The following is a 95,801-nucleotide window of genomic DNA, read 5'->3' as shown; positions in this document are numbered from 1 at the left end:
CGCTCGTCACCGGAGTGCCGTCCCAGCGCACGCTCTTGCCATTCGACTCCAGCGTGAGCTGCTGGAGATAGGCCGGGAAGCGGTGCAGGTACTGGTTGTAGGGCAGCACGGCGTGGCTCTCGGCGCCATAGAAGTTGACGTACCAGACGTTGATGAGGCCCATCAGGGCGACGACGTTCTGCTCGAGCGGGGTCTCGCAGAAGTAGCGGTCGAGGTCGTTGAAGCCCACCAGGAACTCCCTGAAGCGCTCGGGGCCGAAGGCGACGATGAGCGAGAGGCCCACCGCGGCGTCCACGGAGTAGCGGCCGCCGACCCAGTTCCAGAAGCCGAAGGCGTTCTGGGGGTCGATGCCGAACTCGGCGACCTTGTCGAGCGCGGTCGAGACGGCCACGAAGTGCTTCGCGATGGCCTCCGCCTCCTGCTCGGGCGAGCCGTCGATGGCCCCGCTGGCACGCAGGCCCTCGAGCATCCAGGCCTTGGCCTCGCGGGCGTTGGTCAGGGTCTCGAGCGTGGTGAAGGTCTTGGAGACGACGATGACCAGGGTGGTCTGGGGGTCCAGCCCGCGGACCTTCTCGGCCATGTCGTTGGGGTCGATGTTGGACACATAGCGCACGCTGATGCCCGCGTCGGCATAGGGGCGCAGGGCCTCGTAGACCATGACCGGGCCCAGGTCTGAGCCGCCGATGCCGATGGAGACGACGTCGGTGATGCGCTTGCCCGTCACGCCCTTCCACTCGCCCGAGCGCACGCGCTCGGCGAAGGCGTACATGCGGTCGAGGACCTCATGGACGTCGGCGACGACATCCTGGCCGTCCACGACGAGGCTGCCCCTCTCGCTCGCGGGGCGGCGCAGGGCGGTGTGCAGGACGGCGCGGTCCTCGGTCGTGTTGATGTGATCGCCGGCAAACATGGCGGAGCGCCTCTCCTCCAGCCCGACGGCCCTTCCAAGCTTCACGAGGAGTTTGAGCGTCTCGTCGTCCACGAGGTTCTTGGAGAGGTCGAAGTGCAGGTCGTCGAGGTCGAACGAGAGCTTCCTCACGCGCTGGGGGTCGTTCGCGAAGGACTTCTTGAGGCTGAATCCGCTCGCCACAAGCTTGTCGTGGTGCGCCTGGAGGGCCTGCCACTCGCGGGTCTGGGTCGCGTCAATAGGTGCGGGAACGCCTGCCATGTCTGCTCCTTAGGTCGCCATGAGAGAACCCTGGACACACAGCTAGCGTAGCGCAAATGGATGGGCCGGACGTCACGTTTGGCAGATGCTTGGGAACGCCTCACCCCCGTGCCAGCCCGATACGAGAGCGAGAGGGACGAGCTTCCGCCATAGCACCCCCGCCAGGAACCACGAAGCACGCCGTCGCCGACGGCCCTGGGCTAGTACGGCTCACCCAGCGGCGGCAACTTCTTGAGGCGCGCCCACATGAGCTGCTTCTGGCGGCCGTCCCCCAGGGAGGCCGCAAACTCCCCCAGCGCCATGACGCGCATGCCCAGGACGTGGGCCACGACGCCCTCCTCGAGCATGGCGGCGTCGAAGTCCGGCAGCCCTGCCAGCTCCGCGGCGTAGGCGTCGCGCAGCGCCATGGCGGCGACGCCGTCCACCGCGATGACCGTCGCAGGGTCCAGCACGCAGACCGCCTCGCGCAGAAGCGCCGCGTCCAGCGGTACGGCCGAGCCGAGCCTCACGGCGCCCAGGGCCACCCAGTCCTCCGGCGCGTAGCCCAGCGCCACCAGCGCCGCGCGCAGCGCCTCGCCGTCCGCACCGCCCAAGAGCGGCCCGCCGGCGAGCTCGTCCCCTGAGAGGGACCCCTTCACAAAGAGGCAGGACGAGAAGGCGTTTCCGGACATGTTTACGTCGCGCTCGGCGAGGGATGCCAACTCGAAGCGCTGCTTGCGCAGGTAGGCATCCCGTCTTAGCTCGCGTTCGCCCCTCATTGCCCGCCTTCCGTCACCGTTTCCACACTTATCGATTCTACTGCCGGCATGCTGCCGCTATGGGGTATAAGCCGCCCAGAGAGAAAGCGCCGCAAGGCACCCTACACAAGGAGAGACAACAATGGCCAACGCTATCACCAACGCCGAGTTCGACTCTGTCCTCGCCAACTCCGACAAGCCCGTCCTGGTGGACTTCTGGGCCTCCTGGTGCGGCCCCTGCCGCGCCCTGGGTCCCGTCGTCGAACAGGTCGCCGACGAGCTGTCCGACAAGATGGTCCTCTACAAGTGCAATGTCGACGACGAGGGCGAGCTCGCCCAGCGCTTCCAGATCGTGAGCATCCCCACCCTGATCCTCTTCAAGGACGGGAAGCCCGCCCATACCATGGTGGGCAACATGCCCAAGGCTGACCTCCTGAGCGAGCTCAACGCCAACCTCTAGGCCTTTTGAGAAGGGCAGCCCCTTGGCAGCCCGAAGTAATACCCTTGGAGGCGGACGCCCACGCGTCCGTCTCTTTTTGTCTCTGGCTGGAGGGTCCACATGGGCGAGCGCGTCAGTAAAACCTTCGACCTCTTCGGGCGCCTCGTGCGCAAGAACCTCTGGACCATAGTCCTCATCCTCGCCGTGGTGGGCTTCATCGCACTGCTCGAGGAGGTGCACGAGGACGGGCTCCTCGCCCTGGACGGATGGGCCTACTACCTCGTCGTGCTCCACATGAGGAGCGAGTGGCTCACTCCCATAATGCAGTCCATATCCGAGCTCGCGCTTCCCGTCGTCCTCGTCGTCATGCTCCTGGTCGTCGAGGCCTTCGCCCCCGGAAGGCGTCCCGGCCTCTGCGCCGCGGTCAACCTTGCTCTGGCGCTTGCGCTCAACCTGGTGCTCAAGGAGCTCGTGCAGCGACCCCGGCCCGAGGGCTACCGGCTCATCGCGGAGTCCGGCTATAGCTTCCCCTCCGGCCACTCCATGGTGGCGATGGCGTTCTACGGGCTCCTGGTGTGGATGGTCTGGCGCTACGAGGGGGACCGCTTCGTGAAGGTCCTCTGCATGGGCGGGCTCTCGCTGGTCATCGTCGCCGTCGGCCTGAGCCGCATCTATCTGGGCGTCCATTACGCGTCAGACGTGATTGCCGGATTCTGTGTGTCCATCGCCTGGCTCTGCGCGTACACCCGCATCTTCGTGCCCATGTTCCTGCCTGAGGGACATGGGCCGGAGCGTCGGGCGGCGCAAGAGCCATAGCCCCCGGCACCCAGCCGGCAACGGGAAGCTCGCACCTCTCGCCCCTTCCAGGCGAGAGGTGCGCCTCATCCTGGCTCGGAATCGCTCACAGGCCTACGATCTCTGCCTTGAGCAGTCTGCCGTCCTCCGCGATGATCCTGCCCATGGTCGGGCCGCCGCCACGGGGCAGGCTGGGGCTTCCCGGGTTCATGACCAGGACTCCCGTGCGGGAGTCTCGCTCCAGGAGGGGGCGGTGCGTGTGTCCGCAGATGGCGACGTCGCAGACCTCGAGGTCGAGTCTCTCCTGGTAGTGGCAGACCTGCCAGCGCAGGCCGCTGGCGAAGAAATGGGTGACGTTGCCCACGAAAGGGCCGTAGTCGTAGCCCCAGTCGTTGTTGCCCTTGCAGAGCTTCAGGGGGGCTATCCGCTCCAGGCGGCGCGCGTCCGCCGTCGAGCACATGTCACCGGCGTGCACTATAACGTCAGCGCCCTCAAGTGCCCGGAGCAACTCTGCGGAGAGGTGGCCGTGGGTGTCAGAGACTATGTCGTAGCGCATGGAACTCCCGTCGGGTCCGTCTTGTCGGCGGCCTAGATGCCCAGGGCGCGCTTGAGCGCGACCACGCGGCGGCGCGAGACGGGGATCTTCTTCTCGGGAATGCCCTTGAGGCCCAGCTGCAGGATTCCGCTGGAAATGACCTCGACGTCCTCCACGTGGTCGAGGTTCACGATGTAGCCGCGATGCACCCTGAAGAAGCCGTGGGGCACGAGCCTCTGCTCGAGCTTGGCCAGGGAGATGGTCGAGAGGAAGCGGTCCTCGTCGGTGTAGATGCAGGAGTAGTCGTCCTTCGCCTCGATGAAGCGAATCTGGTCGACGGGGACCAGCACCTTGCGTCCGCCCTTCTCCACCGGAATTCGCTCGATGGAGACGCGGGTGCTGGGAGCGGGCTTGAGGCGCGCCTCGACCTTGTCGAGGGCCTGGGAGAGGCGATCGGTCTCGACCGGCTTCATGAGGTAGTCGACCGCATCGACGTTGAAGGCGTCCAGCGCGTACTCGCTGTATGCGGTGACGAAGACCACGGCAGGCGGGTTCTTGAGCTTCCTCAGCGCCTCGGCGAGCTGCATGCCAGAGGTCTTGGGCATCGAGATGTCCAGGAAGAGCACATCGGGGTGGCGCTCGGCACCCTCCTTGCTGCGCACAAGTGCCTCGACGGCCTCGCGCGCGCTGCTCGCCTCCTCGACGGACTCGACCCTCCCGGTCTCGTCCAGGAGGAACCTGAGCTCGGAACGAGCGGGAGCCTCGTCGTCTACGATCAGAACGTTAAGCATGCAATCAGCCAACTTTCTTCCGCCGGCGGCGGTAACCGAATGCCTACGAATACCAAAATGACCACGTCAGGGCCCAATTCACCATCTTACGCCTGTTGGCGCTAGCCCGCGCCCCCTGTAGGCGCGGCTCCCACAAGACGCAGCGTGACGCAGGTGCCCGCACCCTCACGGCTCATGATCTCGACCCCCGACCCCATGCCGAAGAAGCGCTCGATGCGCTCGGCCACGTTGCGCAGGGCGATGCCGGTCCCCTTGTCGCTCTGGGACATGCCCCTGCCCTCGGCGCTGGCCTCGAGCAGTCCGTTGGCGACCTCCTCGCTCATGCCGAGGCCATCGTCGGCGACGGCGATGAGCACGTCTCCCCCGTCCGAGACAACCTGCACGTCGATGTGGAGCGGTCCCTCGTCGCTCATGGCGTGGCGCACCGCGTTCTCCACGATGGGCTGCACGAGGAAGCCCGGAACCCGCACCTTACCGCATCCGGGCTCGACGCGCTCGGTCTCGACGATACGGTCGTCGCCGAAGCGCGCCTTCTCTATCTTGAGGTAGCGCCTGGTCTGCTCCAGCTCCTCCTCGAGGGGGATGAGCTGCTCGGAGCTCTCGAGCGTACGACGATAGAAGACGGCGAACTCGCGCAGGAGCTCGCGGGCGCGGGAGGGGTCGGTCCTCGTGAGCGACGCCATCGTGTTGAGCGCGTTGAAGAGGAAGTGCGGGTTGATCTGGGCCTGCAGGGCCTTGACCTCGGCACGTGCCGTGAGCTCCGCCTGGCGGTCGAGCTCGTAGGCAGAGAGCTGCGTAGAAAGGAGCTCCGCGAAGCCGCGCGCGATGGCGAGCTGGGTGCGGTCCACGTCCCGGCCGTGGCGGTAGTAGAGCTTGAAGGTCCCCACGGGTCGGCCCGCCACCTCGAGCGGCGCGATGATGCCCACGGGAAGCACCTGCTCGCGGGCATCGCGCGAGAGCCCGACCTCCATGTCGGCCCATTCGTCCCAGTCGAGGTTGGTGAAGGTCTGCACGTGTCCGCTGGACAGGACCTCGCGGGTGGGGTCGCTGTTGGGGGCACCGACCTTGAATCCCGAGAGGTCGTCGCCCACGAAGGCGATGGTCCGCCTGTCGTCGCTGATGGCTATGGCCGATGCCGTGGTCTCGGGAAGGACCAGCTGGCAGACGGCCATGGCGCTCTCGGGGCTGAGGCCGGCGGACATCTGGCGCAGGGTCCCGGACGCGACGCGCAGGGTCCTCTCGGTCGCCTGCGACCTCAGATCGTCCGGTGCCATGAGGGCGGAGCCGCCCGCCACGATCACGACGGCGAGGCCCGCGCCCGCGACGACCGCCGCGGTGATGTTGCTCACACCGATCCCCCAGCCCAAAAGCACCAGGAGCGCGAGCGACGACGCCACCAGAAGCGTGTTCACGAGGAGCCTGAAGTGCGCCATCACGAACCTACGCATGCGTGCCGCCATCCTGCGCCACGGGGGTTCCACTATGGACGAGACGCCTGGCCAGCAGCGTGTCCTGCCAGAGCGTCCCCATGATCTTTGGCCAATAGGTCTGGAAAGCGAAGTAGCTCGAGCAGTGGCGGTCGGCCCAGGCGCGCGCCTTGCGACGGCCGCGCAGGAAGATCTTGAGGTAGGCCATGCGCTCCGGGCCCGCGATGGCGCGCAGGAGCGAAGTCAGCGCGATCCTGTGGCTCACCTCGGGAGAGACCCACTCGCTGGGGTACGGCCTGAGGGACTCCGGACGCACCTGGCGGAGGCCGATGCTCGAGTTGGCGAAGCGCAGCTTGGCGACCTCGTACTCCCAGCGATAGACATCCTGCAGGAAGCGTGCCGCGCGCGAGGGGCACTCGGGCGGCAGGTGGCGCACCCTCCATTGGTTGTCGAACCACACGTCCAGGCCGTGCATGCGCAGGTCGAGCAGGTAGTCGAGGTCCTCGCCCCTGGGAATGGTCGGGTCGAAGGCCACGTTGCAGAACGCCTGCGCCGCGACGGCGAAGCAGCCGCCGCAGACGTAGTTGGAGCGAGAGATGCGCGTACCCGTCTGCGCACGGTGCATCCACTGGTTGAACTCCACGCGCTTGGCCCAGTAGCGGTCCCGCCAATGCGGCTTGGAGACGTCCGCGTAGGGAGAGCCCGAGCGGTCCAGGAAGTGGCCGCTCTTCGCCATGATGGGAAGTCCCTGCCGGTTGTCGAGCCCCAGGCCGAAGAGCGCGTCGATGAGGAAGTTCTCGTCCAGGGCCACCTCGTCGTCGTCCAGGAAGACCACGACGTCGTGTCCGAGCACGGCGGCGACGGCGAGCCCCATGTTGCGAATCGCGCCGTAGCCCCTGAGCGAGACGCTCTCCCTGTCCATCTTCGGCGCGATGGCCTCCACGGCACGAGTGACCAGGTCGGCCTCGCGCTGGTCCACCACCAGGGGGTTGAGCCTTGGGTGGGACCGGCAGATCGCGTCCACGCGAGCGCGGGCGCCCTCCGCGCAGGAGCGCGGCGCCACCAGGAGAACCACGACCCTCAAGACCCCGCGGACCGCATCGAGCGAGGCGAGGCAGGTCTCCAGCTCGGGCAGGGGCGTCGCTATGGGCGTCGCATGATCGTACGCACCGACCCGCCCGATCTCGAGCGGCTCGTCCTGCCAGGTCCAATAGGAGGGTATGACCACGACCGGATTCAAGGGCTACGCCCCCTCCGTCGCCGTCGGGGCAGCCTCGTCCTGCAACAGACGCCGAGGAAGCGGGCTCGCGAGGAGCGCCCTGAAGAGGGGCAGGCCCAGGGCATAGACCACCAGGCCCTCACCCAGGCCACAGGCGACGAAGCCAAAGAGGTACATGGCGGGATAGGCGCCGTCCAAGGCGATGGACGTGAAGGGGATGGTGTAGAAGCCCAGGCCCTGGAGGAGCAGGGGCAGGTAGGCGGGGACTATGAGGGCGTTGGCCAGGACGGGCCCCAGGACGGCCACGGACGGGCGGGAACGCAGCCTCCAGGTGACGAGGGCGCCCAGGGTCGTGGCCAGGGTGCCGAACACCACGTCCAGAAGGCCCAGGAGGCCAGTCCCGGAGAGCGCGATGTTCGCAATGTTCGCGATGGCGCAGCCCAGGGCAAGGCCGGGGACGGCGTCCGCGGTGAGGAGGGCCAGGACGCAGACCGCCTCGGAGAGCCTGAGCTGCACGGGCCCCCACGAGAGGCCGCCCAGGAAGGCCATGCAGACCAGGGTCAGCGCGGCATACAGGCCGGCGATGGTGGCGATGCGCGTGATTCGGGTGGGGGTGAGCTGCTTCTTAGTTGGGTTGGGAGAAGCGAACAACGTGGAGCCTCCTTCTGTGGGCGTCTGGCCCGTCGGTAGCAAGTGCCAGTCCATTCTACCCTCACCCACGGTTCGGGCCCCCTGGGCGAGCAGCTCGTGCGGGCTCCTTGACATGGGCGCCCGGCCACAGCATCATGGCGGGGCCGGCGGGCCAGAGGGGCTGCGCCGCATCGGATGTCAAAGGGACGGCTGGGTAATGTCAGGCATTCAGGAGGAACTCTCCGCCTCGCAGATCGAGGAGTCCGTACGCATCGCGAACCGAAGGGAGCATCCCGGCAAGCTGCGCTTCTTCGCCACGCTCAACCTGGGCATCTTCCTCACCTCGCTGGGAGTCGAGCTCTTCAAGTCGCCCAACCACTTCGCCCTCGGCGGCACCTCGGGCATGTCGATCATCCTCGCGACACTCTTTCCCGGGCTCCCCGTGAGCGCCTTCATGTGGGTGATCAACACCATCCTGGTCGTCTTGGGTCTCGTGTACCTCGACCGCAAGACCATGGGCTGGACGGTCTACACCTCCTTCGCCCTCTCGGCGTACATCAGCCTCCTCGAGCTGCTGCTACCCATGCCCCACCCACTCACCGACGACACGCTCCTCGAGCTAATCTTCGCGGTCCTCCTCCCTGCGGTGGGAAGCGCCATCGTCTTCAACATCGGCGCCTCCACGGGAGGAACAGACATCCTGGCCATGATCTTGAAGAAGCACACCTCGCTCGAGATCGGCAAGGCGCTCATGGTGGTGGACTCCCTTATCGTGGCCGCCGCCGCCGTCATCTACGGCCCACGGACGGGGCTCTACTGCGTGCTGGGACTACTGGCGAAGGCCTTCTTCGTGGACGTGTTCATCGAGAGCATAAACACGCTCAAGGTCTGCACCGTGATCAGCCGCAACCCCGACGAGGTGCTCCGCTTCATAGTGACCGTCCTGCACCGCACGGCGACCGTCCGCAAGGAGTGGGGTGGCTTCAGCGGGCGGGAGGAGCGCGTGCTGGTGACGGTGCTCAGCAGACGCGAGGCCACCAAGCTCCGCAACCAGCTGCGCAGGTCTGACCCCAGCGCCTTCATCACCATAGTGAACAGCTCCGAGATCATCGGCAGGGGCTTCCGCGGCGTCTGACGGACGCCCGCGCGCGGTAGCCCTCCGTCAGGAGCCCTGGCTCAGTCTGCGCGCCTTCCGGAGCAGCGTCCCGTATCCCTCGAGGAATCGCTCGCCCAAGGGACAGGCTAATCCCTTGGGCAGGACCACCCCATGCTCGTCGGACACCACGAAGGCCTCGTCGAAGGCAAGTCCTCCAGAGCGGACCTCGTCGAGGAGGCCCGACCTGCGCTCCACCGAGATGCCAAGCGTGCGGGCGAGGTCCTCCACGAGCGAGGCCGTCCCGGAGGGGACGCATCCCTCCCCCAAGCCCCAGACGAGACCTCCGTCAACGACCGACCATATGGTCTCGGGCGCGACGTCGGTCTGGTCCGCCTCCCTCTCCGCGAGGTCGGCACGGGCCAGGAGCGCGGGCAGTCGGCGGTCCGTCAGGGGCTCGTAGGGACCCACCGTCATCGCCGCCCTGCCGCGCTCGTCCACCATCAGCATGAGGACGCCATTGGGATGCTCTGCCGCCCCGGACGCGAGGGTCCACTCTATGTGCTGCTTTGCCCAGGCCACGAGCTTGTCGTCCAGGGGAGCGTCCCCCAGGTGGCGACGGCTCAGGGCACGGAGGTGGCGGTTCTCGAGGGGGAGGGTCGCCCCCGCGAGGCGCCAACGGCAGACGAGCGCGGGCTCGCCGAGCATGAAGTCGCTGTCGTAAGGCTTGGTTTCGGGCATGTTCGTCCCTTCTCGGGTGGCCGCTCCTGACGCGGGCCAGCAACTCGAAATGATATGGTCCTGGGACGCCACATCTCAAGGCCCAGGGGAGGAGAACGCAGAATGTCGCGGCTCGCACGGGGGAACGTCGCCTATCGTCCGTTTGAGGAGAGGGACTTCGACGCGGTGGCAGGTCTCTACCAGACGCTCTGGTGCGCCGGGCTCGACGAGCGCGTCGCGGGCAGGGCCGGACAGCTTGCCGCGGCGACGTACCTCTCCGCCTCGTCCCTTGGCCTCGTCGGCTGCGTGGGGGAGGACGTCCTGGGCGTCGTGCTGGCGCGCGATGGCTTCGGGCGCAGGGCGCCGCGCTGGGAGGGCCGTCGCAAGGAGCTCTTGGCAGAGGCCGAGGGGCTCGGCCTGGCCCGTGAGTTGGGGTCCGCGCTCACCATCGACCGCAGCGAGTTCTCGCTTGCGGCGGACTACTCCCACAGGGGAGGGCGCTTCTCCCAGGCGCAGATGACGCTCCTTGCCGTGAGCCCCGAAGCGCACGGTCTGGGGATGGGCAGCGGCCTCTTCGACCGCATGTCATCCTTGATCGCGCGCGCCGGTGCCCCGGGCTTCTTCCTCACGACCGACGACGAGTGTGACTGGGGCTACTACGAGCACCGGGGGCTGAGCAGGATATCGTCACACGAGGTGGTCGCGGACGCCGACGGCAATGTGATTCGGGTCTACCTCTACGGATGTGACCTGACGTAGGCCTCATGCGTCCCGCTGACGCGCGGGGACCCGCACAGGAGGAGGGGCCGCGACGAATCGCGGCCCCTCCTTGCGTTCGGGCGATGATGCCGGCGCCATGTCCTAGGCGGTAATGCGGGTGCCCGAGAGGCCGGCCATGGCCTCGGCGGCCTTGTCCAGGGAGCCGATGATGCAGACGCGGCCGGGGCGGCTCTCGGCGAACTTGATGCCAGCCTTGACCTTGGGCTCCATGGAGCCCTTGCCAAACTGGCCCTCCTCGACGTACTTCTTGGCCTCCTCGACGTTGATCTCCTCGAGATCCCTCTGGTCGGGCTTGCCGAAGTTGATGGCGACGTGGTCGACGGCGGTCAGCAGGACCAGGACGTCGGCGTCGCAGTCCTCGCCGAGGAGCTCGCCGCCCATGTCCTTGTCGATGACCGCGGCAACACCCTTGTAGGCGCCCTTGTCGCTATAGTCGCGGACCACGGGAATGCCGCCGCCACCGCAGGCGATGACGATGAACTGGTTGTCGAGCAGGTTGAGGATGCTCTCGTACTCGACGATCTTCTTGGGCTCGGGAGAGGCGACGACGCGACGGTAGCCGCGGCCAGAGTCCTCGACGAAGGTCATCTCGGGATGGGCCGCCTTCTCGGCGTCAGCCTGCTCCTTGGTCAGGAAGGCGCCGATGGGCTTGGTGGGGTTGCGGAACGCGGGGTCGTCGGGGTCGACCTCAATCTGGGTAACCACGGAGGCGACGTGCCAGCGCTTGTAGGCCTTGTGCATGGAGGCACCGATGGCCTGCTGCAGGTGGTAGCCGATGTAGCCCTGGGACATGGCGCCGCACTCGGGCAGGTCCATGCTCGGGATCTTGGGGTCGGTCTGGTTGGCGTAGGTGAAGGCCTTCTGGATCATGCCGACCTGCGGGCCGTTGCCGTGGGTGATGATGATCTCGTTGCCCTGCTCGATGACCTTGAGCAGCGTGGGGGCAGCCTCGCGGACGCGACGGATCTGCTCCTCGGGGGTGTCGCCGAGTGCGTTGCCGCCGAGTGCGATGACGACGCGGTTGGGCTTTCCGGGGGCCTTGGACATACTTCTTTCCTCCTTGTGTGCTGAGTTCTGCCTGGCGTGGTTCCAGATGCGTCAGGAACGGGCTCGTGGCTCGTAACGTATCGAATGGTAGTCCGTATCGAATCTACTTTATTTAGAGAATATATGCACTCCCCAAACGGTAGGTTTTTCTCTACCAGAGGGGGACCGTTGGCGGGGCAGGAGACGTTTTCCCACATATCTCTACCGCAGCTATGGTGCCAGCCTTGCTCGTCCTAGCTGCGACTATCTGGATGCGGACAAGATGCTGCCCACAAGGGCCGACCCCCGCTTCGCCCCCTTGGCACCCAGCCTTGTCCGATGGATTCAAAGTATTGGATATATTCTCTGTTTCTTTCTTTCTTTTCTATATGTGCAAATGGGCCGACCGCCGCAGGGGGACGGGACACGGGCCCGCCCCCTGCGCTACGATTCTCGCCATGAGCACAGACGTCCGCACAGCACCCCACGGCAGCGCCGCCCATGGCGTGGTGGGCCGCTTCGCCCCGACCCCCTCGGGGCGCATGCACCTGGGCAACGCCTTCTCGGCCCTCATGGCTTGGGCCTCCGCCCGCTCCGCGGGGGGCCGCATGGTGCTGCGCATCGAGGATCTCGACCCTCGGGCGCAGGACAGTCGTCGCAGCGAGCTGCTCATGGACGACCTCCGCTGGCTCGGCCTCGACTGGGACGAAGGCCCGCACTTCCAAAGCCAAAGGACCGAGGTCTACCTCGGGGCGTTGGAGGAGCTGCGCCAGAGGGGGCTCACCTACCCCTGCTTCTGCAGCAGGTCAGAGCTGCACGCCGCCACCGCGCCCCATGCCTCGGACGGCACCTACGTCTATTCGGGAACATGCAGGGACCTGTCCGCCGAGGAGGTCGCACGGAGGTCAAGGGAGAGGCCCTCCGCGACGCGGCTGCGCGTCCCCCGTCGTGGGGAGCCCGATGCCAGCATCGCCTTCGAGGACCTTGGCTTCGGACAGCGCGAGGAGAGCCTGGAAAGCGAATGCGGAGACTTCCTCGTGCGCAGGAGCGACGGGGTCGTGGCCTACCAGCTGGCCGTCGTGGTGGACGACGCCCTGATGGGCATCAACCAGGTGGTGCGCGGCCGAGACCTGCTGGGGTCCGTGGCGCGGCAGACCTACCTCGCGCATGTCCTGGGGCATGAGGCACCGACCTTCGGACATGTCCCCCTCGTCGTCGCCCCCTCGGGGCGCAGGCTCTCCAAGCGCGATCGGGACCTCGACCTCGGCGCCCTCCGAGCCTCCGGCGTCAAGCCCCAGAGGGTAATCGGCGCTCTCTGCCAGGACGTCGGGCTTGCCGAGCCTGGGGAGGAGCTTGCGGCGGACGAGCTCGCGCGGCGCTTTTCCTGGGACGCGATACGAAGCCACCGGGACGACCTGGTGGCAGACGCGCTTGCGTAGGCGGCGAACGGGCCACCCATCCGCTGGGGGGGCCAACCCTTGGTCGCCGCGAGGAGGGCGGGCTCGCCAACCACCGCCCATGACAACGTTTCCACAGGCCAGACAAATATCCCGTCCCCGTTGTGACGCGAGCCCGTTGTGGGGTATCATGCTCTAGCACCTCGAACGGAGAGCTGACCGAGAGGCCGAAGGTGCTCGCCTGCTAAGCGAGTATAGGATGCAAATCCTATCTGGGGTTCGAATCCCCAGCTCTCCGCCAGATTCTGCTGCCTGGGACGCGACGCGTCCCAGGCTTTTTCTTTATTTCCGGGCATAGACTTAGAGGTGCATCTACACAAAAAGTTTTCTAGCTTCTACCAGGCATTTCTTGTGTTCTCCTAAATATTTCAAGATTTTCGCTTGACTCATGGTGGTGGGGATGGCATTCTAATTCCTGCAACGCGGCGTTACCTCAGCTGGATAGAGGGTCTGACTACGAATCAGAACGTCACAGGTTCGAATCCTGTACGCCGCACCAGCGAATGCAAAGCCACCTGCTCGGGCAGGTGGCTTTTTTCATGCCCTTCCACATGCCACCCGCAAGCTACCCCATGACAAGTTGCCCGCTTGCCTATGCATCGAGGGCGAGGCGGAGCTCCTCCCCACTGGGCCTGAAGATCACGTAGCCCGAACGTTGGGCCTCGTAGGCATAGGGAAGGCCCGCCCTATCCATCGCGTCCTCCAGGTCGAGAAGGCAGTGGCCCTCCTCGAAGTAGCGGGCCAGAGAGACCGTGGTGCCTTCGCCCTCCGTTCCGCCCAGCAGCTCCACGAGCCGCCCGACGAGCCCCTTCTCCACCAGAATCCTGTGCCTGTGGAGGGGCATGCCGAAGACCGCACTCGTCACGGGCCCCATGCTGCGTTCCACTATGGAAATCTGCCCTGCGGACTCCTCGTACAGGTGATGGCGCTCCTCCTGGCCCTCCTGACGGCTGTGAAGCAATTCTCTTCTCGGCCTGCGCATTCTCTCCCCTTCTCTCGCCCTGCCCCCATTGTATCAGAAAAACAGAACATATGTTCTGTTTTATCGAGCGGGTCGGGCGGGGGAGGAAGAGGCGCCCCGAAGGACGCCTCTCGACCTCATGCATGTCCTTCCGATGCTACGCCTCGGGCTTGATGACCTCCACGCCGCCCATATAGGGCACGAGCGCCTCGGGGATGGTGATGCTACCGTCGGCGTTCTGGTAGTTCTCCATGATGGCTGCCATGGTGCGTCCGACGGCAAGCCCCGAGCCGTTGAGCGTGTGCACGTAGCGGGTGCCCTTGAACTCGGAGGGGTCGCGGTAGCGGATGTTGGCGCGACGAGCCTGGAAGTCCCAGCAGTTGGAGCAGGAGGAGATCTCCTTGTAGTTGTCGTAGCTGGGGAGCCAGACTTCGATGTCGTAGCACTTGCGGGCGCTGAAGCCTATGTCGCCGGTGCAGAGGGTGACCACATGGTAGGGAAGGCCCAGGGTCTGGAGGCAGAGCTCCGCCTCGGCGACCATGCTCTCGAGCTGGTTCATGGAGTCCTCGGGCTTGGCGAACTTGACCATCTCCACCTTGTCGAACTCGTGCACGCGGATGATTCCGCGGGTGTCGCGGCCTGCGGAGCCCGCCTCCTCGCGGAAGCAGGGGGTGAAGGCCGTGTAGAGCAGGGGGAGCTGGCTCGCGTCGAGCACCTCGTCGCGGTGGATGTTGGTGAGCTGCACCTCGGCCGTGGGGATGAGGTAGAGGTCGGGGCGCACGTGATAGAGGTCCTCGTCGAACTTGGGCAGCTGGCCCGTGCCAAAGAGGGAGTCATGGTTGGTGATGACGGGGGGCCACCACTCCTTGAACCCCGCCCTGTCGTGCATGTCGATGAAGAAGTTGATCAGGGCCCTCTCCATGCGGGCCCCCATGCCGCCCAGGAGGTAGAAGCGGGCGCCGGCGAGCTTCACGCCGCGATCGAAGTCGATCATGCCCGTCGACGGGCCGAGGTCCCAGTGGGCCTTGGGCTCGAAGTCGAACTCGCGCGGGGTGCCCCAGCGACGGACCTCCGGGTTGTCGGAGTCGTCCTTGCCATAGGGGACGCTGGGGTCAGGGATGTTGGGTATGGCGGCCACGAGGTCGAAGAGCTCCTTGTCCAGCGCCCCCCTGCGCTCGTCAAGCTCGGCGATGCGGCTCTTGCCCGCGGCGACCTTGGCCTTGGCCGCCTCGGCCTCCTCGTTCCGGCCCTCACGCATGAGCTGGCCAATCTGCTTGGAGGCGGCGTTGCGCTCCGCCTGGAGCGCCTCCACCTCCACGATGGTCTGGCGGCGCTCGTCGTCCAGCTCGAAGAAGCGCCTGCGGTCCCAGTGGGCGTTCTGCCTGGACTCGCAGGACCTATCGATGGCGTCGGGATTCTCCCTGACGAACTTGATGTCGAGCATGTCGTTCCCCTCATGGTCTGGATTCTTTTGGGTTCGGGTGCGGCGCCCCAACCCCTGGCGCGAGGTCGCGCACGTATCGCAAGTATATACTTGTGCTGCTTTTGGACGAGCGCGCGGCACGCAGGGCCGCGCATGCTATGGAAAGGGCACGTCATGGACTTCTTCAGCTGGCTCTTCGGGACGCGCCCAGGCGTGTTGGCCCTCATCCTGGGCGGAATCGTCCTCTTCCTGATCATCTCCCTCGTGCTCGAGCGACGCACTCGTGCCCTGTACAAGAACCACAAGAAGTCCGAGGGCGACTGGGACCTCTTCGACTTCGACGAGGATGACTCGGAGAGCGGCTGGAGCGACTTCGAGGACGACAACAAGTAGGCACGCCCGACCTGACGCAGACCCACGGGGGAGAGGGGCATGCCCCTCTCCCCCGACTTCTTGTCCTTTGGTGGAGATTCGAGCGGCGACTCCGGGCACAAAAAAAGCCCCGGACGAAACCGGGGCCAAGCAATCATGGTGCGGGCGAAAGGACTTGAACCTTCATGAGATTGCTCTCATACGGACCTGAACCGTACGCGTCTGCCAATTCCGCCACGCCCGCGTAGGCATGGATTCTACTACCACCTTCCGATGGCGTGCAACAGAAATCTGCCCTCGTTTCGCAAAAACCGCCGCCGCGGCGCGTTGGGCGCTAGAATGGGTAGACACGGATGGCTCTTGAGCAAAGCAGCTAAATCGAAACGAGACCCGAGCCATGGCAGACACGCTGGGAGCCAGGGGTGCCTCTTCGGCACCATACGGCCAGACATACGAGCAACAGACGCGCGACCAGCTCCTGCTGGGGCGTTACCGCGTCATGCACCCGGGCACCGTCGGTGGCTTTGGCACGGTCCTCACCTGCTGGGACACCCGCCTCCAGCGCCGCGTCGCCATCAAACGCATGCCGCTCGTGGCCCAGGGGACGGGCGCCGCGGGCACGTCCACGGTGATGGAGGCCCTTGCGGAGGCACGCACCTCCAGCATGCTGGCCCACCCCAACATCGTCACGATGTTCGACTTCGAGGCCGACCGCCACTGGGCCTACCTGGTCATGGAGTACGTGGACGGCCTCACCCTGTCCGAGCTCCTCGCGCGGGTGGAGGGAGGGACCCTCACCAACGACGAGTGTGCCCACCTGGTGAGGTCCGTCGGGGACGCCTTGGCCTTCGCGCACGAGAACGGCGTTCTCCACCTGGACATCAAGCCCACCAACATAATGATCGAGCGCTCGGGGACCATAAAGCTCTGCGACTTTGGCATGGCGACGCTCGCCTCGGCAACCGGATTTGGCGACGCGCGCGGCGGCACCGTGGGCTACATGCCCCCCGAGCAGATCGAGGGAGGGCTCGTCGACGAGCGCAGCGACATCTTCTCGCTCGCGGTGGTGGTCTGGCAGTCCCTCACGGGCGAGAGCCCCTTCGCGGCGCCAAGCGCGGAGCTCTCGCTCAAGAAGATCGAGAAGGGCCCCAAGACCACCCTCGCCAAGATCGACCCCGGCCTCGCCGGCATGGCCGACGAGGTGATGCGCCAGGCGCTGAGCCCCAGTGCCGCTGGCAGGGTCCCTACCGTCGAGGCCTTCAGGGACGAGCTCTCCTTCGCGCTGGGAGACGCCGAGGCGGGCGCCGAGTCGCTGCGCGCCCTCATGGAGCAGGATGCGGACGAGGACGGGGCGGGCTCCCTGGAGCGGCCCTACGAGGAGCTGCCCCTCTCGTACCGCTACCCCTGGCTCCCGCAGCTCGTCACGCGCACGGGCTGCTCCTTGGCAGCCCTCGCCGCGACCTGGATGGCCCTGGGCGGGGTCGAGCTCGCGCAGGCGTCGTGGAGGCTGTGGCTGGCGCTTGCCTGCGCCGGACTGACGGCGGCCTGGACCCCTCTGGGCGGCCTCCTCTCGACGCTCTGCCTCTGCGCCAGCCTCTTCGACCAGTCCACGGTCACGGGCCTTGCCCTCCCCATGGCGCTGGCGCTCGCCTTCCTCGTCTGGTGGGCCCGTCAGGGGAGAAGGGACCCTCTCGGCAGCCTGACCCTCCTCCTCCCCTCCCTGGCCCAGAGCCCGCTGGCGGGACTCCCCCTTGCGGCGGCCGTCCTCGGACCACCCCGCGCCGCACTCGCCACGGCTGCGGGCTGGGTCTTCGCCCACTGCCTCATGAGCTCGTGGCGACTCGGCTTCGACGCGCCCGCGGTGGCGCGCTCCCTCTTCGACCTGGCTCTCCGGCCCAGCTCCTGGCTGGTCCTGGCCGGCGGCGCCGCGGTCGCCGGGCTGGCCTCGCTGCTCGCCCACTGGAGGGAGGCCCCCACCGCCCAGTACCTGGCGCAACTGCTTGCCCTTGGCGGCTCCGTCGGTGTCAGGGCAGTCGCCGCGCGGATGGAAAATGGGGGCACCTGGGTGGCCCCGAGCTGGTCGGCCACCGCCGTTGCGGTAGTCTGTTGTGTGATTTTGTGTCTTGCCGTCAGGCTGAATGGCCCTATTCCCGCACCCAAGGGGGCTGGTGAGTTCCATGAATCTGCTTAGGACCTTCGAGAGCCGCGTGAGCGACGCCTTCGGCGCCGGCGCGTCGGGAAAGCCCGCCCCGTTCTCGTTCAAGAAGCTCGCAAAGCGCGCCGCGCGGGCCATGGAGGCGGAGACCTTCCAGATCGACGGAGTGGACACCGCACCCGCCCTGTACACCATCCTCGTCGCCCCCGCGGACGACGCGGTCATGAGGCCACTGTACCGCGAGCTCACCGACGAGGTCTGCGGCTTCGTCGAGGCACAGGCGGACGCCAAGGGCTACGCCTTCGTGGGCAGGCCCCTCGCGCGCTTCATGGTCGACCCCTCCCTCAGGGCAGGGCGCTTCGCCGTGTTCGCAGAGAACGTCGACTCCCACACCCTGGGCCGCCTGAGGGAAGAGGAGGAGGCCTTCGTCAAGGGGTCCTCCGGCATCGGCGGCGCGGCGGCGCGTCCGGCCCAGCCCGCGCCACGCAAGGCAAGGCCCGCCGAGCCCAGGAAGGCGGCGCATGCCGAGCCCGCCGAGCGGCTCGAGGCCCAGGTGCCCTCCTGGGAGGAGATCCAGGCACCCGCAGCCGAGGAGTTCGCCCCCCTCGTCGCACCGCTCGCGGGCGACGCCTCGGCCGGCCTCAACGTCCTCCCCACCGACTTCGTGGACGACTCCGTGCAGGAGGCGGGAGTCGCGGCCGAGGACGTGGCGCCCGCATCGCCCGCCATGGACATCCCCCCGACCGTCCGTCGCAGCGTCCCCCTCGTCAACCCCCAGCGTGCCCAGACGTCCCGCGAGCTTCCGGAGGAGGGCCCCAGCTGCCTGCTCATCGACCGCCAGAGCGGACGCACCTACACCGGCGGCTCGCCGGTCACCATCATCGGCAGGGAGCGCACCCAGGGCGGCATCGTGCTGCGCGACCCCAACGTCTCGCGCAGGCACGCCGAGCTAAGCTACGACGGCCACGACTGGCGCATCGCCGACCTTGGGTCCACCAACGGGACCAGGGTCAACGACATCGACGTCGACAGCTGCATCCTGAGGGACGGCGACCTCATCACCCTGGGCCTCATGAACCTTGAGTTCAGGGAGAGCCGCGCATGATAGACCTCGTCCTCTTTGGCGGGCGCATTGCGCTCGTCATCCTCCTCTACCTCTTCCTCTTCGCCGTGATGAAAACGGGCATAGGCCTCGTCCGCGGCCAGAGGCGCGACTCGGCCATCTGGTCGGTCGACGTCGAGAAGGGCGAGAGGTCCCTGCGCGGCCTTCACGTGGACATGCTCGGGCCCGTCATCGTGGGACGCTCCCCCTCGTCCGACATCGTGATCGACGAGCCCTTCGTCTCGTCCTCCCATGCCCGCTTCACCCTACAGGGGCCGGCTCTCGTGCTCGAGGACCTCAACTCGACCAACGGAACCCTGGTGAACGGCCACCCCATAGCCCAGCCCGTGACCCTGCGCGACGGCGACGAGATCCAGGTTGGCAACGCCGTCATGCGCGTGAGCCGCCGATGAGCCCGTTTCCCCTACATAGGGACGAGCTCGGGCGAATCCTCCGCGGCGATGGCCGGGGCGGGACGGCCCAGCCCGTCAACAGCCCCGGTCACGACACCGTCGCGGTGGGGTCGCGCGAGGGCAGCGAGTCCAAGAGTGGGTCCACGACTAAGCTCTCGTGGGGCTCGCGCACGGACATCGGCCTGGTGCGCGCCCACAACGAGGACTCCTTTCTGGTGCAGCCCCCCGCCTTCGCCGTGTGCGACGGCATGGGCGGACACGCCGCCGGCGAGGTGGCGAGCTCCATAGCCGTAGAGACCATCGGCTCCAAGCTGCCCATCCATGCGGACGACGTGCTCCTCGGCGCGGCCGTGGAGGCGGCCAACCTCGCCGTCATCCAAGGAGCGGCCGAGGGGCTGGGCAAGCCCGGCATGGGCTGCACGGCATCCTGCGTCCTCGTGGAGAACGGAAAGATGGCCATAGCCCACGTGGGCGACTCGCGCATCTACCTCCTGCACCACGGAACCCTCGTCAGGCTCACGCACGACCATTCCTACGTCGAGGAGCTCGTCGACGCGGGGGAGATAACCGCCGACGAGGCGCGGGTGCATCCCTCCAGGTCCGTGATCACGCGCGCCCTGGGCTCCGACCCAGACATGTACGCAGACCACTTCACCCTGGACGTCACTGCCGGAGACCGCGTCATCCTCTGCTCCGACGGCCTCTCGTCCATGGTCGAGGACTCGGAGATCGAGGCGATCGCGGTCTCGTCCCCCCTGCCACAGATGGCGGCCGACAACCTGATGTCTGCCGCGCTCGCCGCGGGCGGGCACGACAACGTGACCATCGTGGTCGTGGACGTGACAGACGACGGCATGGTCGAGGCGCACTTCCACCGCCGCCGGAGGGTCGCCATGGGAATCGTCGGCGTACTTCTCGCCCTCGTCGTGGTCCTCGCCGCGCTGGGGGCGGAGCTCGTGGGCAGCTCCTGGTACCTGGGCGACAACGATGGGACCGTGGGCATCTATCACGGCATGGAGGGCAGCTTCCTGGGAATTCCGCTCTCGAGCCTGGCCGAGACCTCCTCGGTCAAGACCAGCGACCTCCCCCTCGCGATCCAGGACCGCCTCAGGGGCGGCATCCTGGTCAACAGCGAGGAGGAGGCCCGCGAGGCCATAGAGGGCTACCGCGACCAGATCGACTCTGACAAGAGCTCCGCCGCCGTCACCGCCGACCGCAGCACGGCCGGCACCGAGGTCTCGAGCCCGCAGGAGATACAGGCCGCACCAGAAGAGGGCGGCGGCTCGGGGTCGTCGGGCAAGGGTGGTGAGTGACGTGGCAGAACGCCATGCGAACACAAGGCGCAACACGGAGCTCCTGCTCCTCGTCCTCGGGGCCGTCCCCGTCGTGCTCCTCTATGCCATGTACATAGCAAACGCACAGGCCGCCGTGACCCTGGGCTCCCTCGCGCTGCCCATCGGGCTCTTCGTCGCCTTCGCGGTGGCGCATGTCACCATCAGGATCTACGCTCCCGGCGCCGACCCGGCGATCCTTCCCATAGTGTTCCTGCTCTCGGGCGTGGGCATCACCTTCGTGTCAAGGCTCGCCCCCGACCTCGCGGGCGGACAGGTCATGTGGCTCTTCGTCTCCGTCGCCGTCATGGTGGCAGTCCTCGTCGCCGTGCCCAGCGTGGACGCGCTCGCGGAGTACAAGTACACGATGGGGGTCGCGGGCGTAGCCCTCCTCCTGCTGCCCATGCTCGTGGGCACCGAGAAGGGCGGCTCCAAGCTCTGGCTCCAGCTGGGCGGCCTCTCCTTCCAACCCGGAGAGATCGCCAAGGTGCTCGTCGTCCTCTTCCTGGCCGCCTACCTGGCCGAGAACCGCGAGCTCCTCTCCGCGTCGACCCGCAAGGTGGGACCGCTCTCGCTTCCCCACCCCCGCATGCTCGCACCCATGTTCGTCATGTGGGGCGTCTCCCTGCTCATCGTCATCTTCGAGCGCGACCTGGGCAGCGCACTGCTCTTCTTCACCTTCTTCGTGATCATGCTCTACGTATGCACGGGACGCGTGAGCTACGTGCTCGCCTTCCTCGTCCTCCTGGCCGTGGGCGGGGCGCTCTGCTACGCGCTCTTCAGCCACGTCCAGACGCGCGTGCAGATCTGGCTCGACCCATTCAAGGACCCCAGCAACTCGGGCCTGCAGATCGTCCAGTCCCTGTACTCCCTCGCCGACGGAGGGCTCACCGGCGCCGGCATAGGCAAAGGCCTGCCCAAGCTAATCCCGGTGGTCGAGTCCGACTTCATCTTCTCCGCCATCGGAGAGGAGATGGGTCTCCTGGGCGGTTCGGCCGTCCTCATCTGCTATCTGCTCCTCGCCGTGCGGGGATTCGCCACCGCGGCCCGCGCCAAGTCGGACGTCGCCGCCTTCACGGCCGTGGGTCTCACGGCCGCCCTGGTGTTCCAGGCCTTCCTCATCGTGGGAGGCGTGACCAGGCTGCTCCCCCTCACGGGCGTGACCCTGCCCTTCATGAGCCAGGGGGGCAGCTCTCTCCTCGCAAGCTTCGTGATCGTCGCGCTGCTCCTCAAGACCGGGGACGAGGGCACGGGTCGCGAGGCCATGGTCCAGGCCTCGGGAACCGGCAAGGTCGCGTCCGTCGAAGCCCCGTCTGAGGTCGTGCACGGCTCCCATGCGCGCGGACGCTTCGGCATCCTCACCCCCGAGTCGGGCGTGCTGGGCCGCGTCGCCCTAGGCAACCGCCTCGTCAGGCTCCTCGCCGTCTTCTCGCTCATGTTCGTCGCCCTGGTGGCGAACCTGAGCTATGTGCAGGTCGCGAAGGCCGACTACTACCAGTCGCTGCCCAACAACAATCACACCATCGCCAAGAGCGCCAAGGTGCAGCGCGGGGCCATCATCACCTCCGACGGACAGACCCTCGCCGAATCTGCCCCCCAGGAGGACGGCAGCTACGTGCGCCGCCATCCCCTTGGTGCGCTCGCCGCGCACACCGTGGGCTACCTCTCCACCCGCTATGGCGCGACGGGCGTCGAGGCGTCGATGAACGAGGCGCTCACCGGAAGGGCCGACTACTCGAGCTGGAAGTCCGCGCTCTTCTCCATGGCCGGAATCGCCAACCCCGGGTCGTCGGTGGTCCTCACCATCAACTCGCAGATGCAGCGCGCCGCCGAGTCGGCGCTCGAGGGCGAGAGGGGCGCCATCGTCGTCCTCGACCCCTCGACGGGGGCCGTGCTGGCGAAGGCCTCCGCGCCCTCCTACGACTACGACAGCATCGAGGAGGTCATGACGTCGGACGGCAGCGGGGGCTCCCTCATGGACCGCTCGACGCAGACCCTCTACACCCCCGGGTCCACCTTCAAGGTGCTCTCGCTCGCCGCCGCGCTTGACTCCCAGAAGGCGACGCTCGACACGAGCTTCCCGGCTCCCGCGAGCATCTCGATCGGCGGGGCTGACATCACCAACGTCGACCAGGAGGAGTGGGACTCCCTCACGCTCAAGGAGGCCCTGGCCTTCTCCGCCAACACGGTCTTCGGCCAGCTAGGCCAGGAGCTCGGCGGGAAGCTCCTCGTGAGCTATGCCAAGGCCTTCGGCTACGGCAGCAAGATCGGCCAGGACTTCTCAACCATTGCCTCGCTCATGCCCGACCCCGCCGAGATGAGCGAGTGGGAGACTGCCTGGGCCGCCGTGGGACAGCCCGTGGGCATGCACGACAGCCCGGCTGGCCCCCAAACCACCGTCATGCAGAACGCCGTGATGGCCGCGGCCATCGCCAACGGCGGCATAGCCATGAACCCCTACCTCGTGGACCACATCCTGAGCCCCGAGGGAACCACCTCCTCGACGACGCTGCCCAAGGCCCTGGGCCAGGCGGTGTCCGCCCAGACGGCGGCCTCGGTCAAGGAGGCGATGCTCCAGGTGGTCGAGGGCGGAACCGGCACCGCGGCGCGCGTAAGCGGCGTCAAGGTGGCGGGCAAGACGGGCACCGCGGAGGTCAGCTCCTCGGTGGCCAACTCGCTCTTCGTCGGGTTTGCCCCCTATGACCAGCCAACCCTGGCCATATCGGTCTGCATCGAGGGGTCCGAGGACAACGACGTGCAGGGCAGGGCTGCGAGGGTGGCGGGCAAGGTCCTCGCCTCCTGCCTGAGCGTCCAGGCGGCAGGGGCGAACCTCTAGGGGCCTGGGGGTACGGCAGGCGAGGGCGCTGCCTGCCTCGAACGTGGTAAGACGGCGCGGGTGCTGCCGCGCATGCGATGGGAGAGATGATGTCAGACAGGGTGCTAGGCGGACGCTACACGGTCCAGGACAAGATTGGTGCCGGCGGCATGGCCGTGGTCTACCGCGGGTTGGACGAGGTGCTGGGCAGGACCGTCGCCATCAAGACCATGCTGCCTCAGTACGCGGGTGACGCGTCGTTCGCCGCGCGCTTCAAGCAGGAGGCCCAGGCGGCCGCGGCGCTGCAGAGCCCCTACATCGTCTCCGTCTATGACTGGGGGCGCGACGGCGACACCTACTACATCGTCATGGAGTACCTCCGCGGGACCGACCTCAAGAGCGGCATCCGCAGGCATGGCGCCCTTGACGGCAAGAAGGTCGCCCAGGTGGGCTCGCAGATTGCGCAGGCGCTCTCCGTCGCGCACCGCCACGACATCATCCACCGCGACATCAAGCCGCAGAACATCATGGTGCAGCCTGACGGCAACATCAAGGTGATGGACTTTGGCATCGCGCGTGCCAAGAACAGCCATCTGACCACCGACAACTCAGTGCTGGGCACAGCCCACTACGTCTCTCCCGAGCAGACCCAGGGCAAGGAGCTCGGCCCCACGACGGACATCTACTCGCTGGGCATCGTCATGTACGAGGCGGCCACGGGCAAGGTGCCCTTCGACGGGGACGATGCCATATCGGTCGCCCTCAAGCAGGTCAACGAGCAGCCCAAGCCGCCCAGCCAGCTCAACCCCAGCGTGGACAGCGCGCTCGAGGGAATCATCCTCAAGTGCATGCAGAAGGACCCCGAGGCACGCTTCCAGACGGCGGACGAGCTCTACCACGTCCTGCGCGACTACCTCGCTGGCAGGATGCAGGCGGTGAGCAGCGCCACGGCCACGACGGCGATTCCGACCACACCAGTCATGGCACCCCTCCAACCCGTCAACAGCACCCAGTCCATCCCCCGCATCCAGGCCAACGGGCACGGCCGGCCCCGAAGCGCGACAGAGCAGGCGCGAGAGAAGGCACAACGCGAGGCACACGGCCGCAGGCGCAAGCTCGTCTTGGGAACCGTCTTCGTCACCCTGGCGCTCATCGCCGCCATCGTCGCGATAGCCAGCCTCCTCACCAACCGCAACGCCACCGCAAGCGTTCCCAACCTGTCCAACCTGACCGAGGAGCAGGCTCTTGCAACCATCGACGCCTCGGTTTTCGAACGGGGCACGGTCAAGGAGTCCTACAGCTCCACCGTCGCATCTGGACTGGTGATGGACCAGAGCCCCGACGCAGGTCTCGAGAAGGCGCGTGGCACCCAAATCAGCATCGTCATCTCGAAGGGCCCCGAGCCCGCGGCGGACGTCGTGGTCCCCGATCTCAAGAACCTCTCGCCCTCGGAGGCGGAGCAGGCCCTTGCCAAGGCGAACCTCGTGGGCCAGGCCGGCGACTCCGTCTATAGCAGCGAGGTGGAGGTGGGCAAAGTCGCGCAGCAGAGCATCGCGGCCAACAGCACGGCCAAGGCAGGTGACACCGTAACCTACCAGCTCTCGAAGGGCGTCGAGACCGCCGAGGTGCCCGACGTCACGGGCTACAGCGAAGAGAGTGCGAGGAACACGCTCCAGAACAGCGGCTTCGGCGTGAGCGTCCAGCGCAGCTCGAGCAACAGCGTCGAAGAGGGCGAGGTCATCAGCCAGTCTCCCACCGGCACCGCAGAGAAGGGCGGCACCATCACCATAACGGTCTCAACGGGACCCGCCGACAAGAACATCCCCAACGTGGTGGGCTACAGCGAGGACGGGGCACAGAGCGCCCTGGACAACGCGGGCTTCCTCGTCAACACGACCTACGCCACGAGCCCGAGCGTCCCTCGGGGCAACGTGATCAGCCAGTCCCCCACCGGCAGCGCGAAGGCGGGAAGCACCGTGACCATCGTGGTCTCCACCGGGTCCGGCTCTGGCACGAATGGAGCGGGCGAGGCGGATGGTGGTAGCTCTGGCAAGAGCAGCGGCACCTCCAGCTCGACCGAGACGAAGTAGGCGTCGCCGACGGACGGTGCGAATACCCCCGCATCCATCCATCTGGGTGCGGGGGTTCCCTTGTCCGTCCGACCACCAAGAGCACGAGGCGGGCAAGACAAGAAGAGGCCTCGTACCGCAGCGCGTGCGATACGAGGCCTTGTTCTCTGGTGACCCCGATTGGATTCGAACCAACGACACCAGGTTTAGGAAACCTGTGCTCTATCCCCTGAGCTACGGGGCCATGCAAAGGCATTCTACCATCACCTGGCCGCGGGCGCAGCACAAAGCTTCACGTCTCGCAGTAATTGCGGCGTGTCGGAGTCTCGTGAGCCGCGAACTCCGATCATCCTGCATTGCCGGTGGTTGAATGCCGACAGACGTAGGGCGAGAGGGAATACGAGACAAGAATATCCCGCTTGTCGGCACTTTGCAGAGCATGCGGTGCCGACAAGCGCGGGATGTCCCGACGGTCGGAAAGGCCTACTTCTTCTTGGCCTTCCCCTCCTGCTCGAGCTGCTTGGCGTCCGCCTCAAGAAGGGCCATGACCTTCTTGCTGCTCATGGATGCCACCTCCGCGTCAGCAGCGCGACGCAGGGGCCTCACCTTGCGCCAGTCGTACACGAAGGCCGCGATGATCGCCACGTACGCGAACACGATGGCGACCAGCATGACTATGCCGGCAGGCGATGACGGGTTGGTCGCCGCCTCGGGGTAGAAGTAGGTGATGGCCCAGGTGACCAGGGTGATGACAAGACCGGAGCCGATGAGCGCCCACCAGACGCGTTGGCTCTTCCTGAACTCCGAACGCTGGTTGAGAAGAACGCGGGACAACGTGGCCCTGCGGTCCTCCTCGTCGCGCCGCGCGTTGCGTGCCGCCTTGCGCTCCTCCTTCGTCATCTCGCTCTCGGCCTTGCCCGAGGCAGATTGGCTGCCGCGGCGCACCTTCTCGCTCGAGACGACCCTCACGCCCGACGCCGCCTCGCGGGCGGGACGAGCGCGCGTGACCGAGCGCCTGGTAAATCCGGCGTGGGGCTTGTCTCCCCCGTCGGCTGCCTCACCGGCCTTGGATGCCTTGGGGCTTGCCGCGGGAACGCTTCCCGCCTCCTCGGCCTCCTTGCGGGCCGCTTCGATGGTGTCACGCAGAGACATGGGACTCCTTCATGGGCTTGAACTCGCTTGCGGTGATTATCTTGAATGCCTCGGCATAGCGCCTCGAGCTGCCCTCGATGACGTCGGAGGGGATGTGGGGCGGTTCCCCGGTCATGTCCCAGTTCGCCTTGAGCCAGTCACGCACGAACTGCTTGTCATAGCTGGGCTGGACATGGCCGGGTTCGTAGCCGTCGGCAGGCCAGAACCGGCTCGAGTCGGGGGTCAGGCACTCGTCGATCAGGGTGAGCCTGCCATCGACCATGCCAAACTCGAACTTGGTGTCGGCAACGACGATGCCCCTGGTGGCCGCATAGTCCGCGGCGGCCTCATATATCCCAAGCGAGGCGTCGCGCAGCTGCGCGGCCACCTCTTCCCCCACGATCTGGGCGCAGCGCTCGAACGAGATGTTCTCGTCGTGGTCGCCGAGCTCGGCCTTGGTCGAGGGGGTGAAGATGGGCTCAGGCAGCTTTGATGCCTCCTCCAGGCCGCCGGGAAGCTTGATTCCGCAGACGGTGCCGTCCTGGTCGTAGGTCTTCTTGCCGGAACCCGTGAGGTAGCCGCGGACGATGCACTCGATGGGAATGGTCTGGGCCTTCCTCACCAGCATTGAGCGGCCGCTCAGGTAGTCTGCATAGGGGGCAAACTCCTCTGGATAGTCCGAGACGTCCATGCTCAGCATGTGGTTGGGCATGAGGTCCTGGAACCTCTCGAACCAGAATGCGGAGATGCGGGTGAGAACCTCCCCCTTGAAGGGAATCTCGTCCGGAAGGACGTAGTCGAACGCGCTCACACGGTCGCTGGCGACCATGAGCAGGCTGTCGCCGCAATCGTAGATGTCGCGGACCTTGCCGTGCGAATCGGGGCGAAGCTCCATGGCTTCCATTGTCTCTCCCATCGATGTTGACGACCGTGGTCGTGCCGGGCACGACGTTCCCCATTCTAGATGAAGCCTGACCAAGCTCGGCAAACAACGGAACAAGTCACCCGATGGCAACCGGACTGGCGGGGAAGCGCCCTCCCCTACCTCTCCTGTTGCGGGCGAGCGGGTGTCTTGCGTTGCTCGAGGGGGAGGCGGAGGGTGAAGGTGGTGCCCTTGCCCAGCTCGGACTCCACGCCAATGACGCCGTTGTGCTTCTCGACTATCTCCTTGGTGAGGGCGAGGCCCACCCCCAGGCCGCCCGAGACGCGCTCGCGGCTTGCATCGGAGCGCCAGAAGCGCGAGAAGACCCTAGGGATGTCCTCCTTCGAGATTCCGATTCCCGTGTCCTGGACCGAGACCTGCACCTCTCCCTTGACGCGGTCGCGCCTGACGCCCACGACGACCCATCCGCCCTCGCCCGTGTAGCGCATGGCATTGGACATGAGGTTGGTCACGGCCTCGCGGATGAGGTCCGCATCCACCTGGGCGTAGCACTCGTGCGCGTCCGTCTTGTCGTCGAAGCGCAGGTGGAGGCCCTTCTCATGGAAGAGCTGATGCTGCATCGAGACCATGCTCTTGACCAGGTAGACCATGTCGGTCCGCTCGAGCTTGAGCGCGCGCGTGCCGTTCTCGATGCGCGAGAGGTGGAGCATGGCGTCCACGAGCCGGGAGAGGCGGCGCACCTCCTCGGCCACCGTCTCGAAGTGCTCGTCGTCTGAGGGCAGGACGCCGTCCTGCATGGCCTCGACCGTGGCGAGCATGGCCATGAGCGGCGTCCTGAGCTCGTGGGCGACGTCGCTCGTCAGGCGGTGCTCGAACTTGATGTCGTGCTCGAGCTCCGTTGCCATGGAGTCGAAGGTCTCTCCCAGGCGTCCTATCTCGTCGTCACCGCGCAGGTTGGTGCGGGCCGTGAGGTCGCCGCTCCTTATCTGCGCCGCCGTCGAGGTGATGGCCTTGATAGGCTTGGTGAGGGCACGCGAGGCCAGGTACCCGATGACGCAGGCAAGGATGACCGCGACCGCCGCCGCCGCCGCGACGGCACCGTAGGAGTTGGTGCGGAAGGTCGAGTCGGCGCTGCTCGTGAGGGCGGTGGACCCATAGGCAAGGAGCCTGACCGTCCCCACCACGTTGCCCGACGAGCTGAGCACCTCGGCCGAGACTATGGACTCGGGCCGGCTCGAGGGCGCCCGTCCGCTCGTCGCCGATATGCGATGCGAGACCGTCCAGGAGTCGTCGTAGAGCATGGCGCCGTCGGAGTCTTCGAGCTGTACCGCCACGCCGGCGGACGAGACGGAGGCGAAGTGGGCGTAGCCCAGCACCTCGTCGGTCCATGAGCCCGCGCTGTCGTACTGTACGGCTATGCCGTCGGCGAGCTGGTCGGCGAGGGTCTGAAGGTTCTGCTGGGTGTAGCGACGAAACTGCCCCTCCCAGACCACCGCAAGCACCACCGAGAGCACCGCAGCCGTCATGATCGCCGTCAGGGCGAAGTAGAAGGCCATGCGAGCGGTGAAGGTCTTGGTCGGTCGCGAGCCGGACGTCCGCGCCATGGTGTTGAAGGAGGACTTGGGTGAGTCCGACCCAAGTGAGGAGGCCTCGCCGTACTCGCGGCGGGCCTCCTCGTTGTCGAGTATGTCAGGCAAGGTCTGCGTCCCCTACCTCTTCGCCTCGCCGGCGTCCGCCTTCTGGGCTGACTCGAAACGGTACCCCACGCCGTGGACGGTGTACAGCCAGCGCGGGTTGCGCGGGTCGTCGCCCAGCTTGGCGCGGAGGTTCTTCACGTGCGAGTCGATGGTGCGCTCGTAGCCCTCGAAGTCGTAGCCCAACACCTTCTCGACAAGCTCCATGCGGGTGTAGACGCGTCCTGGGTAGCGGGCGAGGGTGGTGAGCAGCTTGAACTCGGAGGCAGTGAGGTCGACCTCGTTGCCCTCGACCATGACCTTGTGGCCCGAGATGTCGATGACCAGGTCTCCGAAGTCCAGCACCTCCAGCGGGGGCTCAGCCTCGGTGTGGGCGCGCCTGAGGAGGGCGCGCACACGGGCGACGAGCTCCCTGGGCGAGAAGGGCTTGATCAGGTAGTCGTCGGCGCCGAGCTCCAGCCCGATGATGCGGTCTTCCACCTCGCCCTTCGCGGTGAGCATGATGATGGGGACGCTCGACGTCTCGCGAACGGCGCGACAGACGCGCTCGCCCGAGAGCTGGGGAAGCATGAGGTCGAGCACGATGAGGTCGAAGCTGTGCTTCTCGAACTCCTCGAGGGCGCTCTTCCCGTCACCCACGCCGCGGACGATGTAGCCCTCGCGCTCGAGGTACGCCGCCACGGCGTCACGAATGGTCTTCTCGTCCTCAACGAGCAGAATCTTCTTCTCTTCCGAAGCCATTCCGGCCTCCCTCACGTCCCGCCGATGTCCCAGCTCCCCACGTCAGGCATGGGTGCACAATTTGCCTATACAAGAGTCATTTTAGCGCACCTGGCGTCCGTGCCCCAGAGACTAGAGCGCGAAGGACCTCACGGCGACGGCCGACGGATATCCGGTCTTCTCGTCCTTGACCGTGGCGAAGGTGACGAAGTGGTCGCTCGTGCCAAGGGTGGCAGGATACTCCCCGTAGTCGATGCAGCGGTTGGATGCCGAAAGCACCGAGTAGGTCTTTGCGTTGGTGTCCACGACGAAGTAGGAGGAGGTGCTTTTGATGACGAACGTGTCACCCTTGCCCGTCACGGCCGCAGTCGGCTCGCGCGAGAGCATGACGAAGGGCCCCTCGCCACTGCCGATGTAAGTGCCCATCTTGCCCAGGAGGCCACCGGACGAGTAGCTCGCCTCGATGGAGAAGGCGAAGCGGTCGCCGATGCGGACGGCATTGAGGGGCCTCACCGACGCGGGAAGCACGAGTTGGTCAATCTTGGTTGAGAGCTTGTCGGAGAGCGAGTACGCCGTGATGCCATAGAAGGTTCCCTGGTCAGCGTTCACCCGGGGCACGAGCGTGACCGTCCCGTCCGAGACGGCCGGCTCGGTGGCGAAGCGACCCGGCGACTCCACGACGGCCTGTGCGCTCGTGTCGCCGGTCTGCCAGAGGTAGCAGAAGGAGTGCTCGGACCTCTTGTCGCCCGACGCGGAGGGCATGACCTGCCAGAGCACCCTGGAGTCCGTGACCGCGAAGCGCGGCGGGTCGTAGTCCGAGCCTGCCGACCAGAGCGTCGAGGGTGTGCCGGAGAGGGCTCCGTCCGCAAAGGCGGCAGCATAGAGGGTCCAGTCGTGGGTGAGCAGGTTGAGCTCGACCCAGGCGTATGCGGAGTCGGAGCAGCGCACGTCATAGATGGCCACGTTGCTAGCATCGCCGGCCAGGGGCTTCGGGACCACCTCGCTGACCTGTCCCGTCGAGATGGAGAAGGCACCACCCTTGACCATGGGGTTCGAGCTCGAGCCGGCCGTGGTGCAGGGGACCCAGCTCCCCTCGCCCGGATGGAGCACGTTGCCCAGGGAGATACTCCAGCCACCCTGCTGCGCGATGGGAAGCTGCTCTGCCTCCTGGTAGCTCTCGAGGATGTTGGTGGCAGACTCCTCGCCCACCACCACCGGGCTCGACCCCTCCTCGGACTTGTGCTTGCAGCCTGCGAGCACACTCACGCCCGCCGCGGCGACGCTCGCGGCGGCAGTGGCGCGAAAGAGGCCCCTCCTGGTGATGCTGTGCTTCGTCATGCGAGAAGGAACCCCTTTCCGGAATCGGTCGGCCGTCGGCTGGGCGCATCCCATGCCATCCCGCCTACTCGAAGCTCAGTCCTTCCAAGCGGTCAAAGAGCACGTCGGACCTGGTCAGGAAGCTACGTGGGTCGAAGATGGCGTCGAGCTGCTCGTCCGTGAGAGTACAGGCCGGGTCTGCCTCGAGCTTCTCGCGGAAGCTCGTGCCCTGCTCGCAGCGCTGGATCTCTCCCCAGGTGGCCATGGCGTTCGACTGCACCACCTTGTAGGCGTCCTCGCGGCTCATGCCCGTGTCCACCAGGGCGAGCAGGACCTTGGACGAGAAGAGCATCCCACGGGTGCGGTTGAGGTTCGCCATCATCTGCGCCGGGTACAGCACCAGGCCGTCCACGATGCGGATGAGGCAGCCAAACATGTGGTCGAGCGCGATGAAGCTGTCCGCCTGGGCGACGCGCTCCGCGGAGCTGTGGCTGATGTCGCGCTCGTGCCAGAGCGCGACGTTGTCAAAGGCCACCTGCGCGTTTGCCTTGACCACGCGAGACAGGCCGCAGACCTTCTCCACCGTGATGGGATTGCGCTTGTGGGGCATGGCGCTCGAGCCCTTCTGGCCACGGCGGAAGGGCTCCTCGGCCTCGAGGGTGTCGGTCTTCTGGAGGTTGCGGATCTCTGTCGCTATGCGCTCGCAGGTGGCGGCGCAGGTGGCAAGGACGCCGGCGAGGTATGCGTGGTGGTCTCTGCTGATGACCTGGGTCGAGAGCGGGTCATGCGCGAGGCCCAGGTGCTCGCAGACGTACTCCTCGACGCGTGGGTCGATGGACGAGTAGGTGCCCACCGCGCCGCTGATGGCCCCGAAGGCCACGTTCTTGCGGGCGTCCTTCAGGCGGTCGTGGTCGCGCTTGAGCTCCCAGGCCCAGCTGCCAAACTTCATGCCGAAGGTCATGGGCTCGGCATGGATGCCATGGGTGCGGCCCACGCAGAGGGTGTCCCGCTCCTCGAAGGCACGCCTCTTGCAGATCTCCCCCAACCTGGCGCAATCGTCCAGGAGGATGTCGACAGCCTGGGTGAGCTGGTAGCAGAGGGCCGTGTCACCCAGGTCTGAGCTGGTCATGCCGTAGTGCACGTGACGGCTGGGCTTGGGCTGGCCCTCGGGGACCTCCGCGTCGATGTACGAGCCCATGTTGGTCAGGAAGGCGATGACGTCGTGGTTGGTCACGGCCTCGATCTGGTCGACCTCGTCCTTGTCGAAGGCGGCGTGGTCGCGAATCCAGCGCGCCTCCTCCTTGGTGATGCCGCCCTGTCCCAGCTCGGCATGGGCCTCACAGGCCAGGACCTCGATCTCCTGCCAGATGGCGTACTTGTTCTGGAGCGAGAAGATGTGACCCATCTGGGGGCGGGTGTAGCGGTCGATCATGCGGGGTGTCCTTTCCTGGGCTGCGGACGTCCCCCAATTCTAGCGCGCCGCGGCGGGGCCCACTAAGCGTGCAGAGGTGGGGACCCTGGCCGGAAGGCCGCCGTCGGCGTTCCCTGCCGCCTGCGACCTACTCCCCCGCTAGCGAGCCCTCGTCGGCCTCGAGCGCGGCGCGCGCCTCCTCGAGCTGGCGAGCGAGCGCCTGGGTACCTGTACCGCCGTAGCTGTTACGGGCCGAAGCTATCCCCCTTGGGTCGAGGTCCTCCGTCACGTCGGAGTCGAAGAGCCCGGAGGCCTGGCGGAACTCCTCGGGCGTCAGGTCCTCCAGGCCCTTGTGATGCCTCTCGCAATATAGGACGAGCTCCCCCACCACCTCATGGGCCTTGCGGAAGGGCACCCCTCGCTTGGCGAGGTAGTCTGCCACGTCGGTCGCGGCGGTGAAGCCCTTCCTCGACTCCTCTTCCATGCGGCCCTCGTCGAGGCGCCAGGTGGAGACCATCCCCCTCACGCACGCCATACAGTCGAGCAGCGTATGCGCTGCATCGAGGGGGCCCTCCTTGCACTCCTGGAGGTCCTTGTTGTAGGCCAGGGGAAGCGACTTCATGGTCGTGAGGAGGGCCACCAGGTCACCGTACACCCGACCGGTCTTGCCACGGGTGAGTTCGGCGAAGTCCGGGTTCTTCTTCTGGGGCATGATCGACGAGCCGGTCGAGTAGGAGTCAGAGAGCGTGACGAAGCCGAACTCCGTGGTGGACCAGAGCACGATCTCCTCGCAGAGACGCGAGAGGTGCATCATCGAGACGGAGCAGGCATAGAGCAGGTCGAGGAGGTAGTCGCGATCGCTCACGGCGTCCATGGAGTTGGGGATGGGATGGTCGAGGCCCAGGGACTCCGTCGTCTGGAAGCGGTCTATGGGATAGGTGGTCCCCGCCAGGGCGGCGGCTCCCAGGGGGTTGGCATCCGCCTCGTCGAAGGCGGAGGAGAGGCGCTTGAAGTCACGCCCCAGCATCCAGAAGTAGGCAAGCAGGTGATGCGAGAGGAACACGGGTTGCGCATGCTGCAGGTGGGTGTAACCCGGCATCACCACGCCCCGCCGTGCCACCGCCTCGTCGAGAAGGGTCCTCCTGAGGGCAAGGTTTCCCCTCATGAGCTGGGCAAGGAGGTCCTTGGCAAGGAGTCGCAGGTCAAGTGCCACCTGGTCGTTGCGCGAACGTCCGGTGTGAAGGCGCGCGCCGGCTGGACCGACCATCTGCGTGAGCTTCGACTCGACCGCCATGTGGACGTCCTCGTCGTTCACGTCCCACTCGAAGTCGCCGTCGTCTATCTGCGTGAGGATCCGAGAAAGGCCCTCCTGAATCCTCTCGGCGTCATCCACGCCGATGATGCCCTGGTCAGCCAGCATCCGGGCATGTGCCATGGACCCGGCGATGTCTTGACGGCACATGCTCTTGTCGACCTCGAGCGAGGCACCGAAGCGCTGGGTAAGCTCGTCGACTCCCTGTTCGAACCTTCCAGACCAAAGGGCCATCCTGACCCGCCTTTCTCATCTCGTGTTCGCTCAGTCGTTCGCCACTGTATGGGCCTGAGGACGCAAGGGCGCGCACGCGGGCCGAGTCTTCCCGCGTGCGCGCAACCCCAGCTCCTGCCGGACAACTTCCCCTACGCGGAGAGGACTGCGTAGCCCAGCTTCGCCTGCTTCTTGCCCGCAGGCGCGGGAACCGCCTGCTTGTGGGCGGGACCCTGCTTGCCCGACCAGGTCTTGCTTGGCAGGCTGTGCAGGTCTACGAAGCCCTTGGAGGCACTGCGGTCGAAGCTGTCGCCGTCACCGTAGGTCGCAAGGCTGAGGTCATAGAGGGAGTAGGCGCTCTTGCGGCCGGTCACGGTGAGGCTGCCCTTGTAGAGCTTTGCCTTGACCTCACCGGTGACGAAGGCCTGGGTGCTGGCGCAGAAGGAGTCAAGCGCCTCCTTGAGCTGGCTGTACCAGAGGCCGTCGTAGACCACCTTGGACCACTGCTGGTCGATCATGTGCTTGTACTGCAGGGTGTCGTGGTCGAGGCAGAGGGTCTCGAGGGCGTGGTGCATGTTGATGAGGGCGAGGGAGGCGGGGCACTCGTAGCACTCGTGGCTCTTGATGCCCACCACACGGTCCTCGATCATGTCGATGCGTCCGTACCCGTGTGCGCCACAGACCTTGTTGAGCTGGACGATCAGGGGCAGGAGCTCCATCTTCTTGCCGTTGAGCGAGCAGGGCACGCCCTTCTCGAAGCCGACCACGATCTCTTCCGGCTGGTCGGGGGCGGAAATGGGGTCCACCGTCATGGTCCAGATGTCCGCAGGGGGCTCGTTCCAGGGGTTCTCGAGGGCGCCGCACTCGATGGCGCGACCCCAGAGGTTGTCATCGATGGAGTAGGGCTTGGCGGCAGTGGTGGGCACGGGCACGCCATGCTCCTGGGCCCACTCCATCTCCTGCTCGCGGGTGAGGAGGTCCCATTCGCGCACGGGTGCCAGGACCTTGATGCTGGGGTCGAGAGCGTGGATGCAGGTCTCGAAGCGCACCTGGTCGTTGCCCTTGCCCGTGCAGCCATGGGCGATGTACGAGGCACCCGTCTTGTGGGCGATCTCCACGAGGTGCTTCACGATGAGGGGACGCGAGAGCGCGGAGAGCAGGGGGTAGGTGTCCTCGTAGAGGCCGTTTGCCTTGATCGCCTTGGTGAGAACCTCCTTCGCGTACTCCTCGCGCATGTCCAGGGCCTCCGAGTGGACGGCTCCCATCCGCAGGGCCTTCTTCTCCACCCAGGCCAGGTCCTCTGCGTCCTGGCCCACGTTGCCGCAGATGGCGACGACGTCGAGTCCCTTCTCGAGCTGGAGCCACTTGACCATGACGGAGGTGTCCAGACTGCCGGAATAAGCGAGGACGACCTTCTCCTTCGTGGCGGCGTTGGTGGCGGCGTTTTGGATCTTGGTTGCAGGCATGGTTGCTCTCCCCTGTTTTGTCGTTCATTGCTTGGTGTGTTGGTTATGGTCGTGGGCACGCGATGGGAGGGCGTCCCCTCCCAAAAAGGTGAATACGCTGCGTGCCAGGTATTTTTCGTACAAAAAAGCCTGGCATTGCCAGGCGGTGTCACAGTCCTATGTGTGCGAGGCCTCTAGTTTTGCCTCAGCGGACCGGGAGCAGCTCGCGCTGGCGTCGCAGCGTGATTCGTCGGCCCTGGCGTCGGAGAGAGAGCTTGATGCCTGTGTTGTTGTCCATCGAACCTCTCCCCCTTCCCTGCGCCTGGACTCCTGCTCCACTTGTTGTTGAGGGATATTACGCCTCTATGCAAATGCGCGTAAGACGAGAGCCCCCTTTGGTTTCCTGCTCGAAACAATTGGGCAGGTGAAGATGGACAAGGATCTCGATGTCGTCAATTGCTTGCGTCAACGATTTGAATATCAGCAGCTAGCAGCCTGTTACATAGGGAAATAGTTGCATCATGGGCATACGAGAAGCAGGCCAACGGGAAGCACCACCGTTGGCCTGCAAGCGTACGTGGTGGGCCGTGTGGGGGTCGAACCCACGACCTTGGGATTAAAAGTCCCCTGCTCTGCCAACTGAGCTAACGGCCCGATATGTCACGCGATGAGACGTCCGTGCGATTCTACCACGTGCCTGGGTCGCTACTCGGCCTCCCAGGCCCACTGCCCGCCCACGAAGATGGGGGTCTCCTCTCCGTTAGTGTCGACTCCCCAGACGTCCAAGTCGTCGGCGCCCACCATGAAGTCGACGTGGGTGGAGGACTGGTTCACCCCATGGGCCAGGAGCTCGTCCTTGCCCATGTCGAGCCCGCCATCAAGACACTCCGGGAATCCCATGCCAAGGGCGAGGTGGCAGCTCGCGTTCTCGTCGTAGAGCGTGTCGTAGAAGAGGATCCCACTCTGCCTGATGGGGGTGTTCTTTGAGATGAGGGCGACCTCTCCCAGGTGATGGGCACCCTCGTCTGCCGCCATGATCTGGTCGAGCGCGGCCTTGCCCCGACGGGCGTCCCACTCGACCGCCGCGCCGTCTCGGAACCTGATCCAGAAGTCGTCGATGACCTGACCCGCATGCACGAGCGGCATGGCGGAGTGGACGATTCCCTCCGTACGGTTGCGGTTGGGGGTGGTGAAGACCTCCTCGGTGGGGATGTTGGGGAAGAAGACGGTCCCATCCACCGTCCGGGCGGCCCCTCCCTCCCAGAGGTGGCCGGCGTTCATGCCAACGACGAGGTCCGTACCATTCGACGACCGATACCTCAGGCTGTCATAGGCGGCAGCGTTGAGCAGGCGCTTGTTCTTCTCGAAGGTGGCGTTGTGGGTCTCCCAGGCACTCTGGGGGTCGCGGCCGTCCGAGCGCGCCACGCTCAGGATGGCGAGCCAGAGCCTGTAGATCGCCTCGCTGCCCGAGAGCTCGGGGAAGACCTCGCGGGCCCAGGCCTCGACGGGAACCCCCGCGATGCACCAGACGTTTCGGCCGAAGTCCATACCCTCCCTGAACGCGAGGCACTCGGTGTTGCGCGCCTTTCGTGCGGCCGCCGGCTTGGCGGGGTCAATCCCGTCGAGCGCGGAGGGGTCGCTTCCCTCGAGGAAGAGGAACGCAGCACCAGCCTCGGCGAGAGAGTTGAGCTGCTCTCGCTGCCACGAGGGGACGTGCTCGAAGTAGGCCTTGTCCACGTGCTCGTAGGTCAGGCGTCCCACCACGTCGTCAGACCAGATGACCGTCACGTGTCCCGCGCCCGCCTCGTAGGCCTTCCTCACGACGCGGCGGGCGAAGTCCGCCCGCTCCACGGGCGCCTGCAGTACGAGCTCCTGTCCCCGCCTCAATGCCGCACCCTTGCGAACCAGCAGCTCGGCATAGTTGTCAATCTTGGGAGAAAGATGCCCGATGGCGACATGGCACTCTTCGGCGGTCATGGGAACGCTCATGGATTGCCCTTTCACGAAATCGGGCCCCGAAGGGCCCGATGACAGTCTATGGAGCGGGCAACGGGATTCGAACCCGCGGATGATGGCTTGGGAAGCCATTGCCTTACCACTTGGCGATGCCCGCATGTTTGTGGATTCTATCACAGCTCCCATTGCGACGTGCCCAAGGCTTTTGTCGAAACTGTCGCGAATCCCATGCTCGGAGGGCTCGCGTCCCTAGCTGACGCCAGACTGGCGCAAGCTGCCGATGGGTTTGCTGCCAGCTCGCATGAGTAGCCTCTACTCCCCAACGTAGGCGACCGGGGAGGTCTGGTGGAAGAGACGCTGCTTGCAAGGCAGGAGATACGACGGGCGGAGGCGCTTGGACCGGACGAGGTCGGCCTGGCCTCTGGGGCGGCGGGCAAGAGGCGGCGTCCGCCGCGGGCCCAGCTGCGCGGAGGCGACCCCGTGCGCGGGGGCAACCCCCTCGGAACGGGACATGCCGGCAGCCACCACAGGGGGACCGCCGGCATGCAATAGGTTCATTGGGTCGGACTTGGTTCTTGGACGGACCCTCCTATGCCCGTCGAATGAGCTCGGCGACGAGCTCGGCGACGTCGACCACCTGCGCCGCATCGAGGTTCTCCGGCACGTCGTCCGCGGTGTGAGAGAGCGCGGGAACGCCGTCCTCAGAGACGCCCATGATCGTTGCCGCACGCATGGACGACTGCATGGCGGGTGTCGCGTCCGTGTCAGCCCAGTCGAAGCGAACCTTCTCCAGCCCGACGTGCAGGTCGTCTGCGATCTTTGACAGCAGGCGGACCATCCTGCGGTCTGCCCTGCGCGGACTGGTGGCACCCTCGCTCGTGAGCACGCTGAGGCGACCGGCGCCGACGGAGTCGAGGTTGACGACGAAGGCGCCACGGATGTCCTTGCGGTGCTCGACCATGAAGCGCTTTGCGCCAGCGTGGTCGAGTCCCGAGGCACCCAGGGCCACGAACCAGACGTCGTGGGCAAGCAGCTCGTCGTCACCCATGCTCGTGATGGCCTCGCGCAGCTCTTCCATGCCAATCCCCTCCCGGGACTCCATGGCCTGGGGCTCCTCTCCACCCAGGGTGTAGCCCTCCGCAGAAGCCTGGCTCGCGCCTTCCTCGGAGCCGGCAGGCTCATCCTCGACGAGCCTGAGGTCAAAGCGGCTCGTCGCGCCTCCCTTCCATCCGTCGCGAGGCCTCCCCTGCTTCGCGTCCGAGAAGTTGTCCCAGCTGCCAATCTCGCGGCCGCTCTTCTTGGCGTCGAAGTCCTCGTCAACGCCAAGCCAAGAGCTCAAGGAATCTGAGTCTTCCGTCTGGTCCTTGTGGCGACCGAAGATGTTGAAGCGCTTCTTGCCCATGGGCCTTGCCTGGTGGGACCCACCCCGTGGCCGCGGAGACTCAGACCTCAGGGCACCCTCGCCCACCACGCCCAACGGCTCGCGCTCGCCCCTCGTATAGGAGAGGTCCGCGGCCGACGGGCGCGCGCGTCCCTCGTCGATGCCGCGCGGGGCGGGAGTGGGGCTGGGCTCCTCGGGGGCAAGCGGGTCGGGCGTGGCCTCTGACGGATCAGGAAGGTCGAAGAGCACCGCCCGGCGCGCGATGTTTCCCGGCTGAGGCGTGAACTCGCTCTTGCCCCAGTTGGGATCATCGACCGCCGTCGGCTCCGGACGCCGAGGCTCTGCCGGACGGGGTTCGGTGCCGTCCATGGCATAGGTGTCCAACCCCGACACGTCCTTGGAGGCCAGTTCCTCCTCGCTAGGCTCCTCGTCCTCCATGAAACTCAGGTTGGGGGCGATGACGGTTGCGTTGGGATCCAGTTCCTGGGCGGGATCGCCGGTAGCAGACGACTCCGTGACCCTGACGTCTTCTGCGGACACGAAGGGCCGTGCGTCGAGAGTCAGCTCGCTCTGGTCGACCTCTGCCGGCTCCTCGCCCAGGACGTAACCGACGGCCCTCTCGGGTCGGTCGTCCTCCGGCTCAGCTTCGTCGAGGGGTTCCGCAGCTGACGGCTCCCCTCCCTCTACCGGCATCTCCTCGTCTGAATCGGGTGCCACCTCGGTCGACGCTTCCGGCTCCTCGCGCTCGATTGGCCTCTCCTCCACGTCATCCTCGGCGACGGGCATGGTCACGAGGGTCGGCTCGTCGCTACCGTCGGCAACCACGGGTTGGGCCATGGTCTGGCCAAGCGCGTCCGCCCCTGGGGTCGGACCGTCCTCCGGAAGCCGCTCGAACTCGGCATCCATGATGTAGTCGTCGCGCAGGGGCGCGAACAGGCTGAATCGTGGGAGAGGTGCCTCGTCCCTCGCTGGCTCTTGCTCCAAGGTCTCTGCTCCCGCGCCTGCCAGCCGAGTACCGTCTGGCAAGGTGGCTTGCCCTGGCTCCGCGACATCCTGGACCAAGGGCTCCTCCGCCTCGTCCTCGAAGGCAGCTCCGTCGTCAAGGGCATCCGCTTCGCCACGTGAGGCACCGGCTTCGAAGACCTCCGCCTGCTGGTCAGGCTCCCCTGCTCCCGCAGATCCCTCACGCAGGTCCTCGCCGTCGAATTGCTGGGAGTCGCAGGGTGGTTCGTCCTCTCCCTCGACGTCGCCCTCGGTGACCTCGGCTGTCGCAGACTCAGCCCGAGGTCCGTCCTCCCAGGCTTCCTCGGTTGCCGGGCCGCCGTCTGTGACGGGAACGGGGACGGCCTCAGAATCGGGCTGAGCCCCCTCTTCGGGGACGAGTTCCTCCGCTTGCTCGTCCTGACTCCGCGGAGCGCCCTCTAGCGCTGTCCCTTCCTGAACCGCCTCGCTCCCGTCCGCGCCGTCCGCCGCGAATCCGGGCTGCAGGTCTGCCGAGGCATCCTCCCGCCGCAAGGACTGGCCGCCAACCTGGGGCTCGAGCTGCGAATCTTGCTCGTGGGCGAAGTTTGGCTCTGGAACGGGCGCGATGGCTGGGTTTGGGACCGCCTTCAGACGCGTGAAGATGGCTGCGTTGTCTAGGTAGGCGTCGTTGATCGAGGGAACGCTCGCGGGATCGACCTTGCGGGGTTCGACGTCATGGACGCTCGGGGTCTCGAACTGTGACGCCATGGGCCCGCCGTAGGGCAGGGGCTCTTCGTCACGGGCGTCTGCAAGCTCGGACTCGGAGTCAGCCTCCTCGCCCTCGGCATCCACGGCCACGAGGACCCTCTCTTCCTCGTCTGCGACGCCCTGCGAATCGGAAGAGGGTCCGTCCGTGATGCCAGGTGCGTCCTTTGGTCCGGCGGCGTCGAGCGACACGCTTGGAACGGTGTCCCCTGCGGCGCGCGCGTGGACCTCCGCTAGCAGTGCCTCCTCGTCCTCATAGGTCACGGCGGGCGTGGCGACGGTCTGGCTGGGATTCTCTGGCTGCAGGGACTCGCCCTTCTCGTCAGCCTCCGTCCCCTGACCATCCGCGGCCTGTACGACAGGCTGCTCCCCAGGCTGGTCGGAGGCCAGCTCCTCCCCACGCTCGATCTTGGGGGCCTGGCGCTCGCCTCGAGGGATGAGCTCCCTCACATGGGAGAGCGCCGACTTGACGGAAGCGAGGAGCTCGGCAGGGCGGGAAGGAGCGTCGGGGTCGATGACCTCGAAGTCAGCGATGAGGGCGTCGTCAGTCGACGAGCCCTGCGTGGAACCACCCTCGGCGGCCTTGGCGGGGTCCGCGGATGATTCCTCCTCGAGGGACGACTCGGAGATGCGGGCGTTGGCGCGTGCCATGAACTCGGGCATGGTGGCCCCGGGCTCTGGCCGTGCCCCCGCCCCAGACGAAGTCTCCCCCATCTCGCTGGTGGACCCGCTTGCGGACGGGGAAACTCCGGGGAGAGCGCCGTCGACGTCGATTTCGGGCAGGTCGGGAAGAACGACCTGGGGCACGGGAGGCTTCTGATAGACGATCTGGCAACTCTCGGGAAGAATCTGGAGCTCCTCAATGAGCCTTGCGCCGCGACGGACCGACTTGGGACCCTCTGGTTCGGGCGCGGGAATCACCTGGGGAGTGAAGGCGGCGGTCGCCGGGTGGAGGCCTTCCGCCGCGGTCGAATCAGCAGGCGACGGAGCGGTGGAAGTGACGTCCTCTCCCCCCCTGTCAGCAGGAAGCTCGTCCAGAGAGGCAAAGGCCCGCTCGGAGGCCTCCTCGTCACTCTCTACCTCGAGCTCCTCCTCGAGCGGAGCAGAAGGACCCTCGCCAACCCCCTCGGAATGAGGATGGGCGGCGGCCCAGGCCTTTGCCTCGTCATCCGCGGGACGCAGCTTGTCCAGCACGCCCAGCATGGCCGCGACGGAGGCCTTGTTGTCGTTGGCACCGGTGGTACAGGAGGCGAATCGACCATAGATTCCCGCGATGCCGACGAGGAGGAGGGGGAGGGCCGCCAGCATTCCCAACACCCAGAAGACGTGACGGATTGAGGCGGGGATGATGGCGATGACCTGAATCAGGGAGCAAAAGGCCACGGAGATGCCACACCAGAGGCTCGACCGCATGAGGAGCGGCTGCCACCTGGCCAGCTGGGGCTGGAAGAGGAGCCCCTCGTTGGGACTGTCGTAGTGGGCGACGATCACGATGGGACGGTTGCCCTTGACCACCAGGGGGCCGCTGGCTCGATGGACGCCGATGACGTTCTGGCTGCGGGCACGGGTCCCGATGCCCGATATAAGGTCCCGGCCACCGAAGCGCAGGCCCAGGAGGATGGACGGCACAAGCACCAGGGCGAGGCCGACCAGGCCCACGACGGAGCCCAGGATGCCCGAGAGGACCATGCCGATGACCATGATCACGAGCAGTATCGCCCGCGGAAGCTCAGGCGCCGCGGGCGCGGCGAACTCCTGCAGGCTCGTGTCGAGGCCGTGCTCCTGCATGATCGACTCGATCAGCTGGGAGGCGTCTAGCTCCTCCTGGCTGTTCGCCGGAGAGATGTCCACCTTGTCGTTGAGATAGTCGAGGTAGCTGCGCGTCGTTGCCATGCTATACGTCCTTTGCCGAAGCAGGGAGAGAATCGTCCACTTTCCTATCGTCCGAGTATACGTCTTATGATGCATATTTGTTCTACCAGCACAGCTCGGGGGTCGGAGGCGGCAGCTGCCCGCACGGGGGCAAGGCCTCGCTGCACGGCATCGGATGTGGGAGGACGCATGGAGGACGATTTCGTCACGGTGAGCAGGGACGACGAACAGGCCAGGCGCGTGGCGGGACTGATCCTCGCCTTCTCAAACGCCAAGCACGCCCTCTCCAACGAGGAGCTCCGGAACACCTACTACCCGCAGGCAAGCGACGAGGCGTTCCGAAAGGCCTTCAGGCGCGACCGCGCGGCCATGTCCGCCTGCGGCCTCAGCCTCGTCAACGTCGCGAGCGAGGGACAGCCCGGTCTCTGGAAGGTTGACGAGGCCGCGTCCTTCCCCGGAGGGGGGTCCCTCTCCTCTAAGGATGCGCTGGTGCTGGACGTCGCCTGCGCTCCCCTGACTCACGACCCGAGCTTTCCGCATAGGAGCGAGCTGAGGCTCGCCCTGGCCAAGGTCGACGGATCATTTGGTCCCAGCGGTAGCCTCGAGCGGCTGTTCTCTGGCAGCGGGATCGACGACGGGCTCCTACCTCCCCTACTCGCCGCCCTGTCTGGGAGACGGGAGGCGGTGGTCACCTACCAAGCAAGGGGCCAAGAGCCAAGGGAGAGGAGGCTGCGCCTCTATGGGAGCTTCGGCCTGAGGAGGCAGAGCTATTTCGTCGCCTCGGAGCTCCGCGATGACGGAAGCTGGAGGGAGCCCCGAGTCTACCGCCTGGACCGCTTCCTCTCCGCGAGGGTCGTGTCGGGCAGTTCCTACCGCATACCCCCGGATTTCTGCGTGGGTGACTACCTGCGCCTCCCCTTCCAGATCGGGCCCGAGGTCGGCACGGTCACGATTCAAGACCTGGGTTGCACAGAGGGGGAGGTGGCCGCGGAACTCGACCGACGCGGCAGGCACGTCGATGGGCGCGGGGGGCGATGCTGGGAGGTCGGATACTCCGACCCCGAGGCGTGCGCCCGCTGGTGCGTGGCGCATCGCCTGATGCCCGTCGGACCGCGGGAGGTCGCCGACCACTGGGACAGGGTCGTGGAGGAGGCGTGCGATGCCTAGCGGGGCTTCCAGGCGAGGCAGGAGGGGCGGGCTCGAGGAGGCACGCGAGCTGGCCGCGCTCCTGGGCAGCCTCTCGGCCCAGGGTAGGTCACTCTCGCTATCCACGGTCGCCGCGCGACTCGGCTGCAGCACCCGGCACGCGCGCCTGCTCCTGGAGCTCGCCCTCACCGCCCACGACGAGGAGGGCATGGGTCTCCCCATTGGCCTCGGTGACGACGACCAGCTCGTCCTGGCATTCGACAGCGAGCGCAAGGGGCACCCGCTCAAGCTCACCCCTTCCGAGTCCGAGGCGATGCGGGCGGCGCTCGAACGACTGGGGATGTCGCAGGATGACCCAATCTACCAGGGAGTCCTTCCCTACCTCTCTCCCACCGGCGAAACGGGCGCGGAAGGGCGGCCACAGGGGCCGGACGTCAGCGGCAGGCCGAGCGTCCTCGACCTCTGCGCCCAGGCCATAGCCGATGGTCATGGCCTGGGCTTTTGGTATCGCGGCGCCGCCGATGCCGAACCAAGGAAAAGGCGCGTCATCCCCCAGACGCTCAGGACCGAGGAGGGGGCATGGTATCTCGAGGCGCTGGACCTCGAGATACAGGCCCAGAGGACCTTCCGCCTGGACCGAATGGCCGACCCCAGGCCGTTCGCGACGGGGGAGCACAAAGGGGCGGTGACCATGGGGCAGCAGGACCATGAGGTCGTGCGCGAGGTTGCCGTGGACTTCCTCGACCAGGGCCTCCTTGAGCTCTTCTCCTGGCATGGCATGCGAGTGACGGGAGAGTCGGAGGGCAGGACCTCCGTGACCCTCCCCCTCTACGCAGGAGACTGGCTGCCCCTCAGGCTCGCAGCCTGCGGAAGCTCCGTGGTGATACGCGACGAGGACCTCAGGGCCAGGGTGAGGGAGGCCGCGCGGGCTCTGCGCGCCGCCGTGACAAAGACGGGCCGGGTGTGAGCTCCCTACGACTCGTGGCCCGCCCGCCACATCCTGATGTACTCCCCCACGTTCCCGCACTCGAGCTCGCAGGGTGGCTGCTTGGGCAGGGAGTTCGTGAACTGGCGCCCATAGCGCTTGCTGACCAGGCGTGAGTCGGCGAGCACGAGGACGCCGGTGTCGCTCGAGCTTCTGATGAGCCGCCCTGCCGCCTGCTTGACCGAGATGACCGCCTCGGGGAGGGAATGGCGCCACCAGGAGCGGTCCTCGCGAAGCTCCCTCTCCCTCACCAAAGGGTCCTTGGGGCTGGCGAAGGGCAGCTTGGGGATGACGACGCAACGGAGGGTGTCCCCTGCCGCGTCGAATCCCTCCCAGAAGGACCTCAGGGCGAAGAGGGAGCGGGAGCGGTCGGCGAGGAACTGGTCGCGAAGCCTGCGCGGTGACGCGCCACGCTCCTGCATGATCAGCTCAAGTCCCCGCTCATGCATGCGGGGAAGCACCTGCTGGTAGACGAGCTCCATGTCACGCCTGTTGGTGAAGAGGGTGAGCACCGAGCCGCCCATGGCCGTGTGGACGTCCACGAGGAGCTGGGACAAGGCCTCGCGATAGCGTGGGTCGTTGGGCTGGGGCATGTCCTTGCACACCACGACCGACATGTTGTCCTCGTAGTCAAAGCTCGAGTCGAGGCGGAGGTCACGATTGGCGTCAGGCCCTAGGGCATCGAGCCCCACGGAATGGTCGAAGTGCTCAAAGCTCTTTCCGACGGCCATGGTGGCCGACGTGAACACGACGCTTTGCATCTGCGACAGCCATCTCTCGGCCAGGTCGGGTCCGACCTCGAGCTTCTCCGCCACGAGGCGCTCTGATGGCATGTCCCGCTTGCGGCGGGCGAGCTCTGCTGAGTAGAAGTAGCTCTGGTCGCTCCCGTCCAAGACGAGCGAGAGGGACTCCCCCAGCTGCCCCAGGAAGCTCGTCGATGCCCTGAGGTCGCCTGCCAGAGGAGCGTCGGCCTCGGACAGGGCCTCGAACGCCTCTCGCGCGTCCTTCTCCGCCTCCTCGAGGCGTCTCAGGCAGACGTCGCCCACCTGCTTCAGCGACCCCCACTCGTCGCTCTCCCGCAGCCTCGCGTCAATCCAGACGTTCACGCGGTCATAGTCGCCCGACCCATCTGCCTGGCCTGCAAGCCCATGCAAGGCCAGGAGGAAGTCCGCGCAGGACACGGAGGCGCGGGCGGACGACGCGGACAGCTTGGTGAGAAGACGCTGGTAGAGGGTCGCCTCGGCAAGACCCGAAACCTGGACCATGAGGTTGTGGAGGGTGCCGGTCTTGCTGCTCCCCAGCTGCTCGAAGCCACGCCTCACCAGGTCGCCCGAGAACTCACGCGCCCATTGGCGGCGCGCCTCGCCCTCGAAGCCGTGTGCCTCGTCCACCACCCAATGGCTGATGGGGGGCAGGATCTGTCCATCGAGGTCGATGTCCCGGAGCAGGAGGGAGTGGTTCGTGACCACGATGTCGCTTTGGCTCGCCCTCTTGCGGGCGCCGTGGACCAGGCACTCGTTGGGATAGAAGGGACAGCGGTTCCTCAGGCACTCGTTGGCCGTGGTGGAGAGCATCTGCCGTGGAACGTAGCGCCAGCGGATGCCCAACGCGTCGAGGTCGCCCTGGGGGGACTGCAGGCAGAACGCGTAGCTCACCGCGATTGCCGTGAGCATCTCGGACTGCGTCGTCCGTGGAGACTTTCCCATGCCGTCCACGAGCGAGAGGGGCAGCTCGGCGTAGGTCGAGGTCTCGAGCCTGTGGAGACAGGGATAGTGGTCGTAGCCCTTGAGGCTCGTAAAGCTGAGCCCATCTGGGAGAACCCGCGCGAGGGCGGGAAGCTCCTGGGATATGAGCTGGTCAGTGAGGGCGTTGGACTTCGTGGCGACCCCCACGGTCAGCCTGTTCCTCTGTGCGAACATGAGCTCGGGAAGCAGGTAGGCCATGGACTTCCCCACCCCGGTGCCCGCCTCGATAGAGCGATGCGAGGAGCTTGCGAGGGCATCCCTGACCTCCAGGGCCATCTGCTCCTGCTCCTGTCGCCACTCGAAGGACGGGTACATGCGCTCGACCAGGCCGCCGCGCCTGAACTGCGCCGTCACCTCCTCCGACGAGGGGGAGACGAGCTCCTCTCCCCCATCCGGCGCTTCCGTCCTCATGGCTGGGCGCTCGCCGGCAAGCAGGTCCCTCCTGGCCTGCCTCAGCGAGAAGGTCGCCTGTCCCTGCTCCTGGGAGAGGTGACCAATGACGGGTCGGAAGGGCCAGTCCACCTCGGGGTGCATGTCAGCGAGACGACCCAGGAGGCCGGGCCCCAAGTCACTGAGTCCCAGGAGTATGACGCGCCACATTCCACACAGCGCGTCAACGTCCGCCATGGCGCGATGCGTGACCGCATCACAGCCAAAGGCGTGCGCCATGTCGGCGAGGCGATGGGTCGAGAGGCGCGGCAGCGCGATGCGTGAGAGCGCTAGCGTATCTATCCAACTGTCACTCACGTCCTTGCCGCCGGGCACGGACTCCACGAAGGTCCTGTCGAAGGTCGCGTTGTGCGCAAGCACGGGGACTCCACCGACGAAGTCCGCGAGCCTGCCAATGACATCGGGCGCCTCGGGCGCGAGGGCCACGTCGGCGTTCGATATCCCCGTGAGCGCCGATATCTCGGACGGGATGGGTCGATGGGGATGCACGAAGCTGTGGAAGCGTTCCACCACCTCGCGTCCGCTCAGGCGGGCGGCGGCCACCTCGATGAGCTCGCAGCCCTTGAACGAGAGGCCCGTCGTCTCGGTGTCAAGGACGACTATGTCCTCCTCGAGGAGGTCGAACGAGGTCTTTGTGGCGCGGCGCTCAAGACTGCGATAGCACTCGGCGACCTCTTCCGGAGTGCCCGGCAGGAGAATCTCGTCGACGGGCGACGCCAGGGGTCCCATCCCGCTCATGCTGCTCCCGTCACTCCCTAATCCTGGTCGTTGCCCTCGAGGGCAAGCTCCACGAAGCGCTTGCAAAGATCCGGGAAGCTTATTCCCGCGTGACGCGCGGAGTCGGGAAGCAGGCTCATCTCCGTCATGCCGGGGATGGTGTTGGTCTCGAGGATGACGGGGGTGCCGTCGGCGCGGACGATGAAGTCGCTCCTCGAGGCGCCCCTGCAGCCCAGGGCCTGGTGCGCGCGGATGGCCAGCTCCTGGGCCCTCGCGTAACTTTCCTCTGGGATGCGGGCGGGGATGACGTGGTGGAGCTCGGATGGCTCGTACTTTACCTTGAGGTCATAGAACTCCGCGTTGGTCACGATCTCCACCACAGGCAGGGCCTCGGGCTCCTCGTTTCCCACGACAGGAACCGTGATCTCCGTCCCCTCTACGCAGGATTCGATGAGGACGCGGCATCCTCCCTCCCCTGCCCGCGCCACGGCGCGGGCGAGCTGGCCCGCGGAGGTGACCTTGGTGATGCCGTAGCTCGACCCGTTGGCGGCGGGCTTCACGAAGACGGGAAGCCCGAGATTGGCTACGAGCTCCTCTGCCTCGCTGTCTGCTAGGGCGACGTCGCCAGGGAGGTCCACCCCCTCGGGAACGGGTATCTGCGCCTGGCGATAGATCGCCTTGGCAACCTCCTTCTCCGTGCCCATGGCTGATGCGAGCACGCCAGAGAAGGTGTAAGGCAGGTGCAGGACCTCAAGCATCCCCTGGATGCAGCCGTCCTCGCCGTAACGTCCGTGCATGGCGACGAAGGCCACGTCGTATCCCCCCGAGACGAGCGCGGCCACGAAATCTGGCGCGGCGACGTCCAGGAGAGTGACGTCAGAGAAGCCCGCCTCGGCGAGGGCCTTCGCACAAGCCTCGCCCGATTCGAGCGAGACCTCCCTCTCGTCGGACCATCCGCCCGCAAGGACCACGAGCTTGCTTTGTGTAACGTCGGTCTTCGACATTCCTGGACTCCTTAGGGCGCGAGCGCCGTGCGCTAGACTCTTCTTGCAGGAAAAACACCTAGATGACGAGGATACTCCTGCCTCGCATCCAGACAGTTTGAGGGGTCCAAAACATGCAAGACGACAACAACGCGGCTGGTGGGACAAGGCCCGGAGTCGACCTCCACAGCCTGTCCCACGGACAGCTCCTCTCCCTTCTGGAAGAGCTCGGGCAGCCAAAGTTCCGCGCCAAGCAGATCGAGGAGTGGATATGGGAGAAGAACGTCAGCTCCTTCGAGCAGATGTCGAACCTCCCAAAGTCCCTTAGGGCACAACTTGCCGAGCGCTGTAGCCTTGGCGGGGTCGAGGAGGTCGCGCGCCAGGTCTCCGCTGACGGCAGTCGGAAGTACCTCCTGCGCTTTCCTGATAGGGTTTCGGTCGAGTGCGTGGGCATGCCCAACAGGGATCGCCTCGCGGTCTGCGCCTCCTCGCAGGCGGGCTGTGCCATGGGATGCGCCTTCTGTGCGACAGGGGCTGCCGGCCTCACGCGCTCCCTCACGGCAGGAGAGATATACGAGCAGGTCATGCACGTACGCGATGACTTCGGAACGCGCGTGACGAGCGTCGTCCTCATGGGACAGGGCGAACCCCTCATGAATTACGATGCCACGCTCGCCGCGCTGCGCAGGCTCAACTCACCCGAGGGTGCGGGAATCGGCGCTCGACACCTCACCGTTTCCACCTGTGGCGTCATTCCCATGATCAAGCGCTTCGCAAACGAACCCGAGCAGTTCACCCTCGCCGTATCCCTCCACTCCGCCGTGCAGCGCACACGAGACATGCTCATGCCAGGCGTGCGCAAGTACTCCCTGCTCCACCTCTATGACATCATGAGCGAATACGTGGACAAGACGGGGCGCAGGCCCACCTACGAATATGCACTCATCAAGGGTGTCAACGACAGCGAGGAGGAGCTTGCCTCCCTCTGTGACTTCTGTCGGGACAACCTGGCCCACGTGAACCTGATCAAACTCAACGAGGTGAAGGGCAGCAAGTTCCGCCCGACATCCGACGCTCGCGCGCAGGAGTTCGTCCGTAGGCTCAAATCCGTGGGCGTAGAGGCAACCATTAGGAACTCGCGCGGCGCAGACATCGATGCCGCCTGCGGGCAGCTCAAGCAAAGCATCGACCGCATGGCTTGATTCGTCCTTCCAAGACGCGATGCCCCGTACTAGAACATTTGTTCTAGTACGGGGCATCGGCTTATGTCAAAAGAGACCTATAGGCCCAGACGTATCCATTCTTGTTCTACGTCTTGGGTCGGTGCTTCCTCCTCCATGACCATTCCCGTGACTCGCTCCATAAGCCCGGACACTTGACGAGCTGAGCTCATCACTGTTTCGGTCATGCCCCTGACCGACCTCCGTGCCTCCTCGTTGAGCAGGAGGTGAAATGAGAGGAGACTCACGCCAGATAGGACTACCACTGCTGCAATGGTTCTTCTCAGATGGGTCATTACAATGCTTCCATTCCGCCGCTCAGCCTATCGACGAGCTGCGCAAGTTCCTCTTCATCCGCAAACTCTATCTCTACCTTGTTCTTGTTCCTAACCCTCTTCACCTTTACGTTGGTATCCAGTACAAGACGAAGCTGTCGTTGGGCCCGCTTGAACGACTGGGGCACCGGCTCTCTCCTAGGCTTCTCCCCCGTCTCATTGTTGCCAGAAAACAATGGGGCAAGGTTTTCTGTCTGTCTGACGCTCAGTCCTTGCTCTAACACCTTCTGCGCCAGCTTGAGCTTCCCCTCTTCGCCTGCCACGGCAAGGATTGCCCTTGCATGCCCAGCGGTGAGCTTTCCGTCCGCCATCATGTCCTGGACTTCCTGGGGTAGGTCAAGCAGGCGAAGCGAGTTGGCGATGGCCGAGCGGGACTTGGAAAGTATCTTTCCGAGCTGTTCCTGCGTAAAGCCGTTGTCTTTGATGAGCTTCCTGTATCCCAGGGCCTCCTCAATGGGATCAAGATCGGAACGCTGCAAGTTTTCGATGAGTGCCAGTTGGAAGACCTCATCGTCACTAATCTCTCGAATGCTTACTGGAATCTCTTCGAGACCAGCGAGCTTCGCAGCTTGGTAGCGCCTCTCCCCTGCCACTATCTCGTAGTTTGCACCCTTTTTCCTCACAAGGATGGGTTGTAGGACCCCGTTTTTCTTGATTGAATCAGAGAGATCCTCAAGTGACTGCTGATCGAACTTCTTTCTCGGCTGGCCCTTGTTAGGCTTTATTTGACTAAGCGGCAGTGTTGATGACGGCGTGATTGCGCTCACTTCCGCATCGGCACCACCCATGAGTGACTCGAGGCCCTTTCCGAGCCCACCTTTTCTAGCCACGACGCACGACCTCCCTTGCAAGCTTCATGTAGGCGAGAGAACCCTTGCTTACGCGCGCATACATATTTATCGGAAGGCCATGTGACGGCGCTTCCGAAAGCTTCACGCTTCTAGGAATGATGCTTTTGAATACCTTGTTCCCGAAGTACTTACGAACTTCCTCTACAACCTGTTTTGAAAGAGTTGTCCTAGCATCGTACATTGTCATTACTACGCCAAAGACATCCAATCCAGGATTCAAGCGCGCTTTGACCATCTTCATCGATTCAAGGAGCTTAGTCACGCCCTCCAAGGCATAGAACTCGCATTGTATGGGGATGAGCAATGCATTTGCCGCAACCAGCGCATTGATCGTAAGAAGCCCCAACGACGGGGGACAGTCAATGAAGACGTAGTCGAACTCGTCTTTGATTCCCTCGAGTACGCTCTTCAATATCGTTTCTCGCGACATAACCGAGACTAATTCTATCTCTGCACCTGCAAGCTGTATCGTGGCTGGTATTACGAAGACATGAGGCTCTATTGTGTCTTCTATAAGTTCCTCGATGGGATAGTCATGCAACAGTGCATCGTAAATGTCGTGTTCCAGCTCTTCTTTCTCAATCCCGAAGCCAGATGAGGTATTCCCTTGAGGATCAAAATCTACTATCAGGACTTTCTTTTTTTGTTCACCTAGGGCTGCGGAAAGATTCACGGCAGTGGTCGACTTACCAACCCCACCTTTTTGGTTGATTATTGCTAGTACCTTTGCTTCTCTATCTGGAAAGGCCCTCTTTATATCCTTGAATCCCACAAATCCTCCCTCATAGCCCGTCTGTTTTTGCTTCGTGTCTCAAAGGCTTCATTCATGATAGGGGACTTGTTTCACGTGAAACAAGTCCCCTATCATTCAGTTCTTTTGTTTCACGTGAAACGTTCCTCTCATCACAACGGCTTATTCTTAGCCATACCAATATGTCTTGGCAGGTTCAACTTTGCCTTCCCAATTTTTTCAAACGTAAAAATCTCCCTATGACCCTGATCGAGGGGTAGTTCGCATGTTTCACGTGAAACAAGCTTCATTCCGCAAAGTGGTGCGACATGAAGTGCATGATTGACTTCATCTGACTCAATTCGTCCCTTTGAAGATATGAGAAGGCCACCTACCTTCAGTAGGGGAGAAGAGTACTCAATCAAAACGGAGAGCTGGGCAAGCGCCCGGGCTGAGACCAGACTCGCAGCAGCTGGAATCTCCTTAGCAAGCTCTTCAGCACGAAGTGAACTCGTATGCACGCGATCTGACAACCCAAGCTCAAGAAGGAACTCATCGACCGCCTTCGACTTCTTGGTGACCGAGTCCACAAGGATGCTGCGGCAGGGGAGCATGATGGAAAGAGGGATGCCAGGATAGCCTCCACCTGTACCCAAATCAACGTAGAGGTCATTCTCAGCAATACCATGTGAATCAAGAGGTAGCAGAAATAGAAGCGAGTCCAGGATATGACGTAACAGTCCGTCCTTGGCGCTAACGATTCTCGTGAGGTTGATTTGTTTGTTCTTCTCCTGCAGCAGATGCAAGTGCTGCAACAATAGACTTGCCTGTTGCTCGTTGAGCTGAATGCCATAGGAAAGGGCAAGGGAGATGAGGTCTTGGGTCGGATCCGCAATGGGACTCATGTAGTTTGGCCTTTCTGACAAAAGTTTCTCAGACAAGAACTTTGGTCAAAACAATGGGGGAGAGGCTTCAACCTCTCCCCCAAATTATCCGACATGGACAGCTTTAAGCAATCAGCGCACGAAGGTGATGACAACCCTTCGATCGGGGTCTTCGCCCTCAGAATGAGTGCTGACATCGACGTCATCGACAAGGGCGAGGTGAACGAGACGCCGTTCATAGGCATTCATGGGAGCAAGGCTCACCTGTCCGTGCTGGCGCTTGGCACGTGCTGCAGCGGAACGGGCGAGGGACATTATCTTCTCTCGACGGCGAGTCTTGTATCCCTCGATGTCGACTACTACCGGGTAGTGGAACTTAAGTTCATTACTCATAAAAGAAGAAAGCACCATCTGAAGCGCATCAAGGGTGCGGCCGTGACGACCAATAAGAACCGCAAGGTCACCACCGCTCACGTCAAGAATGAGCTCCCCCTCGTCGCCGTCGTACTCGTCAATGACGGGCGAGGTCTCGCCAAAGAAGGCGAGCAGGCTCTTGAGGTAGCCGACGGCGGTGTCTGCGATGAGGTCCACATCCGCATCCTCTAGCTCGACACCAGACTCAAAGCGCTCCCTCACGGCAGAGAAGCGGTCATTCGCGACTTCGACATCCGCGGAATCGGAAGGCCTGGGCTCAAGGGTGAGCTTCTCCTCTTCCTCCATGTCAAACCTCCATCTTCCTAGGGCAGAAAAAGTAATCAAAGAGACAAGGGAGGCTAGCCCTTCTTGTGGGGACGGGGCTTGCGCTCCTTGCGGACTACGTCGACCTGGACGGGCTGGTTGGCCATTTTGGCCTCGGTCTCGGCCTTCACGCGGTCCATGACGCGCTGGGTGACGACCTTCTGCTGGACTACCTGCCAGATTGCGGACGTGTCGTAGTAGAGCAGTACCGCACCGGGCACGGACCAGCCAAACCAGAGCATCATGATGGCCATCATAACCCCCATGATCAGGGTCTGCTGGCGCTGGTCCTCGCCGGTGTTCTTGAGGTTCATGACCAGGGGAACGAAGGTCAGGATGCCGAAGGCGATGTCGAGGATGATGTAGATGAGCGCCCCTGCCAGACCCCCTGCCGCAAGGGCGCCGGAGGCGGACTGGGAGAGCGAGGGCATGATGTTGAGGAAGTGCGCCTCGGCGGGCACGTTGCGGGCGACGGTGAAGAGCGCAAAGAAGACCGGCATCTGGATCAGCACCGGAAGGCAGCCACCAAGGGGATTGAACTTGTTCTCGGAGTAGAAGCGCTGCATCTCCTGGGCCTGGCGTTCGCGATCGTTCGCATAACGGTCCTGAATCTCCTTCATCTTGGGCTGAAGGGCCTGCATGCGCGCGCTCGAGGCAGTTGAGCGGGTCATGAGGGGCATGACGATGAGGCGCATGATGAAGGTGAGGATGATGACGGCCACGCCCCAGTCGCCCGTGAGACGGGCGAGGCTGGCAAGGACGTTCGTCAGAAAGCTAATAAACCAATCCCACATGGTTCCTCCGGGCTAGTGACTAGGGAACGGGATCGAACCCGCCCTTGTGAAAGGGATGGCAACGCAGGATGCGACGGACGGCAAGGAGGCCGCCCCGTGCCGCGCCATAGCGCTCGATCGCCTGGATGGCGTATTCCGAGCAGGTGGGGGAGTAGATGCAATGGGGGGAGAAGAGGGGAGAGACGTAGTGCCGGTAGCCCCTCACGATGGCGAGGAGCATGTCCGCGACGAGACCCCTCGCCCCTGTGCGCACGGCAGGCATCCTAGTCACCAATGCGGGCGAGAAGCGAGGCAATGGCCTCTCCCACCTCCACCGAGCTGCTCTGGTGGGTGCGGCCCGTGGCAAAGAGAATGACGTCGTAACCAGCCAAGGGGAGACCACCTCTGCGGGCACCCTCCCTCAAGACCCTCTTGCATCTGTTCCTATAGACCGCACAGCCCAAGCGCTTAGGTGCAACGAAGGCGACTCTTCCCAAGCCGCCTTCGCCATCTTCGAGCACTGTCATGCGAACGAGTCTATGGTTGACCCGCTTCCCGCCAGAGAAGACCCTCTCAAAATCCCTCTTGGATTTGATGGTCTTCATCGGAATCCTAGACGGTGAGCTGCTTGCGGCCCTTGGCGCGACGGCGAGAGAGAACCGCGCGGCCGCCCTTGGTGGCCATACGAGCACGGAAGCCGTGGGTCTTGGCGCGCTTCCTCTTGTTGGGCTGATACGTGCGCTTCATGTCTGAATCCTCCTGGGAGCATATAAACGAACCTATAGCGTCAAGCCATAAGATTGTAGGGGTCCGCCCCAACAAAAGTCAATTTTGGCTCTATGGGGCGAACAATTCACCCATTTTACGCTTTTTCGACCAAGTAATTTGATGGGCATGCGTCTCGTTCGACGCACAAGTCACCAGGAGACGTATGAAATCATTCAGACAACAGTGAAAATTGCCGAATAGTTCACCTCTAGCTGCTATTATTTTTCAGCACATGATTTTACTAATACGCAGTTATCTACAACATTTCATCTCCTGTTGAAAACTTTCATTTGTTGAAATTCATTCGTGAATGTTTTCATCCTTGGATGAATGAATGTCGAAAAGCGAGGAAGCGCGCATGTCTCACCCGTTCTATCCCTTCGTGCAGAACGAGGGAAGCGAACAGGACGACCAAAGAGGGGGAGCGGACGAGCTCGTCGTGAGGTTCCCGGCGCGAATCGCCGTATACGACGACGCGGCGGCCGCGCCGAGGGTCGTGGTGGTGGAGCCCTCTGACGTGCGCACCTACCTCGAGGAGATAACCGCCACCGTGGCACGACTCTGCAAGGAGCAGGGTGGCAGCATCCCCTTCATGGTCATACGCGAGGTCGTCGAGAACTACGTGCACGCCTACTTCGCGCAGCCCACGGTGTCGATACTCGACGGGGGAGAGACGATTCGCTTCTCTGACCAGGGGCCGGGCATAGCCGAGAAGGGGCGTGCCCTGGAATACGGCACCAGCTCTGCCACGGAGGAGATGAAGCGGTACATAAGGGGGGTTGGGTCGGGCCTGCCCTACGCCCAGCAGTACATGGAGGACCGAGGCGGCTACCTGAGCATCGAGGACAACATCAAGGGCGGCACCGTGGTCACCATCTCCATGCTCGAGCGCGGTGAGGATCAAGAGATGGGTCAGGGGATGCCGCTCCAACCGTTGTCTCCCGTCGCTACCCAGGCACAGCCCCCCATGGCATTCGCATACCCCTATGCCTACCAACCAGCACAACAGCAGGCGGGCTACATGCCCGTACCGGGGTACGTCCAACCAGCATGGCAGTCGATGCCGCAGCCCATGGCTCCCACGGCACAGACGGGAATTGCGACACAGGGAACGCCGGTCGTCCCTCCCCAGGGCGGAGGCACGCTGGTAGGAGGGCTCAACATCTCCCAAAGGGGCCGCGTCATCCTCCAGTACCTGCAGGTCCACGAACTGGTGGGGCCCACCGAACTCAAGAACAGCTTTGGCAGCTCGCAACCCACCTGGACGAGGGAGCTCAAGGCGCTTGAGGAGGCGGGCCTCGTGTCAAAGAGGGCCGGCGGACAGAAGAGGGGCCTCACGGAGGCGGGAAGGGCGATAGCGGCGGGCATATAGGACCGAGGCAGACGTCTTCGGGAGTTTTCATCATATAATGGGATGCACTTTTCAACATTCATCCCCGAAGACAAGTGGTGAGGCATGGATCCCGTACAAGAGTCGGACGCGAAGATACTCTGGCACGACGTGCTGGGGCTCCTGGCGTCCAAGAGCGTGGCACCAGCGACGCTCGCCATGCTCAGGAGCTGTGACGCGACCGCCTTTGACGGAAGCGAGCTACACATCGCGACGAGCATGGGATTCGCACAGAGGAAGATCGTCCAGCAGACCCCACTCATTGAGGAATGCCTCGAGCAGGCGGCGTTCCAGCACGTGAGCCTGGTGGTCGAACTCCTACAGGAGAGCGCGCCCGCCGCCATCCAGACGAACGCGACCGTGACTCCCGACGAGTTGAGCGGACTTGCCGGCTCTTCGGGGGAGCCCGTCGCCGCGCAGGGACAGAACGAAGGTTGGCAGAAGGCCCAGAGGTCGCAAGGGCGGCGGAGGAACAACAGCTTCCAGAACGACACCAGCGTCCTCGACTCCAAGCTCACCTTCGACCGCTTCGTCGCCGGCGAGGAGAACATGCTCGCCTACGAGGCCGCAAAGCAGGTCGCGAACGGCGAGAACAAGAGCTACAACCCGCTCTTCGTCTACGGGAAGAGCGGCCTGGGAAAGACTCACCTCCTGAGGGCGATACAGAACTACATAGTGAGGAACGACCCCTCTCGCCTCTGCGTCTACCGCACTGCAGGCGAGTTCATAGAGGAGTACCGCATAGGCTGGAACGACGACAAGCTCGACGCGCGAAGCGCGCTCACCGAGCGCTATCAGGGCGTTGACGTGCTCATCATCGACGACGTCCAGAACATGATGACCGCTGCGGGCACCATCAAGTTCTTCTTCGAGACCTTCAACGCGCTCATGGACCGCGGCAAGCAGATAGTCTGCGCCGCGGACCGCTCGCCCTCCCAGCTTGGCATGGGCGACAGCAAGTTCGACGAGCGCGAGACGAGCCGCATGGACTCCGGCGTCACCGTAAGCGTCCAGGTGCCCGACTACGAGCTCAAGCTCAGCCTCATCAACACCTTCTACGAGCGCATGCGGCAGGACGCCGCCGTCGAGCACGTGCCGGACCTCGGAGGGAACATCCCCGAGGACATGCGCAAGTACATGGCCGAGCGCGCGGGGACCAACATCCGAATCATCGAGGGCTTCGTCCACACCTGTCTTCTCTATGCCTTCCGCAAGGAGAGGAAGGGGGAGGCGCTCACGCGAGAGGACATCGCGCGCCTCGCGGCGGCAAAGTGGCCCACGGGCCAGAGGGTCGTCACCGTCGAGCAGATCCAGAAGGCCGTGGAGAGCTACTACGACGTGGCCCACAGCGACCTCATAGGCTCGAAGCGCAACAAGGAGCTCATGGAGCCACGACACGTGGCCATCTGGATGACCAGGGAGCTGACGGACAACACCCTCGCCGACATAGGGAAGCGCTTCGGCGGGCGGAGCCATGCGACGGTCAAGCACAGCATCGCGTGGGTCGACCGCACGAAGAAGGAGGACCGCCTCTTCCTAGACCGCATCCAGACCCTCCACGACGGCATCTGCGACGGAGGGTAGTGGAAAAGTGGAAGAAAGGTCGTCGGTTTCATGTGGATAAGTCCCAAAAGCTGTAGAAGGAGTTTTCCACACGTCGGCCGATTGTTTGGATTGTTGAGTGGCAGCCTCTGGCAGAACATTTGAGACGATAGGCTCTACCAGCAGGTTTAAGAAGTATTGAACATTTCGACAGGCTCTATTATTACTACTGTCTCTTAATAAGAAAAAAGTACTAATAGCCATAGAAGGGGTCGCTCATGAAGTTCTCGGTGAGTCAGTCAGCACTGGCAGGTGCCCTCGCGGTCGTCTCTAAGGGCATGGCCTCCAACTCGACGCTCCCCATCCTCTCGGGCGTCTACATCAAGGCCGAGGAGGGTGTGCTCGAGTTCCAGACCACCAACCTCACCATCTCCATCCGCCACAAGATACAGGCGAACGTGGAGGAGGCCGGCGCCACGGTACTCTCGGGAAAGATCCTCTCCAACATCGTGAAGACCCTCCCCGACAGCGCCGTGAGCTTCGAGGGCGCCGGACACACCGTGCTCATCTCATGCGAGAAGAGCAAGTTCCGCCTCAACACCCTCGAGGCGGGCGACTTCCCCGAGTTCCCCGACCTCTCCCCTGACCGATCCATCGAGCTCCCGAGCGGTCTCCTCTCCCAGATGGTCGACAAGGTCTACAAGGTGACCTCGAAGGACAGCTCGCGGCCCATCCTCTCGGGCATCCTCCTCTCGGTCGAGGAGAACACCATTAGGCTGGTGGCGACGGACTCCTACCGCCTCGCGGTGTGCGACTCCAACACCGAGACCTCTTCGGTCGATGAGGCCTTCGTGGCCATAGTCCCGGGCAACACCTTCCACGACGTCCTGACCTTGCCCTCGATGACCGAGGAGGTCATGGTGGGCATCACCGACAGCCAGGTGGTCTTCTCGTTTGGCAACACGACCTACGTCTCGCGCAAGATAGACGGGACCTTCCCGAACTACCGCCAGCTCCTGCCCCCCAGCTGCACGACCTCCGTGAGGATCGACGTCCCCCAGTTCGCGGCCGCCCTCAAGCGCGTGTCCGTCATCGCCCTGGCAAACCCTTCCGTGCGCTTTGACATAGACGCCGACGACAAGGTCTTGAAGCTCAGCGCCTCCTCCCCCGACCAGGGGGAGTCCACCGAGCTCCTTCCCGTCGAGGTCGAGGGAGAGGGCATGGCAATCGCCCTCAACTACCACTACGTCTTCGACTGCGTCAACGCCGCCACGGGGCAGGACAGCATCACGCTCGAGCTCCAGAGCGCCATGCAGCCGGGCATCTTCAAGTCCTACTCGAAGATCAACTACCTGTATCTCCTCATGCCCGTGAGGATGTAGCTGGTGGGACTCCTGGCCCGCAGCCTCAGCCTCACGGACTGGAGGAACTTCCCCGAGCAGGACCTGGGCCTCGGCCAGGGCCTCACGGTGCTCGTGGGACGCAACGCCATGGGCAAGACCAACACCGTCGAGGCACTGCAACTGTTGACCGCAGGCTACTCCTTCCGGCGTCCCAGGCCGGGACAGCTGGTCCGCGAAGGTGCCAGCAAGGGCCGGGCGCGCCTGCGCCTCGAGGGGGACGGCCGCGTCGTCGACCTCGAGTGCACGGCGACCTCGGATCCGCCGCGGCGCCATTGGAGGCGCAACGGGAAGGCCTGCGCCCCGCAGGACCTGCCCCGGACCCTCATGTCGGTGCTCTTCTGCCCGGACGACCTCTCGCTCGTGAAGAGGGGGGCCTCGTATCGCAGAGACGAGATAGACGACTTCGGACGGCAGGCCGCACCTGGCTACTCCCGTCTCCTGCAGGCCTACGGCCGTGCGGTCGACCAGCGAAACCGGCTCCTCAAGGAACCCTATCCAGACCTCTCGCTCCTCGACGCCTGGGACAGCTCGCTGGCGCTCGGCGGCTCGGCCCTCCTCGTCGCCCGCGAGAGGCTGTTCGAGAGACTCCGCCCGCGCGTCGTCGAGGTGTACGGACAGATAGCGGCCGGCGAGCGCCTGTCCTGCTCCTACGAGTCCTCGTTGGGCATAGACCTCGCCGGACTCTCCCGCGAGGAGGTGTGCGACGCCTTTCTCGCCCGTCTGTCAAAGATCAGGGGAGACGAGCTCAGGCGCCAGCAGACGCTCGTGGGGCCCCAGAGGGACGACCTAGCCTTCAGGGTGGAGGGCCGCGACGCGCGGAACTTTGCCTCGCAGGGGCAGCAGCGCACGATCGTCCTCGCCTGGAAGATGGCGGAGGTCGATCTTGCCCGCGAGGTCGTGGGACAGCTTCCCCTGCTCCTCCTGGACGACGTCATGAGCGAGCTCGACGCCGACCGCAGGGGCGCCATGACGCGCTTTGTCGAGGAGGGGATGCAGACCGTGGTCACCACGACGAACCTGGGCTACTTTCCCGAGGAGCTGCTGGCGGACGCGGAGGTGGTCCACATTGGCGAATAGGGGGGAGGGGGGCCCGGAGAGCCTGGGAAGCTTTTTGGGGAGCTTCCTCTCGGGCGGCTTCGGAGGCCGACTGAGCGCTAACCAGAGGGCTGCGGCCGTCTGGTATCGAGCCAATGGCGACACGGAGCGCCGCCACACGACAGGAGTCTTCCTCCGCAAGGGGCGCACCCCGGCGCTCCCGCCCGTCCTTGGGGTCTACGTCGATTCCTCAAGCCGTCTCACCGACTTCAGCGCGAGCAGGGACGTCTATCTTGCGCGCCTCGCCAACGCCGGGCTCGAGCTGTCGGGCATAGAGTTTCTCCTGACCCGCCGTCCGCGCACCGAGACGGCCCCGCATGAAGCGCGGCCAAGCGGCAAGAGGCGCCCGATGGACCTCCCGCCGTTGGGTGAGGCGGAGAGAGGCAGGGTCGAGCGGCTCACCTCAGACCTCCCCGACGGGCTTCGGCAGAACGCCTCACGGGCCATGGAACTCTCCCTTAGGCGTGATACGCTCAAGGCAAGAGAATCTGGCGTCGACGCCAAAAAATAGGTCCATAAGCCGTCAGAGACGGTTTCATGGATATTCTGACCAGTGTTTTTTCATTGGTACCAATACAATTCCTCCACTTTGAGAGGATATGTGGCCTAGAATCGCAAGGTCCCATGCACCATGGACCAACCACGCTGAGTGAGAGAGGAACCACGTGGCCAAGAACGAGAACAACTACGGCGGAAACGAGATCAAGGTCCTCGAGGGCCTCGACCCCGTCCGCAAGCGCCCTGGAATGTACATCGGCACGACGAGCTCCGCGGGTCTCCACCACCTCGTGTGGGAGATCGTCGACAACTCGGTCGACGAGGCCATGGCAGGCTACTGCAGCAGGATCAAGGTGACCGTCCACGCCGACGGGTCGGTGACGGTCGAGGACAACGGCCGCGGCATCCCCGTCGAGAAGCACCCGCAGAAGAAGATTCCCACCCTCGAGGTGGTGCTCACCATCCTCCACGCAGGCGGAAAGTTCGACAACTCCGCCTACAAGGTGTCCGGCGGGCTCCACGGCGTGGGCATCTCCGTCGTCAATGCCCTCTCGAAGCGGCTCGTGGCCCAGGTGAAGCGCGACGGCGGCATCTGGGAGATGGAGTTCTCGCGCGGCAAGGTGACCAGCAAGATGAAGCGGGTCGGCAGCTCCAAGGCGACCGGCACCACCATCACCTTCTGGCCCGACGAGGAAATCTTCGAGACGACAGTCTTCGACTACGAGGTGCTGCGCAACCGCCTGCAGGAGACGGCCTTCCTCAACAAGAACCTCAAGATTGCCCTCGTCGACGAGCGCGAGCTCACGCCCCGCACGGACGAGTTCTGCTACTCCGGCGGCATCGTGGACTTCGTCAAGTTCCTCAACGAGGGCAAGACGATCCTGCCCGGCTGCTCCAAGCCCATCTACATCGAGGGCAGCTCCGAGGAGGGCGCGCCCGTCGACAAGCGCGGCGAGGTAGAGGTCTCCATGCAGTGGAACGCGGGCTACTCGGAGACCGTGATGACCTTTGCCAACGACATCTACACCGACGAGGGGGGCATGCACCTCGAGGGCTTCCGCACGGCGCTCACCAAGACGATGAACGACTACGCCCGCAGCCACAACCTCCTCAAGGAGAAGGACAGCAACCTCACGGGCGACGACATCCGCGAGGGCCTCACGGCGGTCATATCGGTCAAGCTCCCCGACCCGCAGTTCGAGGGCCAGACCAAGGCCAAGCTGGGCAGTTCGTACATGCGCGGCCTGACCAACAAGATCGTCTCGCAGGGTCTCTCCGAGTATCTCGAGGAGCACCCCAACCAGGCCAAGGAGATGTTCAAGAAGGCGTCCCAGGCGGCCAAGGGCCGCCTCGCGGCGCAGAAGGCCCGCCAGGCGACGCGGCGCAAGGGCCTGCTCGAGAGCGCTGCGCTTCCTGGCAAGCTCGCGGACTGCTCCGTGCGCGACGCCTCGATGACTGAGCTCTTCATCGTGGAGGGCGACTCCGCAGGCGGGTCGGCCAAGGATGGTCGCCGCCGCGACATCCAGGCCATCCTCCCCCTGCGCGGCAAGATCCTCAACGTGGAGCGCGTGGGCGACCACAGGGCCTTCTCGTCCGAGACCATCCAGGCGCTGATCACCGCCATCGGGACGGGAGTCACGACCTCCATGGGAGACGGCGGGGACTTCGACATATCCAAGGCCCGCTACCACAAGATCATCATCATGACGGATGCCGACGTCGACGGCGCGCACATCCGCATCCTGCTCATGACCTTCTTCTACAAGTACATGCGACCCCTCATCGACGCAGGCTACGTCTACAGCGCCTGCCCCCCGATCTTCGGCGTGAAGGTGGGCAAGAGGATCCACTACGTCTATCCCGACGGCCGCACCGCCGAGGAGACCCTCCTCGCCCAGGCGATCGAGGAGTACGTCCCGCGCGACGGAGAGGGCAAGCAGCGCAAGTACAGCGTCCAGCGCTACAAGGGCCTGGGCGAGATGGATCCCCAGCAGCTCGCGGACACCACCATGGACCCCAAGAGCCGCATTCTGCAGCGCATCACCATCGAGGACGCGGCCAAGGCGGAACTGGCCGTGTCCAGGTTGATGGGCTCGCAGGTCGAGTACCGCAAGGACTACATCGAGCGCCACGCCAAGGATGCGCGCTTCCTCGACATCTAAGCGAAGGGACAGCAAGTGGCAGAAGACAACGACACCCCCCGGGAGGGCCAGGACGGCATGCTGCCGGACGACCTCCGAGAGCTGCTGAGTCGCGCGGAGCGCGACGAGTCCGACGTTCCCGTCTATGACCCCGACGCCGAGGACGAGGCGGGCATGGACGACGGCGCCGAGGACGACGCGGACGAGGAGCTCGAGCTCGCTGCGGACAACCGTCCCGACGGCGACTCCGTGGACATCCATGGCGGCAGACTCCAGATGCACGAGTTCGGACACGAGATGGAGCAGTCCTTCATTGAGTACTCCATGTCGGTCATCACGGCCCGCGCCCTCCCTGACGTCAGGGACGGCCTGAAGCCCGTCCACCGGCGCATCCTCTACGCCATGAACGAGGCAGGCATCTTCCCCAACAAGCCCCACAAGAAGTCGGCCTGGACCGTCGGCGAAGTCATCGGCAAGTACCACCCGCACGGCGACTCCGCCGTCTACGACGCCATGGTCCGCCTCGCCCAGTGGTTCTCCATGCGCGTCACCCTCGTCGACGGACACGGGAACTTCGGCAACATCGACGGAGACTCCGCGGCCGCCATGCGATACACCGAGTCCCGCCTGGCCCGCCCCGCCATGGAGCTGCTGCGCGACCTCAACAAAGATACCGTCGATTGGAACCCCAACTACGACGAGTCCTTGCAGGAGCCAAGTGTGCTTCCCGCCCGTTTCCCCAACCTGCTGGTCAATGGCTCGCAGGGCATCGCGGTCGGCATGGCGACCAACATCCCGCCCCATAACCTGGGCGAGGCCATCGACGCGACCTGCCTGCTCATCGACAATCCCGACGCCACGACGGACGACCTCATGAGGGTCATGCCGGGTCCCGACTTCCCCACCGGCGCGGTGATTATGGGGTCCGAGGGCATTAGGCAGGCGTACGAGACGGGCAGGGGCATCCTCACCGTTCGCGCCAAGGCCCACGTAGAGTCCACCAAGGGTGGCCGCAACAAGCTGGTGTTCACTGAGTTCCCCTACGGCGTCAACAAGGGCACGCTCCAGGAGAAGATTGCCCAGCTGGTGAACGACAAGCGCATCGAGGGCATCTCCGACATGCGCGACGAGTCCAACCGCAAGGGCCTGCGCCTCGTCATCGAGCTCAAGCAGGGCGTCATCCCCGAGGTCGTTCTCAACAACCTCTACAAGTACTCCTCGCTCCAGACCTCCTTCGGCATCATCGACCTCGCCCTCGTCAACGGCGTGCCCAAGCTCCTCTCGCTCAAGGAGATGCTCCAGTGCTATATCGACCACCAGGTGGAGGTGGTCACGAGGAGGACCCGCTTCGACCTGGCCAAGGCGCAGGCCCGCGCCCACATCCTCGAGGGCCTGCTCGTCGCGCTCGACAACATCGACGAGGTCATCAGCATCATCCGCTCCAGCCGCACCGACACCGAGGCCTCAGAGCGCATGATCGCGCGCTTCGGCTTCACCAAGGAGCAGACGACCGCCATCCTCGAGATGCGCCTGCGGCGCCTCACCGGCCTCGAGCGCGACAAGATCCAGGAGGAGCTGGACGGCCTGCACCGGGCGATCGCCTACTACGAGGAGCTCCTGGCGGACGAGCGGAAGATCCTTGGCGTCATCAAGACCGAGATGGGCGAGATCCGCGAGAAGTACGCCGACAAGAGGCGCACCACCATCTCTGACGCACCCGTCGCCCTCGACGTCGAGGACCTCATTGCTGAGGAGGACATGGTCGTCACGGTGACCCACTCCGGCTACGTCAAGCGCCTCCCCGTCTCGACCTATCGCTCCCAGAAGAGGGGCGGCAAGGGCATCCAGGGTCTCTCGCTCAAGGACAACGACTTCGTCGAGGACCTCTTCGTGGCATCTACCCACGACTACGTGCTCTTCTTCACCAACAAGGGCAAGGTCTACCGCGTCAAGGTCCACGAGCTGCCCATCGGCTCGCGTCACGCGCGCGGCTCGGCGCTGATAAACGTGATACCGCTTGCCGAGGGCGAAAGGGCCGCCGCCGTCATCACGACGCGCGAGTTCCCCGAGGACGAGTACCTGCTCTTCGCCACCTCCAAGGGCATGGTCAAGAAGACGGCCATGAGCGACTACGACAAGAGTCGTCGCGACGGTATCATCGCCATCAACCTTAAGAAGGACGATGAGCTGGTCAACGTGCGCCGCGTGAAGCAGGGAGAGAACGTCATCCTCTGCACCGACGCCGGCAAGGCAATTCGCTTCGACGAGGGGGAGGTCCGTCCGACTGGCCGCGACACCTCGGGCGTGAGGGGCATCACCCTGAGGGATGACGCCCGCATGCTGGGCATGGAGATTTCCAATGGCAAGGGCGACCTGCTCGTGGTGACCGAGAAGGGCTACGGCAAGCGCACGCCCGTATCCGAGTACCCCGAGCACAAGCGCGGCGGGCAGGGCGTCTTCACCATCGCCATGACCTCCAAGAAGGGCAACCTCGTGGCCTGCCGCGTGGTCGGCCCGCAGCACGAGCTCATGATGGTGTCCGAGGAAGGCGTGGTCATTCGCGTGAAGACCTCTGACATCAGCCTGCTGGGCCGGTCGACCCAGGGCGTGAAGATAATGAACATCGGCGAGTCCGACCGCGTGAGCGCCGTGGCACGCATGATCGCCCGCAAGAAGAAGGCGCCCAAGGCCAACGTCAACCAGGGCATGCTTGACCTTGGCGCCGCAGGGGCCCGGGACGCCGACGACGAGGATCCCATCGACATCGGCGGCGAGGAGGAGCTCGACGAGTCCTTGATCGAGGACGATGACGAGTAGGCCCTCCGACATGAGGTAAATGGGGACCCCGGGCAAATGCCCCGGGGTCCCTCCCTATTCGAGCCAAGTTCCTGGCGCGACGCTCCGAGTCCGGAGGCCGTTGGGTCTACTAGTCGAAGTCCTCAGGCGAGATGGACTCGACGAAGTCGTGGAAGCGCTCCATCTCCTGCTCTTCCTCCTCTCGCCTGACTCCCTGGAAGTCGGGCAGCGCCGCAGCCTCGAGCACGTGCTCGTCCGCGAAGAGTGGCACGTCCATCCGAACCGCGAGCGCGATGGCGTCCGAGGGGCGGGCATCCACCTCGACATGGCTGCCGTTGGGGGCGGTGAGGAGCAGGTTGGCGTAGAAGGTGGTGTCATGGACGTCCACGATCTCTACCGCGTCGAGCGTGGCTCCAAGCTCGCGGATGGTGCGCGCCATTACGTCGTGGGTGAGGGGGCGCCCCTGGTGCTCGTCACCGATGCCCATGCTTATGGCGGTCGCCTCTATGGGACCGACCTGTATGGGAAGTTGTATGGGCTCCTCGTCCCTGCCCGCGGTCCTGGTCTTGAGGACTATGAGCGAGGTGACGGGCCCGCCGCCCACCACGATCGTCTGTATGTCCATTCTCTTCACGTCGTCGCACTTCCTCGTACCTGTTTGTGTAGCTATGGTACCCAGACGCCGACGCCTCTCCCCAAATGTGAGGGAAATCGCAAAGACCAAACTTTTTTGTTGACCGGCCATCGGGCAGCAGGTATTATCTCTTCTTGCGTTGGGCCCGTAGCTCAGTTGGTCAGAGCGTCCGGCTGATAACCGGGAGGTCACAAGTTCGAACCTTGTCGGGCCCACCATTTCTTGAAAATAAACGCCCCAGCGCAGCCGAGTCGCCGCTGGGGCGTTTATTACTCTAGATGGGGCAGGCCGCCGCGCAACACGGGGACGTAGCTCAGCTGGGAGAGCGCGGGCTTTGCAAGCCTGAGGTCGTGGGTTCGAACCCCATCGTCTCCACCATGCAACTCCGGCCAGGGACTCGTCCCTGGCTTTTTTATTCTCGGAACAATGCCTGGTCCCTGCCCCCTTGGCAGGACAGCTCGGGCTTGCGCTACCATCGACGGGACACTGACGCGAACGGAAGGACCTTCTCCATGGCAGCAGACGAGTGCAGGCGCGACGGGGTTTCGTCGGAGCTCGATGTGCTCTCGAGCACCCTCATGGGCGACGCCTTCGACATGTTGGCGTCCGGTGACGAGGTCAACGTGCTGCTCGTGGTCCAGGACGAGGACGGCAACGCAGGCTCGTACGAGTTCTCTGACGACGGAATCGAGCAGTGCATCGAGGCGGCACGAAGCAAGGTCCTCGAGCTTCGTCATGCCATGGGTGACGAGGAGGCAGGGCTCGGCCTTCCCGTGCGCTATGCGCTCGCCTACGAGGGTGCTGTGGGGGACGACGATGGCTCCTACCAGGATGCCCTCATGCTCGAGTTTGGCGAGAGGGGATACAAGAGTTATTCCGCGTTCTCCTACTTCGAGGGCAGGGGAGAGGGCGACGGCTTCCGTTGGACGGAGCCGGCACCCGCCGGCGAGCTCGAGCCGCTGATCTAGCGTTCCCTCGCCCTCTTGTGCGTCCCAAGCGGCAGTTTGCGTGGAGTGCAAGCGCTTTTCGGCCAGTGCGCACAACGTATGGCGCTCGTGCAGTAAAGTCTCTCGCATCTATGCAACGTACGTCGAACGAGAGGCCCAAATGCTCCAGGAGCACATCAGGAACATCGCAATCATCGCCCACGTAGACCACGGCAAGACGACCCTGGTCGACCAGCTGCTCAAGGCAACCGACGCCTTCCGCGAGAACCAGCAGGTCGAGGAGCGCATCCTTGACTCCAACGACCAGGAGCGCGAGCGCGGCATCACCATCCTGGCAAAGAACATCTCGATCGACTACAAGGGCGTCAAGATCAACGTGATAGACACTCCCGGCCACGCCGACTTTGGCGGCGAGGTCGAGCGCGTGCTCAGGATGGCCGACGGAGCGGTGCTTTTGGTGGACGCTGCCGAGGGTCCCATGCCCCAGACCCGCTTCGTCCTGCGCCACGCCATCGACGCAGGTCTCAAGATCATGGTCTGTGTGAACAAGATCGACAAGGACGCTGCCAACCCCGAGCGAGCCCTCAATGCCTGCCTCGACCTGATGATGGACCTCGGGGCCAATGACGACCAGCTCGAGTTCGCCATGGAACACGTCGTGTATGCCTCCGCCGCCAACGGCTTCGCCCGCCTGGACCCCGATGACGGCAACCAGGACATGCTACCCCTGCTCGACATGGTCGTGGACTCCCTTCCCGCTCCCGACGCGGACGTCGAGGGACCACTCGCGATGCAGTGCGTCACCATCGACCACTCGGAGTACGTCGGTCGCATCGGCATCGGTCGCATCTACTCGGGCACCATCCACGACGGCGACAAGATTCTAGTGGTGAAGAACGACGGCTCCCGTGCCATGAGCCAGGTGAAGCAGCTCTTCACCTTCGACTACCTGGGACGTACCGAGTGCCAGGAGGTCGGCGCCGGGGACATCGCTGCCGTCGTGGGCGTCGACTCGACCGACATCGGAGACGTCTACACCGACCCCGAGAACCCCGTCGAGCTCGACCCCATCGAGATCGACCCCCCGACCCTTGCCATCGTCTTCGAGCCGTCCACCTCGCCCCTCGTCGGCCGCGACGGGGACATCGTGGGTGGTCGTCAGCTGAAGGAGCGCCTCGAGCAGGAACGCGAGAACAACGTGACCATGCGCATCGAGGAGCTTCCCGACAAGACCGGGGTCGAGGTCGCCGGCCGCGGCATCCTGCACCTCTCCGTCCTCATGGAGGACATGAGGCGCGAGGGCTTCGAGTTCCAGGTGGGCCGACCCCGCGTCCTGATCAAGAAGGACGAGGACGGCAACCGCGTCGAGCCCGTCGAGCAGGCCGTCGTCGAATGTCCTGGCGAGTACGCGGGCAAGGTCATCGAGCTCTTTGGCAACGTCGGGGGCACGATGACCCAGATGGACGCCGGCACCACCCAGACCCACCTCGAGTTCAAGATCCCCACCCGCGGCATCATGGGCCTCAAGAACCGCATCCTCAACGTCACCCACGGCGAGGCGGTGTTCTACCACACCTTCCTCGAATACGGTCCCTATGCGGGAGAGATCGGCGGACGCCAGAACGGCGCCATGATCTCGATGTCGACGGAGAAGGCCGTCGCCTACGCCCTGGGAACCCTCCAGGAGCGAGGGCAGCTCTTCGTGGAGCCTGGCACCGAGTGCTACGAGGGCATGCTGGTGGGCGAGAGGTCCAAGCCCGGTGACATGGTGGTCAACATCGCCCGCACCAAGAGCCTGGGCAACCAGCGCTCCTCCACGGCGGACATCGCCGTCCAGCTCACGCCCCCCAGGACCTTCACCCTGGAGGAGGCCTTGGAGTACATCATGGACGACGAGCTCGTCGAGGTGACCCCCAAGAACATCCGCCTGCGCAAGCGCATCCTCAACGAGACCGAGCGTCGCAAGTGGCGCGTGCGTCACGGCATGGTGGACAAGTAGCGCAGGGGCTCATGCGCAGCAGGCGCAGACGAGGGGCGCCGCCCAAGGGATCGGTCGGCGCCCCTCGTCACGCGTCAGTTGGTTGCCCTATCGCTTGTCGTCCTCCTCGCGGCTGAACTTCGCCCGCGCATAGCGGCGCACATAGACCTCCGCATCCTCCTGGCCACGTGCTGCGGCGCGTGTGTAGACCTCGCGCGCGACCTTGCCCACGGTGGGGCTGAGGTCCACGCCAGCTGGCGAGAGCACGTTGAATCGGAGCGACCACATGCGAAGCCCCACCACCACGAGCACCCCCAGGATGGTCGCCCAGGGTTGGTTGACGTGTGCCACCGAGGCCATGATCCAATAGGCGAAGGAGCCTCCCAGGGCGCAGAGGGCATAGAGGTTGCTCCTCAGGAAGATGCGCGGCGTGTCTCCCAGGGCTATGTCCCTCATCATGCCGCCGCCTACTCCCGTGATCGTGCCCATGAGGGCGCAGGCCCAGGGGGTGAGTCCGTAGACGAGGGCCTTGTCCGTGCCCGCGACGACAAAGAGCCCGACCGAGATGATGTCCGTCCAGGCGAGCAGCCGTGGAAAGCGGTGGAGCGACCCCGAGAAGAGGAAGCCGATGATTCCCGTGAGGACGGCAGCGGGGATGGCGAGGGTGGAGCGAAGCATGTAGACGTCGCCCACCTGCATTATGGTGTCGCGCACGAGTCCTCCGCCCAGGCCTCCCAGCACGGACAGCGCGAGGTAGCCAACCAGGTCCAGGTCGCGTTCCTTAGCGACGAGCACCCCCGTGAGGGAGCCCACCATCACGGCGGTGAGGTCGAGCCATACAGGGATGCTCGCGGGTGCGTTGCCTGCGGCAGATGAGAAGAACTCAGGAACCATGCGCCCCTCTTTTATGTCGTCGTTGCGGTCAGGCGCCTATGGTAGCGCGTGATGGCGCCCGTTCCTCCTTCCACACGATGGGACGTCCCCTTGGCCTCGCAGATGGAGAAAAATTGGCTGTCGCGCTGCCCGGGGAAGTAAGGTATACTTGCGCGTGCGGTTTCAGGGAGAGTTGTCCGAGTGGCCGAAGGAGCACGATTGGAAATCGTGTATACGCCTAAAGCGTATCCTGGGTTCAAATCCCAGACTCTCCGCCAGAACTTCCAGCGGCGCCTCCGGGCGCCGCTTTCACACCCTTCGGAGGGGTGGCAGAGTGGTTGAATGCGGCGGTCTCGAAAACCGTTTAGCCCCTCGGGGCTACGAGGGTTCGAATCCCTCCTCCTCCGCCAGAACTTGCAGACCCGCCCTTGGTGGCGGGTCTTTTTTGTGCCTTCATGGCGGCTTCGGCTGTCGGAAACGTGCGTATATCCTATATATTCAGCAATAGGTGGCCCTGACAGACCCCAGGCGCGACCTTCTGCGGACGCCTTTGCGATGGGAGGGCCTCATGGCACACGACAGCGCTTCATATTGGTCCAGGGCATGGGGGCTGCTCACGCGCGACAAGGGCTGGGCTAAGGTCCTGCTGGTCATGGGCGTGGCAGGCTTCGTCCCCATCGTGGGGATGCTTGGGACCTCTGGCTACGGACTCGAATGGGCCCGGCTCACCGCCTGGGGCGTCGACTCGGCTCCAAAGCAGAAGGACGTGAGGGTGGGGGAGTGCATCTCCAGCGGATGGAGAGGCCTCGTCTCCGCGCTCGGCCTCGTCTGCCTTTGGGCAGCCCTGAGGATGCTCTTTGCCCAGTCGTTCGAGGAACATCCCTTCGGTCTCATCCTCATGGCACTTGACCTGGCCGTCGGCGTCATCTGTTCGCTCTGTGCCCTGAGAGCGGCCATCTATCAGGACTTCAAGGCTGGTTATCAGGTCAACCGCATCATCGACATGATTCGCAGGGACCCCGTCGGGCTGGGAAGGATCATCCTCGCCGTCTTCCTCATGGACGTCGTCATTTGGTTCGTGGTCGCCCTCTTCGCCGTGATAATGGCGGTCGCGTTTGCCTTTTCGGCCCTCTCCGTGTTCGGGGCCACGGAAGGCGTGGACGTCCCCCTGGACGTCATGCTCAGATACCAGACCTTCTCGGGGCTTTTCTTCCCCACCATCATAGTCATGGTCTACCTGGTGCTCGTTGCGTACAGCTTCGTCAACCTCATGGAATACAACATGCTCGCGCTCTGGCTTCGTCAGTTCGACGTCCCCTCCTGGGGGTCCAGCTCTGACCCGCTTCCTGATGTCCCTGTGCCGCCTGCTGTGCCCGTTGTGTCCCCCGTGGTGCCAGGGGACCTCGCCATCGAGCCCACGGCTTCTACCGATGCGCCATCGCCCGAGGGCGTTTCGGGCACTGGCGCCTGCGCCCTCGCGTCTGCCGCCTCGTCAGATTTCATGCCAGGGGATGAGGCCTCCCCGGTCCCGGGCGATTCAAGTTCGACGCCGGCGCCCGCGGCGGGTTTGACCTCGGAGCTGGAGGTTCCGGGTTCTTCCGTCTCGGATGACAAGGACGGAAGGGAAGGCTCAGAGGAAGATGCTGGCGTGGAGGTCATAGATCTGAGCTCCCCTAGCCCTAGGGGCGATGCGACACAGGACGGCGTCGCTGGCATCAGACTGCAGGGGGACGAGGTCGAGCCAGGCGAATAACGGCAGAAAACACCCATTCCATTCGAGCGTATGCCCATTTGGTGGAGAAGAGCTGACCTGCCGGCGCTTGCTGCCACCTCCCACGACATGACCTACCTGCGAGGCGACCCTCACCCATTGCACACGCTGGCAGTTGGGAGAGGGCCAGCTGCCAGCTAGTAGGGACATCCTTGATGTGGGGAGTGTATGGGAGCCTGAGGGTGTGGGGGGAAACACGCAGGCCAGGCCCAAGTCCTGTGTTACGATTCCACACCGAACCTTTCCTGCTCCGGATGCAACCTTCACGTTCCGGAGCCGTTTAGCCCAGAGGAGGTGACCACATGAAGGCTTATGAACTGCTGTACTTTGTCGATCCCGCAGCCACCGAGGAGACTCGCGCTGGCGTCATGAAGCGTATTGACGTCGCTGTTACCGAGGCAGGCGGCACCATCGACAACGTCGAGGATTGGGGCAAGCGCAAGCTCGCCTTTGAGATTGACAACCTCACTGAGGGTGACTACACCCTGATCAACTTCCATGCAGACCCCACCCAGATCGCCGAGCTCGACCGAGTTCTGCGCATCAACGATGCCGTCAAGCGCCACATGGTCGTGCGCCGCAGCGACAGGGACTAGTCATGGAAGCGCAGGCAGCACGCCTGCGAATGAGAGGCAGTGAGCAACGTGAGCATCAACAGGGTGAACATTTCCGGCAACCTCACGCGTGACCCGGAGCTGAGGGCCACCCAGGGAGGGATGCAGATCCTCTCCTTCGGTGTCGCCGTCAACGACCGGCGTCGCAACGCCCAAGGCGAGTGGGAGGACGTTCCCAACTTCATCGATTGCGTCGTGTTCGGCAACCGTGCCGAGCCGCTCAGCCGTTTCCTCTCCAAGGGCTCGAAGGTTGCCATTGAAGGCAAGCTTCGCTGGAGCCAGTGGGAGCGCGACGGCCAGAAGCGCAGCAAGATCGAGGTGGTGGTGGACGAGGTCGAGTTCCTCTCGTCCAGGAACGCCCAGCAGCAGGGTGGATCCCAGGGGTACCAGCCCCAGGGCGGCTATCAGCAGCAGCCTTCCTACCAGCCCCAGGGCGGGTACCAGCAGGCGCAGCCCAGCTATGCCGCCCCTGCTCCGGCCCAGGCACCCGCTCCCGTCCAGCCCCAGGCCCCTCGTCCCGCCGTGCCCAATCCGCCCCAGACGGACGTTTACGACGAGGACATCCCGTTCTAGCTTCACTTAGGGCGGTATCGCCGCCAAAGAAAGGCATTAAGACATGGCTAAGCAAAGGCAAGTCGAACAGCGCCAGCCGCGTCGCAAGTTTTGCCAGTTCTGCAAGGAGGACGTCGAGTTCATCGACTACAAGGACGTCCAGCTCCTTCGCAAGTACATGACCGACCGCGGCAAGATCAAGCCCCGTCGCGTCACTGGCGCCTGCACGCAGCATCAGCACGACATCGCGGTCGCCATCAAGCGCGCCCGCGAGATGGCCCTTCTGCCCTACTCCGTCCCCGTGGTTTCCAGCCGCGGCGGGCGTAACCGCGGCTAACCGGGCCGTCCGAGCAAAGACGACACCACGTGGGCGAGACGAGCCATAGCTTCATCCCTCGGGCAGACAAGGGCCTGTTGGATGCCTCCAACGGGATGCGACCGGGCGTTGGTCCCAACCTGAGGCGGGTTCTTGCGAACCTGCCCTCACAGGGGCTTTCCTGGGCGATTCTGGGAGGGGCGGTCTCTGTACTCAGCACGTCGCTCGCAGCCGCACTCGTGGCCTTCGGGCTCTCTTGTGCTGCAGGGGAGGGAAGGACGAGAAAGGCGTTCCTTGCCTTCCTGGCTGCCCTCGCTGCGGCATCGTTCGCGGCTGCCGCATACGACCCCCCTCGCCTCGTGACCGCCCTGCCCGCACTGGCCAGCGCCTTGGCGCTCGTCCTCCTTGCGGACGAGACGGGCATCACGGCGTCGAGGGCCTGTGTTTTGGTCCTCGTCTCTGCTGCGGTCACACTGGGTTCCAGCGCCGCCGTCGCGGCGTCGCAAGGGATGAGCGTCCCCGCTTCCATGGAGGCCTATGCGGCTTCCATAGTCGCGGCAACGAGTGGCTCGCAGAGCCTGGCGCTTCGGGAAGAGGTCGGACACGCCCTCTTCCTCGTCAGGACCTACTGGCCACTCGCCTACCTGGCGAGCGGTGGCCTCCTCGCGGCCTCCTCGAAGCTCGGGAGGGACGCGTGGCTGCGCGGTAGGGGGCTAAGGCCTCGGAGGACGCCCCTGGCGAACTTCGACGCTCCCCTCTGGGTCCTGCCGGCCTTCGTGGTCGGCCTCGCCCTGAGCGTGGCCGCATCGCGGCTGACCGGCCTTCCGGCGGGCATCGGCCTTGCTGGCAGAAACTTCCTCGCCGCTGCGCGGGTGGTCCTCTTCCTGCAGGGTTGCGCCGTCGCCGTGGGCTTCCTCAAGAGGAGGGACGCTGGTGTCGCCACCCAGGCAGTCGCCGTGCTGGTGGCCGCCTGGCTCGAACTGTCGTTTGTAATCGTGAGCGCCGTCGGCGCCGTCGACCTCGTCGCGAACTTCCGCGGACTTCCGCGAAGACGCACCAGCGTGGGTTAGGCGCCTGCAGGGCTCAATGCAGGGAGTCGGCCTAGGCCGACCAACAAAAGGAGTTCCCATGAAAGTCATCCTTCTGGATGAGCTCAGGGGCAAGGGCGGAGAGGGCGACATCGTAGAGGTCGCCCAGGGCTATGCGGAGAACTTCCTGTTCCCCAGCAAGATCGCCCAGCCTGCCACCCCTGGCAATATCAAGCAGCTTGAGGAGCGCCGTCACAACATCGAGAAGCGCGAGGAGAAGCGCATCGGCGATGCAGAGGCGACCAAGGCCCAGCTCGACGGCAAGTCCGTCACCGTCGCCGCCAAGGTCGGCGAGAACGACCAGCTCTTTGGCTCCGTGACCGGCACCCAGATCGTCGCCGCCATCAAGGAGCAGCTCGGCGTAGAGGTCGATCGCAAGCGCCTCGTGCGCAGCGCCGCGATCAAGACCGCCGGCAGGCACCAGATCGAGATCAACCTCTACCGCGAGATCAACGCCGTCGTGACGGTCCTCGTCGGCGTGACCGAGGAGGCTCCCGTCGAGGAGCCTGCCGAGGCCGAGGAGGAGGTCCAGGTCGAGGAGGCCGGCGAGTAGGACTCGCTGGTCCGCCCAGCACCCACTAGCTGGTGTTATCAACACGAATCGCAGCTAGTGGGCGCAAGCGGAGGCCTTTGGCCACAAAATGAACCACAAGAGGGGTCCCATGGCGGAAGGCCACGGGACCCCTCCTCTTTGTAAACGAAACAAAGAGACAAATCATCTACCTGCAATTATTCATCTATTACGCATACCTATGTCACAAAGCCGCACATGGTCATGCTGGTTGTCTAATAAGCAGGGTGGGGGCGTGGATGTAGAAAACTCCGTTGGCAAAATAATCCCAATTTTGTCGAAAACTGTGAAAAATGGTGAAAGCCCCGCTAGTGGGGAATAGCTATCAACAATGCCCTGTTGACGGGTCTGTTTGACATATCTGGCCGCGTCTGGATGCGCTACCATGCCCACGCAGCCGACGCTAGGAGAAGCCATGCCCGACGCAACGTACGACGACTATCCCTCGATGCCCCGCGCCGACGTGACGATGCCGCAGGACCGAGCCGCCGAGAAGTCGGTCCTCTCGGCCATGCTGCTCTCGCAGGACGTCCTCCAGGAGTGCCTCGTCGATTTGGACGAACAGGACTTCTACCTCTACTCCCACCGCGCAATCTTCCACGCCATGAACGAGATGTTCGACCGCGCCCAGCCCGTGGACCCCATCTCGATGGCGGATTACCTCAAGAGCGCGGGACAGTTGGACAAGGTGGGTGGCATGGCCTACCTCCTCGAGCTCAACGAGGACTCCCTCTCGCTCGCGAGCTGGCGCCACCATACGGAGATCCTGCACCGGGACTCGACCCTGCGCGCCATCATCGCGGCGTCGGCGAGGATCACCGCCCTTGCCTTCGACGCTCCCGAGGACACCAAGGAGGTCGTGGATACCGCCGAGAACCTTCTTTTGGGCGTGACCAGCAGGGAGATAGGCGACAGCTACTCGGACCTCTCGGAGGTCATGGGCAACCTCTACAACGAGCTTGGGGAAGCCTGTCTCAACCCCGACGGCACCCTGGGCGTCCTCACCGGGTATCCCGGCATAGACCGAAGGCTCCAGGGCCTCCGGGCGGGCCAGATGATCGTCATCGGCGCGCGCCCAGGCGTGGGAAAGACCTCCTTCGCGCTCAACCTGGCAACCAACGCCGCGGCCAACGGCGCCTCGGTCGCCTTCTTCTCGCTCGAGATGAGCAAGGTCGAGATCGCGCAGAGGCTCCTCTCGGCCTATGCGAAGATTCCCCTCTCGGACATCCGCGGCGCCCGCATCAAGGACAACCAGTGGCCCACGATCCTCGAGGCCACGCGCGACCTCTCGCGCCTGGACATCATGATCGATGACACCCCGGGAACCACCGTGACCGAGATTCGTGCCAAGGCCCGCCGCATGCTCAAGGGCAAGGAGAACGGCATCGTGCTGGTGGACTACCTGCAGCTCCTCTCGCCCCCCTCGGGACGCCAGCGCGCCGACTCCCGCGCCACCGAGGTCTCGGAGATGTCGCGCGGCATCAAGATCATGGCCAAGGACCTCGAGTGTCCGGTCGTGGCCCTCTCGCAGCTCAACCGTCAGGTGACCGACCGAAAGGGGCAGCGTCCCCAGCTCTCGGACCTGCGCGAGTCCGGCTCCATCGAGCAGGATGCCGACATCGTCATACTGCTCGACCGCTCCATGACCGAGGAGGAGGCGGAGAGGCCCGACCGCCCCGACTTCAACGTCACGGAGTTCATCATCGCGAAGAACCGCTCGGGACCCCTGGACATCGTGCCGCTCATGTTCCTGCCCGGCTCGACCAAGTTCGTCGAGGTGGACAGGCATCACGAGGGCTAGCGGCAGCGCGGCGGAACATCCTGCGGCCCGTCTCCGTCCCCAGGGCGGTGCGGGCGTCCGCGCCCCGCTGCCGTATAATTGGCCGGTAAGCACGGAAACCCAAGAAGGAGACGCAATGCCTGCATCAGTGCTGGTGGGAACTCAGTGGGGCGACGAGGGCAAGGGCAAGGTGACCGACCTCATCGCGGGTGACTACGACGTGGTCTGCCGCTTTGCTGGTGGCGCCAACGCCGGACACACCGTCATCGCCGGAGGCCACAAGCTGGCCCTGCACCAGGTTCCCTCCGGGGTCATGTACGAGGGCACCTACCCGGTCATAGGCAACGGCTGCATCGTCGACCCCGAGATCCTCCTGGGAGAGATCGACATGCTCGAGGCCCAGGGCATCTCCTGCGACGACCTCAAGATCAGCGGCAACGCCCACATCGTCATGCCCTACCACAAGGACCTCGACGGGGCCCACGAGAAGAGGCTCGGCAAGAACCTCATCGGCACGACGAAGCGCGGCGTCGGACCCACCTACATGGACAAGATGAACCGCACCGGCCTGCGCGTGCAGGACATGCTGGACGAGAAGATCTTCCGCGAGAAGCTCGAGGCCGCACTCGAGTACACCAATCCCATCCTCGAGAAGGTCTACGAGCTGCCCACCTACACCGTGGAACAGATCTGCGAGACCTACCTTCCCTACGCCGAGCGCATCAAGCCCTACATTGTGGAGAGCTCGCTCTTCCTCAACGAGCAGATCGAGGCAGGTAAGAACATCCTCTTCGAGGGCGCCCAGGCCACCATGCTCGACATCGACCATGGCACCTACCCCTTCGTCACCTCCTCGAACTGCACTGCGGGTGGAGCCGTGACGGGCTCTGGCGTTGGTCCCGTCCACATCAAGCGCGTCCTTGGCATCGCCAAGGCGTACCTCACCCGCGTCGGGTCCGGACCCTTCCCGACCGAGCTCTTCGACGAGGTCGGCGACAAGCTGGGCGAAGTTGGCCACGAGTACGGCGTCACCACCGGCCGCAAGCGTCGCTGTGGCTGGTACGACTCCGTCGTCGTCAACTACGCCGCCCGAGTCAACGGCCTCACCGACCTCGCCATCACCAAGCTCGACGTACTGGGCTGCCTGAACCAGATCAAGGTCTGCGTCGCCTACGAGTGCGACGGCAAGCGCTACACCACGGTTCCGGAGCATCAGAGCGTCTTCTATCACGCGAAGCCCATCTACGAGACGCTTCCCGGCTGGAACTGCGACATCTCGGGCGTGCGGGACTTCTACAAGCTCCCTCGCGAGGCAAAGGACTACATCGACTTCCTCGAGCAGCTCGCAGGCGTGCGAGTCTCGATCATCACCGTCGGCCCCGACCGCGACCAGACCATCGACAGGTGCTGGAGGTAGTCCGGCGCGTGACAAGGCACCCTCGCGACAACCGGGCCTTCGCCATAGTCTGCGACAGCCTCTGCGACCTCCCGCTGCCCGTCTTCGAGGCGGCGGGAGTCGTTCCCCTGGCGCAGGTCGTGCGCGTCGCCGGCACGGACTACCGGGACTGCGTCGACCTCGACCCCTCTGACTTCTACGTCCAGATCTCGTCCACGCACGGGCAGGTCAACACCTTCGCGCCCTCTCTCGACGAGTACGTGGACACCTACAATCGACTGGTTGCCGAGGGCTGGAAGGACGTCGTCTCGCTCCATGCCTCCTCGGCGATGAGCGACTCCTTCGCCCTTGCCCAGGAGGCCGCGTCCCGAGTGACTGGCGCAAGGGTCGAGGTGGTCGACTCCTGCGGGACGTCGGGGCAGCTCGCCCTGGTGCTCGCCTGCCTCGTCTCCGCCCGTGACGGGGGCTGTGACACGGACGAGGCCCTCGCCCGCGTGCGCGAGGGCGCCTTGGCGGCGCGCTGCCTCGTCGTGCCCGCGCCCGACGCGCGGCCAACGCTCTCGAAGCTTCGTCCCAAGCCCGGCCTCCTCAGGCGCGCCGACTCCCTGCGCGTCCGCGCGATGGGCGCCCGAAGGCTCTTCGCCATCTCCGACGGGGGAGAGTCGCGCGAGGTCATGCGCGCCACCGACCTCCAGCGCCTGGCGGGCAACATGGCCCGGACCATGAGTTCGTACTCGCAGGTCGTGGGCCCCCTCACCTACGTGGAGATCAGCGCTGGCGTGCCACGGCTCCTGAGCATCATAGAGAAGCCCCTTGACACCAACGAGTTCGTCTCTGACCGCGCGGCGGTGCTCAACACCAATCCCTGCACCACCTGCCAGCTGGGAATCGGTGCGGTCGGGATAGCCTACATGCCTTCCTCGCTCCTTTCGGCGAGAGAGGCGTCTGGAATACTCTGCATGCAGGACTAGTCCTTGGGAGGCAGCACATGAACGTGACCGACGGAAAGCTCGACATTCTCCTCCTTGGCTCCGGCGGTCGCGAGCATGCGCTCCTGCTGAAGCTCGTCGAGTCGCCACGCGCGGGGAGGATCTGGGTCGCTCCGGGCAATGGCGGGATGGACGAGCTCGCGACGCCCGTGACGCTGGACCAGGACGACCCTGCGGCGGTGGCCTCCTTCGCCACGGACAAGGGCATAGGCCTCGTGGTCATAGGTCCCGAGGCGCCCCTGGTGGCGGGCGTGGCGGATGCCGTGAGGGCGGCCGGGATACCGGTCTTCGGCCCCAGTGGCAGGGCGGCCCAGATGGAGGGGTCGAAGAGGTTCGCGAAGGACGTCATGGCCCGCGCCGGAGTTCCGACGGCGGCCTGGCGCAGCTTCACCGACGAGGCCTCCTGCCTTGCGTACGTGCGGTCGCTTGGCGGACCTTGCGTGGTCAAGGCTGATGGGCTCGCCGCGGGCAAGGGCGTCATCGTCGCCCAGGACGTGGACGAGGCCCTGGACGGCGTGCGCGAGTGCTTCTCCGGCGGCTTTGGCGAGGCGGGTCGGACGGTGGTGGTGGAGGAGCTCCTCCAGGGCCCCGAGTGCTCGCTCCTCGTCCTGACCGACGGCACCACCCTCGTTCCCCTTGCCACCTCCCAGGACCACAAGCGCGCCCTGGACGGGGACAAGGGGCCCAACACGGGCGGCATGGGCGTCTACTCCCCCGTGCCCATCCTCCTTCCCGGCGAGCTGGAGCAGATGACCCAGATGATGCAGGCGACGGTCGACCAGCTGCGCCGCGACGGCATCACCTACAGCGGCTGCCTCTATGGCGGCTTCATGCTCACCGAAGACGGTCCCAAGGTGCTCGAGTACAACGCGCGCTTCGGCGACCCCGAGACCCAGGTGGTTCTGCCTCGCATGAGGGGGGACCTTGTCGAGGCCTTCCTGGCCTGCGACGACGGAACGCTGGACCGCGTGGACATCGGCTGGGGGGACGACTGGGCGGTCTCCGTCGTGCTCACCAGCGCCGGATACCCCGGCAGCTACGAGAGGGGCAAGCCCATCAGTGGCATCGAGGACGCCGAGACCCTGGATGGGGTCACGGTGTACCACGCCGGCACCCGTCGCGACGGCGGCGGCCGCATCGTCACCGACGGCGGCCGCGTCCTGGACGTGACGGCGGTGGCTGGGAGCTTCGAAGACGCCCGCAACCTCGCCTACCAGGCCTGCGACAGGATCTCCTTCGAGGGCAAGACCTATCGTCACGACATCGGAATCAAGGCCATCAAGGGACGAACGAGCCTCTAGGCCAGACTTGAACGGAGTGCACAAGGTGAAAGAGAAAAAGCCCGACACGGAGGTCGCCCCCCAGGACTCCGGCGAGGAAGAACCCAGCTACGAGTCGCGAGCCGAGGCGAGCCAGGGACTCGAGGAAGCCATCGGTGGCATGCGCGACGCGACCCAGGCCTTCGTGTACGACGGGCAGCGTGCCACGACGGGCCACAGCTCCGGGGAGCCGATGCGTCGCGGCCTCGTGCTGGGCGATGACGACCCGCGCGACCGAGACCTCCGCGAGGCAGTGGTGAGCGAGGACACGGTCTGGCAGGGGCGCATCTTCGACGTGTCGAGGCTGCAGGTCAGGTTGCCCGACGGGCGCCAGGCCCTGCGCGACGTGGTGCGCCATCCCGGAGCGGTCGCCATCGTCGCGCTGACCGATGACGGGCGAATCTGTCTGGTCCGCCAGTACCGCACGGCGTTGGGACGCGTTACGGTCGAGGTCCCCGCCGGCAAGCTCGACCCGGGCGAGGACCCCCTGGACTGCGCCGAGCGCGAGCTTCTCGAGGAGACGGGGATGAGGGCGCGCAACATGGCGTTCCTCACCACCATAGCCTCCTCCGACGGCTTCGCCGACGAGCTCATTCACATCTACATGGCGACAGGCCTCAGCTTCGGCGCGTCTGACCCGGACGCCGACGAGTTCATAAACGTTGACCTGGTCGACCTCGGCGAGCTGGTGGACGCCGTCCTGGACGGTCGCATAGAGGACGCGAAGACGGTGGTCGGCGCCCTCATCTGCGACGCGGTGGGGCACCGCCTCGCCATGCAGCCCGAGGACGGCGCGGAGTAGGCGGAGCTTGCCTATACTTAGCTTGACTGGCTCTTTTTGTTGTTGATGCGAGTGGCAGGGAGAATCTCCATGGCAAGGAAACGAGAAGGGGCGCGCATCCAGAAGGGTGCCCTCACGGCCGAGCAAGCCGAGAGGCTCTTTGCCACCGTCGACGAGACGGGCCACACCAACGAGGAGACCGCCGCGCGCCAGAGGCGCCATCGCAAGGAGTTCGGCCACGGGGTGGACGTCGACCCGCTCGCCGGCGCCGACCCCTCCGGCTCCAACGTGGAGAAGGTCATCACGCGTACCGCCGTGACCTTCGTCCTGGTCTTCCTCGTCATCGTCGTGGCGCTGCAGGTCGCCGCAGGCCTCATCCGCCGTGCCAGCACCGCGAACCTCGCGGAGAACGTCAACATCACCACCGTCGCCTCCGCCCTCAAGGGTGGCGTGGAGTGGGGCAACGGCTTCACGCAGTTCCCCGAGAAGTACTCCGTCCAGGAGGCGGACGAGAACACGCATCGTGTCGAGGTGACCGTCACCGACACCTCGTCCGAGGACGCGCTCGAGGCCTTCGCCGGCTCCCAGATCCAGGCCACGGCCTTCTCTGTCAACGCGCTCCTCAACCCCAACATTGACACCGTGGTCTATCGCGTCAACGTGCATGTCGGCGCCAACGGCAAGTTCCAGACCTCCTCGTTCTTCGGCTTCCTGCAACCCACGGGAGAGATCAAGACGCTCATGACCTTCATCTGGACCAAGTCCACCACCGACACGGGGGTGCGCTTCAACTGCACCATCACCGGCGTGGATACGGCGATGCAGGAGGAGCTTAGGAAGAACGTGACGACGAGCTTCACGCCCTCGTCGATTCTGGGCGTCGTCCTGGGCGACGAGGACAAGGGCACGGGTTCCGATTCGGCCAGCGTGGACTCCACCAAGGCGAACCCGGACTCCTCCGAGAAGGGTGATGGCTCGTCCGCCTCGTCATCCACGGGCGACGTGGAGTAGACCAAATCCGCGGCATAGCGGATTCGCACATGCCCGAACGGCCAGGGGGACTGCGGAGCTCGTGCTCCGCAGTCCCCCTTCGCAATGACCAAAGCGCCTCTCGCCTAGCCTTTGAGGAGCGTGCAGACGTCTCCCAGCACGGTCTCGAAGTTGACCCCGCGCATCTCGAAGTCTGGCTGGTAGCGCGTCACCACCATGGCCTTGCGCACGAGCTCGCCTGCGAACTCCGTCGCCTCGAGCAGGGACCTTCCGCACATGACGGCGGCAAGCAGGCTCGAGGCATAGAGGTCTCCCGTGCCGTGGAGCATGTAGGGCAACAGCTCGGCCTTGACCTCGCATACGTCGAGGTCGCCCCCACAGACGTAGTTTCGGATGAGCCCGTCCCCGCGGATGACCCCCTTGAGGACGACGGCCTTGGCGCCCATGCCCACGAGCGCCTCGAGGTTCTGCCTCACGAAGTCGTCGGAAACGTCGTGCCCCTGGTAGGGGATGCCGGTGAGGATGGAGGCCTCGGTGAGGTTGGGGGTGAGGAGGTCCGCCCCGTCGACGAGGGCGCCCATGGCCTCGCACATCTCGTCGGTGTAGGTGGGGTACTTGGCGCCCTCGTCACCCATGACCGGGTCGACGACGCGCAGGGCGCGCGGGTGCTCGCGATAGAGGCGCTGGATGGCGCCCACCTGTCCGGCGGAACCCAGGAAGCCGGAGTACACGGCGTCGAGCTCGACGCCCTCCTGCACCCAGGCGTCGAGGTAGGGCTCAAGCATGTCGGTGGTGTCGTGCATGTGGAAGACGGGGAACTTGGTGTTTGCCGAGAAGAGCGAGGTGGGGACTGGACACACGTCGCATCCGGCGGCAGAGAGCACAGGGATGGCCACTGCCAGGGAGCACTTCCCGTAGCCGCAGAGGTCATGGACGGCCGCCACGCGCGGTATGTAGTGCCCCTCGCGCCGGTACAGCCTGATTTCGCTTGCGTTGGTCATGGTGGTTCCTCTCACATGGACTGATGGACCGATGCTGCAGGATACGATAGACCATCGGCACGGGGTGCGCCGCGCTTGTAGCCAGAGTGTGCGCGCCGAGGAGCGGGCGCTCCCGCCAACGTATACTGGGAAGGCACGATTGCACGGGCACAGACGAGGGGAGACCTCATGTCAGGCGAGCAGCAGGCACCGTTGGTGGGAATCATCATGGGCTCGAAGTCGGACCTTCCGGCCATGGAGGCGTGCACCAGGCAGCTCGAGGAGTTTGGCGTGCCCTACGAGCTCGTCGTCGCCTCGGCCCACCGGGCCCCGGCGAAGGTGCGCGAATGGGCGTCTGCCGCGGCAGCACGCGGCATCAAGGTGATCATCGCCGCCGCAGGCAAGGCGGCCCACCTGGGTGGGGTCGTCGCGGCCTACACGCCGCTGCCCATCGTGGGTGTGCCCATGAGGACGAGCGACCTGGGGGGGATGGACTCGCTCCTCTCCATGGTCCAGATGCCCTCCGGGGTGCCCGTCGCCTGCGTGGCGATCGGCGGGTCGAAGAACGCGGCCATCTACGCGACCCAGATCCTGGGCACGTCCATGCCCGAGTACGCGAACAAGCTGGTGGAGTTTAAGCGCCAGATGGCGGAGGTCTAGCCCTGCCCGGAAGACGAGAGGAGACCGCGTGCCAGGGAAGCACATGAGAAGGGACGACGCCCCTCGTCGGGAGGGGGGACTGGGTCAGGGCGTGCATGCGCCGCTCCCCATAGAGCCTGTCATCGAGCGCAACCCCGCCGACCCCGAGCGTCGCGCCAGGAAGGGCGAGACGACGGGGGAGAGGGGCTCGAGAAGGCGCCGCCTCCTCGTCTCGAACGTCCTCCTCGCCGTCGGCATCGTGCTCCTCCTGGTGGCTGCTGGCCTCTGGGGGTACTCCCGCTGGCAGTACCACGAGCAGGACGTGGTCAACGACAGGCTCGCGTCCTTCGCCAACGTGAGCGACGCGACGTCTGCCTCGGACGACGGCAGCGCGAAGGCCCCGGTCGACGTCGACTGGGCTGGCCTCAAGGCGGTCAACAAGGACGTGGTGGGTTGGGTCTACGTGCCCGACACGGTGGTCAACTACCCCGTCTACCAGGGCACGGACAACGACTACTACCTACACCACACGGCTGAGGGCCAGTACACTCTGGGCGGACAGGTGTTCATGGACTACGAGAACACGGCCCCCGGGCTGATCGACGGCCAGACCATGCTCTATGGCCACCATCTCAAGAGCGGCCAGATGTTCTACTCGCTCTTCCTCCTCAAGGACCAGGAGGTCTTCGACGCCACGCCGACCATCTGGTACCTCACCGAGCAGCAGAGCTACGAGCTCGAGCCGCTCTTTGTCTACTACACCCAGCCCGACGACGGGACCGCGCGCACGACCAAGTTCGACTCGGACGAGGAGCTGAGGTCCTACTTGAACGAACGCCTCGCGAAGGCCGTGGCGAGCCGCCCCGATGCGGCAAGGATAATTTCGGGCCTGAAACACGTCATGACCATGTCGACCTGCAACTACTACGATGGCTATGGCCGGTCGCTTCTGGTCTGCGTCCCCAAGGCGGAGGCAGCGGCGGCCCTCGCAGCCACGGAATAGCCCAGGCATGACCCCTTCCCAAGGAGACCGCCCAGTGAGAGAGACGTCTCGGACCGCCTTTGACATCGACGAACTGGGGGAGGGAGATTCGCCTCACGAGGAGTGCGGCGTCTTTGGCGTCTGGGCCCCCGGGCGTGACGTGTCGCGCATCACCTACTTCGCCCTGCGCGCCCTGCAGCATCGCGGCCAGGAGTCCGCGGGAATAGCCGTGGGGGACGGCAGCACGGTCTTGGTCCGCAAGGACCTCGGACTCGTGGACGCCGTGTTCACCGACGCGGACATCTCGGCCATGCGCGGCAAGGTGGCCATAGGGCACGTCCGCTATGGGACCTCCGGCGCGCGCAGCTGGGAGGCGGCGCAGCCGCACCTCTCGACCATCAGCGAGGTCATCATCGCCCTCGCCCACAACGGCACGCTCGTGAACTCGGACAGCCTGCGCGCGAGCCTGGTCGAGCTGGGCGTGCCCTTCCGCTCGAACACCGACTCAGAGGTCGCCGCCAAGCTCATCGGCCACTACACCAAGGAGACGAGCCACCTCCGCCAGGGCATTGCCAAGGCCATGGGCATGATCGAGGGCGGCTACGCCATGGCGCTGGTGCGCGAGAACGCGCTCTACGCCTTCCGCGACCCCAACGGGATACGTCCCCTGGTGCTGGGCCGGCTGGGAGACGACGGCTGGGTCGTCGCCTCCGAGACCTGCGCCCTGGACATCGTCGGGGCCGACTACGTGCGCGAGGTCGCGCCCGGCGAGATCATCCGCGTCTCGGACGACGGCCTGGTGAGCGAGAGGGGCGTCCCCGCACGGGTCCCGGCCAGCTGCATCTTCGAGGAGGTCTACTTCTCTCGTCCCGACTCGGTGGTGATGGGCAAGTCGGTGTACTCCATGCGCTTCGACATGGGACGGCAGCTCGCCCGCGAGGCACCGGCCGAGGCGGACCTGGTCATAGGCGTGCCCGACAGCGGGTTGCCACCTGCGGAGGGCTTCGCGCGCGAGCTGGGCATACCATTCGGCGAGGGCTTCGTGAAGAACCGCTACGTGGCGCGCACCTTCATTCAGCCCACCCAGGAGCAGCGCAGCCTGGGCGTGCGCCTCAAGCTCAACGCCCTGCGCGACAACGTGGCGGGAAAGCGCGTCGTCATGGTGGACGACTCCATCGTGCGCGGAACCACTTCCAAGCAGATAGTCCAGATGCTGCGCGACGCAGGCGCCCGCGAGGTCCACGTGCGCATCAACTGCCCCGAGGTGAGGTGGCCCTGCTTCTACGGCATCGACACCGACGTCCAGTCCCAGCTCATCTCTGCCAGCAAGGGCGTGGAGCAGGTGAGGGAGTTCATCGGGGCCGACAGCCTGGCGTTCCTCTCGCTTGCCGGACTCAGGCAGTGCGTGCCCTCGACCGGCTGGTGCTGCGCCTGCTATGACGGCTGGTATCCCGTGAGGATCCCTCAGAGCTTCGCCCAGGGGAAGTTCATGGAGGGCTACAGGCCCGGGGGTCCCGAGGAATAGCGGAAGCCCCCGCGTCGGCGTCCCTGTCCCGCACGACCATCGAAGAGAAGACCCATGAGAGGGGAAGCAATGGAGAAGGCCCAGACGAGGCACGTGAGCTACGCCGACGCCGGCGTCGACGTGGACGAGGGCGCGCGCGCCGTCGACGCCATCAAGGAGATGGTGGCGTCCACCAGCAGGCCCGAGGTCATCGGTGGGCTGGGCGGGTTTGGCTCCTGCTTCTCCATGGCGTCCTTCAAGGACATGGAGGACCCCGTCCTGGTCTCGGGCACCGACGGCGTGGGCACCAAGCTCGCGATCGCACAGCTCCTGGGGCGCCACGACAGCGTGGGGCAGGACCTCGTCGCCATGTGCGTGGACGACGTGGTGCCCATCGGCGCGGAGCCCCTCTTCTTCCTCGACTACATCGCCATAGGGAAGCTGCGCGCGGAGCACGTGGCGCAGGTGGTGAGCGGCATCGCCGAGGGCTGCCGCATGAGCGGTTGCGCCCTCGTCGGTGGAGAGATGGCCGAGCATCCGGGTGTCATGGCCCCCGACGACTACGACCTCGCGGGCTTCGTGGTGGGCGTCGTGGACCGTCCCAGGATGATCGGTCCCGACAAGGTGCGCGTGGGTGACGTGATCCTGGGACTTCCCAGCTCGGGCATCCACTCCAACGGCTACTCTCTGGTTCGCAAGGTTGCCATCGAGGGCAAGAGCATCGAGGAGCTGGAGGCCCCGCTCGAGGAGCTGGGCGGCGAGTCCCTGGCGGACGCGGTCATGCGTCCCACCACCATCTATGCGGGGGCGCTGGTCAGAGCCCTCAAGGTAGGGGCTCCCATCCACGCCATGGCGCACATCACGGGCGGTGGCATCACAGAGAATCTCAACCGCGCCCTGCCCGCGGACATCGACGCGGTCGTCGACCGTGGCGGCGAGGACGGGCCCGGCTGGGACGTCCCGCCCGTGATCGACTACTGCGTGCGCGCGGCGGGGCTCACCCAGGACGAGGCCTACAAGACCTTCAACATGGGGGTGGGCATGAGCCTGATCGTCGCCCCCGAGGACGTGGCCATGGTCCGTGCCGCCCTGGCCTACCAGGGGCTCGAGTCGTTCGTGATGGGCGAGTGCGTGCCGGGCAGCGGAAAGGTGAGCTACCGATGAGCGACGACCTCACGCTCTCCACCCCCGAGCCCGCGAGCCTTCCCATGGCGCGCGAGGGACGGCCACTGCGCCTGGGGGTGCTCATCTCCGGCTCGGGCACCAACCTCCAGGCGATCATCGACCGCATCGCCGACGGGACGCTGAATGCCACCGTCGAGCTCGTGGTCTCCTCTCGTCCGGGAGCCCTGGGGCTCAAGAGGGCGGAGGCGGTGGGCATCCAGACCCTGAGCCTCTCGAAGGAGATCTACGATGACCCCCTGACTGCGGACGAGGTCATCGCCACCGAGCTGCGCCGCCGCGACGTTGACTACGTGGTGATGGCGGGCTACATGAGGATGGTCCACTACCCCATACTACGGACGTTCCCATCCCGGGTCGTCAACATCCATCCCGCGCTGCTGCCCAGCTTCAAGGGGGCCCACGCCATCCAGGACGCCTTCGACGCCGGGGTGAAGGTGACGGGCGTCACGGTGCACTTCGCCGACGAGCGCTACGACTGCGGACCGATCGTTGCCCAGCGCGCCCTTGCGGTCGAGGAGGGTTGGGACGTGGACGAGCTGGAGGCGCACATCCACCAGATCGAGCACGTGCTGTACCCCGAGGTCATCCAGCTGCTCGCCGACGGTCGCGTGAGCCTGGACGCCGACGGCAGGAGAGTTCACGTCACCCCCTCTGCCTAGTGGGGACCTATCAAGCGATCAGAAGCTGCGGATGACGGCAATCTTGTTCGAGAGGTTTGCGATGGCCGGAACCTTTATGAGCAGCCGGTAGACAGGGTTGATGAGGGGCATCTTCTCGCTCAGGCTGCGGTCGGCGACGTGGCGCAGGCCATCGATGCCGGCCACCAGCTCCGCGCCGCTCCGCGCACCAAACGTGAAGCGAGCGTTGCTCTTGGAGATGCTCCTCTCCACGTCCTTGCCCACGAAGCGAGGGTTGAGAAACTCGACGAAGAGGGTGGCGCGGGCGTAGCGGTCCCGCACGATCGAGAGAATCCGTGCCACGTCCTCGGCCGAGAGGTACATCGTCAGCCCCTCGACGATCACTAGGACCGGCCCGTCGATGGGACCAACCTCGGCCGCCCATGCTTCGTCCATGGCCGAGAAGGCATGCATCTTCACGCGGTCGGTGTCCTCGACGAAGCGGCGCCGGACGTCGATGGTCTCGGGCAGGTCGATGTCGTGCCAGCGGATGCGGCCGTTGTCCATGCGCCAGAAGCGCATGTCCATGCCGCAGGCGATGTTGATGACCGTGCAATCCGGGTTCGAGGCCACGAACTCGCCCACCATGTCGTCGAGCAGCATCGTGCGGGCAATCACGCCGGCACCCATCGCAAGGTCCTTGTCGGCGAAGGAGAAGTCGTAGTCCATCCGGTCGACCATCTCGACGGCCTTGTCGTCGTGGATGAGGGCGTTCTTGCGTCGCGACTCCTTTGCCCGTGCGTAAAGGGTCTGGACCATGGTCTCCGGCACGCCGGATATGTCTATCTTCTCCATGCGTCGTACCTCGCCTGTTCCGAAGGTTGCATTGGCAGCAAGAATAGTAAGACTTTGCTAACTTTCAGGCAAAGTGACTTAGGGAGAGGCGCGGTGGAGCACCCCGTCACGGGACCTTTTCCGCCGGTCCTTGCGGCTACCTTTCGTGCGACAGCAGACAGACGGTCTCCACGTGCTTGGTGTGGGGGAACATGTCCACGAGCTCGATCCTGCGCGCGTGCCAGCCATGCCTGCGGAACTCCCCCAGGTCGCGGAGCTGCGTCTGGGGGTTGCAGCTCACGTAGACCACCGCCCGGGGCTCGAGGGCGCAGGCCGCGGCGATGAACTCGGGGGTTGATCCGGCGCGCGGCGGGTCCATCATCACTACGTCGAAGCCTTCGCCACCACGCCCCCGCAGGCGCCTCATGTACTTGGTGGCGTCGGCTCGGACGAAGTCGCAGGAGGCGGAGAGGTCGTTCTCGCCCGCATTCCTCCTTGCGCAGTCCACGGCGCCCGCCACCTGCTCCACCCCCACGACGCGCACGTCTCGCCCGTTTTCTTGTGTGGCACGGGCGGCGCAGATGCCTATGGAGCCCGTGCCACAGTAAGCGTCGAGCATGCGCTCGCCGGCCCGAAGCTCCGCCGCGTCGATGGCCAGGCTATAGAGCACCTCGGTCTGGGCGGGGTTGGTCTGGTAGAAGCTGGTCGGCCCCACCTCGAAGCGACAGCCCAAAAGCTTGTCGTGCATGACGCCCGGTCCCAGGAGGGTAACGCAGTCGCGGCCCAGTATGGCGTTGGTGCGCCTTTGGTTGACGTTCTGGACGATGCTCGTGAGCTCGGGGTGAGCCTCCTTGAGCATGCGGGCGAGCCTGGACGCGTGGGGGAGCTGGGACCCGTTGGTGACGATGGTCAGGAGGACCTCGTCCGTGGCGTACCCGCTGCGTACGACGGCGTTTCTCAGGACTCCTGTGCCTTGGTCCTCGCGGTACGCGGGAATGTGCAGCCGCTCCGCCGCCCGTGCGAGGTCGTCGATCATCGTCCTTCCGCAGGGGTCCTCCACCAGGCAGTCGTGACAGGCCACGATGCGATGGCTCCCTGCCTCGTAGAAGCCGGACCTGACCCTACCCTTCGCCCCTGGGGCGAAGGGAGAGGCCATCTTGTGGCGGAAGCGCAGGGGTTCCTCCATGCCATGGACGCGCCCTAGCTCGCAGCCGTCCTCCTCGACGGCGGGCGAGAAGAGCTCCTCCATGGCCTCCTGCTTGCGCCTCAGCTGGATGGGGTAGGGGACGGCGAGCCACTCGCAGCCACCGCAGCGCCTGGATATGGGGCAGGTGTAGGTCCTGAATCCCACGCTCTTCTCCCGCCTCGCTTGCCTCGCCTTGGTTACCAACTTGTACGGGCTATTGTACGGCCAGGTCTCGCACGTCGATCGAGCGATAGAATCTGGGAACCACGAATCGACCGCGACAGAAGGGGGACCTCATGGGAGCTCCTACCAAGATCGGCATCATCGGAATGGGCCACGTTGGCGCGCACGTGGCAAACGCCATTCTCTACCAGGGACTTGCCGCCGAGATCTATTGCGTCGACTCCATCGAGAGCAAGGTCGCCTGCGAGGTCAACGACCTCCAGGACGCCATGCCCTTCTACCCCCGCCAGGCGCGCGTGTACAACTGCCATGAGAACTACGAGGAGCTCCTGGGCTGCGACGTCATCGTCAACGCCGCAGGCCACGTCGCCCAGGCGGCTGGCAACCGCGACGGCGAGCTCTTCTGCACCGCGGAGGAGACCAAGAAGTGGGCGCCGCGCATCAAGGGCTACAAGGGCGTCATCGTCACCATCGCCAACCCCTGCGACGTCGTCGCGACGATGGTCTGGAAGCTCGCCGAGCTCGAGCCGCGCCAGGTCGTGGGGTCGGGCACCGCACTTGACTCCGCACGCTTCCGCCATGCCCTCTGGGACGCCACCGGCTACAACCCCAACTCCATCACCAGCTGGATGATCGGCGAGCACGGTGCGAGTCAGTTCGCCGCTTGGTCGCACGTGTCGTTTGGCGCCACGCCACTGGCGGAGCTCGAGAAGTCAGATCCCAAGCACTTCTCCTTCGACAAGGACGCCATCGAGGAGGCCGCGCGCATGGGCGGCTACGTGACCTACGCCGGCAAGCAGTGCACCGAGTACTCCGTGGCAAACGCCGCGACCGAGCTGGTCAAGGCCGTGGTGCAGGACTCCAAGCTCATCACCCCCGCGGGCACCCTGCTCGAGGACGTCTACGGAGAGAGCGGCCATTACAGCTCCATCCCCTGCGTCATTGGCAAGGACGGCGTCGAGGCCACCTTCCCCCTCGAGCTCAGCGCCGACGAGCAGGAGAAGTTCCACGCCAGCTGCAAGCACATCCAGGACAACCTCGAGAAGGTCAGGTGCTGGTAGGCTGACCCGTCACGAGTCGTAAGGCGATTTCAGCGAGGACCCGGCGACCACGACGGCCGTCGGGTCCTCTCGCCTGTAAATGCTACGGTAGACAATACAATTGAACTTTATTCAAAATTCGTCCACCATCGTCTTCCAAGAAGAGTAAAGTGACCCCAGTTTTAAATTAGGGTCAAAACGACTCACAAGGAGGGGTGGCCATGCAGTCCAAGATCGCGCACGCGGCAGAGCGCAAGGCCTTTGGCGTCGCCATAGACCGGATCATCAAGAGCGCATCGGGCGAAGACCGGGAGAAGAACGTCGAGCACCTCATCGACATGGCGGGCAAGCTTCTGAAGGACACCTCCCCCGGTGCCACCCGCGGCATCCGCAAGGGCCTCTACCCTGGCTCCAAGTGGGAGAATTGGCTCTTTGACGTCATCGACACCACCGACCCCAACGTGCTGCGCACGACGGTGCTCAACGGTGGCTACGAGGCTGCCTTCCGCGGCCTGCGCAACACCACGGCAAACGCCGAGAAGTACCAGTGCAACGTGCCCTGGATCATCCTCTTCGACCCCACGAGCGCCTGCAACAAGCACTGCGTGGGCTGCTGGGCGGCAGACTACGGCAACCGCCTCAACCTGAGCTACGACGAGATGGACCGCCTCGTCACCGAGGCGTCGGACCTGGGGACCCACCTCTTCATGCTCACCGGCGGCGAGCCCCTGGTGCGCAAGGCCGACGTGCTCAAGCTGGCCGAGAAGCACAACGACTGCCTCTTCAACATCTTCACCAACGCCTCGCTGGTGGACGAGAGGTTCTGCGAGGACGTGCAGCGCCTGGGCAACGTCGTGTTCTCGGTCTCGCTCGAGAGCTACGAGCCCAGCGTGAATGACGGCCGCCGTGGCGACGGTTCGTTCGAGGAGGTCATGCGCGCCTTCGACCTCATGAAGGCGCACGGTCTGCTCTACGGCACCTCCACCGCCTACACGCGCGAGAACACGGAGCGCGTCTCGAGCGACGAGTTCTTCGACCTCATCATCGAGAAGGGCTGCCGCTGGGCCTGGTTCTTCCACTACATGCCGGTGGGGGAGGGCGCCAACGCCGACCTCATGCCCACCGTCGAGCAGCGCGAGTACATGCTGCACCGCATCCGCGAGATTCGCGGTGTCGAGGGCGGCAAGCCCATCTTCGCCATGGACTTCCAGAACGACGGCGAGTACGTGGGCGGCTGCATCGCGGGAGGCCGCGTCTACTGCCACGTCAACGCCCGTGGCGACGTGGAGCCCTGTGTCTTCATCCACTACTCCAACGTGAACATCCGCGACCACAGCTGGCTCGAGTGCCTGCAGCAGCCCATCTTCCAGGCCTACCGCCGGCACTGGCCTTGGAACGACAACATGCTCCAGCCCTGCCCCATGCTCGAGAACCCCAAGATCCTTCCCAAGATCGTGGAGGAGTCCGACGCCAAGACCAGCGAGTACGTGGCACCTGAGAGCGCTGAGGACCTCTGCGCCCGCGTGACCCCCTACGCCGAGGAGTGGGCGCCCAAGGCCCGCGAGCTCTGGCTTGCCGAGCATCCTACGGGTCGCAAGGTCTACGAGGACGAGATGTCGCAGCAGAGCGTCGACTTCAAGGCCAAGGTCATAGCCGAGGAGGACGCGCGCGAGGAGGCCGTCATCGAGTAGGGTCTTTCCCGACAACGCTGCGCCGTGCCTGCGCCCACCGCGCATGCACACACGCTGCCCGACGAGTGATTCGCGCGCTGGCCGTCCATGGGTATGGTGGTAGCCAGCGCGCGGCCTCGCCGGGCGCTTGTCGTCCATAGGTGCACGGTGGCTTCGCCGTCGCGTTCTTCCCCTCGGCGTCGCCGCCAGACTTGCGGCTCGAGGAGGAACCATGGCAGATTCGTCTAACGAGAGGGTAAAGAACCTCGCACTCGTGGGCCAAGGCGGCGTGGGCAAGACCATGCTGGCCGAGGCCATGCTTCACCTGACGGGCAAGACGACCCGTCTGGGAGGCCACGCCGGCACTAAGCCCACGCTTGACTACGACAGCGAGGAGGGCGCCCGCGGCTTCTCCATCTCGACCACCATCGCGCCGGTCGAGTGGAACGGCGTAAGGATCAACGTCCTGGATGCCCCCTGCTATCCTGACTTCGTCGGCGACGCCTATGGCGCTCTCGCCGCGGCTGAGACGGCGCTCTTCATGGTCGACGCGGCGAGCGGCCCTGGCACCATCACCACCCGCCTTTGGTTCGCCGCCGAGGAGCTCTCGCTCGCCCGCGCGCTCTTCATCAACCGCTTGGACCGCTCCGACGCGGACTGGGACACCGCCCTGCTCACGGCCCAGGAGCGCTTCGGCAACCGCCTGGCCCCCGTCACCATCCCCATGGGGTCTGGGGATGCCTTCGCGGGCATCATCGACGTCGTGCACATGAGGTCACGCCACCTCGTGGACGGCAAGCCCGTGGTGGGGGAGGTCCCCGCCGAGTTCCTCGAGGCCGCCCAGGCGGCCCACGCGCAGCTCACCGAACTCGTCGTCGAGGCGGACGACGAGGCCATGATGACCTACCTTGAGGGCGGCGAGATCAGCCAGGAGCTGCTCGAGTCCCTTCTCGCCACCGCCATCGCACAGCGCATCTTCGTCCCCGTCTTCGCGGGCTCCTGCGTCAAGGAGGAGGGCGTCATCTCGCTCATGGACGACGTGGCGGCGTGGTTCCCCAGCATGGCCGACTTCGGTCGCGTGCCCCTGGTCAACGGGGAGACGCTGGACATCTCTCCCGACGACGATCGCCCCGTCGCCTTCGTGTTCAAGTCGCTGCAGGACCAGCAGAACGGGCGCCTCTCCTTCGTCAAGGTCCTGGCCGGCACGCTTACGCCCGGCATCGAGCTCATGAACGCGCGCACCCGCAAGACCGAGCGGCTGGGTCACCTCTACAGCATGTGCGGCCGCGAGACCACCGACGTCAAGTCGGTCGCGGCGGGCGACGTCTGCGTGGTTCCCAAGCTCGAGGCAATGACCGGCGACACCCTCTCGGTCACCGGGAAGGTCGAGGCCGCCGCCTTCCGCTTCCCCAACTCCCTCTATCGCATCGCCGTCGAGCCGGACGAGCGCGGGAGCGAGGGCAAGGTCTTTGCCTTCCTGGAGAAGAGCGCGGCCGCCGATCCCACGCTGAGCGTCGAGCGCGACGAGGAGACCGGGCAGACCGTCATCTCCGCCATCGGAGAGGCGCAGGTCTCCGTCCTCCTCGACCGTCTCGAGGAGCGCGCGGGCGTCACGGCTCACACCGTCAAGCTGCGCATCCCCTATCGCGAGACCATCCGCCGCGTCGCGAGCGCCCAGGGTCGTCACAAGAAGCAGACCGGCGGCGCCGGCCAGTACGGCGACTGCTGGCTGCGTGTCGAGCCCAACCCCGGAGCGGGCTACGAGTTCGTGGACGAGGTCGTGGGCGGGCACATCCCGCGCAACTTCATCCCCGCCATCGACAAGGGCGTGCAGGAGACCATGGTGGACGGCGTCCTTGCCGGATACCCCCTCATCGACGTGCGCGTTGCCGTGTACGACGGTTCCTACCACCCTGTCGACTCCAACGAGATGGCCTTCAAGACGGCAGCGCGCATTGGCTTCCAGAAGGCGATAGGCCAGGCAGAGCCCGTCCTGCTCGAGCCCATGGCCCACATGAGCATCACCGTGCCCGACAGCTACGCCGGCTCGATCATGGGTGACGTGTCCGCCTCTCGTGGCCGCGTCGAGGGCATGTCGGCCGCCAGCGGCCAGGGCGAGCAGGGCATGACCACCATCGAGGCGACCATTCCCTACGCCGAGGTCACCGACTACGCCACGCGCCTGCGCTCGCTCTCGCGCGGGACGGGCGAGTTCGAGCTCGAGGTCTCGGGCTACGAGCAGGTGCCCCACGACGTGCAGGCCAAGCTCGCGGCAGAGTATGCCGAGAGGCGCGCAGAGGGCAGGTAGCGGCAGGCGAGGCGGGCCGCGCGGGTCACAGGATGGGGGTGTCGCCCTTGCGGCGGCACCCCCTCGCGCTTGCGGTTTGGCGGGTGCCTGCCTCCGTCCCGCGCGTCTGGTCTATTCTTGTCTGACGGAACCCTGCGAGCCGTTAGGTTGGTTGAACCATGTGGAGCGAGCTCTTCCCTGCCGTCCTGGCGTCCTGCGCCGTCATCTTCGTCCCGGGCTATCTCATGGGACGGGCCCTCGGCCTTTCCCGGAGCTGGTCCGTGTGCATGGCGCCCCTGCCTTCCTTTGGGCTCATCGCCCTCGCCGGCATCCTGTATGGGACGTTGGGCGTTGCGGCCCAACCCCTGACGCTCCTCCTCCCCC

82 protein-coding genes and 10 tRNA genes are annotated in these 95,801 nt (G+C 65.1%); 52 read left to right on the top strand and 40 right to left on the bottom strand.

Annotated elements, in window-relative coordinates; all coding sequences use genetic code 11:
- Positions 1-1,168: glucose-6-phosphate isomerase (gene pgi, locus ACMPH2_RS09190; protein WP_417119270.1), on the bottom strand; the 1,168-nt coding region annotated here is incomplete at its 3' end.
- 200 nt (positions 1,169-1,368) lie between these two features.
- Complete coding sequence (locus ACMPH2_RS09185; RefSeq protein WP_417119269.1) at positions 1,369-1,926, bottom strand: hypothetical protein; 558 nt, start codon at positions 1,924-1,926, stop codon at positions 1,369-1,371.
- 121 nt (positions 1,927-2,047) lie between these two features.
- Here ACMPH2_RS09185 and trxA point away from each other — a divergent pair, with 121 nt between their 5' ends.
- Together trxA and ACMPH2_RS09175 are read left to right on the top strand one after the other, a co-directional pair.
- On the top strand, positions 2,048-2,365 hold the full coding sequence (trxA, locus tag ACMPH2_RS09180) for a thioredoxin (RefSeq protein ID WP_009278325.1): 318 nt from the start codon (positions 2,048-2,050) through the stop codon (positions 2,363-2,365).
- Positions 2,366-2,464: 99 nt separating this feature from the next.
- Positions 2,465-3,160, top strand: coding sequence for a phosphatase PAP2 family protein (locus ACMPH2_RS09175; protein ID WP_009278324.1), 696 nt, complete (start codon positions 2,465-2,467; stop codon positions 3,158-3,160).
- An 85-nt stretch (positions 3,161-3,245) separates the two neighbouring features.
- On the opposite strand, the gene ACMPH2_RS09170 is transcribed toward ACMPH2_RS09175, so the two are convergent.
- From ACMPH2_RS09170 to ACMPH2_RS09150, 5 genes are all read right to left on the bottom strand, one after another.
- Entirely contained in the window at positions 3,246-3,695 is a 450-nt protein-coding gene (locus ACMPH2_RS09170) for a YfcE family phosphodiesterase (RefSeq protein WP_062531564.1), read from the bottom strand.
- A gap of 32 nt (positions 3,696-3,727) precedes the next feature.
- Positions 3,728-4,465, bottom strand: coding sequence for a LytR/AlgR family response regulator transcription factor (locus ACMPH2_RS09165; RefSeq protein ID WP_062531563.1), 738 nt, complete (start codon positions 4,463-4,465; stop codon positions 3,728-3,730).
- A gap of 101 nt (positions 4,466-4,566) precedes the next feature.
- Positions 4,567-5,913 (bottom strand): sensor histidine kinase, encoded by a 1,347-nt coding sequence (locus tag ACMPH2_RS09160; protein WP_009278321.1) that lies wholly within the window; start codon positions 5,911-5,913, stop codon positions 4,567-4,569.
- Entirely contained in the window at positions 5,906-7,132 is a 1,227-nt protein-coding gene (locus tag ACMPH2_RS09155) for a glycosyltransferase (protein ID WP_417119268.1), read from the bottom strand. The genes ACMPH2_RS09160 and ACMPH2_RS09155 overlap by 8 nt, the downstream gene beginning before the upstream one ends.
- A 3-nt stretch (positions 7,133-7,135) precedes the next feature.
- Entirely contained in the window at positions 7,136-7,762 is a 627-nt protein-coding gene (locus ACMPH2_RS09150) for a QueT transporter family protein (RefSeq protein WP_314638508.1), read from the bottom strand.
- A 196-nt stretch (positions 7,763-7,958) separates the two neighbouring features.
- Here ACMPH2_RS09150 and ACMPH2_RS09145 point away from each other — a divergent pair, with 196 nt between their 5' ends.
- The gene (locus tag ACMPH2_RS09145) at positions 7,959-8,876 is read left to right on the top strand and encodes a YitT family protein (protein ID WP_072500393.1); all 918 of its coding nucleotides are present in this window, start codon (positions 7,959-7,961) and stop codon (positions 8,874-8,876) included.
- Positions 8,877-8,903: 27 nt separating this feature from the next.
- Here the strand turns inward: ACMPH2_RS09145 and ACMPH2_RS09140 are convergent, their stop codons facing one another.
- On the bottom strand, positions 8,904-9,575 hold the full coding sequence (locus ACMPH2_RS09140) for a hypothetical protein (protein ID WP_072500392.1): 672 nt from the start codon (positions 9,573-9,575) through the stop codon (positions 8,904-8,906).
- Positions 9,576-9,677: 102 nt separating this feature from the next.
- Here ACMPH2_RS09140 and ACMPH2_RS09135 point away from each other — a divergent pair, with 102 nt between their 5' ends.
- Entirely contained in the window at positions 9,678-10,313 is a 636-nt protein-coding gene (locus ACMPH2_RS09135) for a hypothetical protein (protein WP_417119267.1), read from the top strand.
- 102 nt (positions 10,314-10,415) lie between these two features.
- On the opposite strand, the gene arcC is transcribed toward ACMPH2_RS09135, so the two are convergent.
- Positions 10,416-11,381 carry a carbamate kinase gene (gene arcC, locus ACMPH2_RS09130; RefSeq protein ID WP_417119266.1) on the bottom strand — a complete coding sequence of 322 codons (966 nt, stop codon included), beginning with the start codon at positions 11,379-11,381 and terminating at the stop codon, positions 10,416-10,418.
- A 437-nt stretch (positions 11,382-11,818) separates the two neighbouring features.
- On the opposite strand from arcC, the gene gluQRS reads away from it, so the two are divergent.
- The 3 genes from gluQRS to ACMPH2_RS09115 all read left to right on the top strand — a co-directional run bounded on the left by gluQRS (position 11,819) and on the right by ACMPH2_RS09115 (position 13,316).
- Positions 11,819-12,799, top strand: coding sequence for a tRNA glutamyl-Q(34) synthetase GluQRS (gene gluQRS / locus ACMPH2_RS09125; protein ID WP_417119265.1), 981 nt, complete (start codon positions 11,819-11,821; stop codon positions 12,797-12,799).
- Positions 12,800-12,966: 167 nt separating this feature from the next.
- Positions 12,967-13,058, top strand: a tRNA-Ser gene (locus ACMPH2_RS09120).
- Between the two features lie 181 nt (positions 13,059-13,239).
- Positions 13,240-13,316, top strand: a tRNA-Arg gene (locus tag ACMPH2_RS09115).
- Between the two features lie 93 nt (positions 13,317-13,409).
- Here the strand turns inward: ACMPH2_RS09115 and ACMPH2_RS09110 are convergent.
- Both ACMPH2_RS09110 and serS read right to left on the bottom strand, forming a co-directional pair.
- Positions 13,410-13,778 carry a hypothetical protein gene (locus tag ACMPH2_RS09110; RefSeq protein WP_159430823.1) on the bottom strand — a complete coding sequence of 123 codons (369 nt, stop codon included), beginning with the start codon at positions 13,776-13,778 and terminating at the stop codon, positions 13,410-13,412.
- A gap of 157 nt (positions 13,779-13,935) precedes the next feature.
- Positions 13,936-15,222: a serine--tRNA ligase gene (gene serS, locus ACMPH2_RS09105; RefSeq protein WP_417119264.1), complete on the bottom strand. Its 1,287-nt coding sequence runs from the start codon at positions 15,220-15,222 to the stop codon at positions 13,936-13,938.
- 153 nt (positions 15,223-15,375) lie between these two features.
- On the opposite strand from serS, the gene ACMPH2_RS09100 reads away from it, so the two are divergent.
- The gene (locus tag ACMPH2_RS09100) at positions 15,376-15,594 is read left to right on the top strand and encodes a DUF6724 family protein (RefSeq protein WP_009278311.1); all 219 of its coding nucleotides are present in this window, start codon (positions 15,376-15,378) and stop codon (positions 15,592-15,594) included.
- 136 nt (positions 15,595-15,730) lie between these two features.
- Here ACMPH2_RS09100 and ACMPH2_RS09095 read toward each other — a convergent pair.
- A tRNA-Leu gene (locus ACMPH2_RS09095) sits at positions 15,731-15,817 on the bottom strand.
- Between the two features lie 153 nt (positions 15,818-15,970).
- On the opposite strand from ACMPH2_RS09095, the gene ACMPH2_RS09090 reads away from it, so the two are divergent.
- The 6 genes from ACMPH2_RS09090 (at position 15,971) to pknB (ending at position 25,479) form a co-directional block, all read left to right on the top strand.
- Positions 15,971-17,764, top strand: coding sequence for a serine/threonine-protein kinase (locus ACMPH2_RS09090; protein WP_417119263.1), 1,794 nt, complete (start codon positions 15,971-15,973; stop codon positions 17,762-17,764).
- The gene (locus tag ACMPH2_RS09085; RefSeq protein WP_417119262.1) at positions 17,751-18,833 is read left to right on the top strand and encodes an FhaA domain-containing protein; all 1,083 of its coding nucleotides are present in this window, start codon (positions 17,751-17,753) and stop codon (positions 18,831-18,833) included. Before ACMPH2_RS09090 ends, ACMPH2_RS09085 begins: the two co-directional genes overlap by 14 nt.
- Positions 18,830-19,243: an FHA domain-containing protein gene (locus ACMPH2_RS09080; RefSeq protein WP_009278308.1), complete on the top strand. Its 414-nt coding sequence runs from the start codon at positions 18,830-18,832 to the stop codon at positions 19,241-19,243. Before ACMPH2_RS09085 ends, ACMPH2_RS09080 begins: the two co-directional genes overlap by 4 nt.
- Positions 19,240-20,556, top strand: coding sequence for a Stp1/IreP family PP2C-type Ser/Thr phosphatase (locus ACMPH2_RS09075; protein ID WP_009278307.1), 1,317 nt, complete (start codon positions 19,240-19,242; stop codon positions 20,554-20,556). Before ACMPH2_RS09080 ends, ACMPH2_RS09075 begins: the two co-directional genes overlap by 4 nt.
- A 1-nt stretch (position 20,557) precedes the next feature.
- Positions 20,558-23,410: an FtsW/RodA/SpoVE family cell cycle protein gene (locus tag ACMPH2_RS09070; protein ID WP_417119261.1), complete on the top strand. Its 2,853-nt coding sequence runs from the start codon at positions 20,558-20,560 to the stop codon at positions 23,408-23,410.
- An 89-nt stretch (positions 23,411-23,499) separates the two neighbouring features.
- A complete protein-coding gene (gene pknB / locus ACMPH2_RS09065) occupies positions 23,500-25,479 on the top strand; it encodes a Stk1 family PASTA domain-containing Ser/Thr kinase (RefSeq protein ID WP_417119260.1) in 1,980 nt (659 codons plus the stop codon).
- A 147-nt stretch (positions 25,480-25,626) separates the two neighbouring features.
- Here pknB and ACMPH2_RS09060 read toward each other — a convergent pair.
- The 12 genes from ACMPH2_RS09060 to ACMPH2_RS09005 all read right to left on the bottom strand — a co-directional run bounded on the left by ACMPH2_RS09060 (position 25,627) and on the right by ACMPH2_RS09005 (position 37,697).
- Positions 25,627-25,702, bottom strand: a tRNA-Arg gene (locus ACMPH2_RS09060).
- Between the two features lie 239 nt (positions 25,703-25,941).
- Complete coding sequence (locus ACMPH2_RS09055) at positions 25,942-26,610, bottom strand: hypothetical protein (RefSeq protein WP_072500326.1); 669 nt, start codon at positions 26,608-26,610, stop codon at positions 25,942-25,944.
- Positions 26,597-27,493: a phosphoribosylaminoimidazolesuccinocarboxamide synthase gene (locus ACMPH2_RS09050; RefSeq protein WP_417119259.1), complete on the bottom strand. Its 897-nt coding sequence runs from the start codon at positions 27,491-27,493 to the stop codon at positions 26,597-26,599. Before ACMPH2_RS09050 ends, ACMPH2_RS09055 begins: the two co-directional genes overlap by 14 nt.
- A 137-nt stretch (positions 27,494-27,630) precedes the next feature.
- Positions 27,631-29,169: a HAMP domain-containing sensor histidine kinase gene (locus ACMPH2_RS09045; RefSeq protein ID WP_417119258.1), complete on the bottom strand. Its 1,539-nt coding sequence runs from the start codon at positions 29,167-29,169 to the stop codon at positions 27,631-27,633.
- Positions 29,170-29,181: 12 nt separating this feature from the next.
- On the bottom strand, positions 29,182-29,907 hold the full coding sequence (locus ACMPH2_RS09040; protein ID WP_009278301.1) for a response regulator transcription factor: 726 nt from the start codon (positions 29,905-29,907) through the stop codon (positions 29,182-29,184).
- A 111-nt stretch (positions 29,908-30,018) separates the two neighbouring features.
- Entirely contained in the window at positions 30,019-31,224 is a 1,206-nt protein-coding gene (locus tag ACMPH2_RS09035; RefSeq protein ID WP_072500325.1) for a Tat pathway signal protein, read from the bottom strand.
- A 64-nt stretch (positions 31,225-31,288) separates the two neighbouring features.
- Positions 31,289-32,635, bottom strand: a complete 1,347-nt coding sequence (purB, locus tag ACMPH2_RS09030) for an adenylosuccinate lyase (protein WP_072500324.1) — start codon at positions 32,633-32,635, stop codon at positions 31,289-31,291.
- A gap of 127 nt (positions 32,636-32,762) precedes the next feature.
- The gene (gene argH / locus ACMPH2_RS09025) at positions 32,763-34,160 is read right to left on the bottom strand and encodes an argininosuccinate lyase (protein ID WP_417119257.1); all 1,398 of its coding nucleotides are present in this window, start codon (positions 34,158-34,160) and stop codon (positions 32,763-32,765) included.
- A gap of 131 nt (positions 34,161-34,291) precedes the next feature.
- Positions 34,292-35,605, bottom strand: coding sequence for an argininosuccinate synthase (locus ACMPH2_RS09020; RefSeq protein ID WP_417119256.1), 1,314 nt, complete (start codon positions 35,603-35,605; stop codon positions 34,292-34,294).
- A gap of 557 nt (positions 35,606-36,162) precedes the next feature.
- Positions 36,163-36,238, bottom strand: a tRNA-Lys gene (locus tag ACMPH2_RS09015).
- Positions 36,239-36,289: 51 nt separating this feature from the next.
- A complete protein-coding gene (locus ACMPH2_RS09010; protein WP_417119255.1) occupies positions 36,290-37,573 on the bottom strand; it encodes an aminopeptidase in 1,284 nt (427 codons plus the stop codon).
- 49 nt (positions 37,574-37,622) lie between these two features.
- Positions 37,623-37,697 (bottom strand) — tRNA-Gly (locus tag ACMPH2_RS09005).
- A 188-nt stretch (positions 37,698-37,885) separates the two neighbouring features.
- On the opposite strand from ACMPH2_RS09005, the gene ACMPH2_RS09000 reads away from it, so the two are divergent.
- Positions 37,886-38,092, top strand: coding sequence for a hypothetical protein (locus ACMPH2_RS09000; protein WP_129583199.1), 207 nt, complete (start codon positions 37,886-37,888; stop codon positions 38,090-38,092).
- Positions 38,093-38,129: 37 nt separating this feature from the next.
- Here the strand turns inward: ACMPH2_RS09000 and ACMPH2_RS08995 are convergent, their stop codons facing one another.
- Positions 38,130-42,542, bottom strand: a complete 4,413-nt coding sequence (locus ACMPH2_RS08995; protein ID WP_417119254.1) for a M28 family peptidase — start codon at positions 42,540-42,542, stop codon at positions 38,130-38,132.
- Between the two features lie 168 nt (positions 42,543-42,710).
- Here ACMPH2_RS08995 and ACMPH2_RS08990 point away from each other — a divergent pair, with 168 nt between their 5' ends.
- Positions 42,711-43,688 (top strand): helix-turn-helix transcriptional regulator, encoded by a 978-nt coding sequence (locus ACMPH2_RS08990; RefSeq protein ID WP_417119253.1) that lies wholly within the window; start codon positions 42,711-42,713, stop codon positions 43,686-43,688.
- Positions 43,681-44,634 carry a helix-turn-helix transcriptional regulator gene (locus ACMPH2_RS08985; protein ID WP_417119252.1) on the top strand — a complete coding sequence of 318 codons (954 nt, stop codon included), beginning with the start codon at positions 43,681-43,683 and terminating at the stop codon, positions 44,632-44,634. Before ACMPH2_RS08990 ends, ACMPH2_RS08985 begins: the two co-directional genes overlap by 8 nt.
- Positions 44,635-44,639: 5 nt before the next feature.
- On the opposite strand, the gene ACMPH2_RS08980 is transcribed toward ACMPH2_RS08985, so the two are convergent.
- Both ACMPH2_RS08980 and ACMPH2_RS08975 read right to left on the bottom strand, forming a co-directional pair.
- Complete coding sequence (locus ACMPH2_RS08980; RefSeq protein WP_417119251.1) at positions 44,640-47,585, bottom strand: helicase C-terminal domain-containing protein; 2,946 nt, start codon at positions 47,583-47,585, stop codon at positions 44,640-44,642.
- Positions 47,586-47,602: 17 nt separating this feature from the next.
- The gene (locus tag ACMPH2_RS08975) at positions 47,603-48,568 is read right to left on the bottom strand and encodes a D-alanine--D-alanine ligase family protein (RefSeq protein WP_062531538.1); all 966 of its coding nucleotides are present in this window, start codon (positions 48,566-48,568) and stop codon (positions 47,603-47,605) included.
- Between the two features lie 113 nt (positions 48,569-48,681).
- Between ACMPH2_RS08975 and rlmN the strand changes: the two genes are divergently transcribed.
- Positions 48,682-49,749: a dual-specificity RNA methyltransferase RlmN gene (gene rlmN, locus ACMPH2_RS08970; protein ID WP_417119250.1), complete on the top strand. Its 1,068-nt coding sequence runs from the start codon at positions 48,682-48,684 to the stop codon at positions 49,747-49,749.
- Between the two features lie 313 nt (positions 49,750-50,062).
- Here rlmN and ACMPH2_RS08965 read toward each other — a convergent pair whose 3' ends face one another.
- From ACMPH2_RS08965 to rpmH, 8 genes are all read right to left on the bottom strand, one after another.
- Complete coding sequence (locus ACMPH2_RS08965) at positions 50,063-50,932, bottom strand: ParB/RepB/Spo0J family partition protein (RefSeq protein ID WP_417119249.1); 870 nt, start codon at positions 50,930-50,932, stop codon at positions 50,063-50,065.
- Positions 50,925-51,725: a ParA family protein gene (locus ACMPH2_RS08960; RefSeq protein ID WP_062531534.1), complete on the bottom strand. Its 801-nt coding sequence runs from the start codon at positions 51,723-51,725 to the stop codon at positions 50,925-50,927. The genes ACMPH2_RS08965 and ACMPH2_RS08960 overlap by 8 nt, the downstream gene beginning before the upstream one ends.
- Positions 51,726-51,856: 131 nt before the next feature.
- Complete coding sequence (rsmG, locus tag ACMPH2_RS08955; protein WP_417119248.1) at positions 51,857-52,588, bottom strand: 16S rRNA (guanine(527)-N(7))-methyltransferase RsmG; 732 nt, start codon at positions 52,586-52,588, stop codon at positions 51,857-51,859.
- Between the two features lie 111 nt (positions 52,589-52,699).
- Positions 52,700-53,287, bottom strand: a complete 588-nt coding sequence (locus ACMPH2_RS08950; RefSeq protein ID WP_072500318.1) for a Jag family protein — start codon at positions 53,285-53,287, stop codon at positions 52,700-52,702.
- Between the two features lie 53 nt (positions 53,288-53,340).
- A complete protein-coding gene (locus tag ACMPH2_RS08945; protein WP_072500317.1) occupies positions 53,341-54,099 on the bottom strand; it encodes a YidC/Oxa1 family membrane protein insertase in 759 nt (252 codons plus the stop codon).
- A 19-nt stretch (positions 54,100-54,118) separates the two neighbouring features.
- On the bottom strand, positions 54,119-54,361 hold the full coding sequence (gene yidD, locus ACMPH2_RS08940; protein WP_050796709.1) for a membrane protein insertion efficiency factor YidD: 243 nt from the start codon (positions 54,359-54,361) through the stop codon (positions 54,119-54,121).
- Between the two features lies 1 nt (position 54,362).
- Positions 54,363-54,683, bottom strand: coding sequence for a ribonuclease P protein component (gene rnpA, locus ACMPH2_RS08935; RefSeq protein ID WP_062531531.1), 321 nt, complete (start codon positions 54,681-54,683; stop codon positions 54,363-54,365).
- A gap of 7 nt (positions 54,684-54,690) precedes the next feature.
- Positions 54,691-54,825: a 50S ribosomal protein L34 gene (gene rpmH, locus ACMPH2_RS08930; protein WP_009278282.1), complete on the bottom strand. Its 135-nt coding sequence runs from the start codon at positions 54,823-54,825 to the stop codon at positions 54,691-54,693.
- Between the two features lie 379 nt (positions 54,826-55,204).
- Here rpmH and ACMPH2_RS08925 point away from each other — a divergent pair, with 379 nt between their 5' ends.
- The 7 genes from ACMPH2_RS08925 to gyrA all read left to right on the top strand — a co-directional run bounded on the left by ACMPH2_RS08925 (position 55,205) and on the right by gyrA (position 65,732).
- The gene (locus ACMPH2_RS08925; protein ID WP_062531530.1) at positions 55,205-56,218 is read left to right on the top strand and encodes an ATP-binding protein; all 1,014 of its coding nucleotides are present in this window, start codon (positions 55,205-55,207) and stop codon (positions 56,216-56,218) included.
- Positions 56,219-56,302: 84 nt separating this feature from the next.
- Positions 56,303-57,820 carry a DnaA/Hda family protein gene (locus ACMPH2_RS08920; protein WP_417119247.1) on the top strand — a complete coding sequence of 506 codons (1,518 nt, stop codon included), beginning with the start codon at positions 56,303-56,305 and terminating at the stop codon, positions 57,818-57,820.
- Positions 57,821-58,056: 236 nt separating this feature from the next.
- The gene (gene dnaN, locus ACMPH2_RS08915; RefSeq protein WP_417119246.1) at positions 58,057-59,160 is read left to right on the top strand and encodes a DNA polymerase III subunit beta; all 1,104 of its coding nucleotides are present in this window, start codon (positions 58,057-58,059) and stop codon (positions 59,158-59,160) included.
- 3 nt (positions 59,161-59,163) lie between these two features.
- Positions 59,164-60,258: a DNA replication/repair protein RecF gene (gene recF / locus ACMPH2_RS08910; protein ID WP_314638598.1), complete on the top strand. Its 1,095-nt coding sequence runs from the start codon at positions 59,164-59,166 to the stop codon at positions 60,256-60,258.
- 34 nt (positions 60,259-60,292) lie between these two features.
- Positions 60,293-60,787 (top strand): hypothetical protein, encoded by a 495-nt coding sequence (locus ACMPH2_RS08905; RefSeq protein WP_314638599.1) that lies wholly within the window; start codon positions 60,293-60,295, stop codon positions 60,785-60,787.
- 154 nt (positions 60,788-60,941) lie between these two features.
- Positions 60,942-62,936, top strand: coding sequence for a DNA topoisomerase (ATP-hydrolyzing) subunit B (gyrB, locus tag ACMPH2_RS08900; protein WP_062531525.1), 1,995 nt, complete (start codon positions 60,942-60,944; stop codon positions 62,934-62,936).
- Positions 62,937-62,951: 15 nt separating this feature from the next.
- Complete coding sequence (gyrA, locus tag ACMPH2_RS08895; protein WP_417119245.1) at positions 62,952-65,732, top strand: DNA gyrase subunit A; 2,781 nt, start codon at positions 62,952-62,954, stop codon at positions 65,730-65,732.
- Positions 65,733-65,841: 109 nt separating this feature from the next.
- Here gyrA and ACMPH2_RS08890 read toward each other — a convergent pair whose 3' ends face one another.
- On the bottom strand, positions 65,842-66,336 hold the full coding sequence (locus tag ACMPH2_RS08890; protein ID WP_417119271.1) for a bifunctional nuclease family protein: 495 nt from the start codon (positions 66,334-66,336) through the stop codon (positions 65,842-65,844).
- A 150-nt stretch (positions 66,337-66,486) separates the two neighbouring features.
- Here ACMPH2_RS08890 and ACMPH2_RS08885 point away from each other — a divergent pair.
- From ACMPH2_RS08885 to typA, 4 genes are all read left to right on the top strand, one after another.
- Positions 66,487-66,563 (top strand) — tRNA-Ile (locus ACMPH2_RS08885).
- Positions 66,564-66,647: 84 nt separating this feature from the next.
- Positions 66,648-66,723, top strand: a tRNA-Ala gene (locus ACMPH2_RS08880).
- A 134-nt stretch (positions 66,724-66,857) separates the two neighbouring features.
- Positions 66,858-67,313, top strand: coding sequence for a hypothetical protein (locus ACMPH2_RS08875; protein WP_417119244.1), 456 nt, complete (start codon positions 66,858-66,860; stop codon positions 67,311-67,313).
- Between the two features lie 139 nt (positions 67,314-67,452).
- Entirely contained in the window at positions 67,453-69,291 is a 1,839-nt protein-coding gene (typA, locus tag ACMPH2_RS08870; protein WP_072500311.1) for a translational GTPase TypA, read from the top strand.
- A gap of 87 nt (positions 69,292-69,378) precedes the next feature.
- On the opposite strand, the gene ACMPH2_RS08865 is transcribed toward typA, so the two are convergent.
- Positions 69,379-70,164 (bottom strand): trimeric intracellular cation channel family protein, encoded by a 786-nt coding sequence (locus ACMPH2_RS08865; RefSeq protein WP_062531521.1) that lies wholly within the window; start codon positions 70,162-70,164, stop codon positions 69,379-69,381.
- Positions 70,165-70,330: 166 nt separating this feature from the next.
- Between ACMPH2_RS08865 and ACMPH2_RS08860 the strand changes: the two genes are divergently transcribed.
- The 14 genes from ACMPH2_RS08860 (at position 70,331) to ACMPH2_RS08795 (ending at position 82,331) form a co-directional block, all read left to right on the top strand.
- Positions 70,331-70,421: transfer RNA gene (locus ACMPH2_RS08860), tRNA-Ser, on the top strand.
- A 42-nt stretch (positions 70,422-70,463) separates the two neighbouring features.
- A tRNA-Ser gene (locus ACMPH2_RS08855) sits at positions 70,464-70,553 on the top strand.
- Between the two features lie 158 nt (positions 70,554-70,711).
- Complete coding sequence (locus ACMPH2_RS08850) at positions 70,712-71,896, top strand: DUF4013 domain-containing protein (protein ID WP_417119243.1); 1,185 nt, start codon at positions 70,712-70,714, stop codon at positions 71,894-71,896.
- A gap of 320 nt (positions 71,897-72,216) precedes the next feature.
- Complete coding sequence (gene rpsF, locus ACMPH2_RS08845; protein WP_009278269.1) at positions 72,217-72,510, top strand: 30S ribosomal protein S6; 294 nt, start codon at positions 72,217-72,219, stop codon at positions 72,508-72,510.
- Positions 72,511-72,558: 48 nt separating this feature from the next.
- Positions 72,559-73,101, top strand: coding sequence for a single-stranded DNA-binding protein (locus ACMPH2_RS08840; protein WP_062531807.1), 543 nt, complete (start codon positions 72,559-72,561; stop codon positions 73,099-73,101).
- Positions 73,102-73,144: 43 nt separating this feature from the next.
- Positions 73,145-73,417: a 30S ribosomal protein S18 gene (rpsR, locus tag ACMPH2_RS08835; protein ID WP_009278267.1), complete on the top strand. Its 273-nt coding sequence runs from the start codon at positions 73,145-73,147 to the stop codon at positions 73,415-73,417.
- A 29-nt stretch (positions 73,418-73,446) separates the two neighbouring features.
- Positions 73,447-74,466 (top strand): hypothetical protein, encoded by a 1,020-nt coding sequence (locus ACMPH2_RS08830; RefSeq protein WP_417119242.1) that lies wholly within the window; start codon positions 73,447-73,449, stop codon positions 74,464-74,466.
- 58 nt (positions 74,467-74,524) lie between these two features.
- The gene (gene rplI / locus ACMPH2_RS08825) at positions 74,525-75,037 is read left to right on the top strand and encodes a 50S ribosomal protein L9 (RefSeq protein WP_062531517.1); all 513 of its coding nucleotides are present in this window, start codon (positions 74,525-74,527) and stop codon (positions 75,035-75,037) included.
- Between the two features lie 433 nt (positions 75,038-75,470).
- Entirely contained in the window at positions 75,471-76,856 is a 1,386-nt protein-coding gene (dnaB, locus tag ACMPH2_RS08820; RefSeq protein ID WP_417119241.1) for a replicative DNA helicase, read from the top strand.
- 115 nt (positions 76,857-76,971) lie between these two features.
- A complete protein-coding gene (locus ACMPH2_RS08815; protein ID WP_417119240.1) occupies positions 76,972-78,252 on the top strand; it encodes an adenylosuccinate synthase in 1,281 nt (426 codons plus the stop codon).
- A gap of 8 nt (positions 78,253-78,260) precedes the next feature.
- Positions 78,261-79,202: a DegV family protein gene (locus ACMPH2_RS08810; protein WP_417119239.1), complete on the top strand. Its 942-nt coding sequence runs from the start codon at positions 78,261-78,263 to the stop codon at positions 79,200-79,202.
- Between the two features lie 17 nt (positions 79,203-79,219).
- Positions 79,220-80,521 carry a phosphoribosylamine--glycine ligase gene (purD, locus tag ACMPH2_RS08805; protein ID WP_417119238.1) on the top strand — a complete coding sequence of 434 codons (1,302 nt, stop codon included), beginning with the start codon at positions 79,220-79,222 and terminating at the stop codon, positions 80,519-80,521.
- Between the two features lie 139 nt (positions 80,522-80,660).
- A complete protein-coding gene (locus ACMPH2_RS08800) occupies positions 80,661-81,341 on the top strand; it encodes an NUDIX domain-containing protein (RefSeq protein ID WP_083823530.1) in 681 nt (226 codons plus the stop codon).
- A gap of 69 nt (positions 81,342-81,410) precedes the next feature.
- Positions 81,411-82,331, top strand: coding sequence for a hypothetical protein (locus ACMPH2_RS08795; RefSeq protein WP_417119237.1), 921 nt, complete (start codon positions 81,411-81,413; stop codon positions 82,329-82,331).
- Between the two features lie 104 nt (positions 82,332-82,435).
- Here ACMPH2_RS08795 and ACMPH2_RS08790 read toward each other — a convergent pair whose 3' ends face one another.
- Positions 82,436-83,311: a bifunctional hydroxymethylpyrimidine kinase/phosphomethylpyrimidine kinase gene (locus tag ACMPH2_RS08790; protein WP_417119236.1), complete on the bottom strand. Its 876-nt coding sequence runs from the start codon at positions 83,309-83,311 to the stop codon at positions 82,436-82,438.
- A 168-nt stretch (positions 83,312-83,479) separates the two neighbouring features.
- Here ACMPH2_RS08790 and purE point away from each other — a divergent pair, with 168 nt between their 5' ends.
- The 5 genes from purE to purN all read left to right on the top strand — a co-directional run bounded on the left by purE (position 83,480) and on the right by purN (position 88,259).
- Positions 83,480-83,950 (top strand): 5-(carboxyamino)imidazole ribonucleotide mutase, encoded by a 471-nt coding sequence (gene purE, locus ACMPH2_RS08785; protein ID WP_417119235.1) that lies wholly within the window; start codon positions 83,480-83,482, stop codon positions 83,948-83,950.
- Positions 83,951-83,978: 28 nt separating this feature from the next.
- Positions 83,979-84,932, top strand: coding sequence for a class B sortase (locus ACMPH2_RS08780; RefSeq protein ID WP_009278256.1), 954 nt, complete (start codon positions 83,979-83,981; stop codon positions 84,930-84,932).
- 34 nt (positions 84,933-84,966) lie between these two features.
- Positions 84,967-86,436: an amidophosphoribosyltransferase gene (gene purF, locus ACMPH2_RS08775; RefSeq protein ID WP_417119234.1), complete on the top strand. Its 1,470-nt coding sequence runs from the start codon at positions 84,967-84,969 to the stop codon at positions 86,434-86,436.
- Between the two features lie 69 nt (positions 86,437-86,505).
- On the top strand, positions 86,506-87,579 hold the full coding sequence (purM, locus tag ACMPH2_RS08770; protein WP_009278254.1) for a phosphoribosylformylglycinamidine cyclo-ligase: 1,074 nt from the start codon (positions 86,506-86,508) through the stop codon (positions 87,577-87,579).
- Entirely contained in the window at positions 87,576-88,259 is a 684-nt protein-coding gene (gene purN, locus ACMPH2_RS08765; RefSeq protein WP_009278253.1) for a phosphoribosylglycinamide formyltransferase, read from the top strand. Before purM ends, purN begins: the two co-directional genes overlap by 4 nt.
- An 18-nt stretch (positions 88,260-88,277) precedes the next feature.
- On the opposite strand, the gene ACMPH2_RS08760 is transcribed toward purN, so the two are convergent.
- Together ACMPH2_RS08760 and rlmD are read right to left on the bottom strand one after the other, a co-directional pair.
- On the bottom strand, positions 88,278-89,072 hold the full coding sequence (locus ACMPH2_RS08760; RefSeq protein WP_009278252.1) for a class I SAM-dependent methyltransferase: 795 nt from the start codon (positions 89,070-89,072) through the stop codon (positions 88,278-88,280).
- A 136-nt stretch (positions 89,073-89,208) separates the two neighbouring features.
- The gene (gene rlmD / locus ACMPH2_RS08755; protein ID WP_417119233.1) at positions 89,209-90,402 is read right to left on the bottom strand and encodes a 23S rRNA (uracil(1939)-C(5))-methyltransferase RlmD; all 1,194 of its coding nucleotides are present in this window, start codon (positions 90,400-90,402) and stop codon (positions 89,209-89,211) included.
- A gap of 131 nt (positions 90,403-90,533) precedes the next feature.
- On the opposite strand from rlmD, the gene ACMPH2_RS08750 reads away from it, so the two are divergent.
- The 4 genes from ACMPH2_RS08750 to ACMPH2_RS08735 form a co-directional block, all read left to right on the top strand.
- On the top strand, positions 90,534-91,481 hold the full coding sequence (locus ACMPH2_RS08750; protein ID WP_062531508.1) for a lactate/malate family dehydrogenase: 948 nt from the start codon (positions 90,534-90,536) through the stop codon (positions 91,479-91,481).
- 200 nt (positions 91,482-91,681) lie between these two features.
- Positions 91,682-93,151 carry a radical SAM/SPASM domain-containing protein gene (locus ACMPH2_RS08745; RefSeq protein ID WP_062531507.1) on the top strand — a complete coding sequence of 490 codons (1,470 nt, stop codon included), beginning with the start codon at positions 91,682-91,684 and terminating at the stop codon, positions 93,149-93,151.
- A 211-nt stretch (positions 93,152-93,362) separates the two neighbouring features.
- The gene (locus ACMPH2_RS08740) at positions 93,363-95,438 is read left to right on the top strand and encodes an elongation factor G (RefSeq protein ID WP_062531506.1); all 2,076 of its coding nucleotides are present in this window, start codon (positions 93,363-93,365) and stop codon (positions 95,436-95,438) included.
- A gap of 158 nt (positions 95,439-95,596) precedes the next feature.
- Positions 95,597-95,801, top strand: a 205-nt coding sequence (locus ACMPH2_RS08735) for a DUF6541 family protein (RefSeq protein WP_417119232.1), incomplete at its 3' end; no start/stop codon positions are given.

It is taken from the genome of Olsenella phocaeensis (assembly GCF_048189965.1).
Classification (GTDB): domain Bacteria; phylum Actinomycetota; class Coriobacteriia; order Coriobacteriales; family Atopobiaceae; genus Olsenella_I; species Olsenella_I phocaeensis.
This window is presented reverse-complemented; position numbering and strand designations above follow the sequence as displayed.

Coding starts and splice junctions, on each gene's coding strand:
- ACMPH2_RS09185 (WP_417119269.1), bottom strand. CDS start 1,926: ATGAGGGGCGAACGCGAGCTAAGACGGGATGCCTACCTGCGCAAGCAG.
- trxA (WP_009278325.1), top strand. CDS start 2,048: ATGGCCAACGCTATCACCAACGCCGAGTTCGACTCTGTCCTCGCCAAC.
- ACMPH2_RS09175 (WP_009278324.1), top strand. CDS start 2,465: ATGGGCGAGCGCGTCAGTAAAACCTTCGACCTCTTCGGGCGCCTCGTG.
- ACMPH2_RS09170 (WP_062531564.1), bottom strand. CDS start 3,695: ATGCGCTACGACATAGTCTCTGACACCCACGGCCACCTCTCCGCAGAG.
- ACMPH2_RS09165 (WP_062531563.1), bottom strand. CDS start 4,465: ATGCTTAACGTTCTGATCGTAGACGACGAGGCTCCCGCTCGTTCCGAG.
- ACMPH2_RS09160 (WP_009278321.1), bottom strand. CDS start 5,913: ATGCGTAGGTTCGTGATGGCGCACTTCAGGCTCCTCGTGAACACGCTT.
- ACMPH2_RS09145 (WP_072500393.1), top strand. CDS start 7,959: ATGTCAGGCATTCAGGAGGAACTCTCCGCCTCGCAGATCGAGGAGTCC.
- ACMPH2_RS09140 (WP_072500392.1), bottom strand. CDS start 9,575: ATGCCCGAAACCAAGCCTTACGACAGCGACTTCATGCTCGGCGAGCCC.
- ACMPH2_RS09135 (WP_417119267.1), top strand. CDS start 9,678: ATGTCGCGGCTCGCACGGGGGAACGTCGCCTATCGTCCGTTTGAGGAG.
- arcC (WP_417119266.1), bottom strand. CDS start 11,381: ATGTCCAAGGCCCCCGGAAAGCCCAACCGCGTCGTCATCGCACTCGGC.
- gluQRS (WP_417119265.1), top strand. CDS start 11,819: ATGAGCACAGACGTCCGCACAGCACCCCACGGCAGCGCCGCCCATGGC.
- serS (WP_417119264.1), bottom strand. CDS start 15,222: ATGCTCGACATCAAGTTCGTCAGGGAGAATCCCGACGCCATCGATAGG.
- ACMPH2_RS09100 (WP_009278311.1), top strand. CDS start 15,376: ATGGACTTCTTCAGCTGGCTCTTCGGGACGCGCCCAGGCGTGTTGGCC.
- ACMPH2_RS09090 (WP_417119263.1), top strand. CDS start 15,971: ATGGCAGACACGCTGGGAGCCAGGGGTGCCTCTTCGGCACCATACGGC.
- ACMPH2_RS09085 (WP_417119262.1), top strand. CDS start 17,751: ATGAATCTGCTTAGGACCTTCGAGAGCCGCGTGAGCGACGCCTTCGGC.
- ACMPH2_RS09080 (WP_009278308.1), top strand. CDS start 18,830: ATGATAGACCTCGTCCTCTTTGGCGGGCGCATTGCGCTCGTCATCCTC.
- ACMPH2_RS09075 (WP_009278307.1), top strand. CDS start 19,240: ATGAGCCCGTTTCCCCTACATAGGGACGAGCTCGGGCGAATCCTCCGC.
- pknB (WP_417119260.1), top strand. CDS start 23,500: ATGTCAGACAGGGTGCTAGGCGGACGCTACACGGTCCAGGACAAGATT.
- ACMPH2_RS09055 (WP_072500326.1), bottom strand. CDS start 26,610: ATGTCTCTGCGTGACACCATCGAAGCGGCCCGCAAGGAGGCCGAGGAG.
- ACMPH2_RS09050 (WP_417119259.1), bottom strand. CDS start 27,493: ATGGAAGCCATGGAGCTTCGCCCCGATTCGCACGGCAAGGTCCGCGAC.
- ACMPH2_RS09040 (WP_009278301.1), bottom strand. CDS start 29,907: ATGGCTTCGGAAGAGAAGAAGATTCTGCTCGTTGAGGACGAGAAGACC.
- ACMPH2_RS09035 (WP_072500325.1), bottom strand. CDS start 31,224: ATGACGAAGCACAGCATCACCAGGAGGGGCCTCTTTCGCGCCACTGCC.
- purB (WP_072500324.1), bottom strand. CDS start 32,635: ATGATCGACCGCTACACCCGCCCCCAGATGGGTCACATCTTCTCGCTC.
- argH (WP_417119257.1), bottom strand. CDS start 34,160: ATGGCCCTTTGGTCTGGAAGGTTCGAACAGGGAGTCGACGAGCTTACC.
- ACMPH2_RS09020 (WP_417119256.1), bottom strand. CDS start 35,605: ATGCCTGCAACCAAGATCCAAAACGCCGCCACCAACGCCGCCACGAAG.
- ACMPH2_RS09010 (WP_417119255.1), bottom strand. CDS start 37,573: ATGAGCGTTCCCATGACCGCCGAAGAGTGCCATGTCGCCATCGGGCAT.
- ACMPH2_RS08995 (WP_417119254.1), bottom strand. CDS start 42,542: ATGGCAACGACGCGCAGCTACCTCGACTATCTCAACGACAAGGTGGAC.
- ACMPH2_RS08990 (WP_417119253.1), top strand. CDS start 42,711: ATGGAGGACGATTTCGTCACGGTGAGCAGGGACGACGAACAGGCCAGG.
- ACMPH2_RS08985 (WP_417119252.1), top strand. CDS start 43,681: ATGCCTAGCGGGGCTTCCAGGCGAGGCAGGAGGGGCGGGCTCGAGGAG.
- ACMPH2_RS08980 (WP_417119251.1), bottom strand. CDS start 47,585: ATGAGCGGGATGGGACCCCTGGCGTCGCCCGTCGACGAGATTCTCCTG.
- ACMPH2_RS08975 (WP_062531538.1), bottom strand. CDS start 48,568: ATGTCGAAGACCGACGTTACACAAAGCAAGCTCGTGGTCCTTGCGGGC.
- rlmN (WP_417119250.1), top strand. CDS start 48,682: ATGCAAGACGACAACAACGCGGCTGGTGGGACAAGGCCCGGAGTCGAC.
- rsmG (WP_417119248.1), bottom strand. CDS start 52,588: ATGAGTCCCATTGCGGATCCGACCCAAGACCTCATCTCCCTTGCCCTT.
- ACMPH2_RS08950 (WP_072500318.1), bottom strand. CDS start 53,287: ATGGAGGAAGAGGAGAAGCTCACCCTTGAGCCCAGGCCTTCCGATTCC.
- ACMPH2_RS08945 (WP_072500317.1), bottom strand. CDS start 54,099: ATGTGGGATTGGTTTATTAGCTTTCTGACGAACGTCCTTGCCAGCCTC.
- yidD (WP_050796709.1), bottom strand. CDS start 54,361: ATGCCTGCCGTGCGCACAGGGGCGAGGGGTCTCGTCGCGGACATGCTC.
- rnpA (WP_062531531.1), bottom strand. CDS start 54,683: ATGAAGACCATCAAATCCAAGAGGGATTTTGAGAGGGTCTTCTCTGGC.
- rpmH (WP_009278282.1), bottom strand. CDS start 54,825: ATGAAGCGCACGTATCAGCCCAACAAGAGGAAGCGCGCCAAGACCCAC.
- ACMPH2_RS08925 (WP_062531530.1), top strand. CDS start 55,205: ATGTCTCACCCGTTCTATCCCTTCGTGCAGAACGAGGGAAGCGAACAG.
- ACMPH2_RS08920 (WP_417119247.1), top strand. CDS start 56,303: ATGGATCCCGTACAAGAGTCGGACGCGAAGATACTCTGGCACGACGTG.
- dnaN (WP_417119246.1), top strand. CDS start 58,057: ATGAAGTTCTCGGTGAGTCAGTCAGCACTGGCAGGTGCCCTCGCGGTC.
- ACMPH2_RS08890 (WP_417119271.1), bottom strand. CDS start 66,336: ATGGACATACAGACGATCGTGGTGGGCGGCGGGCCCGTCACCTCGCTC.
- ACMPH2_RS08875 (WP_417119244.1), top strand. CDS start 66,858: ATGGCAGCAGACGAGTGCAGGCGCGACGGGGTTTCGTCGGAGCTCGAT.
- typA (WP_072500311.1), top strand. CDS start 67,453: ATGCTCCAGGAGCACATCAGGAACATCGCAATCATCGCCCACGTAGAC.
- ACMPH2_RS08865 (WP_062531521.1), bottom strand. CDS start 70,164: ATGGTTCCTGAGTTCTTCTCATCTGCCGCAGGCAACGCACCCGCGAGC.
- ACMPH2_RS08850 (WP_417119243.1), top strand. CDS start 70,712: ATGGCACACGACAGCGCTTCATATTGGTCCAGGGCATGGGGGCTGCTC.
- rpsF (WP_009278269.1), top strand. CDS start 72,217: ATGAAGGCTTATGAACTGCTGTACTTTGTCGATCCCGCAGCCACCGAG.
- rpsR (WP_009278267.1), top strand. CDS start 73,145: ATGGCTAAGCAAAGGCAAGTCGAACAGCGCCAGCCGCGTCGCAAGTTT.
- rplI (WP_062531517.1), top strand. CDS start 74,525: ATGAAAGTCATCCTTCTGGATGAGCTCAGGGGCAAGGGCGGAGAGGGC.
- dnaB (WP_417119241.1), top strand. CDS start 75,471: ATGCCCGACGCAACGTACGACGACTATCCCTCGATGCCCCGCGCCGAC.
- ACMPH2_RS08815 (WP_417119240.1), top strand. CDS start 76,972: ATGCCTGCATCAGTGCTGGTGGGAACTCAGTGGGGCGACGAGGGCAAG.
- purD (WP_417119238.1), top strand. CDS start 79,220: ATGAACGTGACCGACGGAAAGCTCGACATTCTCCTCCTTGGCTCCGGC.
- ACMPH2_RS08800 (WP_083823530.1), top strand. CDS start 80,661: ATGCGCGACGCGACCCAGGCCTTCGTGTACGACGGGCAGCGTGCCACG.
- ACMPH2_RS08795 (WP_417119237.1), top strand. CDS start 81,411: ATGGCAAGGAAACGAGAAGGGGCGCGCATCCAGAAGGGTGCCCTCACG.
- ACMPH2_RS08790 (WP_417119236.1), bottom strand. CDS start 83,311: ATGACCAACGCAAGCGAAATCAGGCTGTACCGGCGCGAGGGGCACTAC.
- purE (WP_417119235.1), top strand. CDS start 83,480: ATGTCAGGCGAGCAGCAGGCACCGTTGGTGGGAATCATCATGGGCTCG.
- purM (WP_009278254.1), top strand. CDS start 86,506: ATGGAGAAGGCCCAGACGAGGCACGTGAGCTACGCCGACGCCGGCGTC.
- purN (WP_009278253.1), top strand. CDS start 87,576: ATGAGCGACGACCTCACGCTCTCCACCCCCGAGCCCGCGAGCCTTCCC.
- ACMPH2_RS08760 (WP_009278252.1), bottom strand. CDS start 89,072: ATGGAGAAGATAGACATATCCGGCGTGCCGGAGACCATGGTCCAGACC.
- ACMPH2_RS08750 (WP_062531508.1), top strand. CDS start 90,534: ATGGGAGCTCCTACCAAGATCGGCATCATCGGAATGGGCCACGTTGGC.
- ACMPH2_RS08745 (WP_062531507.1), top strand. CDS start 91,682: ATGCAGTCCAAGATCGCGCACGCGGCAGAGCGCAAGGCCTTTGGCGTC.
- ACMPH2_RS08740 (WP_062531506.1), top strand. CDS start 93,363: ATGGCAGATTCGTCTAACGAGAGGGTAAAGAACCTCGCACTCGTGGGC.